This is a genomic window from Aeromonas sp. FDAARGOS 1405, from assembly GCF_019048265.1.
Classification (GTDB): Bacteria; Pseudomonadota; Gammaproteobacteria; order Enterobacterales; family Aeromonadaceae; genus Aeromonas; species Aeromonas veronii_A.
Genome location: NZ_CP077311.1, coordinates 2,341,078 through 2,454,484 on the forward strand (window position 1 = coordinate 2,341,078; position 113,407 = coordinate 2,454,484).

Below are 113,407 nucleotides of genomic sequence, written 5' to 3' on the forward strand. Positions count from 1 at the left end.
ATCGGCGAGCTGAGCCGCCACGCGCAGGCGATCACCAGTATCCTTTCCACCATTCAGGGGATTGCCGAGCAGACCAACCTGCTGGCACTGAACGCGGCCATCGAAGCGGCTCGTGCCGGTGAGCAGGGCCGTGGTTTTGCGGTGGTGGCTGACGAGGTGCGGGTGCTGTCGCGCCGTACCCAGGACTCCACCCAGCAGATCCAGTCCACCATCGAGACCCTGCAGCAGACCACCGCCCGTGCGGTGAGCCTGATGCAGACTAGTCAGAGTTTGGCAGATAACAGTGTGCAGGATGCCGATGCCGCCGCTGCCGCGCTGGAGGAGATCACCCAGGCAGTGTCGCTCATCTCCGACATGGCAGGCCAGATCGCTACGGCGGCTGAGGAGCAGACCCAGGTGACCGGAGAGATCACCCAGAACACCACCGCCATCAAGGATGTGAGTGACGAGATCACCGCCGCCGCCATGCGTGATCTGGATCAGGCCCAGAGCCTCAAGGGGCGAGCTACTGACCTGAACCAGCAGGTGTCGACCTTTATTCTGTAAAGTCCGGTTTTAGGCAGTCATCAACAAGCCCCGCACTCGGCCGAGTGCGGGGCTTGTTGTTACCCGGAATATGATGGAGCCTGTCTGTATGGTTGGTTTGGTTGGTACCTTCATGCCTGTGTGGTGCCATTGCCCAGCAAAGAGGCCACAGACGGAAGACTTAGCCAGTAAACAAGATGACGAGTCCAGTAAACAAAAAGCGCCCACCGATTGGTGGGCGCATTTGTATTTACGTCTGACTACAGGGAATTACAAGAAGGGCAGTGCCAGGAATAGCTTGATCACCATGGCGTTAATGATGTCGATAAAGAAGGCGCCCACCATGGGCACCACCAGAAACGCCAGATGGGAGGGACCAAAGCGCTGGGTGATGGCCTGCATATTGGCAATGGCTGTCGGGGTTGCTCCCAGACCGAAGCCGCAGTGGCCCGCTGCCAGTACGGCCGCATCATAGTTGCTGCCCATCACCCTGAACGTAACGAAGATGGCGTAGAGTGCCATCGCTACGGTCTGGGCGGCCAGCAGGATAAAGATGGGGAGCGCCAGATTGGCCAGATCCCACAATCGCAGACTCATCAAGGCCATGGCGAGGAATAGTGACAGGCTGACGTTGCCGAGCAGGGAGACCTCGCGGTCGCTCACCTCGTGCCAGTTCAGCAGGGTCAGCACATTGCGCAGCAGTACGCCGACGAACAGCACGCAGACGAACACTGGTAGTTCGAAAGCGCCACCTTTCAGGTAGGCGGAGAGTATCTCGCCTCCCTTGAGACTGATGGCAATCAGCGCCAGCGTCTCGATGACGCTGAAGGTGGTGAGGGGCCGCTCCATGTCCGGCATCTCGAAGCCTTGAGGTGCGCCATCCCGGTTGTGCTCCTCACCGGGCACCTGCACCTTTTTCACCAGATAGCGGGCCACCGGGCCGCCGATCAACCCCCCCAGTACTAGGCCGAAGGTGGCACAGGCGATGGCCAGTTCGGCGGCGGATTGCACACCGTACTTCTCGGTGAAGGTGGCGCCCCAGGCCGCCCCGGTACCGTGACCGCCGGAGAGGGTGATGGAACCGGCCAGCAGCCCCATGTGGGGATCCAGGCCAAGCAGAGTCGCCAGACCCACGCCCAGGCTGTTCTGTACCAGCAGCAGACCGGTAACTACCAGCAGAAAGGTGAGTACCGCTTTGCCGCCGCGCTTGAGGCTGGCGAGATCGGCAGAGAGACCAATGGAGGCAAAAAACGCCAGCATCAGCGGTGTCTGCAGGCTGGTATCGAATTGCAGCTCCATCTGCAGGGTGGAGCGTAGCAGCAGTAGCACCAGCGCGACCACCAGACCACCGGCAACCGGTTTAGGGATGTTGAAGGTTCGCAGCAGCCCGACACGAGTGACTAGCACTCGGCCAAGCAGTAATACCAGAGTGGCAGCGACCAGTGTTGCGTAGGAATCAAGTTGTATCATTCAGTACTCCCATGTTGATTGGCTGTGCCTTCTGTTGGTGAAGACTCACAGATTCAGCCGGGATAAAAACAGTGTGGCTTATAGGCCAACTTTAAGAAGGGGAGAGTGCTCCCCGCCCCATGAAAATAGGGCCAGTGCGGGCCTGAAATATTCAGGCATCCAGATGATATTTACGAAAAATCGGGCGAATAGTAGCAAAAAACGTCGTTTGGTGCCAACTTTGTCGTATTAATGTTCGCCTGGGTGCCTTATTGTGAAATTTAATACCATAGTGGTAGTGAGTGAAAAAGCCAAAAAGAGGGTAGGGAACGGCTGTCATTTAGGGTGTCAGTCTCTATAATTCGCCGGTTTCCGCTGCGCGCAGAGGCGCTGGCGGGTGTTGACATTGTGGTTCACCCCGATATGGCTCCTGTGCCGGCGGTGTTCACTTCATCAAGAGGAGAGGGTGTGAAGAAGAAGTCCATCTATATCGCCTACACAGGCGGCACCATTGGGATGCAGCGTTCCGAGCACGGCTACGTGCCGATGGCTGGATTTATGGAAGACTGTCTGGCGCGGATGCCCGAGTTCCACCGCCCCGAGATGCCGGATTACCATATCCACGAATATGCGCCCCTCATTGACTCTTCCGACATGACCCCGGCGGACTGGCAGCGTATCGCTGAAGATATTCGCGACAACTACGACAAGTACGATGGCTTTGTGATCCTGCACGGCACCGACACCATGTCGTTCACCGCCTCGGCGCTCTCCTTCATGCTCGAAGATCTGCACAAACCGGTCATCATTACCGGCTCCCAGATCCCGCTCGCCGAGCTGCGATCCGACGGTCAGCAGAACCTGCTCAACGCCCTCTATATTGCGGCCAACTACCCGATCCACGAGGTGACGCTGTTCTTTAACAACCAGCTCTATCGCGGCAACCGCAGCAAGAAGGTGCACGCCGACGGCTTCCACGCCTTCGACTCCCCCAACTATCCGCCGCTGCTCAATGCCGGGATCGCCATCTCGCTGGAGGCGGGCGAACTGGGTGTGCCGTCCGAGCGGCCGCTGGTACTGCACGACATCACCCCTCAGCCCATTGGCGTGGTGACCCTCTATCCGGGGATCTCCAGCGAGGTGATCGCCAATATCCTGCAACAGCCGGTGAAGGCGCTGATCCTGCTGTCGTTTGGAGTGGGCAATGCGCCGCAGAATCCGGCCATGCTGGCACTGCTCTCCGAGGCCTCGGCCCGCGGCGTCATCATCGTCAACCTGAGCCAGTGCCTGCACGGCAAGGTCAATATGGGTGGCTACGCCACTGGCAATGCCCTGTCGCGGGCCGGGGTCATTTCGGGCTTTGACATGACCGCCGAGGCAGCACTCACCAAGCTCCATTTCCTGCTGAGCCAGAACTTGCCTTCCCACCGCATTCGCGAGTTGATGCAGCAGTCCCTGCGTGGGGAGCTGACTCCCTGAGAAACTGTCCACGATCTTACTGCGAAGCCGCGATCAAGGCTCATGTGCTGCTCGCGTGTTTGTGAACCAGAGGCTCACGTATATCTATACGCTCCGCTTCCTGCGCTTGCTCTTCACCTTGCTGACGTCTTCTCGCTACAGGTCGTGAACAGCTTCTGACCTCCCCACCATGGGGAGAGTGGAAAAAGAGGGGAGCCATTATGGCTCCCCTCTCTGTTGTGGCCGCTGCGAGCGGCCTACCGGGTCAGGTTCAATGGTTAAGGTCGACCCGCACTATCTCTTCCTCATCGCGATACTGACGCTTGAGCTCGCTCTTGCTCTTCATCACGATCTCGCCATCACGACCGATATTCATGTGCTCCGGATTGTCGAGATGCATCGCCTGCCAGGCCATCACGGCTTGCAGGGAGGTGGCCTTCTGCTCGTCGGTGAGGGGCTTGCCATCGGGCCACTTGCCCAGCTCGACTGCGGTTTTGAGCCGCTCGTACACCTCTTGTGGCATCTGCCTGATTGCTTGCAAAAACTCACCCTGTTGAAACGACATCCGGCCTCTCCTTGAACTATTGAGCTATAAGCTGCGGGATCTGACGGGCAGATCCTGACGGGCTATGCAGGCAGATCCTGGCGGACTACGCCAGCCATCTGTTCCATCACCCGCACTACCTGACAACTGTACCCGAACTCGTTGTCATACCATACGTAGAGCACGCAGTGATCCCCCTCGGCGATGGTCGCCTGGGAGTCGACGATGCCCGCATAACGGGAACCCACCATGTCGGAGGAGACCAGCTCGGTGCTGGCACTGAAGTCGATCTGGCGATGGAGGGCCGAGCTTAGCGCCATCTGCTGCAGATAAGCGTTGAGGCTCTCCCGATCAGTGGCCTGCTCCAGCGACAGATTGATGATGGCCAGCGACACGTTGGGAGTCGGTACCCGGATGGCGTTGCCGGTCAGCTTGCCCTTGAGTTCGGGCAGCGCCTTGGCCACCGCCTTGGCGGCGCCGGTGCTGGTCATCACCATATTGAGGGCCGCGCTGCGACCGCGGCGCTCGCCTTTGTGGTAGTTGTCGATGAGGTTCTGATCGTTGGTGTAGGAGTGGACCGTCTCCACGTGGCCGTGGCGGATGCCGTACTTGTCCTGCATCACCTTGAGCACCGGGGTGATGGCGTTGGTGGTGCAGGAGGCGGAGGAGATGATCCTGTCACCCGGGCCTATCACCTCATGGTTGACCCCGAACACCACGTTTTTCATCTCCCCCTTGCCGGGAGCTGTCAGCAGCACCTTGCCGGCACCGCGCGCTTTCAGGTGCTCGGAGAGGCCTGCTTCGTCACGCCAGACGCCGGTGTTGTCGACGATCAGCGCATCGTGAATGCCGTAGGCGGTGTAGTCGATGTCGGCCGGGCTATTGGCGTAGATCACCTGAATGAAGGTGCCGTTGGCGATGATGGCGCTGCGCTCCACATCCACCTCGATGGAGCCGTTGAAGGGACCGTGCACCGAGTCGCGGCGCAGCAGGCTGGCACGTTTCTCCAGATCCCCGTCGCGACCGCCACGCACCACGATGGCGCGCAGGCGCAGCGGATTGGCGGCGCCGGTACGCTCGATCAGCAGGCGGGCCAGCAGGCGACCGATACGGCCAAAGCCGTAGAGCACCACGTCGGTCGGCTGCGGCATCTGGCTGCGGCCAAGGGCAGGTGCCAGTCGCGCTTGCAGATAGTCCTCGATCCCCGCTTCATCCTGATGATCCTGCCAGTAGCCGACTGCCAGCTTGCCAAGGTCAACCTCGGCGGCGGTGGGTTTGAGGGCAACGATGGCCTGGAGCAGGGGGAAGCTTTGCTGGATGGGGAGTGGAGCGCCCTGGTGGCGGCGGACGACCCGGTGGGCCTTGAGGATATCGATGGTGGAGGCGTTTTGCAGCGGGCGGCCGTAGAGGGTGATCTCGACCCCTTGTTGTCGGTAGAGGCGACCAATCAAGGGCTGCATGGCTTCGGCGAGCTCCTGGCTCTCCTGCCACGCTTGCAAGTAGTGCTCGTGGGTCATTGACCAGATCCTTTATTTCACGTTGTTGGTGTAAATAGAAAATTCGTCGAATGCAGATCAGTGTAGGGGTCTATATTTCGTTATATTATTCTGCAGTCGCGGCCTTATATGGCGCGCGCATTGTAATGGATATGTAACCGGTTTGCTAGCCGGAGGTGGCCTGTGAAGGCGCCAGTTGTTACCAACAAGATGTGAACCATGGCCAATTTCCCTCTGCGACAGACCTTCATCATGCTTTCAGTCGGCCTTGCCGTGGCTGGCTGCAATGACGATCGGATCCACAACATCTGTGGCAATCATCCCGAGCTCTGCCAGGATCTGGTGGACGATGGCTGGTGTCGCTACGAGCGTACCGATGTGATCCGCAGTCGCTTCTATCTCAAGGAGGAGGGGACGGATCGGCGCAAGTACGAGCTGATGCGCAACCTTGAGCGCTATCTCAAATGTGCCGAGCGCTCCACCAGCATTGAATACAAGAATGCCCGCGAGCAGAAGAGTCCACGGGTAGAGGGCATGCTGGCGGCCGAGGATCAGCTGGCCCAGCTCGATGCGGCGACTCGCAATTCGCAAGATCCCTACCTGCTGCTCTGGCACTGGACCAACAACACCAACGAGCTGGCCCGTCAGCAGTTCATGGCACTGGAAGGCAACAAGGTGCTCGACGAACCGGAACTGCAGCTGGCCCTTGGCGGAGCCTACGCCAAGAGCGACCCCGAGAAAGCTATTTCCATCATGCATCACGGCCTCTCCCTCTATCGGGAAGGTGACAAGATAAACAGCCGCCTGCTCACCTCCCTCAGCACCCTCTATATGGGCCAGAAACAGTACGGGCTGGCCTATCTGTGGGGCAAGGTGAGCGAGTCGTTTCAGGATAGCCCCGAGGTCTCAGCCAAGCGTTTTGGCATCTACCACACCCTGAGCAAGACAGAGCAGGATGGCTACGATGTTCGGGCTGCCGAGATTGTCGAGCAGCTCAAGCATGGCAACTACCGGCCCTGAGGCAGTGATGACGACGTTCTCTCCGGCCAGCTGCTGGCCCAATCCGTTCGATCTCTCTTTCGTTCATGGCGAGGTGCGTACCGATGGCCGTACTCTTGAGCGCCTCACGGTACGTGCCGTGGTGCCCCGTGGCGGCGAGCTGCTGCTGGTGCATTCCCGGGTCAACGGCGATCTGATGTTCCCCGGGGGCGGCATTGAAGCGGGGGAGAGCCACCATGTGGCGCTCGCTCGCGAGCTGCTGGAGGAGTGCGGTGCCGAGCTGCGGGAAGTGGGGGGCTTGCTTGGCGAGACCCGTGAATATCGCGCCGCCCGCGAGCCGGGGTTCGATGCCTACTGCATCCGCTCGCTCTACTACTTGTGCCGGATTGGCGATCAGCTGGTGGCCCCGCAGCCGCAGCCCTACGAGATCCGCCTTGGCTTCGTGCCCGGCTGGTTTGCCCTCGACGAAGCGCTGCAAACCAACAAGACCCAGCTGGCGGGACCCTGTCCCCAGTGGACGGCGCGAGAGACCCGGGTGCTGGCCCAGCTGCAACGCTGGCATCAACAGGGGATCTTCGACCACGGCTACTGAAGTAGATCAAGCCGCGACGGTCAGTGATACCAACAAAAAGAGCGCCAATAGGCGCTCTTTTTAATTGAGATGGAGGCGGTTATTTGGCCTCTCTGTCGTGCGAGATCATTTGACCTCTTCGCCCTTGGCTTGCAGATCAGCATGGTAGGAAGAGCGAACGAAAGGACCACAGGCGGCGTGGGTAAAGCCCAGCTCCATGGCGACATCTTTCAGCTCGTCAAACTCTGCTGGCGGCACGTAGCGCTTGACCGGCAGGTGGTGGCGGCTCGGCTGCAGATACTGACCCAAGGTCAGCATGTTGACGCCGTGGGCGCGCAGATCCTTGAGCACCTCGACGATCTCTTCGTTGGTCTCGCCAAGGCCCATCATCAGACCGGACTTGGTCGGCACGTGAGGGTGCATCTCCTTGATGCGGCGCAGCAGCTCCAGCGACCACTTGTAGTCGGCGCCCGGGCGGGCGACGCGATACATGCGCGGCGCGGTTTCCAGGTTGTGGTTGAAGACGTCTGGCGGGGTCTCGCGGAACACCTCCAGCGCCTGCTCCATCCGGCCACGGAAATCCGGAGTCAGGATCTCGATACGGGTCTGCGGGCTGTGCTCGCGGATCTCGCGGATGCAGTCGGCGAAGTGCTGGGCACCGCCGTCGCGCAGATCGTCGCGGTCCACCGAGGTGATCACCACATACTTGAGGTTCATCTCCTTGATGGTCAGCGCCAGCTTCTTCGGCTCTTCCGGATCGAGCGCCAGCGGGCGGCCGTGGGCCACGTCGCAGAAGGGGCAACGGCGGGTGCAGATGGCGCCCATGATCATGAAGGTGGCGGTGCCGTGGTTGAAACACTCCGCCAGGTTGGGGCAGGAGGCCTCTTCACACACCGAGTGCAGCTTGTTCTTGCGCAAGGTGCTCTTGATGTGTTCGATCTTCTGGCTGGAGGGGGGCAGCTTGATCCGCATCCAGTCCGGCTTGCGAAGGAGTTCTTCGTTGGGATCCGGCATGAATTTCACCGGGATCAGGGCCATCTTGTCGCCATCGCGCAGCTTGACGCCCGGCTCCATACGAACGGGTTTGCTCATGATTCACTCTCGGTGTTTGTTATTGTTTGATAGCCAATCAGGCGGGCCAGTTCGGCCACCAGAATGGATTGCGCCTCGGCCACGCTTTGCGGGCCGCCCAGGGCGCTGGTCTGGGTCATGGCCATGCCCGCATAGCCGCACGGATTGATGTGCAGGAAAGGGGTCATGTCCATGTTGATATTGAGGGCCAGCCCGTGGAACGAGCACCCCTTGCGGATGCGCAGACCCAGCGAGGCCAGTTTTGCCTCCATGCCAAGGTCATTTTTCACATAGACCCCGGGAGCATCGGCCTTGGCATAAGCCTGGATATCGCTTTTGGCGAGGGTGTTTATGATGGCTGTCTCCAGCGCGGTCACCAGCTCGCGCACCGAGAATTTGCAGCGGCGGACATCCACCAGTACGTAGAGCACCAGCTGGCCCGGGCCGTGATAGGTCACCTGACCGCCGCGATCGCTCTGCACCACCGGGATATTGCCCGGATTGAGCAGGTGTTCGGCCTTGCCGGCCTGGCCCTGGGTGTAGACGGGGTCATGTTCGACCACCCAGAACTCGTCCGGGGTGTCGCTGGTGCGGTTGTCGGTGAAGGCTTTCATGGCGTCCCATACCGGCTGGTAGGGGCGGCGACCCAGCTGCCTGACTATCAGGCTGTGCTGAGCGGGGATCTGGGATGACATGGTGTCCTCGTGGCGTGCTGCGGCCAAAAACAGTCGCCCCGCAGAACGGGGCGAGAGAGAAATTACAGTACGTATTTCACCAGCTCGATCTTGCCCAGCGCAGTGTACATCGCTTCGATGTGCTCTTTGCTCTGGGCAGTCACGGTCACGCGAACCGAGTGATAGTTGCCCTTGGAGCTGGGCTGGACGGTCGGGCTGTAGGTGCCGGGGGCGTGCTGCTGCAGCACTTCAACCACCATATCCGGCAACGCAGGATCCGCGATGCCGAGTACCTTGAACGGGAATTTGCAGGGAAACTCCAGCAGTTCATCAAACTTGGTATTCATTTACTCACCTTTTTCGTCATCAGCATGATGACTTCATCTTGGATGGCTAGTGGCCGATGGCCCGTGGAGGCCGCCATTTCAAGTCTGCATGGGTGCGGCTAAACCCTATATGGGCGCCGTACACTCCGGGATCAAGGCCGGGAGCGGTCAGACAAGGATGGAAGTGCTGCTTTTTACCACAAATCAGGGTAAGGCGGAACCTGCAGTTTACAGGGTTATTCACTGCCTTTGCCCGGCGCAGACAGCAGCGGCGCCTGTTGGCGCCGCTGTTCGGTGAGGATTGTGCGTCGGATTACTTGAACCAGCTGGTGACCAGCAGTACCAGGTAGTCCCACAGACGGCTCATCAAGCCACCTTCTTGCACCTCTTCCAGGGCGACCAGCGGCACCTGCTTGATCTCTTTGTCACCCTGCTTCAGGAACACGGTACCAACGCGCTGACCCTTGGCCAACGGGGCTTTCAGCTCGCTGTCGAGCTGGAAGTCTGCCTTGAGGTTGTTGCCCTGACCGCGAGTGACCAGCACGGAGACATCTTTGTCGACGCCCAGTTTCACTTCAGACTTGTCGCCCATCCAGATCTTCTGGGTGACCAGCTCGGTGCCTGCCTTGTATGGAGTCAGGCTCTGGAAGAAGCGGAAGCCGTAGGTGAGCAGTTTCTTGCTCTCGGCGGCGCGGGAGGCTTCGCTGCTGGCGCCCAGTACCACGGCGATCAGGCGCATGCCTTCGTTGTTGGTGGCAGAGGAGACCAGGTTATAGCCGACCTGGCTGACGTGGCCGGTCTTGATGCCATCCACTTGCAGGGATTGATCCCACAGCAGGCGGTTGCGGTTGTGCTGGGTGATACCGTTGAAGACGAAGGATTTCTGGGAGTAGATCTTGTACTCCTCCGGCTGATCATGGATCAGTGCCTGACCCAGGCGGGCCATATCACGGGCTGTACTGTAGTGACCCTCTTCATCCAGACCGTGGGGGTTCTTGAACTGGGTGTCCTTCATGCCGAGCTTGGCGGCCCAGGCGTTCATCAGGCTGGCGAAGGAGTCGGTACTGCCGGCCAGATGTTCGGCCATGGCGACGCAGGCATCGTTGCCGGACTGGATGATGATGCCCTTGTTCAGGTCATCGACAGAGACCTGCTTGCCCACCTCGATAAACATCTTGGAGGAGTCTGAGTAGTTCTTGGACCAGGCGTTCTGGCTGATGGTCACCATGTCGGTGCCCTTGATGTTCCCCTTGTGCAGCTCGTCGCCAACGATGTAGGAGGTCATCATCTTGGTCAGGCTGGCAGGGGGCAGACGCTCGTCGGCGTTCTGCTCGGCCAGCACCTGACCGGAGTAGTAGTCGATCAGGATATGGGCCTTGGCGGAGATCTCCGGCGCGGCGGGAACCACCACTGGGTTGGCGTTCGGCGTGGGTGTCGGCACCGGCGTATTGGCCTGAGCGGTTACGCTGATCAGTGAGGCCAGAAGAACTGAACGGGCAAATTTGGACATCTTGAAATTCCTGCGAGCCAGATGGGGATAAAATGCGGGCCTAACTATACCAGATGCGCCCGCAGGTTATAGTCCGACATGGCGATCATGACTGGTTTTTTATCCATCAATCCCTGCCATCACGCCATAAAGCGACGTGATGGCGGGGCCAGGAGATTGGTCACCGCCGCTGTCAGAGGAGGGATCAGGGCACGATAAAGGCCTGTTCCAGTCCCCCTTGCCGTACTTTTTCCAGCAGTGCGGCTTGTTTATCCGCCTCCACCGGGCCGATCAAGACCCGGAAGATGGCGCCATGGGCTTCAATCCGGTAGGGCACACCATGGCGCTGGGTCATCACCTTGCCCATCGCCTCGGCCCGATCCCGGGAGCCGCTGGCCAGTACCTGGATCATCTTGCCATCACCGCTGCTGGCGGGCGCTGCAGCCTTGGCCGGAGCCTGCTTGACAGGTGCCGCTTTGGCAGGCTTGGCCGCTGGCGCCTTGACGGGAGCAGGGGCAGCAGCGGGAGTGGCCATCGCCAGTGCGGTCGGTTCACCCAGGAAGCCATCTTGCGCCACTGTGTTGGATGCCGTTGCTGGCGGGGTGGTCGGGGTCATCTCGATGGGCTTCATCGGTTCCATGATCACCATCTGGTCCGGGGTGTCGTTGATCAGCTCCAGTCGAACGCGAGCTGTGCCGCTATCGACCATCTCCAGCTGCTTGGCTGCCGCATAGGAGAGGTCGATCAGGTGAGGGCTGTTGAAAGGGCCGCGATCGTTGACCCGCACTATGGTCTCCAGCCCGTTGTCCAGATTGGTGACCCGCACATAGCTCGGGATGGGCAGGTTGCGATGGGCGGCGCTGAACAGCTTGCTGTCCAGCACATCGCCGTTGGCGGTCTTCTGGCCATCCAGATCCGGTGACAGCCAGCTGGCGGAGCCCTCTTCGCTATAGTGCTTGATATCGCGCCACACCTCGTTTTTCTGTTTGCCAATCCAGTAGTCCCGGTTGCCGCTCGCGCTCAGGGGCTCCGGGCGTGGGATGGCGCCGGTGGCTTGCGGGATCTCGATAACGGGTGGCTTGCTGACCGGTGCAGGCGGCTCGACAGGGGCGCTCTGTTCCGGCTGGCTGCTACAGGCGGCCAGCAACAAGCTCAGACTGAGCGGGAGGAGTTTGTGACGAAGATGCATACGCTTCCTGAATGGCTTGGCTAAGTTGATACACCGCCATCGCGTAGAGTGGGCTGCGATTGTAGCGGGTGATCACGTAAAAGTTATGCCGTGCGACCCAGTATTCCGGTCCATCGGCTTGGGCAAGCGCCAGCAACTTGACCGGCGTCTGCGGGGCCAGCGGCGTGGCGAGCTCAATCCCTGCCGCCGCCAGTTCTGACCACTGTTGTGTGAGCTCGGGCTCAGATCTCAGCAAAGGTTCGACCGCCATCAGCCCGATCTGGGCAGGTTCCACCACGGATTCGCCCCAGCGCCACTGGTGGCTGGCTAAATAGTTGGCCACGCTGCCGATGGCATCGACCGGGTTGGCAAACAGATCCCGCTTGCCATCCCCGTCAAAATCGACGGCGTAGTGGCGGTAGCTGGAGGGCATGAACTGCCCCATCCCCATGGCGCCAGCATAGGAGCCCTTGAGGTGCTCCAGCGACCACCCCTCTTCCCTTGCCAGCAACACCAGCTGGGCAAACTCCTTGGCAAAGAAGTCGCTGCGCTCCGGGTAGTGGAACCCCAGGGTGTAGAGGCTATCGAGCACCGGATGACGGCCCATCTGGCGACCGTAGAAGGTCTCGATCCCTATGATGGCCACGATGAGCGAGGCCGGCACCCGATAGAGCTGTTCCGCGCGGGCCAGCGTCTCGGCATGTTGCTGCCAGAACTGCTGGCCGTCACGGATGCGATCCGGGGTAACAAACAGCGGCCGGTAGCGATGCCAGGGTTTGGCCTCCCACGGCTTGCTGATGGTGTCGAGCACCTCCTGCCGTAACTGAGCGCGGGCGACGGCAGCCTGCAGCTCCGCCAGCGGCACTTGCTGCTGTTCGGCGAGCAGGGCCAAGCGATCCGGCGCCACGGCAGCGGTTGCCATCGAGGCGGCGAGAGAGAGCAACAATCCAACCCGTTTCATCAGGCAAGCAGCCCTCTATGAGTCTGAATTGACATCAGGATACCGAATCCGGCCATCAAGGTCACCATGGAGGTGCTGCCATCGATCTTCAGCAGCAGGGGAACACCCACCGCCGGCAAATAGATCCATCTCATCATGCCAGCAGCCTTCTATGAGTCTGGATGGACATCAGTATGCCAAAGCCGGCCATCAGGGTCACCATGGAGGTGCCGCCATAGCTCACCAGCGGCAGGGGAACCCCCACCACCGGCAGGATGCCACTCACCATGCCCATGTTGACGAACACATAGACGAAGAAGGTGAGAGTGATGGCGCCGCCCAGCAGTCGCTCGAAGCTGTTCTGGGCCTGCATCGAGATAAACAGACAGCGGCTGATGACATAGAGATAGAGCACCAGCAGCAGGGCAACCCCCACCAGACCGAACTCCTCGCTAAATACCGCGAAGATGAAGTCGGTGTGGCGCTCGGGCAAGAACTCCAGCTGGGACTGGGTCCCTTGCAGCCACCCCTTGCCGAAGACGCCACCGGAGCCGATGGCAATCTTGGACTGGATGATGTGGTAGCCGCGGCCGAGCGGGTCTTTCTCCGGGTCGAGCAGCATCAGCACCCGCTGGCGCTGGTAGTCGTGCATCAGGAAGAACCAGAGCACCGGCATAAAGGCCAGCATCAGTAGAACCGCCAAGCCGATCAGCCACCAGCTGAGCCCCGCCAGAAAGATCACGAAGAAGCCGGAGGCGGCCACCAGAATGGAGGTGCCAAGGTCGGGCTGGGCGGCGATCAGCAGGGTGGGCAGCAGCACCATGATGAGGGCGATCACCACATGGCTGAACTTGGGGGGAAGCGAGTGGCGGCTGAGCCAGGCCGCCACCATGATGGGCATGGAGAGCTTCATCACTTCGGAGGGCTGGAACTTCATAAAGCCGAGATCGAGCCAGCGCTGGGCCCCCTTGCCGATATGGCCGAATACGTCTACCGCAATCAGCATCAGCACCACCACGGCGAACAGCGGCACCGACCAGCGGGCGTAGAGGGAGGGAGGGAGCTGGGCCATGCCGATCATCAGGGCAAAGGCGAGGCCGCCGCGCACCAGTTGGCGCACGATGGAGTCCATATCCTGGCCTGACGCTGAGTAGAGCACCACCATGGAGAGGGCGACAACGGCCAGCAGACCCAACAGCAGGGGCAGGTCGATATGCAGCTTGTACCAGATACTCTGCTGGCGGGCTGAATTACTCATGGGGGGCGACCTCACTCGGTTGGGACGGCTTTTCCGGTGCCGGTGGCAGTTGCGGATCTGGAGGCAGCAGATAGGCATCCAGCATCTGGCGTGCAATGGGCGATGCAGCCCGGCCACCACCACCACCAATGGAGTTTTCCAGCACCAGTGCGACGACCGCTTTGGGCGCCTCAAAGGGGGCATAGGCAACGAATAGGGCGTTATCGCGATGCTCCGCTTTGACGGTCTTGATGTTGTAGACCTGATTTTCCTTCAAACCGACTACCTGCGCAGTGCCTGATTTACCACCTGACGAGTAGGGGGCCTTTGCAAATGCATGACGGCCACTGCCTTCACTGCCATGGTTGACGCGCCACATGCCGTCCTGGGCTACTTTCCAGTAGCTGTCGCTCTTGAGCTTGAGGGCGATGTTGGGGTTGACCGGGGCATCGACCACCCCCGCCTGCGAAGCGGTGCTCTTGAGCAAGTGCGGCGTCACGTCGTGGCCGTTTTGGGTCAGGATGCTGATCGCCTTGGCCAGCTGGAGTGGTGTCGCGCTCCAGTAGCCCTGACCGATACCGACCGAGATGGTGTCACCCTGATACCAGGGCTGGCGCCAGCGGGCCATCTTCCAGTCGCGAGACGGCATGACGCCCTTGGTCTCTTCATAGAGATCGACGCCAGTGTACTGACCGAAACCGAACTTGGTCATATAGCTGTGGATCTTGTCGATACCGACCCGATAGGCGAGATCGTAGAAGTAGGTATCGGCCGAGACCTCGATGGCGCGATAGACATCGAGCCAGCCGTGGCCCCAGCGGCGCCAGTCACGGAACTTCTTGGTGGTGCCGGGAATGGAGAAGCTCGGGCCGCCGAAATAGCGGTAGCCCGGGGTAATGGCCCCCTCGTTGAGGCCCATGATGGACATCATGGGTTTGACGGTGGAGGCGGGGGCATAGATCCCCTGAGTGGTACGGTTCACCAGCGGCCGTGCCGGATCGTTGAGCAGTGCCGAGTAGTTGGCGCTGGATATGCCTGTCACGAACAGGTTGGGGTCATAGCTCGGGCTCGACTCCAGCGCCAGGATGGCACCGGTTTTCGGGTTCATCATCACGATGGCACCACGCTGGCCGGCCAGCAGTTGCTGGGCCTTGAGCTGCATCCGGACGTCGATATTGAGGTAGATATCCTTGCCCGGAACCGGAGGCTGGAACTTGAGGGTGCGGACAATCCGGCCGCGGTTGTTGACCTCGACCTCCTGATAACCCGCCACCCCGTGCAGCTCATCCTCGTAATACTTCTCCACCCCCTGCTTGCCGATATCCTTGGTGGCGGCATAGTTGGCGAGTTTGTCCTCTTTTTCGAGACGTTCCACGTCGCGGGTATTGATCTTGGCCACATAACCCAGCGCATGGGTCAGGGTGTCGCCAAACGGGTAGTAGCGCTTGAGGTAGGCCTCGATGCTTGCACCCGGATAGTTGTGCTGGTTGACCGAGAAGAGCGCCACCTGATATTCGGTCAGCTTCTCGTAGAGAGGGACCGGCTTGAAGCGACGCTGGCGTTTTACTTCGGTCAGAAACTTCTCTTTGGTGCCTTCCGGCAGCCCCAGCAGGGCGATCAGCTGGTCGGCAGTTTTTTCAAGATCCCTAGTCTCTTCCGGGACGATTTCCAGACTGTAGACAGGGCGATTCTCCGCCAGCAGCACGCCGTTGGTGTCGTAGATGAGCCCCCGTGGTGGCGCCACCGGCACCACCCGGATACGGTTGGAGTTGGAACGGGTCTGGTAGGTGTCGTAGGACTCCACCTGCAGGTAGTAGAGATTGCCCAGCAGCACCAGCATCAGCACCACGATGCCGATGTAGGCTACCAGGGTGCGCCGGAAGAACAGATTGCCCTCGGCACTGTGATCGCGCATCTCGATGCGTTGTTTCAACATGCCTTTACCTCGGATTTGTGGGGGGCAATAACGGCAGGAACGGCATGGTTCACTCTCTGTGATAAGGGTGATTGGTCGTTATGCTCCAGGCACGGTAGAGGCTCTCGGCCACCAGTACCCGTACCAGCGGATGGGGCAGGGTGAGCGGCGACAGCGACCAGCTCTGCTCGGCGGCAGCCTTGCACTCGGGGGACAAGCCTTCCGGCCCACCCACCAGCAGGGCCACATCGCGGCCATCGAGCTTCCACGCTTCCAGTTGCACGGCGAGTTGCTCCGTGGTCCAGGGTTTGCCCGGAATATCGAGAGTGACGATGCGCGAGCGCCCCGCTGCCGTCAGCATGGCCTCCCCCTCTTTTTGCAGAATGCGGGGAATATCGGCATTTTTGCCCCGTTTGCCGGCGCCAATCTCCACCAGCTCGAACAGCATATCTTTTGGGAAGCGACGGCGATACTCTTCGAAGCCATGCTCCACCCAGGCGGGCATCTTGGTGCCCACCGCAATCAACTGAATCTTCATCTTGCTACGTTGCTGCTCTCGTTATTGCGTGTTCATCTGAGCGGCACCGCTCCACAGTTTTTCCAGTTGGTAGAAGTCACGATATTCATCCTGCATCACATGCACGATCACCGAGCCCATATCTACCAGCACCCACTCGCCGCCAGATTCACCTTCCACGCTCAGTAGATCAAGCCCGGCATGGCGGGCCTCACTGGCCAGATGGTTGGCGATGGCGCTGACGTGACGACTGGAGTTGCCGGAGCAGACGATCATGGTGTCAGTGATGCTGGATTTGCCGCGTACATCGAGGGTGATGATGTCGCGGCCTTTCATGTCATCGATCTTGTCGATGATAAAGGCGTGCAGTTCTTGGCCTTGCAATGAGTCTCTCCTGTATTCCGGCGCCTGACAGCGTGAGGGCGGCGGATTATATCATGGTCACTCCCGTTTCCTATCGGAACGGAGCCGCCGGGAAGTCTTACCGGCAAATGGCGCGGTAGAGCCCCTGTTGATCAATATAGTGCGCAACCGGCTCGGGCAAGAGGTAGCGGGGATCTTCTCCCGCCGCCAGCAGTTGGCGCAGCCAGGTGGCAGACAATTCAATGGGCTGGTTGCTGGCCAGCCAGATATAGCCAGCCCGTTGCCGACGCAGGGCTTCGACCTCTTTGACCTGATGACTGGCTAGCAGCTGCGCCAGTTCGGCCGGGTAATCGGGTTGCCAGCCGGGGCGGGTGCTCACCACCAGATGGGCATAGTCGAGCAGCTCCTGCCAGCGGTGCCAGCCTGGCAGGCTCAGCAGGGAATCCATCCCCATCAGAAAACATAGCGGCGTATCGGGCAGCTCCTGACGCAGCTCGATCAGGGTATCGATGGTGTAAGAGGGCTTGTCCCGTCGCAGCTCCCGCTCATCCACCACAAAGTGGTGGTTCTCCGCCGCCGCCAGTTTGACCATGGCGAGACGCTGCTCGCTCGAGCAGAACGGGTTGGCGCGGTGGGGCGGGATATGGTTCGGGATCAGCCGCACTTCGGCCAGACCAATGGCATCGCGCGCCTCGATGGCGGGGCGCAGATGGCCGATATGAACGGGGTCGAAGGTACCGCCAAGCAAGCCGACAGGTGCCTGCAGCGAGCTGCCAGAACGCTTCAGCATGGGCTGCTCTCCATGACCAGCGGCAGTGGGGTGCCATCACGAAAGCCAAGGGCGATGGTCTGCAGCATCAGCCAGGCTTGCTCGGTATCAAAGCGGCGCTGGGCGTCATCCAGCTGGGCCATCAGCAGCCACAGTTGCTGCAGCTTGGCGAAGGGGAGGCGAGTCAGCGCCTGTTGAATGAGTTGCTGGCGGCTTTGCCAGATGCGCAAGCGGCTGAAGTGCTCCCCCAGCGGCTGGCCGTTGCGCATCGCCAGCGACAGCTCTGTCAGCTGCTCCAGCTCGCGGCAGAGGGTCCATGCCAGCATCCCCGGCTCGGTGCCTTCTGCCCGCAGGGCGGCCAGGATCCGCTGGGCCCGGTTCACCTTCCCCTCCAGCAGGGTATCGACCAGCTGGAACGGGGTGAAGTGGGCGTGACGGATGATGGTTTCCTGCAGATAGGTAACGCTGATGGGCTGTGGCGGCGAGAGCAGAGTCAGCTTCTCGATCTCCTGACTCGCCGCCAGCAGGTTGCCCTCGTAGGAGTGGCACATGAAGTTGATGGCATCCGGCAGCGCCTTGAGGCCAAAACGCGCAAAACGGGCGCTCATCCAGCGCGGGAAGAATTTGGGTTCCGGATGGTTGACCGGCACATAGGTGCCAATCTGGTAGAGCTTATCGAACCAGGCTGCCTTCATCTGGGTCTGGTTGAGGCGACCGCCGCTCAGCACCAGCAGCAGGTCTGGATGGAGCTGTTTGCCGATTTCGCTGATACGGGCGGCCAGATCCTTGTCGACCTTGGCGGGCAGCTCCAGCTCGATGATCTGGCGGGCTGAGAAGAGGCTCATGGCCTGACAGGCGTCATAGACCTGATTCCAGTCCAGACCGGCTTCGACCACAAAGGTGTGGCGCTCATCGAATCCCTGTTTGCGGGCGATCTGACGGATGGCGTCGATGGCTTCCAGCCGTAACAGAGGCTCGTCGCCAAAAACGAGATAGCAGGGCCGAAGCCCTGCTTTGAGGTGGTCACCAAATTGTTCCGGGTAGACTCTCATCAAAATACTCGCATCAGAAGCTGACCTGGCTCAACTGCCGGATCACCTGATTGGCCGCCTGCTCCTGCATCTCGCGATTGAGCTGCTCCTGTTCACGAGAGGAGGCGAGAGCTGCATCCGGCTTGTTGAGGAAGCTGCGGTTGAAGTTGATGGGGAAGACCTGGGTCGGCTTGCCCGGGGCCGAGATGGTGAACTGGGTCGTGAAGCCCAGCACATATTCGGTGTCCGTCCCCAGCGCGTTGACCGAGGCGACCTGGCTGGAGCTGCGAATGATGCCCAGAGTGAGCACGGGAATGCCCTCCTTGTCAGCCAGGGTTACGCCAGAGGCCTTCAGGCGGGTGGTCACCAGCCGGTAGAAGTCGCTCTTGTTGTCGCCCACGACCTTCATGGTCATCAGCTCGGCCGGGATGCCGGTGCCGCGCATGTGAAAGCCGCAGCCTTGCATCAGCAGACCCGCCAGCACGATGGCCATCCAGCGGGTGAAGATGGTGCCCATAGAAAATCCTCTTTGCATTAAGGGAAAGCGGCGGGCGCAGGGCCCGCCGTTATCATCCGTTTGCTGTCACAGATTGACAATGATCAGCTGGCAGCCAATTAGTTAGCGACAATGTTGAGCAGCTTGCCAGGTACATAGATCACCTTGCGCACGGTCAGCCCGTCGGTGAACTTCTGTACGGAGGCATCGGCCATTGCCAGCTTCTCGACGTCGGCCTGGCTGATCTCGGCCGGCACGGTCAGCTTGCCGCGCATCTTGCCGTTGATCTGTACCACCACCAGCTTCTCGGTCTCGACCATGGCCGCTTCATCGGCCACCGGCCAGACTGCGTGATCGATGTCGTCGCCCTTGCCCAGCATCTTCCACAGCTCGAAGCCGATGTGCGGAGTGATGGGGTAGAGCATGACTACCACAGCTTCCAGCGCTTCCTGCATCAGGGCGCGGTCCTGCTCGTCGTTGCCCAGCTTGGAGAGATTGTTCATCAGCTCCATGATGGCGGCGATGGCGGTGTTGAAGGTCTGACGGCGACCCACGTCATCGCTCACCTTGGCGATGGTCTTGTGCAGTTCACGGCGTACCGCTTTCTGCTCGTTGGTGAGAGCAGCGACATCGAGTGCGGCAACGACACCACCGGAAACGTGTTCGAAGGTGACGCGCCACAGGCGACGCAGGAAGCGCTGGGCACCCTCTACGCCGGAGTCGGACCACTCCAGCGTCATTTCTGCCGGAGAGGCGAACATCATGAACAGACGGACGGTATCGGCGCCGTAACGCTCGACCATCAGCTGCGGGTCGATGCCGTTGTTCTTGGACTTGGACATCTTGGTCATACCGGAGTGCATTACCTCACGGCCTTCGTTGTCGATGGCCTTGGTGATGCGACCCTTCTCGTCACGCTCTACCTTGACGTCGGTCGGGCTGACCCAGACGTTGCCGCCCTTCTCGTCTTTGTAGTAGAAGGCGTCAGCCAGCACCATGCCCTGGCAGAGCAGGCGCTTGAACGGCTCGTCGCTGTTGACCAGACCCGCGTCACGCAGCAGCTTGTGGAAGAAGCGGGCGTAGAGCAGGTGCATACAGGCGTGTTCGATACCGCCGATGTACTGATCCACCGGCAGCCAGTGGTTGGCAGCAGCCGGATCCAGCATGCCCTTGTCGTAGTCCGGGGAGCAGTAGCGCGCGTAGTACCAGGAGGACTCCATAAAGGTGTCGAAGGTATCGGTCTCGCGGAACGCTTCCTGACCGTTGTAGGTGGTCTTGGCCCACTCGGCATCAGCTTTGATCGGGCTCTGGATACCATCCATCACCACATCTTCCGGCAGCAGCACCGGCAGTTGATCTTCCGGCGTCGGTACCACGGAACCGTCAGCTAGGGTCAGCATCGGGATGGGGGCACCCCAGTAACGCTGACGAGAGACACCCCAATCACGCAGACGGTAGTTGACGGTGCGCTTGCCCTTGCCGAGCCCTTCCAGCTTGCTGGCGATGGCATCAAAGGCGCCCTGGAAGTCGAGACCGTCAAACTCGCCGGAGTTGAACAGCACGCCTTTCTCGGTGTAAGCCGCTTCGCTCACGTCGACGTCGCCATCAACCGGCTTGATCACCGCCTTGATGTCGAGGCCATATTTGGTGGCGAATTCGAAGTCACGCTGATCGTGGGCCGGAACCGCCATCACGGCGCCGGTGCCGTAATTCATCAGCACGAAGTTGGCGACCCAGACCGGCACCTTGCGGCCATCCAGCGGGTGAATGGCGTAGAGGCCGGTGGCCATGCCCTTCTTCTCCATGGTGGCCAGCTCGGCTTCGGCTACCTTGGTGTTCTTGCACTCTTCGATAAAGGCGGCCAGCTCCGGATTGTTCTGGGCTGCTTGCAGCGCCAGCGGGTGGCCGGCGGCGATACCGACATAGGTGACGCCCATGAAGGTGTCCGGACGGGTGGTATAGACCTCCAGCTGCTCAGCCTGACCCTCGATGGCAAAGCTGATGTTGACCCCTTCGGAGCGGCCAATCCAGTTGCGCTGCATGGTCTTGACCATCTCCGGCCAGCCTTCCAGATTGTCGATGTCGCTGAGCAGCTCTTCGGCGTAGTCGGTGATCTTGATGAACCACTGGGGGATCTCTTTCTGTTCCACCGGGGTGTCACAGCGCCAGCAGCAGTTGTCGACCACCTGCTCGTTGGCCAGCACTGTCATGTCGTTCGGGCACCAGTTGACGGAGGAGGTCTTCTTGTAGACCAGACCCTTCTCGTAGAGCTTGGTGAAGAACCACTGCTCCCAGCGGTAGTAGTCCGGCTTGCAGGTGGCGACTTCACGATCCCAGTCATAACCCAGACCCAGCATCTTCAGCTGGTTCTTCATGTACTCGATGTTTTCGTAGGTCCAGGGGGCCGGCGCCGTGTTGTTCTTGATGGCGGCGTTTTCCGCCGGCAGACCGAAGGCATCCCAACCGATGGGTTGCAGCACGTTCTTGCCATTGAGGCGTTGATAACGGGAGATCACATCACCTATGGTGTAGTTGCGAACGTGCCCCATGTGTAGACGACCAGACGGATAGGGGAACATGGAGAGGCAGTAGAACTTCTCTTTGTCTACTTTCTCCACGGCCTTGAAGGTTTTCTTGGCATCCCAGTGCTTCTGCACTGCTGGTTCGATAGATTGGGGAACGTATTGCTCTTGCATTGGTGACATCCGGATCTGTGAAATGAATAGATAAATCAGCTGGGAAATCGCAATAGAATACCCATATCCTGCGGCGGCAACAACCGCCAGCATCCGTCAAGCCTGAAGCCGGGCCAGAAAGGGATTTAGCAGAGGAGTAACAGCCATGGACAAACGTCAAAAAGGGTATGAAACCTTCATTGCCGAACTGCAAAAGCAGTGGCAAGAGACAGAGCAGTTCCAGGGGGAGCGCCTCAACCGGATGATTGCCCGTGTTCAGGCCTATCTGGAGGCAGCCAGTGACCTCACTCAGGACGAGCTGGCGCTGATCGCCGAGTATGTGAAGCGGGATCTGGGCAACTATGACGAGGGGCGCAAGGATGAGCTGGTGGAGGAGTCTGCCTTTATGCTGGCGCTCAAAGATACCGCCTGGTCCTGGCTGGCAGATGTGACCGACCGCGCCCAGGTGGAGTGGCGCGAGCTGGCCGATGAGCTGGAGCACAAGGGTGTTTACGAAGCGGGCGACTGGGTGGGGCTCGGGGTCATGGTGTGCGACCAGTGTGGCTGGCGCCATACCGTGCTCCATCCCGAGCAGTTAGATACCTGCCCCGAATGCGGCTGCGCTGAATATCACCGCGAGCCGCTCTCGCCCTGAGTCATGCCATCAAGGCGGACGAGATAACGAGCAAAAAGGCGCCATCAGGCGCCTTTTTCTTGCTTGCAGGTTTCGTCGGGGCGTTTACTTGCCCGCGACGGAGAGGCCACCAAAACGGATAAGCGGGGAGTAGAAGCCCTTGCCGTCGTTGTGGTGCAGGGTATCGCCGACCGCTTCCAGCTCGCCCAGCAGGCGGTAGAAGTTGCCTGCTACCGTGATGCCGCGCACCGGCTGCAGGCGAACTCCATCGCGGCAGAGGAAGCCCGACGCGCCAAAGGAGAAGTCACCGCTCACCGCATCGGCACCGGAGTGCAGACCATCCAGCTTGACCAGCTCCAGATAGTCGCCGCTTTGCACCTCCGCTTCCCTATGGGGGCCCGCGCTAAACACCAGATGGCGAGCGGTCACATCGAGGGCGCTGCGGGCACCGCGAGCGGCCGAACCGTTGCTGGCGACTCCAAAGTGGCGGGCGGTGGCGCTGTTGTGGAGCAGGGTTTTCAGCTCCCCTTCGCCAATCAGCAGCAGATCCGAGCTGGCAGCTCCCTCGCCATCAAACGCCTTGATGTTCATGCCGCCCGGCATATAGACCCTGCTCTCCAGAGTAAGCCAGCGTGACGCTACGCTCTGGCCGACCTTGCTGCGCCAGGGGTTGATCCCCTGCTGGGCCCACTTGCCCGACAGCACACCCTGAAAGCAGCCAAACAGGCTGGCGAAGCAGTTGGTGCTAAAGATGACGCTGTAGTGACCGCTCGGCACCGCTTCACCGGGCAGCAGACCATCGGCGATGGCGTAGATCTGCTCGATCAGGGCCTGACTGTCCAGCTCGTCGAAGCGGCGGCCATACTGCCCCTGCGAGTGCATCGACTGGCGGCCATCCCGTTCCACCAGCGCCGAGGTGTAGCAGCCGACGCTGAACTCGCCGTGCTGGCAGAGGGTACCCTGACTGTTGGCGAGCCAGAGCTGGCTCTCCCCTTCGAAGAAGCTGTTGTAGGGGGCGCCGCTCACATCGGGCATGGCCAGCATGTCAGATTCGAGGCGCAGGGCCAGGGCGATCTTCTCCTCAACCGGCGTGGTATCGGGCTGGTTGATCTCGGCGCAATCTGTGGTGATCCGGCTATTGGCCACCGAGATGCGCTGATCCGCATCCACCTTGGCAAAGCGGCTGGCATCGAGCGCATCTTGCAGCATGGCATCCAGCGCCAGCTCATCGAGGGATTCCGAGTAGGCGATGCCGACCCGACCCTCTTTGATCAGGCGAATGCCGAGCTGTTGGCTGCTGGTGACCTTGTATTCACCCAGCTCGCCCTTGTCTGCCTTGAGGGAGAAGGCCTTCTCCTGATTGGCGATGATGTCTGCCTCGGCGTTGAGGTCGGCCACCTTGTCGAGCAGGCGGGTGAGCAGTTGGTTCATGTCGAGCTGGCTCATCAGGCGTTCCCTCCCACCAGGATATTGTCCACTTTCAGCGCCGGCTGGCCCACCGAGGTGGGGACCGAGCCAGAGACCGAGCCGCACATGCCGGCGGCCAGCGCCAGATTGCGGCCCACCATGGAGATCTCTTTCAGCACCTGCGGGCCGGTGCCGATCAGGGTGGCCGACTTGAGCGGTTTGGTTATTTTGCCGTGCTCGATGAGGTAGGCCTCCTGCACATTGAAGTTGAATTCACCGGTGCCGGGCTGTACCGAGCCGCCCCCCATCTTCTTGGCGTAGATACCGTGCTCCACCGTGGCCAACATGTCGTCGAGGCTGTGGTTGCCCGGCTCGATATAGGTGTTGCGCATGCGCGAGGTGGGGGCGTATTTGTAGGATTCGCGCCGCCCCGAGCCGGTGCGGGCGTAGCCCGTCTTGAGGGCGCCCATTCTGTCCACCAGAAAGCCGGTCAGCACGCCGTCCTTGATGAGCTGGGTGTGCTGGGTCGCCATCCCCTCGTCATCGACGTTGATGGAGCCCCAGGCATTGCCTTGCAGCCCTTCATCCACCGCATTGACCACCGGATTGGCGATGAGCTGGCCCATCTTGTCGTGGAACACCGAGGCCTTCTTGGCTACCGAGGTGGTCTCCAGCAGGTGGCCGCAAGCCTCGTGGAAGATGACGCCGCCAAAGCCGTTCTCCATGATGACCGGCAGGGTGCCGCTCGGGCAGGGAGCCGCGCCCAGTTTCACCAGTGCCTGACGAGTGGCGGTGAGGGCCAGCTCGCGCGGATCGATGCGATCGGCATGCTCCCACCCCATCAGGGCGCCGGGGGCCTCGTAACCAACGCTCTGCTCGCTCCCTTCCATGGCGATGGTCTGGGCCATGATGCGGTTGTAGTGGCGGCGATCGGCCACTTGCAGCCCTTCGCTGTTGAAGATCTCCACCTCCTGCTCCCAGCCCAGCACGTTGCCGGAGAACTGGCTCACCTTGTCGCTCTCAGCGCGGGCCGCCGCATCCATGGCGTGCAGGTAGGCAATCTTCTGCTCCAGCAGCTTGTCGGCCGACAGGGGCAGGGCCACCGGGTTGCGATCGCTCAGGCGGGTGAAATCGAAGGCGGTGGCGGTCACCACGGGGTCGCGGCGGTCTTTGGCCGCCAGCAGGGTGACGATGCGCAGCAGCTCGTCGCGGCTGGCTTGGTTGGTGTAGCCGTAGAGCACCTTGTGGCCGTAACAGAGGCGCACGCCGATGCCGAAATCGAGGCCACCGCTGATGTTCTCTATCTGGCTGGAGAGCAGGCTGAGCTGGCTGCGGCGCTTGCGCTCGACAAACAGCTCGGCGAAATCGGCACCCAGTGCCAGCGCGTGATCGAGCACGTCACGGGCGATGGCGGGGGCCAACAGGGAGAATGGGGTCATAGAATATCCTTTTCTGGTCTGTCCGTTTGCTTCCGACATCCGGCTCTGATTGTTATGGGATGTCGAGTCCATTGTTGCAGACCAGCACAAAAAAGTCGCTATAGCGTCATGCGATGATACCGATTGAGAAAACCGGTGCGATAACTGCGCCCGGGCGGCCACATCCACAGGGAGTGGCCGCCTTGAGATGAGTGAAAAAGATCAGAGCAGGGCGTGGATTTCGCTCAGGATCTGTTCGACCCACTGCTCGATGCGCGGATCGGTCTGGTCATACTGATTGGCATCGTCCAGCGCCAGCCCGACGAAGTGACGGCCATCGTCGATCAGTGCCTTGGAGGCATCGAATTCGTACCCTTCGTTGGGCCAGTAGCCCACCAGCTTGACCCCTTTTGGCACCAGCTGATCGTGCAGCATGCCGAGGGCGTCCTGGAACCATTCGCCATAACCGAGCTGATCGCCGAGGCCAAACAGGGCGACGATGCGTCCCTCCAGATGGAGATCGGTGATATCTTCCCAGCGGGACTCCCAGTCCTCCTGCAGTTCGCCAAAATCCCAGGTGGAGATGCCGAGGATCAGGATCTCGTAATCCTCCATCCGGCGCAGGGAGACATCCTTGATATTGTGAATATCCACCAGCTCGGGGCCGATGAGGGCGCGGATCTTCTCGGCAGCCATCTCGGTGTAGCAGGTGGTGGAACCGTAAAACAGACCAATCTTCATCGCTCTACTCTCTGTTGGCGCTTTCTCGCTTGCTTTTGGCGCGTTCTCGCATGCTCGTGTGGGCTGCGCCATGTTGGCAACACGATGGGTAACGTAAGGGGAGGGCGCCAGTCTAGCAGATTGCCATTCGACCTTCACCGCCCGGCAAGGGTCGTGGCAAACGAGCCTTATCTTTCCAATGAAAGTGCCTTGTCTTTCTAAGGAGTTGGCGCGTTACAATGGGCCATCTTTCCCCTGATTGCAGCGCACTATGAGCAAGCCCGACCCACATCCCCTGATTGAACCCTTCCTCGACGCCCTCTGGCTGGAGCGGGGATTGTCTGACAACACGGTCAGCTCCTATCGCAGCGATCTGGAGAAGTTCTCCCTCTGGCTCGACGAGCAGGGGAGCTCGCTGCTGCTGGCGGGGATGGACGAGATCCAGCACTACCTCGCCTGGCGGGTCGATCACCAGTTTGCGGCCAGCAGCACCGCCCGTTTTCTCTCGGCCTTGCGCCGTTTCTATCAGTATCTCAACCGTGAGAAGCTGCGCAGCGATGATCCGACCGTGCTGCTGGAGGGGCCCAAGCTGCCGAAAAAACTCCCCTCCGATTTAAGCGAAACGGAGGTGGATGCGTTGCTGAGTGCGCCGCTGGTGGATGACCCGCTGGAGTTGCGGGACAAGGCAATGCTGGAACTGCTCTACGCTACCGGCTTGCGGGTTTCCGAGCTGGTGGGGCTCACTGCCGAGCATGTCAGTTTGCGTCAGGGTTTGGTGCGGGTGGTCGGCAAGGGCAATAAGGAGCGGCTGGTGCCGATGGGCGAGGAGGCGATGCACTGGCTGGAGCGTTACTACCGCGAGGCCCGCACCCTGCTGCTGGGGGGCACCAGCTCAGATGTGGTGTTTCCCTCCAAGCAGGCCCGTATGATGACCCGCCAGACCTTCTGGCACCGCATCAAGCTTTACGCGCAGCGGGCCGGGATTAACGGCGAGCTATCCCCCCATACCTTGCGCCACGCCTTTGCCACCCATCTGCTCAACCACGGCGCCGACCTGCGGGTTGTGCAGATGCTACTGGGTCACGCGGATCTCTCCACCACCCAGATCTACACCCATGTGGCCAACGAGCGACTCAAGGCGCTGCACGGGGAGCACCACCCCAGAGCTTGAGTGGCTGGCCTCCCAAAAACAAAAAACCGCCAGCAGGCGGTTTTTTTATCTCTACACGACAGGAGATGGCGCTTATTTCCCTTGCTGGGATTTCAGCAGATCACGGATCTCGGTCAGCAGCTCCTGATCCTTGGTCGGGCCTGCCGGGGCGGCGGCTTCCTCTTCCTGCTTTTTCTTGAGGGTGTTGATGGCCTTCAGTCCCATGAAGATGGCGAAAGATATGATCAGAAAGTCGATGATGGTCTGGATGAACTTGCCATAGGCGATGACCACGGCGGGTGTTGTCCCTTCTGCAGCCTTCAGGGTGACCGCCAGGTCGCTGAAGTCCACGCCGCCCAGGATCAGGCCGATGGGCGGCATGATCACGTCACCGACAAAAGAGGAGACAATTTTGCCGAAGGCGGCACCGATGATGATACCGACGGCCATGTCGATGACGTTGCCGCGGGCGGCAAAGGCTTTGAACTCTTGAATCAGACTCATTATTTCCTCCGAAATTAAACAAGATAGCGCGTTGACTACCCTGGCCAAAGGGCGAACTCTTGTCAGGAAAAACAGAGGCTAAGCTGCGTTATTCCTGTCGTCCTGACTAGCTTGCGGGCGTTATGAGTCCTTGGCAATCGGGGGGAACCATTTTTTTGGTACAAAGTGATATTAATTTTTTGATAAGTAGCTGGTTGAATGATGAGCTGTGCTGCTGTAGTTTGCTGGGTCGATTCATTCATACCGCGTGAGTAAACAAGTGAAGTATTTACTACTGGGAATGATGCTTTTGTGCACATTTGCTGCCAGAGCGGGGATGGATACCCAAACCTTGAAACAGACCATTACCGCCCGGTTAGGGGTCTCTGTTTATCTGGTGGAACAGACCCCCATTCCCGGGCTCTATATGCTGGGCACTTCACAAGGGGTGCTCTACAGCGATGCCAAGGGGAACTATGTGGTGCAGGGGGTCATGCTGGATATGACTCATAACATGAAGAACCTCACCATCTCGGGCATGCGCGAGCAGCGTCGACTGGGCTTGTCCCAGGTGACCCATACACCGGTCGTGCTCCAGGCCAGTAATGAGCGTCATCGGGTTGCGCTCTTTTTCGGTGAGCAGGATGCCGCTCGTCGCCAGCTGTCCGGCACGCTGCAACATCTGCAGGCGTCCGGGGTCAGTGTCGAGCTCTACCCCGTGATTGAACATGCAGGACAGGCTTCCCACTGGTGCCAGGATCCCCTGCTACAGAATGATCCCTTCAAAGCCTATTTGCCTCAAACGGCATGTAGTGAGACCCTTATCCAAAATATTGGCCTGAGCCAATGGTTGGGGGTCAAGGTACTGCCGGCCTGGGTCTCCTCCGACGGGGATCTGGTGCGCGGGTATCAGAGCCCCGAACAGCTGCTCAAGATACTGGATCATATTGATGTCCCTGCAAATCCGTCGTCGTCCGCGAGTTGATGATTCCCATCTGCCTGCCACCCTGCATCCCCTGCTCCGCCAAATCTTCGCCAGCCGTGGCGTAGAGGATCCCGCCCTGCTGGAGCGCAGCGCCAGCCAGCTGTTGCCGCCCCAGCGCCTCTATGGCATGGAGCAGGCGGTGCCGCTGCTGGCGGAGGCTCTGACTGCCCAGAAACGGATCCTGATTGTCGGCGACTTCGACTGCGATGGTGCCACCAGTTCGGCCCTGTGTGTGCTGGCCCTGCGCGCCATGGGCGGTCGCCACATCGATTTTCTGGTGCCCAACCGCTTCGAGTTTGGCTACGGCCTTACCCCCGAAATTGTCGAGCTGGCGGTGGCCCGTGGCGCCGAGTTTCTTATCACGGTGGATAACGGCATCTCCAGCATCGCCGGGGTGGCGGCAGCCAAGGCGGCGGGCATGCAGGTACTGGTTACCGATCACCATTTACCGGGTCAGGAGCTGCCTGACGCCGATGCCATCGTCAACCCGAACCAGCATGGTTGCGATTTCCCCTCCAAGTCGCTGGCCGGGGTGGGGGTGGCCTTCTATCTGATGGCGGCCCTCAACACCCATCTGCGTCAGCTCGGCTGGTACGAACGGCAAGGGTTGCGCGCCCCCAATGTGGCGGATTACCTCGATCTGGTGGCCCTAGGCACGGTCGCCGATGTGGTGGCGCTCGATGGCAACAACCGTATTCTGGTCCATCAGGGCTTGCAGCGGATCCGGGCCGGGCGCTGTCGCCCCGGCATTCAGGCGCTGGTGGATGTGTCGGGCCGCGATGGTCGCCGCCTCACCGCCGCCGACCTCGGCTTTGCGCTGGGGCCGCGCCTCAACGCGGTGGGCCGTCTCGATGATATGTCCCTCGGGGTTGCCTGTCTGCTCTGCGATGATCTCAATTTGGCGCGCCAGCTTGCGGCCGAGATGGACAGCCTCAATCAGGAGCGCAAGGAGATCGAGCAGGGGATGCAACAGGAGGCCCTCGCCACTCTGGAGCAGATCCGGTTTCGCGATGGCGAGGTGCCGTCGGGCATAGTGCTGCACCGCAACGAGTGGCATCAGGGGGTGGTGGGGCTGGTGGCCTCCAAGGTGAAGGAGAAGTACTACCGCCCGGTCATTGCCTTTGCCGAGAGCAGCGAGACCGAGCTCAAGGGCTCCGGCCGCTCCATCCCCGGCGTGCACCTGCGCGATGCACTGGAACTGCTCGATACCCGCCATCCGGGGCTGATGGGCAAGTTTGGCGGCCACGCCATGGCGGCGGGGCTGACCCTGCCCAAGGCCAACATCGAGGCGTTCGGTCGGGCCTTTGAGGCAGTCATCAGCGAGCTGGTGACACCGGAGCTCTTGACCGGGGTGCTGCTCACCGATGGCGAGCTGCTGCCGGACGAGCTCACTCTCGAGCTGGCAGAGCTGATTCGCGCCTCCGGCCCCTGGGGTCAGGCCTTCCCCGAGCCGCTGTTTGACGGCGAATTCGTGCTGGTGCAGCAGCGGCTGGTGGGGGAGAAGCACCTCAAGATGATGCTGACAACCGATTCTGGTCACGCGGTGGATGCCATCGCCTTCGGCGTCGATCTCAAGCGCTGGCCCGATGCCTCGGTGAAGCGGGTGCGGCTTGTCTACCGGCTCGATGTCAACGAGTGGCGCGGCAACCGCAGCGTGCAGCTGCTGGTGGAACATCTGGAGGCAGCCGGTCTCTGAGCCGGGAGCATTGCTGCTTTGTCGCTGACATCGCTGACATCGCTGACAACGGCCACCCTCGGGTGGCCGTTTTACTGTGGGCCAGGGGGACTCTACCGCTTTGTTATGTTGGTATTTAATTGCTGGCTTTCTGAGTGATATGGTTTTTTTGTATCGCTTTACGTCATTCAATGCGGTTAAACATTCAAGAAAAAGAGGTGTTGTGATACATTCATCCCTGCATCATTTTGTTGTTTGAACGGGACTGACTCTTTGCTGCCTTCTGGTCGACTGTCGACCTGGACGATTGCCCTCGCTATCGCCAGCCTGCTGTGGTTTGCCGCTTTCGCTGCGGTAGGGGTCACTGCAACACCTCATCAGGCGTCGGTCAGGCAGAAGGTCTCGATGCAGTTGCATGAGCAATCCGATCCGGGATTGGTCAACAGTGTCGGCCTTCCTCCTGCCTCCCAGTGGCGACTCGGCTTCGAGCCGGGGCGGCGACTCGAAGGGGCCACTCATTCCGAGCGCTATCAGATGGTGCTGGCCTGGTTCCAGCACGATATCCTCGGCTTGCTCTGCGGTCTGCTACTGGTTCTCCCTCTTCTCTATGTCAGGCAGCTCCCCGTCTACTTCGGTTATTTGCACCGACGGCTGCTGCGCTGTCGCCACCTGCAATATCGTTTCTGTCACGGCGACTAGCCCACCCTGCTGGCGGGCGCCCATCCACCTTTTCACTCGGTTTGTAACGCTCCTGATTGACTGACGGGCAGGCTGACACCTGCTGCCTGCGCTCTATCGTCCGGTGCTGCGTCCGCGCTTTCTGTTGTTTCGTCCATGCTGCTGGCCATTGGCCAGAGGCAGACTTTCTCTTTGCGCAAACACCTGGTGAGCACACCTATGGACTACTACCTCAACCTGTTTATTCACTCAATCTTTGTCGAAAACCTCGCCCTGGCCTTCTTTCTGGGGATGTGTACCTTTCTGGCCGTCTCGAAGAACATCAACACCGCCTTTGGCCTTGGCATGACGATCCTGGTGGTGATGGTTATCGCCATTCCCCTCAACAACTTGATTTACCGCCATATCTTGCGGGCAGGCAGTACCTTTTTCGGGGAATTCGATCTGGGATTTCTCGATTACATCATCTACATCGGGGTGTTGGCGGCGTTGGTGCAGGTGATGGAGATGCTGCTCGACAAGTACTTCCCAAGCCTCTATCAGGCGCTCGGTATCTATCTGCCGTTGTTGACGGTGCACTGTGCCATCTTCGGCGGGGTGATGTTTATGGCGCAGCGGGATTACGATTTTGTCGAGTCGCTGGTCTACAGCGCAGGCTCCGGGCTTGGTTGGCTGCTGGCCATTGTCGCCATGGCCGGTTTGCGCCAGAAGCTAAAATACGCCGATGTGCCCGAGGGGCTGCGGGGCATTGGTATCACTTTTATCGTGGTGGGGCTGATGTCCCTTGGCTTTATGTCCTTCTCCGGCATATCGATCTGATGAGGAGATGAAAAAACGAGGCGCCTGTGGGCGCCTCGCTGTTTATCGGAGATTGCGGGTGGTCGTTACAGCTCGCGGGCCCAGGGGTGTGCCTTGGGGCGCAGCGCCAGCGCCAGACCCAGCAGCAGCACGGTCAGGCCGTAGAGGGGCCAGCTGCCAAAGCGCATGTAGGGGGTCTCGCCGTGGGCGGGACGCACTTCGCTGCGCAGCACGCCCGCTTCAAACTGCGGGATCTGGCCGATGATGCTGCCATCGATCTCGGTCACGATAGTGATGCCGGTGTTGGTGTCGCGCAGCAGCGGACGAGCCAGCTCCAGTGCGCGCATCCGGGCGATCTCCATATGTTGCCAGGGGCCTATGCTGGTGCCAAACCAGGCATCGTTGGAGACGGTCAGCAGGAAATCGGTATCGGCATTGACGTTGCGGCGCACCTCCTCCGGGAAGATGATCTCGTAGCAGATGGCGGCGGCGAACTTGAGCCCCTTGGCGATCAGATTCGGCTGCACTTCGTCACCCCGGCTGAAAGAGGACATCGGCAGGTTGAAGAAGGGGGCGATGGGGCGCAGCAGATCTTCAAACGGCACGAACTCGCCGATGGGCAGCAGGTGGTACTTGTTGTAACGGTTGGGGTGCCCGTAGAAGTAGGACTCCTTGCCATCCGCATCCTGCACCCCCATGCCGAGTACGGTATTGAAGAATCGTCTTTGCTCGAAATCATAGTGAATGATCCCCGCCAGCAGACCGGTGTTGTTCACCTTCATCGCCTTGTCCAGATTCTCCAGATAGGGCCCCATCTCCTTCTCGATGGCCGGGATGGCCGACTCCGGCCAGATGATGATATCGGCATCCTGATTCTCGCGGCTGAGATCCTGATATTTGCGCACCGTCGGCACTAGCGCCTCCGGATCCCACTTGAGGGACTGGGCGATATTGCCCTGAACCAGCGCCACCTTGACCGGCTCGCCACGGGTGACCCAGCTGAGCTGCATCAGACCGTGGGCACCGGCTACCAGCAGAGCGGGCACTGCCAGCCAGAGCGGGGAGCGGGATTTCCACACCAGCCAGATGGCGGAGGCAGAGAGCAACAGGGCGAGGGTGATGCCCTGCACCCCGAAAATGGGAGCAAAGCCCCTGAGCGGGCTGTCGATCTGGCTGTAGCCAAACCAGAGCCAGGGGAAGCCTGTCATCACCCAGCCACGCAGCCAGTCCGCCAGCAGCCAGAGTGCCGGAAAGGCGAGCAGCCAGCGGCTCCAGTGACGGCTGCCAAAGAAGCGGGCGAAAACCCAGCAGGTGAGCGTCGGGTAGAGCGCCAGATAGGCGGATAGACCGGCCAGCAGTATAAAAGCGACCGGCAGCGGGATGCCGCCAAATTCGGTCATGCTGACGTGGATCCACCACAGGCCTGGTAAAAAGAGCCCCATGGCATAGCCAAAACCGCGCCAGGCGGCCTGCTTTGGCGTGGCTTTGTCCAGCAGGGCGTAGAGGCCAAGCAGGGAGGGGAGCACCAGCGGCCAGTAGCCGAAGGGGGAGAAGGCCAGCACGGCGATGGCGCCAGAGGCCAATGCACTGAGGCTTAACAGAATTTTGGAAGTAACAGGGGATAATCTCACGGGCGATGGTGCTCGTCTTGGTGTGCAACTGGGGTCGAATGGCCGGTATCTTAACCTGTAAGCGGGACAACGGCGAGCCTCGATGCCGGTGGCAGAGAGCACAACGCCCCGAGGTTGGGGCGTTGTTTCACACATTGAGCGGATCTGCTTATTGCGGCTCGGATTGCGCCGCCGCGTGGTGCTCGGGGATCTTCACCTGCAACTGCTGCAGACGACGCCGGTCGGCATGCATCACCTTGAACAGGTAGCCATCCAGCTCAATCTCCTCGCCCTTTTTGGGCAGATGACTGAAGGCGTGCATCACCAGACCACCCACAGTATCCACCTCTTCATCGCTGAACTGGGTGCCGAAGAAGTCGTTGAAATCCTCGATCTCGGTAAGGGCACTGACCGAGAAGACCCGTTTGCTGATGCGGCGGATCTCGTCCGGCTCATCCTCGATGTCATCGAATTCGTCATCTATCTCGCCGACGATAAGCTCGAGAATGTCTTCAATGGTCACCAGACCGGAGACGCCACCAAATTCGTCGACCACGATGGCCATGTGGTAGCGCTCTTCACGGAACTCCTTGAGCAGACGGTCAACCCGTTTGCTCTCGGGCACGATCACCGTGGGGCGCAAGATTTTCTCGAGCTGCAGCGGCTCGCTGGCGTGATGGCCGCCAAACCCGAAGGGAAGCAGATCCTTGGCGAGCAGAATGCCCTCCACATGATCCTTGTCTTCGTTGATCACCGGGAAGCGGGAGTGACCGGACTCGATGATCACCGGCAGAATCGCATCCACCGGTTGGGACTTCTCGATGGTCACCATCTGGGAGCGGGGGATCATGATGTCTCGCACGCGAAGATCGGCGATCTCCAGTACCCCCTCGATCATGTCCTTGGTGTCCTGATCGATGAGGTCGCGCTCCTCGGCATCGGCTATCACGTCTACCAAATCGTTGCGGTCTTTTGGCTCGCCCTGGAAGAGTTGGCTGAGTTTGTCGAGCCAGGTTTTCTTCGGCGAGCCGGTACTAGGGTGATCGTCGGTCATTTTCTCTCTTGGTTACTCGCTTAAACACACTTGAAATTGTTCGGGTTATATAAGGATGGCCATCTGCTGTTTCAAGTCGATGACCATCCGGCGTTTTACTCTTCGTCGTTCAGATAGGGATCGGCAAAACCGAGCTCCTGCATGATGTCGCGCTCAAGCGCTTCCATCTCTTCGGCTTCCTCATCCTCGATATGGTCATAACCTAGCAGATGCAGACTGCCGTGCACAACCATGTGGGCCCAGTGGGCCATGACGGGCTTGCCCTGCTCTTGGGCCTCACGCTCCACCACCTGACGGCAGATCACCAGATCGCCCAGCAGCGGCAGCTCCAGACCGGGTGGCGCCTCGAACGGGAAGGAGAGCACGTTGGTGGGCTTGTCCTTGCCGCGATAGGTGAGGTTGAGCTCGTTGCTCTCCGCCTCGTCGACGATGCGCACCGTCACTTCAGCCTCTTGCTGGAAGCCGAGAATGGTGCCGTCGAGCCAGCCTTGCAGCTGGGCCTCGCTTGGCAGGCCTTCGGTGCTGGCACTGGCCAGTTGCAGATCCAGGGTTACGCTCATTGCTCGCTCTCTTTGCCGATGCTCTCTTTCCCAAAAATGGGGGCTGCTTTTTCCGCTGCCTGTTTGGCATCGAATGCCTCGTAAGCCTGCACGATACGGGCCACCACCGGGTGGCGAACCACGTCTTTGGACTCGAAGAAGTTGAACGACAGACCATCGACCCCTGGCAGTACTTCCAGCGCATGGCGCAGGCCGGATTTGGCATTGCGCGGCAGGTCTACCTGGGTGATGTCACCGGTGACCACCGCCTTGGAGTTGAAGCCGATGCGGGTGAGGAACATCTTCATCTGCTCGGTGGTGGTGTTCTGGGCCTCATCGAGAATGATAAAGGCGTCATTGAGGGTTCTTCCGCGCATATAGGCGAGCGGTGCCACTTCGATGATGTTGCGCTCCATCAGTTTCTCGACCCGCTCAAAGCCCAGCATTTCAAACAGGGCGTCGTATAGCGGGCGCAGGTAAGGGTCGACCTTTTGGGAGAGATCGCCGGGCAGGAAACCAAGCTTCTCGCCCGCTTCCACCGCTGGACGGGTCAGCAGAATGCGGCGAATTTCCTGACGCTCCAGTGCATCCACTGCCGCCGCCACCGCCAGATAGGTCTTGCCTGTTCCTGCAGGGCCTATGCCGAAACAGATATCGTGGCGCACGATGTTGGCGATGTACTGGGCCTGATTGGGGCTGCGTGGCTTGATGAGACCGCGCTTGGTCTTGACTGTCACCTCTTTGCCATAGGGGATGCTCGGCGCCGGTTCCTCATCCTGTTCCAGCACCCGAGACTCCTGAATGGCCAGATGGACCATGTCGGGGGTGATGTCGGTCACCTTGCCGCCTTTGAGGGGCTGGGTTTCCACATAGAGGTGCTTGAGGATAACGGCAGCGGCATCCAGTTGGGCTGGTTTGCCCACCAGCTGGAAGTGGTTGTCACGGTAGCTGATCTCGACGCCGAGGCGGCGCTCCAGCTGCTTGATGTTGTCATCGAACGGACCGCACAGACTGGCGAGACGCTGGTTGTCGGCAGGATCCAGATGCAGATTCAGGGTCGAGATGTGTCGGCTCACAATATCCTCGTATCGGGGCGCTCCCCATCCGCCAAGCGGATAGGGAGGGAAAATTAATGGGGAGTGAAGGCAGCTACACCCAGCTCGTCCGGCACATTGTCTGGGCGACGGGCCAGGATCTCGCTCGGGGCGGTGGCGATGCGCAGGTTCATCTCGTTCTCGCCGCGGATGAATTTGCCGCGCAGGGAGTTGGGACGTACTTCGGTGATCTCCACGTCGGCAAAGCCGCCGATCAGGGTGTGCGGACCTTCGAAGTTGACCACCCGGTTGTTCTCGGTGCGGCCGCACAACTGCATCGGGTCGAGCTTGGAGGGCCCTTCCACCAGAATACGCTGGGTAGTGCCCAGCATAGCGCGGCCAATCTGCATCGCCTGGTTGTTGATGACGTGCTGCAGGCGGCTCAGACGGGCTTTCTTCACCTCCATGTCGACGTCATCGGGCAGGTCGGCGGCAGGGGTTCCGGGGCGTGGGCTATAGATGAAGCTGAAGCTCATGTCGAAGTTGATCTCTTCGATGAGTTTCATGGTTGCCTCGAAATCCTCATCCGTCTCGTTCGGGAAGCCGACGATGAAGTCCGAACTGATGGTGATGTCGGGACGGGCGGCGCGCAGGCGACGGATCTTGGACTTGTACTCCAGCACGGTGTGCGGGCGCTTCATCATGGTAAGAATGCGGTCGGAGCCGCTCTGCACCGGCAGGTGAAGGAAGCTGACCACTTCCGGGGTGTCCTTGTAGACCTCGATGATGTCGTCGGTGAACTCGATGGGGTGACTGGTGGTGTAGCGAATGCGATCGATGCCGTCGATGGCGGCCACCAGCCGCAGAAGCTCGGCGAAGGTGCAGATGCCACCGTCGAAGGTCGAGCCCCGGTAGGCGTTGACGTTCTGGCCGAGCAGGTTTACTTCGCGTACGCCCTGTTGGGCTAGCTGGGCGATCTCATAGAGCACGTCGTCCAGCGGTCGGCTTACCTCCTCGCCGCGGGTGTAGGGCACCACGCAGAAGGAGCAGTATTTGGAACAGCCTTCCATGATGGACACGAAGGCGGTCGCCCCTTCGGCGCGCGGCTCGGGCAGGCTGTCGAATTTTTCGATCTCGGGGAAGGCGACGTCAACCTGGGCGCCGCGCCCTTCCTGTACCTGCTTGATCATGGTGGGCAGGCGATGCAGGGTTTGCGGGCCGAACACGATGTCCACATAGGGGGCACGAGTGCGGATGTTGTCCCCCTCCTGGGAGGCGACGCAGCCGCCCACGCCGATCACCAGACCGGGTTTGTTTGCCTTGAGCTTTTTCCAGCGACCCAGCTGGTGAAACACCTTCTCCTGCGCTTTTTCGCGGATGGAGCAGGTATTGAGCAGCAAAACGTCTGCCTCTTCGGGCTCTTCGGTAAGCGTGTAGCCATTGCTGGCATCCAACAGGTCGGCCATTTTGGACGAGTCGTACTCGTTCATCTGGCAACCCCAGGTTTTAATGTGAAGTTTTTTGCTCATTGCTTCTCTTGACTTGTTTTGAATGCGGCATGGTCAAAGGACCGCGCATTTTACTCCGCAATCGTGAGACTGCCTAGCGAATATCCAATTTGCCCCCTTTTCCCAGAGGGGTGATTGCATGCGGGGAAAATCGGCTTTCTCCTTGATTTGACGCAGCAATTCTCAAATCCCTTCACTGTTTATCCCGTTCCCTTGCGCTATCATGCAGCCATCCGGTTCACGTCCGGGCGCTGTCGCCGGACGCACCCTTTCAGGAATCAATCTATGGAACAGTGTGATATCGCCATCGTCGGCGCCGGTATGGTGGGCGCAGCTACCGCCAGCCTGCTGGCGGCCCAAGGCCTCTCTGTGCGGGTCATCGAAACCAAACTGCCAGAGCAATACGCGCCAGAGCAGCCGCTGGATCTGCGGGTTTCCGCCATCAGTCAGGCTTCGGTGGCGCTGCTGGAGCAGGCTGGAGCCTGGCAACATCTGCAGCAGATGCGGCTCTGCCCCTATCGCCGGCTGGAGACCTGGGAGCTGGACGGTTTTGCCACCCGCTTCAATTCCGCCGATCTTGGCCTGCCCCAGCTTGGCTACATCATCGAAAACCGGCTGGTGCAGCTCGCCCTGCTCAAGCGGATGGAGGATTTTCCCACCATCCAGACCCACACTCCGGCGGTGGTGACCAGCCTGCGCCAGGATGCGGATGAAGCTGTGTTGACTCTGGATGATGGCACCGAGCTGGCCGCCCGCTGGGTGCTGGCTTGCGACGGTGCCGAATCCCATACCCGCAAGCTGGCGGGTATTGGCGTATCGCGCTTCGAGTATCGCCAGCACTGCATGCTGATCAATATCGACACCGACTTCGCGCAGGAAGATATCACCTGGCAGCAGTTCACCCCGAGTGGTCCGCGTGCCTTCCTGCCGCTGCCCGGCCAGCACGGCTCTCTGGTGTGGTATGACTGCCCGGCCCGTATCCGGGCGCTGGTTGCCATGAGCAACGAAGGGCTTGCCGCCGAGGTGCGCCGCCACTTCCCGAGCCGGCTCGGCGGGTTTACCGTCACCGGCAAGGGGAGCTTCCCGCTGGTGCGCCGTCACGCCAACGACTATCACGCCGGTCGGGTGGTGCTGCTCGGCGATGCCGCCCACACCATCAACCCGCTGGCGGGGCAGGGGGTCAACCTCGGCTTCAAGGATGTAGCCTGCTGGGTCGATCTGCTGCAAGGGGCTGGCGCTGACTGGCATCAGCTGGCGCTGGCCGAGCGTTACGAGCGGCGCCGTCGTCCCGACAACCTGTTGATGCAGTCGGGGATGGATCTCTTCTATGGGGTTTTCAGCAACGAGATTGGCCCTCTCAAGCTGGCCCGCAATCTGGTCCTCAATCTGGCGGACAAGGCAGGCCCGCTCAAGGAGATGGCGCTACGCTATGCGCTGGGGCTGGTTTGACCGGTTGGAACCAGATATCACGGGCTGAATTTGCGAAGGAGCAAAGGTGATGAACAAGGCACTGCTGGTGATCGATTTTATCAACGATATTGCCCATCCCGACGGGCGCATCGCCGCCTCGGCGGCCCATGTGCTGGAGCAGGATGCCATTGGCCACGCCAATCAGGCGCTGGCCCATGCCCGTGCCCACGGTTGGCTGGTGGTGCTGATCAAGGTGGGCTTCGACGACGGCTATCAGCTGCAACCCAAGGGGTCTCCCATGTTTGGTCGAGCTAACCAGCTGGGGGCGCTCTCCCTGGCTGACAGTGGCACCGATTTTCACCCGGAGCTGGATGTGCAGCCCGGCGATCTGGTGCTGGTCAAGCCCAGAGTGAGCCCCTTCTATGGCACGGCGCTGGAGCCTGCGCTGCGGGCCAACCACATCAATCACCTCTATCTATGCGGGGTGAGCACCAGCTGGGCCATTCAGGCGGCGGCACGGGATGGCCATGACAGGGACTACGCCATCACCATTCTGGAGGATGCCTGCGCCGCCGCCGATGCCACCGAACACCACTCCTCGCTGCGGATGCTGGGTCGCATCGCCGAGATCATCAAGGTTGCCCAGCTGGCCTGAAGCCCACCGCAGGCTGCGCCCGATCACCGTTTTGAGATTTAATTTGCTGCTCCCTGTCGGGCCGCAGTGCTTTTGGGCAACATGATGATTGGGCAAGAGAGTGCTCACATGGATAACAACAGGGATGAATAGATGCGTTATCAGGGACGGATCGCGAGCTGGAACGAGGCGCGCGGCTTTGGATTTATTACGCCGGAACAAAATGGCGATGAGCAGGCATCTCATGGCGTGCGTGGTGGGCTCTTTGTGCATATCACTGCGCTGCAATCTGATGGCCGCTTGCCCGAGCCGGGAGAGCGGGTCACTTATCTGATCGGCATTGGTCAGGATGGCAAGCCGCGGGCGCTGCAGGTTTTTTTCCCCGATCGCCCGCTCACGTTGGCTGATGCAGGGCTGTCGGCCGCGTCATTTTCTGCATCATCATCAGCAGCAAGGTCAGCAACACCATCGGCAACTCCATCATGGCGGGCGGCAAGCCAGCCGCCACGATCCACTGCGACCAGAGAGCGACGTAAGCCCTATCGGCGCCGCAAGAGCAGTTGGCGCGGCAAACTTATTCCCCTGCTGGTGCTCGCTGGCCTTTTTTCTATCTACTCACGCTTCTCGGCCGAGTCGATTGCGCCCTTGCCGGTCTCCTCTTTCAATCAGGAGGAGGCCAGCACCACGGTCAGCAGGCCACAGGCAACCACATTTATTCGTCAGTGTGATGGCCGGCAGCATTGTTCCCAGATGACATCCTGCGAGGAGGCGACTTGGTTTTTGCAACATTGCCCGAACACCAAAATGGACGGAGAGGGCGATGGCATCCCCTGTGAAGATCAGTGGTGTGGGCATTAAATGTTACTTATCAGTCAAATACATTCATAACGTGCTTTTGCTATCTGGTTCGGGGTTATTGGCCTGAAACCTTGCCGGATGGTGTGCATGATGAAATTTGGTCTCAGTTGGCCAAGTGGAAATTGGGTGCTTTACTCTATCTGCTGACTTAATAGTTAATAGATGGCGATACGCCACTTTTGCCACAGGATGGCCATCATGGTGGATGATATACAGAGGCCGCGAAGTCACTTTGCCGAGCGAGCTCATTATCTGGCTGCGCTGCTGGATTCGCTGGAAGACCAGATATCGGTGATAGACCGGGATGGCGTGATTCATTACACCAATCTCGCTTGGGATCTGTTTGCCGAGCAAAACGGCATGCCCCAAGGGTATGACTGGCTCGGGGTTAACTACATCGGGGTGTGTGACAGCTCTGACGAGCCGCTGGCGCGCAGCGCCGTGGAGGGGATCCGCCTAGTGCTGCGTCGTGTTCAGGAGAAGTTCTATCTGGAGTACCCTTGCCACAGCCCCGATACCCAGCGCTGGTTTATGATGAGGGTGGCGCCAGTGATCGGCGTCGATGACGAATTTTATGCCATTGCTCATATCAATATCACTGAGCGCAAACGGCTTGAACTGGAAGTCGCCAACCTCTCCCAGCATGATCCCCTGACCGGACTGGCCAACCGGCGGTTGTTCAACAGCTTCCTGCACAACGAGTGGCGCCGCAGCGTGCGCGAGCATACCCCCCTCTCCCTCATTATGCTGGATCTCGATAACTTCAAGGCGTGCAATGACCATCTTGGCCATCAGATGGGGGATGGCTCCCTCCAACTGGTGGGCCATCTGTTGCAATCCTTTTGCCAGCGTCCGGCCGATCTGCCCTGCCGCTTTGGTGGTGACGAGTTTGCTCTGATCCTCGGTAATACCAACAGAGAGGCTGCACAACGGATTGGCGAGGAGATCCGCCAGGCCATCCACGATCTCGACATCGTGGTGGCGGACAATATCCAGCTCAGCGCCAGCATTGGCATTGCCACCTACACGGCAGAGCAACCGCTGGAGGGGGAAGGGGAGTTGCTGGCTGCGGCCGATGCGGCGCTCTATAGCGCCAAGGAGGCGGGTAAGAACCGTAGTTATTGCACCAACTGTTGAGCCTGACCGCAGCTTTTGTTGTTAATGCGCCCCCTTCCGGGGGCGCACTGTTTTGGCTGGGTATTGAACAAACCCATAGCCGCTGCCATCAGCGCTCGGGCGTGGCCGAGATCGGCGTGGGGTGCGTGGCGATCACCAGCTTGACGAAACTGTCGCGGATGGGGTCGGCAAAGAGGGGATTCCATACCAGACTGACCTCCCACTCGGAATTGGGGCCGGAGAGAGGATAGAGGGTGACGTCAGGGCTGGCGATAAAGCTGACGCTGCGCGGCAGGATGGCGTTGCCGATCCCGGCGGCGACCAGCGCTACCAGGGTCTGGATATCTTCGGCCTCCTGGATCATCCCGGTCAGCCGGTTGGCGCCGAGAAAACCGGCGATCTGCTGGCTGAGGCCGGGGCAGCGGTGGCCCACCATCTGCAGCAGCGGTTGGCTGGTCAACGCCTGCTGGAGATCAAACGCAGCCGGATCTGGCTGGGTCATCCGGGTTGGCACCGCCAGCACCAGCCGGTCGATCAGCAACCTGTGCTCGCGTAACTGCGGCAGCTCGGGGCGGCGCATAAAGCCAAGCTGGAGTTGACCGGAGAGCAGTTGCTCCTGCTGGATAGCGGAAGGCATGTCCTGCAGATGCACCATCACATCGGGCACCTGCTGCTTGAAGCGGGCGACCAGCGAGGGGGCCAGCGCAAAGCTCGATAGACCAAAGCCAATCTTGAGCCGACCGGCTACTCCGCTCGCCACCGCCAGCGCATGGCTCTCGAACTCCCGCCCGTGTTCGACCAGCGCACTCGCCTGGGTCAGCAGCTGGGCGCCGACGGCGGTCAGTTCGGCGCCGTGACGACCGCGATTGAACAGGGTGCTGCCGAGGGTCTGCTCCAGTCCCTGGATCTGCTTGGTGAGGGCGGGCTGGGTAATGAAGAGGCGATTGGCCGCTTCCCGGTAGTTGGCGGTCTCGGCCAGCATCACGAACGCCTGCAGTTGTTTGAGGTCGAATTTCATTCCATTTGATTATCGAAAGTGGCCATTTGCTCATTATAAATTATCTAAACGCCCTGTTCTAATGGCGCTGAAAGGGGAGCCGAGTCCCCTCCGACCTGGAACAAGGAGTCATATCATGTCTACCCAACGCTATCTCTTTTTGATCAAGGGCTCTCTGGTGCTGGCCCAACCGCTGGCTGCGCCTGAAACGGGGGAGCTGCTTGCCAGCCTGCTGCAACAGGGGTTTGTGGTCGGCCCGCTGCAGGTGTGGGCTGGCAGCGCCGAACAGGCGCTCGCCTGTTATGAACGTGCCGCCCAGCAGCAGGCTTTTACCGATGCGCTGCAGGGCGCTGAGCCTGAGCTTACGGGAGTATCGGCATGACTACCGGCATGAGTCGCGAACCGGGCGTTTGTACAAGCGGCACCAAAACCGTGGCGGTCGCCGCCCTGCTGCTCGATATGGATGGCACCCTGGTCTGCTCGACCGACGATGTGGAGCAGGTATGGCGGATCTGGTGTCGTGACCATCAGCTCGATCCCGAGCCGGTGCTGGCGATGTGCCACGGCATGCGCTCGCGGGAGGTGATCCGGGCGCTGGCCTTGCAACTGGATGTGGAGCGGGAGGCGGCGCGGCTCGACGAGCTGGAGATGCTGCATACCGGCGGCGATGCCATCGCCGGATGTGGCGAGTTGCTGCGCCGCTTGCCGCCACAGCGTTGGGCGGTGGTGACCTCCGCCAGTGAGCGGGTTGCCCGTCACCGCCTGCATTGTGCCGGTTTGCCGCTGCCCAACCTGCTGGTGGGGGCCGAAGCTGTGGTCAATGGCAAACCCGATCCCGCGCCCTATCTGCTGGGGGCTGAACGGCTTGGTGTCTCGCCCGCTGGTTGTCTGGTGTTCGAGGATGCCCCGGCCGGTATCGAGAGCGCCCTGAACGCAGGCTGCACCGTGGTACAGGTGGGGGGCGATGCGCCGTTCAATCCGGCGGTGGTGGCGGTGATCCGCGACTGGCGCGAGGTGAAGGTGGAGATCGGAGAGACATCTCTGCTGGTGACGTTGCCTGCTTGAGCGATGGAGAGAGCACATTGCAGCCACAGCCTGCCGCAATAAAAACGCCCCCGATCTGCGGGGGCGTTTTGCTATCTGGCCGTTATTTGAAAACGCGGAAACGGGTGGCATCGTCGATGAAGGTCTTGTCGCCGGCCGGTTGCTGGATGCTGCCAAAGGGCATCTGGGCACGCAGCAGCCAGCTGGCTGGCAGGTTCCACTCCTTGCGTACCGCCTCGTCGATGAGGGGGTTGTAGTGTTGCAGGGAGGCGCCGATCTTCTCCTGGGCCAGGGTGGTCCAGACCGCAAACTGGGCGATGCCGGTGGCATGTTCCGACCAGATGGGGAAGTTGTCTGCATAGAGGGCAAACTTTTGCTGCAGATCCTTGATGACGTCGGTGTCTTCGAAGAACAGCACAGTGCCGAAACCTGCGCGGAAGCTGCCATCCACCTTGGCCTCACTCTGGGCGTAGGCCTCCGGCGGCACGATCTTTTTCAGCTCGGCTTTGACGATATCCCACAGCTTATGGTGCTGGGCGCCAAACAGGATGACGGCGCGGGAGCTCTGGGAATTGAAGGAGGAGGGGCTGTGCCTGATGGCATCCTGGATCAGGGCCGTCAGTTGTTCCGGTGTATGGGACACCTGGCTGCCCAGGGCATAGATGGTACGACGTGCTTTGATCTGTTCGATAAACGGACTGCTCATAACATCTCCTTGTTCTGCTTGGCGTTGCAGCCGGTGATGGACGGTGTGTCCAGCGCCGGCCGCGTCAGGTATAGACTATAACACCCGCAATGCAGAGCGGGGTTAACCCGGGGTAACTAGCGTTTTTCCTGTCAGTTGATATTCGTTTGCGAACCTTGATGTTTTGTTAGTATTGGAAATGTCATTAAAGGGGCGTTGAAGTGATATTAATCAATGATTCACTCTCCTTTCTCTCGCACAATCCCGCTATGTTTTCCCCTGTTCGGATGTCATGTGAGCCGCTCGTATCTCAACAAGCGTTACTATGTGCTGGCCCCCCTCTCCGCACTGCTTGGCTTGTTGATCCTGATCGTGACGATCATCATGGCCATTGCCAGCTATCTGCGGGATATCGACATGACGGTATCCGGCTTCGGTCACATGGCTTCCTCCGTTGAGGCGTCCTTGATCCACGAGATGGTGAAGGTCAATGAGCGGCAACTGGCAGTGCTGGAGGGCTCCCTAGACAAGGAGAAGATAGCCCGCGGCGAGCCGGCCGACTCTCCCATCTGGGCTATTGCCCATCAGATCAAGCCCGGCAACCACTATATCTACTTTTACAACCTGAAAGCGGATCGCATCGACAGTTACCCGGAGTGGCTCGCGCCCCCAGGTTATAAGGCAGCGCTGCGCCCCTGGTATCAGGTGACCGCCATGCCGGGCGACGAGCCCGTCTGGTTTGGCCCCTACCCTGAATACAATACTCAGGAGCTGATTCTCAGCCTGATCAAACGGGTGAGGGATGAGCAGGGGCAGTTGCTGGGTCTGCTGATGGTTGACATGTCATTCGACTCGCTGCAGCAGGCGCTGCAGCGCACGGTTGGTAGTAATCAGGCGGCACTCTATCTGACCTTGCGTGACACTGATCAGCTGGTAGTAGGCAGCAATATGGATCTGCTGGCGGCCAACACCATCAAGCAGCATCAGAATCAGCAGTGGCTCGGCCTGGATGTGCTGTGGCATGGGACGTATATCAAGCGCGAGCTGGCGGATATTGGTTGGGATCTCAACATCTATCTGCCGCCAGTACTGTTTCGTGACAGCCTCTACGATGCGTTGCAGATGGTGGTTTTTCCACTGCTCTCTCTGTTTGCCATCTGGTGTTGCAGCCTGAGTCTGCTGGTGCGGATCTTCCGCCAGGAGCAGGAGCTGGTGTCGGGCTCATTGACCGGCATCGTGCGCGATCTGGAGCGTTCAGCGCCTGTCAGTGAGCCCAAGACCTGGTTCGTGCGGCGTAGCCTGAACGAGATCGATCAGGTCAGGGCCAGTTTTCTCAAGGGGCAGGATGCGCTGTTGCGGGATCCCCTGACCGGTATCATGAACCGACGAGCCTTCGAGCAGCACAAGGCGGCACTGGAGCAGAGGGGGGCGTGCTTCTGGCTGCTGCTGTTTGATGTCGATCACTTCAAGGGGATCAACGACAGCCAGGGCCATGCCTTCGGCGATCAGGTGCTGTGTCGGGTGGCCAACTGTCTTGCTGATGTGCTGGGGGTGAGTACGGTTTACCGGATAGGTGGGGATGAATTTGCCGCTCTGCTGCAACAGCCACAGGATGAGTTGGCGGAGAAACTCGGTTGTCTGCTTGAACTGGTGCGTCAGCAACAGTGGCGTGAACACCATGGGCCGATCACCCTGAGTGCCGGCGGCGCCTGCCATTCTCCTGCCGCCGGCCCTATCTTCGAGCGGGCTGATGCTGCCCTCTACCGCAGCAAGGAGGCTGGCCGGAACTGCTGGCATCTGGCTGAAGGGGTGGCAGGGGCCCTTGACTGACAGCTTTTGTCCCAGCGCGCTGACTATTCGACAGGACGCGGCTGCCAGGTTATCGGTCACTTTGTCGTGACTGTCTGGTTCAATGTTAATTTTCACGTTTTAATTCAATAGGTTGATTCTACTCTTCCTGTGTTGGCTGTGACTGTACTGCCATCGACTGTCGCATCCCTGTTTTCTGTTGGCTGGCGAACCTGATAGCTCTTTGTATAGTGCTGCTGATTATTAATCAGGTTTGACAGGAGTATCCATGGATATGAGTACGCGTGGCATCGGTGCTCTGGCTCTGTTGGGGGCGTTATTGCTGGGCAGCACTGCGGCCCACGGTTCGGAAACTCTCAACACCATTCTTGGTGGCGGGGCGGGCGGGGTGGCGGGCTCCATGATCGGCAAGGAGTTGGGGGGAGATACCGGTGCGCTGGTAGGTGCGGCCATTGGCGGCGCAGCCGGTGGTGCGGCGACGGCCAACAAGGGCAACAAGAATGAAGCGGCCCTTGGCGGCGCGGTGGGGGCGCTGGGTGGTGCCGCCATCGGAAAGAGTGTCGGTGGCGATACCGGTCAGCTGATCGGCGCCGGGGTCGGCGGGGCGAGTGGTTCGGCCATCGGTGCCAAGACCGGCGATGGCCACAAGAGCCAGGATCGCTATTACGATGATGACGATGATCATCACCATCACAAGCACCACAAGAAGTACAAAAAGCATAAGAAGCACAGATGGCACGACGACGATTGATGTGCGCTGAGTGAGTGCGAAAGATGCAAAACGGGGCCTGTTGGCCCCGTTGTGCATTGTGTGGTGACTCGTTCGTGCGGTTACACCAGCCGGTGCTGGCGGCGACCGGCGGCAAAGGCGTTGATGTTGTCGATCAGCTGGTCGGCCAGTCGCTGCATCGACTCTTCGCTGGCCCAGGCCACATGGGGGGTCAGAATGAAGTGAGGGTATTGCAGCGCCTTCATCAAGGGATGGTCGGTGGGCGGGGGTTCGACGCTCGCTACATCGAAACCGGCGCCACCTAGGCGGCCGTTGGCCAGCGCTTGCAGCAGCGCCTCCTCATCCACCAGCCCACCGCGGCCGACGTTGATCAGCAGGGCGCCCGGTTTCATCAGATCCAGCTCCCGCTCGCCAATCAGGTTGCGGGTGTAGGGGGTGAGCGGGCAGTGCAGGCTGATCACATCCGAACTTTGCAGCAACTCGTCGAGGGGCAAGCGATCCTCGTCGTGACTGGCGCCGACCTGGCTCTGGGCGTAACGCACTGTCATCCCCATCCCTTTGGCCCGCTCGCCGAGCGCCTGTCCGAGCGTCCCTTTGCCGATGATGCCAAGCTGTTTGCCGTGCAGATCCATGATGTTGTGGTCGAAGAAGCAGAACTGGCCGCTCTGTTGCCAGCGCCCCTCCAGCAGCGACTGGCGCCAGCAGAAGAGGTTGCGCGACAGGGCCAGCATCAGCGCCATGGCGTGCTCTGGCACCGAGGGGCCCGAGTAGTTGCGGATATTGCACACCCCAACGTTGGCGGCGCGGCACGCCTCCAGATCCACGTTGTCGCTGCCGGTGGCGGCGAGCGCTATGAGTTTGAGCTCCGGTAGCTGGGCCAGCTCGGCGGCGCCGATCCGTACTTTGTTGATGATGGCAATACTGGCATCTTTCAGCCGCTCGACTACCTGTTCCGGGGCCGTGCTGGGATAACTCTGCCAGTGGTGGGGGAAGTCGGGATGACGCAGGGTGATGCCCGCATCCAGGGTATCGCTGTCGAGAAATACGATTTGCTGCATGGTCCTTCCTGCCATTTTTCCGGTGTCGAGGGATCATGATGCCAAACAGGATACAGTCATTGCCAGCTCGCCGCTGTGTCATGACTGGGCTTTATCCGGCAGATGTGAGCTTGCGCGCTTTATTGCGCCACGCTAGCGGCCGGTTTAGAGCCAGCCCAGATGGTTGAGCCAGCCCTGAATGCGGGTGGGGGTCTCCTCCAGCTCCATCAGGGCGTAGGGGCGATAGTTGAGCTTGTTGCTGCGCCGGCTCTCGCTTTTGCGGGCCTCGGCGGCCAGCAGTGGCCAGCGGCCGCCATCCTCCTGATAGAGGTCCAGGGTGGGGATGGCCGCCTGAGCCACCTGTTTGGCCAGGGTCTGGTTGCTCTGCTGATTGGGGAAGAAGCCATCGAGCAGCACCAGCGCGTCGGGGGCGGGCAACTGTTCGCTGGCGATGAGGTTGGCAGTCCAGGCGGCGCCGGTACCTTGCGCCAGGATCAGCTTGAAGCCCCCCTCCTGCAGCTTGGCATCGGCCAGCTTGCTGATCCGCTCGGCAAACTGCTTGCGAAACTCATCGCTGTTTTTCGCTTTTTTCTCGGCGGCTGGGTCCAGTTCGGTCTGCTGGGGGGAGGGCAGCAGCAGCAGGGTATCAAAGCCCAGTCGGCTGAGGGCGCGAGTCAGTTGCCAGAGTTGGCCGCTGCGCTGCCAGTCGGGCAGTAAAATGGCGAGCCCCAGATAGTTTTCACTGTCGTGTTTGGCGAACAGCACCGTCTGCTTGTCGATCTGGGTAGCATCGGGCAACCCTTTCCAGTCGCTTGCTTGCCAGTGATCGAGGGGGAGTGGCTCCGCGATGGGCGGTGCAACGTCGCTCGCCTGCGCTACATGGCCAGCCAGCAAGGTCAATAACAGCAGTGATAAGGATAATCTGGCCATAGTGTGCTCCCCCGGTTATCTGGGTTAGCGGCGGCGGCGGGATTTTCTGAAGGCGGGCGGTGTGATGGCAACTCGGAGGCAATAAAAAAGCGAGCCGGTGGCTCGCTTTTTTGTAATCAATTCAAAGCGGTCAATTAGTTGACGCGACGCTTGAATTCGCCGGTGCGGGTATCGATTTCGATCTTGTCACCGATCTCTACGAAAGCGGCAACAGCCAGCTCGTAGGTAGTGCCTTTCAGACGGGCAGGCTTGGTCACTTTACCGGAGGTGTCGCCACGGGCAGCCGGCTCGGTGTACTCAACTTCACGCACGATGGTGGTCGGCAGTTCTACGGAGATGGCTTTCTCGTTGTAGAAAGTCACTTCGCAGATGTCTTCCATGCCGTCTACCAGGTAGTTCAGCACGTCACCCAGGTTGTCTTTCTCTACGTCGTACTGGTTGTACTCGGTGTCCATAAAGACATACAGGGGGTCGGAGAAGTAGGAGTAGGTGCACTCTTTACGTTCCAGCTGAACAACGTCCAGCTTGTCGTCGGCCTTGAAGACGGTCTCGGTAGCGCTGCCGTTCAGCAGGCCCTTCAGCTTCATTTTGACCACGGCGGAGTTACGGCCGGATTTGTTGAATTCAGCCTTTTGAACCACCATCGGCTCGGTGCCGATCATGACTACGTTACCAGCGCGGATTTCCTGTGCGGTTTTCATGTAAAAAATTCCTGTTCGTGAAACGGACGGATAAAAACTGCCAGATTATATACGGCTTTCTAAAAATTTCACCAACCGTGTGACGAGATCCCCATCCCGGAGCAACTTCTGTGACCAGCTTCGCCCATGTTGCTGCCAAATGGCGCTATATCGTGGCCATTGGGTCCAAAGTTCGCGGCAATCTTCACCACGGTTGAGAGCCAGATTAAAGCGGCGCAGCCATTGGCCGCACTCGGCGGGTAGATCGGATAAGTAGTGGTCAAGGAACTGCTCCAGCTTGACCAGATGGGCCTCCTCCTCCTGTTGGTAGATGTGCCAGAGGAAAGGACGTGCTGCCCACTGGGCCCGCACGAAGGAGTCCTCCCCGCGCACCAGATTGAGATCGCAGCTCCACAGCAGTCGATCGTAACCGGCCTGATCGGTCATCGGCAGCAGCTTGATGGTGAGGTTGCCCGAGTGGAGCAGATCCCCCGCCCTGGCGGTGGTGATGGTATCTTCAAGGCTCGCGCCGCGCAGCACATCTTGCAGCGAGCGCCCCAGCGGCAGCAGCAGGGTGACGGGCGTGGTGCTCTGGCACCAGCTCTCGACCAGGCTTTGCAGTGCATCGCTCTCGTAGGTAAAGAGGCTGACCCGCAGCTCGTGCTCTTGTCTGGGCGGCAAACCGAGGCTGGCCCAGTAGGCGGTAAGTCCCGCATCATCTTGCTGCCACCGCTCCTGTTCGGCGATGAGGTCGTGCTCGCACAAAAGGCCGCCGGTTTTAGCGGTAAAGCCTGGGAAGAAGAAGTATTTGTTGAGGCTTTTATTGCCAACCCGCTGGGGCGAGGCGAGGCCGTGGCAATCCTCTACCCAGCTCTCCGCCGAGAGGTACTCCAGATTGATCCAGCATGGGGGGCTGGGTTGGCTCGCCATCAGCTCTATGAAGAGGTTGGGCAGCTCGCAGGCAAAAGCCTCGATCACCACTCTGGCCGGGGTCATGTCGGTCGGCAGGGTCTCATGCCAGTGCTGGATATAGATGCCATCGACCCACTGGCCATCCTGCGCTGGGTCGAGCTTGGGGCAGATGCGGGCGAAACTTTCCAGATCGTCCACCCAAAGCCGCACCTGAACCTCATTGCCATGTGCCGCAATATTCCCCTCCCGCTTTAACTGGCGGGCAAGTCGCCAGGTGACGCCGATGTCACCGAAGTTGTCGACGACGCAACAGAAGATGTCCCAGTCAAACGGGGGCAGGGGAGTGGTCATGGCTTGGGATCCCAGATGCAAAAAAACCGGTGCGCAGGGTAGCACACCGGTTGACTGGCTTCTAACCGTCAGCGTGTGACGGCGGTCTGTGGCAGGTTACTCCTTGCCGTAGACGTTGTTCTCTTGCTCACGTACCCGGATAAAGGTGGTGCGCTTGGTGAGCTCTTTCAGCTGGCTGGCGCCCACGTAGGTACAGGTGGAGCGCACGCCACCCAGAATGTCGCGCACGGCATTCTCGACCGGGCCGCGGTAGGGCAGCAGCACGGTTTTCCCCTCGGAGGCGCGGTATTCCGCGACGCCGCCGGCGTGCTTGTCCATGGCGCTGGAGGAGCTCATGCCGTAGAACTTCATGAAGGGTTCGCCGTCTACATCGACGATCTCGCCACCGCACTCCTCGTGGGCTGCCAGCATGCCTCCCAGCATCACGAAGTCGGCGCCGCCGCCGAACGCTTTGGCGACGTCGCCTGGGCAGGTGCAGCCGCCGTCACCGACGATCTGGCCGCCGAGGCCGTGGGCCGCATCGGCACACTCGATGATGGCGGATAGCTGCGGGTAACCGACACCGGTCTTGACGCGAGTGGTGCAGACGGAGCCCGGGCCGATGCCGACCTTGACGATGTCGGCGCCAGAGAGGATCAGCTCTTCGACCATCTCGCCGGTCACCACGTTGCCCGCTAGAATGACGTGGTTGGGGCAGGCTTCACGGATTTTGCGCACGAATTCGACGAAGTGTTCGGAGTAGCCGTTGGCCACATCGACACAGATGAAGCGCAGCGCTTCGGACATGGCGAGGATTTGGCGGGTCTTGGCGAAATCTTCCGCCGAGGTGCCGGTGGAGACCATCACGTGGCTCAGCAGTGCCGGATCGGTCTCGTTGACGAAAGCTTGCCACTGCTCAAGGCTGTAGTGCTTGTGTACCGCGGTCATCATCTCGAAACCGGCCAGCGTGCGCGCCATGGCGAAGCTGCCGACGGTATCCATGTTGGCGGCGATAACGGGTACGCCTTGCCATTGGGTCTGAGTGTGTTTGAAGGTGAACTGACGGGTCAGGCTTACTTGGGAACGGCTCTTGAGAGTAGAGCGCTTGGGGCGGAACAGGACATCCTTGAAACCGAGCTTCAAGTCTTCTTCGATACGCATTACAAATTCCTTATTGAGCCTTGTTGAAAGTCACTTTTGCAGTGGCAAATTTTCGGCAGGCGCAAAAAAACCGGTGGTTTTCAGGCCCTCCGGTTTACAACAGTGTAGGCAAAAATCCCTTCAGAACAAGACTGATAATTCGCTCATTGTTGTGGTAGCCTTTGGCGTCACAACCTGAGGTTAACCACCAGTTTCATCCAGCACCGTTCGGTGCCTTGCTCTCCTACGATATTCCCGCCCGCTTGGGCCGCCATTCGGCCACTCTTTGTCGTCTCTCTCCTGACCCGCCAGATATTATCCAAGTAGCTGAAATAAATCGGATTGACCCACAATGGGACTGTGGTAGATCTGGGCGCAGGATTGACAAGGCAGGGCAGTAAAATGGGCAAGATGATGGTGGGGATCACCCTGATGCTGGCACTGTGTGGCAGTGCGCTGGCAGAGACCCCGACCAGCTATGGCTGGATCGAGAAGGGACTTATTTTGCCCACCGGCGTGGCGGTGAAGATGAAACTCGACACCGGGGCGCTGACCTCTTCCCTCGATGCACGCTCTATCACCAGATTCAAACGGGATGGCAAGCCCTGGGTGCGCTTCATGTTGGTGGTGACCGATGCCGACAGCGGCAAACTGGTCAAACAACAGTTCGAACGGCGGGTCGAGCGCAGCGTGACGGTGCGTGGGGCGGGCGGCATGGAGCAGCGGCCAACGGTGACCATGTCCATCTGTCTGGGGGACAAGGTGTATGAGGAGTGGTTCACTCTGCGGGATCGCAGCAAGATGATCTATCCGGTGCTGCTGGGCCGACGTCTGCTGGCGGAGCTGGGCCCGGTGGACTCCAGTCGAACCTTTACCGTGCAGCCAGATTGTCATTGAAAGTAAAGAGCCCGCATCGCGGGCTCTTTACTTATCGCTTATCTTGCCGGCGGCAGCGGGAGCAGCACGCTCACCTCCAGCCCTCCTTCCGGTCGGTTGTGGACATCGAGGTCGGCGCCGTGCAACTGGGCGATACGTGAAACGATGGCCATGCCGAGACCCACGCCATCCCCCTGCTGGGGATTGACTCGAAAGAAGCGTTCACACAGCCGGCTCAAGGCGTTGGTGGGGATGCCGGGGCCGTTGTCGCTTACATCCACCCTCACTCGGTTACCCTCTCGCTGAACTCGCACCCTGATCTCGCCCTCCGGCTGGGTATAGCGCAGCGCATTGTCGATCAGGTTGCTGAACAGCAGCTCGAGCAGGGTGGCCTGCCCCATCACCAGCTGCGGCACTTCACACTCCAGCGACAGCTGCTGATCCTTCTTGAGAGCGATGGGGGCCAGGGTCGCGAGGGTGCCTTGCAGCAGGTGTCCCACCTCCAGTTCGGTCAGTACCAGTCCCTGCTGGTTGTCGATACGGGCCTGGGTCAGCAGTTGGCGGATCAGCCGATCGCTGCGGTCGAGTGCCTGCAGCATTTTGTGCAAGGATTGCTGGCGGCTCTCTTCATCTTCGGCAGCCAGGGCATTTTCACTGTGGATCCGCAGCACCGCCAGCGGGGTGCGTAGCTCGTGTGCCGCCTCGTTGGTGAACTGCTTCTCCCGCTCTATGGTCTCTGCCAGCGCCTGCATCAGGCGGTTGATCTCGTTGGTGAGGGGGGTCAACTCCTGAGCGCTTATCTTGAGGCTGAGTGGGCTCAGGTTGGCGGGGTGGCGTTCGCTAATGGCCTGTGCCAGTTGGCGCAGTGGTGCCAGCCCGCGGGTGATGAGCCACCAGAGCAGGGCTAGCAGGAACGGCAGGGTGATCAGCAGCGGCAGCATGGTAAGGGTGGCCATCTTGCTGGCCAGTTCGCTGCGCTCGTCGTCCCGCTCGGCCACCACCAGCCAGGTCTGCTTCTGCTCGTTGTAGAGGGTGAAGGTGCGCCACTGATGTCCATCCTTCTCTACCGTGTTGAACCCGAGAGCCAGCTCAACCAGTGGCTGGGCCGGAGCGCTGGGGGCACGCAGCAGCAGGCCGCCCTTTCCATCGAGGAGCTGGAAGTAGAGGTTACGTTCGAACTCGTGGCCGTAGGGAGTGAGTTCCCGATCTTCGCCGGTCAGGTTGAGGCCGGGATCTTTTTGCCACTCGTCGGGATTTTGCGCCTCCCACTCCTGATAGACGGTGCCGTTGGCGGGCAGTTGCCCCTGCTGTGCCAGGTAGCGGACCAGCAGCTGGTTGGTGATACGGGCTGACTGGGCGAGGCGGGCATCAAACAGCTCCTCCATCTCGTGGCTCGCCTCCATGTAGCCGATAAAGGCACTGATGGTGAGACTCAGGCTCACCAGCGTCAGGATGCCGGTGAGCAGAAAGCGGCGAATGGAGCGGGGACGTTTCATCGTGCTGATGTCCGGCTTGGTTGTTCGAGCTGGGGAATGATGTAGCCGACTCCACGAATATTGCGGATGAGGTCGCTGTAGAACTTCTTGCGCAGATGGTGGATATGCACCTCCACCGCGTTGCTCTCGGCACCTTCATCCCAGCCATAGAGGCTCTGTTGCAGCTGATCTCGACTAAGTACCCGGCCGCTCTGGCTGATCAGCTCCTGCAGCAGCTTGTATTCGTGGGGGGTGAGTTTGACCGCCTCCCCCTGATAGGTGACCTGCTGGGATTCGGGATAGATGAGAATATCGCCATACTCCAGTACTGCCTGGGCCTGCCCCTTGCTTCGGCGTACCAGGGCGCGCAGACGGGCGTTGAGTTCCTGCAGGGCGAAGGGTTTGACCATGTAGTCGTCGGAGCCGGCATCAAGGCCGATCACCCTATCATCCAGCGCATCGCGGGCGGTGAGGATCAGCACCGGCAGCTGGTGGCCTTCCCGGCGCAGTTTGCGCAGCAGGCTGAGGCCGTCGATGTCGGGCAGGTTGAGATCGAGGATCAGGGCGGCGAACTCGTCACTTTTGAGGGCAGCCAGAGCGGGCAAGCCCTGTTGCAGCCAATCCACCGTGTAGCCGCTATGGCGCAGGGCATCCTGCATACCGTCACCCAGCATCACATCATCTTCTACCAGCAGGATCCGCATTCTTTTCTCCCTTTTTTGTCGGCTGTGGCGATGTGGTTCAGTCGCCAAGGTTGACCGTGGCATAAAGAACGCTGCCCACCAGTATGCAAGCTGGTGGGCAGAGTTTAAATAGATCTTTGATCCATCAGGGGTTTATAGCTTTGCCAGCCGTTCGCGGATCTCCATTCTGCGCCCTTCGTCGGCCACTTCCCGGCCCGGGCGGGCCGGGGCGGCCAGCGCCTTGTCGAGGTAGGTTTTGGCCTCGGCCTTGCGCCCCTGATCCAGCAGGAAGTCGCCATAGAAGAAGTTGGTGTCGATGCCATCCGGATTGATGGCCAGCGCCTGCTTGAGCAGTTGTTCCGCCTTCTCGTCATCACCGAAGCCGACCGGCCAGCCGGGTACCTGATAGTAGAGAGAGCCCAGACTGGTGTAGGCAGAGCCATCCAGCGCCTTGGGGTCTTGCTTGAGCGCCAGCTCCAGTTTGGCTTTGGCCTCTTTCACCAGTCCCAGTGCCCCCAGCCCCCCTTTGGCCCCCGCCCAGGTGCTCTTGACGATGGCAGACCAGATCAGCAGATCGGCGCGAAAAGGCTCCTTGGCGCTGGCCGTTTCGGCCCGGGTGCTCAGGGTCTCGAGGCAACTCTCTTTCGCTTTGCCGGTCTGTTGATACTGGCAAACTGCCCACTGCTGCTGGATGGGCACGAGAGCATCATCCGCGGCCATGACCGAGGTGGAGCCCAGCAGGATGGCGATGGCACAAGCGGTCACTGATTGACGGACAAAGTTCATATTAATGCTCCTTCTTGGTCGGGATCGGGCGAGAAAAGTCTGGTTGCGGCGCACTGTTGGCGCATACATCAGTCGTCCCTGGCTGAAGATGTCGGGCATAACGCTTGATGATCGGCAGCTGTCTGGCCAACGCCTTGTCGACGATGCCGGGCAGCAGGGCATTGAGTCGTACGAACAGTTTTTCCGGCCAGCCGAGCCAGCTGCGGCGGGTCTCGTTGCACAGGGCGATGATGGCCTCTTCGGCTACCTCTTGCGGGCTGTCAGTCTGGGTGCCGAGCGCTGCATTCATCTCGTAGGCGGCCTCGGAATTGAGCTTGGTGCGGGTGGCGCGCGGAGCAAAGTGCAGCACCTTGACGCCGCTCCCCTCCAGCTCCCGTCCCAGCGCCTCGCTAAAGCCGCGCAGGGCAAATTTGCTGGCGCAGTAGACGCTGTAACCGGGGTAGCCAATGCTGCCCAGGCTCGACCCCATGTTCATGATGATCCCCGGCTTGCGCAATCTGGGCAGCAGGGCGCGGGTGAGCTGGATTGGCGCCTCGATATTGAGCAGCAGCTGGCGCTCCACCTGCTCAAAGCTCTGATCTTCCAGCCAGGCAAACTGGTTGCAGCCAGCGTTGTTGATCAGGATGTCGAGTCCATTCTCCAGCGCCGGGTGTTGCAGCAGCTTGGCTCGCTCCTGTGCAGAGCCGAGGTCGGCGAGCACCACCTGATGGCGCTCGGGATGCGGCAGTGACTTGCACAGCCGTTCCAGCACAGGAGCACGGCGACCATGCAGCAGCAGGTGGGCCCCCTGGGCCGCCAACTCCTGCGCGAGCTCTTCACCTATGCCACCGCTGGCGCCGGTGAGCAGCACGAGTTTCCCTTCAAGGTTCATGGTGTGGGTTCCCTTTTTGCTGTCTGCTGCCAACTTATACAGTGGCGGTGAGGTTGTAGAGCATCTCGCCATAGAGACGATAAACCACCTTGGCCCCGTGAATGATGGCGGCTTGATCCGCCGGGCTCTCGACCCGATCCATCAGGGATTCAAAGAACTTGAGGTGCTCCTGATCCAGGGCGCCGTGGGAGCTCAGGTAGCTCATCGCCTGGGGTGGCAGGCCGAGGCCCTTTTTCAGCTGGTCGGCGACGGTGAGGGCGATGGCGACGCTGGTGCCTTCCAGTACCTGCACCATGCCGAAGAAGCCCATGGGGTTGCCGCGCTGGATCTGGTCGTAGAGGAAGGCGACCATCAGCTCGATGGGCAGCCCGGGCTGGCCGTGGCGCACCGCCTCGGCATCACCGCCACAGGCGCGGATATCGTTGAGGATCCACTCCTGATGGCCATACTCCTCGTCGATGTACTCGGCAATGGCCCCGCGCACCCACTCGTACTCCTGACCCAGCTTGCCGCCGGTTGCCATCAGCAGCGGAACTGTGTGGCGCACGTGGTAGTAAGCCTGCGCCAGAAAGGCGAGATAGGTGTCACGGCTGATATCGCCACGGCGGCAGGCTTCGATGATGGGGGCGTTGAACAGATGTTCACGCTCACTGGCAGTGGCTTGTTGCAGAGTCTGATAGAAGCTCATGACGATTCTCCTGTAAGGCATTGGCTGATTTGCCGGAAAAAGTGTTGGTAAATCTCGTTGCGACGTGGGCGCCCGTTGGCGGTCAGCAGGCCGGGATGTTGATCCAGTGCCACCGGTAACCAGTGGTGCAGCCGGGCATAATCGGGCAGTCGCTGGTTCAGACCGGCGATCTGGCGGGGCAGATCCGCCTCTTTGCCCGGCAAGGGCTGGATCAGCGCCACGTTGGCAGGCTGACCGTCGCCAAAGACCACGATGCGGGCGATGGCGGGGCAGAGCTGGGCCTCGGCCTCCACCCACTCCGGTGAGAAGTTGCGGCCAAAGGCAGTGATCTGGACATTCTTCTTGCGCCCGGTGATATGGAGGTAGCCCTCATCATCCAGATGACCCAGATCGCCGGTGGCAATCTGTTCGGGAGTCGGTTCGTTGCTGCCGAGATAGCCCAGCATGGTGCTGCCGCTCACCATAATTTCGCCGTCGCTGGCGATAGTGACCTGACAGTGGGGCAGGGGGCAGCCGACGCTGCCGGGCTTGTCAGCATCCAGGCTGTTGAGCGCCACCACGGAGCCGCACTCCGAGAGGCCATATCCCTCATACACCGGCAGGCCGAGCTGGCGGGCATGTTTGATCAGGTCGGGAGCCACCTTGCCGCCACCGACGGCAATAAAGCGCAGGCTCTTGAGCTGCTGGGCCAGCGTCGGGGTGCTGGTGCAGAGCGCCAGCAGCAGGCGCAGCAGTTCGGGCACCAGCACCAGACTGTGGGTCGACCAGCGCAGCAGGGCCTCCCCCAGCATGGCTGGATTGAGCGAACTGGAGCCGGTGAAACCGAGCTCCCCGAGGGACGGTATGCGGCTGCAGGCGCCGGTCAGCAGCGGCACATAAAGGCCGGTGATGTTCTCAAGCAGGGTCGCCAGCGGCAGCAGGGTCAGGTGTTTTTCCACCTTGGCTGACGCGACTCGCTCGGCCAGCGCATGGCTCACCGCCATCATCTGGGTCAGTGACAGGCAGACACCCTTGGGCTGGCCCGTGGTGCCGGAGGTGTAGGTGATCTTGGCGGTGCCCTTGGGCAGCGCCGGTCGATTGGTCGGGGTATGGCGCCAGAGCGGCAGCTCGCCGGTGATCAGCGAGATCGGCTCGGCGGCATGCCACCCCTGATGATGTGGGCCCACCAGCGCATCGGCGCCGCTGCTCTCCAAGAGCCACTCCTGCTGCTCCATGCTGAAGAAGTGGGGCACCGGAATGACCACGATACCAGCGCGGGTGCAGGCGAGATCCAGCAGCGCCCAGGGCAGGCCGTTGTCCAGTTGCAGCGCCAGACGGCTGATGTCGAGCTGTTGCAGCTGGCTTGTAAGACGCTGGATCTGCTGCCACAGGGTCTGGTAGTCGAGCCGCTGCTGGCTGCTCAGCAGCGCTGGGGATTGCGGATCCTCGTGGGCATGTTTGGCGATGGCGTCGAACAGGCTCATTGGGCGCACCTTTTTTGATGGGTCTGGTTATCACTGCTCTTGCCGGCATCCTCAAACAGGGTCGGCATGGGGGCCAGCAGATTGAGCAGCAGGCTGCTCTGGGCGAGCACTTCGCGCCCCTGATTGATGTCGCCCACCATCACCTTGGGTTGGCAACGGTAGTACTCACCCCAGGCGTCGGCGTCGGCCCCCACCTGATGGGCCTGTGCGGGGGCCAGCTCCACCGGGTTGAGTTGCAGGCGGGCAAAGCTGTTGCGCAGCTTGGCGGTGCCGGTAAAGACCACGTAGTCGAGGGCGTTTTCACACAGCAGACGACACAGGGCCGCAAACATCAGGCGGGCATTGCCCGGTTCGCTGCAGGCCAGATTGCCCACTTCGATAATGCGGTGGCGTGCCGGATAGACCCCGAGGCGGGTGTTGATGGCCGCCTCGATGGGTTGCTCCAGATACTGTTCCAGATAGAGAGTCCCCTCACTGGCATGATTGAGACCACAGGCACCGACCAGCGTCCCGTCTGCCCGATAGAGACCCAGCAGGCAGGGGAGAAAATGGGGAATACGGGCATTGAACTCACGGGTGTAGGCGGCCTGGATATAGGTTTGCAGCGCCATGACCTGCTGCGGGGACTCGGCCAGGATCAACCGGTAGGGTGCTTGGATCTCAATGGTCATGGGTGACTCCTTCTCTTGCGATGGTTTGAGAGTAAAAGGGCAAACTTAAGAAACCCTTAAGGAGCAAAAAAAGTTGTCAGCGAGGCAGCGGGCAGGCAATCTGCGTCGCTGTTATCCAACAGGAAGCACCCAAGAGGAACCGTCATGTCATCCAACGTCTGCTGCCCCCTGTGTGCCAGTCATCGCAGTTATCCCCTGCCGGTGGCAGGCAAGCGCTATCATCGTTGCCTCGCGTGCGAGCTGGTCTGGCTGGATGAGGCGGATCATCTGGATGAGACTGCCGAGAAGGCGGTTTATGACAGTCACGACAACCGGGTGGATGATCCCCGTTATCGCACCTTTCTGATGCGGGCATTTGGCGAGGTGTTGAGCCGGGTGCCGACTCCTGCCTGCGGCCTCGATTTTGGCTGTGGCCCAGGCCCAGCGCTGGTGGCGATGGGGCGCGAGGCGGGTTACCAGATGGCGGGGTATGACAAGTTCTACGCCGATTTTCCCGAGTTGCTGACGCGCCAGTACGACTTCATCACCAGTACCGAGGTGATCGAGCATATCGCCGAGCCGCGTGCCGTGCTGAACAAACTGTGGGATTGCCTCAAGCCGGGCGGTGTGCTGGTGCTGCAGACCCAGCGGGTACTCGGTGACGAGCGGTTTAAAAACTGGCGCTATCGCCACGACCCGACCCATATCGTCTTCTTTTCCGAGGCATCATTTCAGGTGCAGGCCGCCAGCTGGCAGGCCGAGCTCAGCTTCCCCCACACCGATGTGGCGGTTATCACCAAACCTTGAACTGGGTGTATTCATTTGATCATGGATTGGGCATGCTGATCGCCTGACTTCTGGAACGGATGCCCTGTTTTCATGTCCATACCCCACATCTCACTGCAAGATGCCCGTCATCTGCAGCTGGCGGCGCAGGGGCTGCTCGTCCCCCGTCGCAGCAAGGCGACCCCGGCCAATCTGCTGGCCACCATTCGCCGAATGGCGTTGCTGCAGATTGATACCATCTCGGTGGTTGCCCGCAGCCCCTATCTGGTGCTCTTTAGCCGGCTTGGCCAGTACGAACCGAACTGGCTGGAGCAGTTGCTGGCCGACGGCGAGATCTTCGAATATTGGGCTCACGAGGCCTGTTTTGTACCCCGCGAGGATTACCGGCTGTTGCGCCACCGGATGCTCGACCCCGCGGCCATGGGCTGGAAGTTTTCGGCCAACTGGCTTGCAACCCATCAGCAGGAGATTGACCAGCTTATCGAGCGCATTCGTGACCATGGTCCGGTGCGGGCGATCGACTTTGAGCGCACAACAGGCAAGGGGAGCGGCTGGTGGGACTGGAAGCCGGAGAAACGCCATCTGGAGGTGTTGTTTACCACCGGTCAGTTGATGGTGCGGGAGCGGCGCAATTTTCAGCGGGTCTATGACTTGGCCGAGCGGGTCATTCCCGAATGGAGCGACCAGCTGCATCTGCCGAGTGTTGCAGAGGCGCAGCGGGATATGGTACGTGCCAGTTGCCGTGCGCTGGGGCTGGTCAAAACCGGCTGGGTTGCGGACTACTATCGGCTGCGGCGCGGCAAATATGATGTCCTGCTCCATCTGCTGGCGGACGAAGGTGAGCTGCTGCCGGTTCGGGTGGAGGGGTGGCAGCACGATGCCTTTGTGCACGTATCTCTGGCCGATGAGCTGATGCAGGTCAAGGAGGGCCGTCTCAAGGCAACCCATACCACGGCCTTGTCGCCGTTCGACCCGCTGGTGTGGGATCGCAAACGGGCCAGTGAACTGTTCAACTTCGACTATCGCATCGAGTGCTATACCCCGGCCCCCAAGCGCCAGTATGGCTACTTTGTGTTGCCCTTGCTCCATCGCGGCAAGCTGGTGGGCAGAATGGATGCCAAGGCCCATCGCCAGCAGGGGATCTTCGAGATCAAGAGTCTCTATCTGGAAGTCGGGGTGAGAGTGACTCGCACGCTTGCACAGGATCTGGTGAAAGCCCTGCACAAGCTGGCTGATTGGCACCAGACCCCGCAGCTTCGTTATGGTGCCATTCCGGCCAATTTGCTGGCGTTATGGCATGAAAGTGTTATTGACGAATGAGCGCTATCCCTTCTGGACTAAGCTGCAAGAGGAGAAAACAGTTCGGGAGCGGGAGATGAAACGAGCGGTGACATGGTTGACGGGGCTTGTGCTGGCTAGCCTCTCACCCGTGCTATGGGCACAAGGACCTGTGGTACGGATCTGTTTGGGGGAGGGCAACGAGTGGGCTCCCTTTACCTACTGGGAGCGCAAGGACGGGGTGCCCGATACCAGCCGTCTGACCGGTTCGGCGACCACACTCGTGCTCGATGCATTGGAAAAGAGCGGATTGTCATATCAGATCCGCTATCTTCCCTGGGCGCGGGTCCAGCAGGAGCTGGCAGACTATCGCCAGAATGGTCTGTGCGAGTTGACCTGGGATGCCAGTTACAAACCGGAGCGGGCCGAGTTTGCTTTCTACAGCGTTCCTCTCTATTACACCCGCCTCGGCTTTTTCTATCTCAAGCGTCGCTTCCCCGACGCACCAGATTTACAGATGGTCAATCGCTCACGTGTGTGCGGGGTGATTGGCTATAACTACACCCCCTACGGTTTGGCACAGGAGCCACGCAGGGTGAGGCAGTTACAGCAGGCGCTCGATATGCTGGAGCGGGATCGCTGCGATTTTCTGCCAAGCGAAATTGAACCACTGGTGAGTGGCATCAGTCTCGGGATTTACCAGAGCGAGAGTGGATTGCTCAACCTCGTCTTGCCCAGCCGAAAGCAGTTTTACCTGCTGGTCAGCAAGGGCTCCCCCCGCGCTCACGAGCTGGTGAACAACCTCAATCAGGCTCTGGTGGCGTTTCAGGAAGGAGGGCATGCCGACGAGGTGATGCGCCGTTTCTTGCCGCCGATGGAGTAGGTGCTCATCAGGAAATGCAGCTGAAAAGGGCCAGCCTGAGCAATCTTGCTGGCCCTTTTCAGCTGTTCAGGAGGATAAAAAAACCGGGCAGAGTGCCCGGTTTGGTCTATCAGTCAGATGTGATTACTGGAGTACCAGCACCATCAGCAGACCGACGGTAATGGCAGATACCAGGAAGGCAAAGCCATAGAACACATAGTGGTGCAGCTTGGTGGTGTGGATCCCCAGATCATGCAGACCGTGGTAGATACGGTGCATGCCGTGCCAGATCGGCAGGGCGATGATCACCAGCAGGATGCAGGCACCCCACCAGGAACTGGCGAATGCCAGAACGCGGTCATAGCTCATGGTCTCTACGTCCATGATACCCATGGGTACCAGCAGACCGGTGATGAGGACAATGACCGGCAGCAGCATGGCAACGACCATGCCACCCGCACCAAACAGACCCCAGTAAATTGGCTCGTCAGAACGTCTCATTGTTTTCTCCTCAGGCCACGATGATCAGGACAAGCAGGGACACCACCGCCAGCGCCACATACTGGGCGATGACGATTGGTTTCTCCGGCACCAGGTCTTCACCACGGAAGATACGCATGGCTTTCGGCGCCAGAGCGAACCAGGTCTTGGCATGGAACAGGCAGGCTGCCAGCGCAATCACGTGGAACAGGATGGCGATCGGGCTTTGCAGGGACTCCAGCCAGCCGTTGAACGCTTCCTGACCCTGTACCAGACGCATCAGACCCCACATCAGCACAACAGCGTAGATGGAGACGAAGATACTGGTGCCTTCGCGGATCATGTAACCGGTGTAGAAGGCGTTCTTCAGCCACCAGTCTTTCTTCATTTCGCGGACGTAAGGTTTACGTTTGCTTTCAGTGTTGTTCATGGTCTCAATCCTGCTCTCAATCTGGCTTGAACATGGCGATCATGTAGTCCTTGGCACTCTCTACCTTGCCAAGCTGGATGGCCGCTGCCGGATCGACGCCCTTCGGGCACACTTCGGAGCAGTAGCCCACGAAGGTACAGCCCCAGACGCCTTCGTCCTGGCTGATGATGCGCATACGCTCTTTGGCGCCGGCATCACGGTTGTCGACGTTGTAGCGATAGGCCAGAGCCAGTGCCGCCGGACCGGTGAACTTCTTGTTGATGCCGTACTGCGGGCAGGCCGCGTAGCAGAGACCACAGTTGATGCACTGGGAGAACTGCTTGTACTTCGCCATCTCTGCCGGAGTCTGGATGTATTCGCCATCGCACAGGTTGCGCGGCTCGCTCGGGATGATGTAGGGCTTGATGCTCTCCAGCTTCTCGATGAAATCGGACATGTCGACCACCAGGTCACGCTCGATCGGGAAGTTGTTGAGCGGCTCGATGGTCATCTTGCCCGGCAGATAGTCGCGCAGGAACGCTTTGCAACCCAGCTTGGGCACACCGTTGACCATCATGCCGCAGGAGCCGCAGATCGCCATCCGGCAGGACCAGCGGAAGCTCAGGGTAGAGTCCAGGTGATCCTTGATGTACTGCAGCGCATCCAGCAGAGACATCTCTCTCTGGTAGGGCACCTGGAAGGTCTGCATCCAGGGCTCGTTATCCTGCTCCGGACGATAGCGCAGGATTTCAATTTCAATCATCTCAGCCATTCTTCTTAGCCTCGTCTTGTTTCTCACCCTCGGAGCCGTACACGCGTTTTGCCGGCTGGGACTTAGTGATCTTCACATCGGAGTAATCGATGGAGGGCGTTTCGCCATTGTTGTAGAACGAGAGCGTGTGCTTGAGGAAGTTCACGTCATCACGCTCTTCGTAACCATCCAGACGCTGGTGGGAACCGCGGGACTCTTTACGATTGATGGCGGAGTGAGCCATGGCTTCTGCCACGTCCAGCATGTAACCCAGTTCGATGGCGTACAGCAGGTCGGTGTTGAAGACAGAGGACCTGTCGTTGATCTTGACCTTCTTGTAACGGGCTTTCAGCTCGTTGATCTTGTCGATGGTGCCCTGCATCAGCTCTTCGGTACGGTAGATACCGACGCCGGCTTCCATGGAGGTGCCCAGTTCGTTGCGAATATCGGCCGGGTTTTCGGTGCCATCGATGTCGAGCAGGGATAGGTGCTGCTTGACCAGAGCCTCGGCCTTGGCGACCAGCGCTTCGGTATTGCCATGCTTCTGGGTCTTGGCGAATTCACCGGCCTGTTCACCAGCCAGCTTGCCGAATACCACGATCTCGGACAGGGAGTTGGAACCCAGACGGTTGGCTCCGTGCAGACCAACAGAGGCACATTCGCCAGCGGCGTAGAGGCCGGCCAGACGGGTGGCACACTTGTTGTCGGTCTCGATACCACCCATGGTGTAGTGGGCAGTCGGACGTACCGGGATGGGCTCTTTGGCCGGATCCACGTTGACGTAGGCTTTGGCCAGTTCGCAGATGAACGGCAGACGCTCTTTCAGGTACTTCTCGCCGAGGTGACGCAGGTCGAGGTGAACCACATCGCCCATCGGGCCCTGGATCACGCGGCCTTTCTGCTGCTCTTGCCAGAATGCCTGGGAAACGCGGTCGCGCGGACCCAGTTCCATGTATTTGCTCTTCGGCTGGCCGATCGGAGTTTCCGGGCCCAAGCCGTAGTCTTGCAGGTAGCGGTAGCCATCCTTGTTGAGCAGGACGCCACCCTCACCACGACAACCTTCGGTCATCAGGATGCCGGTACCCGGCAGACCGGTCGGGTGATACTGAACGAATTCCATGTCACGCAGCGGTACACCGTGACGATAGGCCAGCGCCATGCCGTCACCGGTCACGATGCCACCGTTGGTGTTGTAACGGTAAACACGACCAGCACCACCAGTTGCCAGAATCACTGATTTGGCCTGGATGAAGCGGGTGATGCCGTTCTGGATGTCAAAGGTCAGAACGCCCTGAACGCGACCATCTTCCACGATCAGGTCGAGGCAGAAGTGCTCGTCGAAGCGCTTGATGCTCGGGTATTTGACGGAGGTCTGGAACAGGGTGTGCAGAATGTGGAAACCGGATTTGTCAGCGGCGAACCAGGTACGGGGAACCTTCATGCCACCAAACGGACGCACGTTGGCTTTGCCATCCGGCTTGCGGCTCCAGGGGCAACCCCAGTGCTCCAGCTGGATCATCTCTTTGGTCGCATTGTTGACGAAGTAATCGACAACGTCCTGCTCACACAGCCAGTCACCACCGGAGACGGTGTCGTTGAAGTGGTTTTCGAGGGAGTCGTCATCACGAACGACACCGGCGGCACCACCTTCGGCTGCCACGGTATGGCTACGCATCGGATAGACTTTGGAAATCAGGGCGATATCCAGGTCTGGCTGTGATTCGGCTATAGCGATAGCGGCGCGCAGGCCAGTACCGCCGGCACCGATGATGGCTACATCGGTCTTGATAATATCCACATCTGCCTCCTTAGGGATAGATTTGCTGGGCACGATTTTGCTCTATGAAAAAAATTCAGGCTTGATGCAAGTCAAACAGCTTGGTTTTATTCCATTTTTCGTAGTTATTTTTTTCTAAAACACCCTGATCCCTGGATGAAAATGTCGTAATTTTCGTCATTTTTTGGTGTTATTGAGCAGTAAAACACCTTGCTACGAAGACTTTAACTTCCGGATTATACGTAGTTTTCTTTCAATAAAATGCGAATCACCTCTCTTTTTAGGTACTCACGAAAAAAATTTTAAGTTTTTTATTAAAACTTTTTAATGATAATTATTGGCATTTAAATGCATGCATAAAAATTACTAATCCTTCCCTCGGCTGAAAAAGTGGAATATATCCAATGGGGGCTACTGAATGGCGGGGGCAGCAGGAAGGTGAGGAGGCGACGGTAGTGTTAGATTACTCACTGATAATTAAGCGATATTTAAAAAAGTAAAGGGGCCTGTACGGCCCCTTTTTTATCATCGTCAGATACGGAACATACCGACCTGATTACTCAATTCACCCGAAATATTTTTAAGTTGTTCAGAGAGATGGCGTGAGCTGTCGGCATCTACGGCCAGTTCGTCCGAGACATCTTTCACCGCCTGAATGTTGCGGCTGACCTCGTCAGTAACGGCTCGTTGCTCCTCGGCGGCGCTGGAGATCTGGGTCGCCATGTCGGAGATCTGGTTGATGGAAGCGGTGATCTGCTCCAGCGCCTGGGTGGCGTTGTTGGCATCATCCACGCTGTTCTGAGCCAGCAACTGCCCTTCATGCATGGTACTGACCGCACCCTGGGTATTGCGCTGCAGGGTTTCGATCATGCTGCGGATCTCGACGGTGGAGCTGTGAGTACGCTGTGACAGCACCCGTACCTCGTCTGCAACCACCGCAAAGCCACGGCCCTGCTCGCCGGCACGAGCAGCTTCAATAGCAGCGTTCAGTGCCAGCAGGTTGGTCTGCTCGGCGATGCCCTGAATGGTGGAGAGGATGGTATTGATCTCCTGCGCGTTCTTCTCCAGCTCTTGAATGATGTTGGATGCCTGCTCGACCTGAGTCGCCAGATCGGTGATGGAACGCTGGTTGCGGGCGATGACCTGCTTGCCATGTTCACAGCTGCTGCTAGAGGATCGGGCAGCTTCGGCGGTCTGTTCGGCGTTGCTGGCCACTTCAACGGCAGTGGCGGACATCTCATGGACAGCCGTGGCGATCTGGGAGATCTCGTTTTGCTGGCGTGCCAGCCCCTGATTCGCCTTCTCCGCCATGCTGTGGGAGGACTTGGCTTGCTGGTTGAGTTGGCCGGAAGAGTTGGAGATATCCTGCACCATTACATGGATCCGATCGATGAAGGTGTTGACGTGTTTGGCAACCGCGCCTACCTCATCCTCACGCTCAATCTTGATGCGACGGGTCAAGTCGCCGTTACCGCGTGAGAGATCGGCAATCGCTTCGCCCAGCGTTTTCAGGGGCGCCAGCGAGCCGTTGATGGCGACATAGGAGAAACCAGCCACGATCAGTATGGTGATAAGCCCCTGGATAAGGGAAGAGGTGACCATGCTGCGGACTGACTGGTAGGCGGTTTCCTCATCCACCATCATGCCGTAATACCAGTTGGTATTGGGGATGGCGTTAAAGTCAAAGACCTCTTTCTTGCCGCTGATCACCAGCTCGTTGATCGTACCGTCATGAGCTATCTGGTTGATGTAAGATGCGGTCAACTCAGGGGCTAACGCAGTGGCGGGTTTCAGGCTCAGGGAGGCATCGGGGTGAGCGATGATGGTGCCATTGCTGTCCACCAGCATGGCGTAGGTGCCCTCGGTGGTGACCGCCAGAATGTCCGAGATCAGTGAGCTGATGGAGACGTCACCGGCGATGACCCCCTGGGTATTGCCGCGCTGGAACGGCTCGGCAATGGTGACAATCAGCTGGCCGGTGGAGATGTCGGCATAGGGGGCTGTAATGACCAGCTTGCCTGCGGCGGCCGCGTCCTTGTACCAGGGGCGTTGACGGGGGTCATAACCGGCGGGCAAGTCGGTTGGTTTGCTCTGAATCATTTTGCCGTCTGCGGTACCGGCATAGACCAGGTCGAAGCCACCGGCATTCATGGACTGGGCCAGATGACTGATGGGCTCATCTTCTTTGGCGAATGCTTCCTTGGTGGTGCTGACCATGCTGATCCGGGCGTCGACCCAGCGGGAGATCCCCTTGACGTTGGCCATGGAGCTTTCGTCGATGATATTCCAGACCAGTCGCTGGGTCTCGCTGCGCAGTTGCGAGGTGTTGTACCAGACCTGCAGGCCGGTGATCACCAGAATGATGACCCCGATAGCCAGAACAAGCTTGTTTTTAATGGATAAGTTCATAGTTACATCCTTGTGAGCGTCAGTCTGAAGTGTGTGTGGAATCTAGTTATTGTTATGAGCCTCTGTTTATCGGCTGAAGTTGAACTCTTTGTATCCCGGTCAGCTATTTAAAGTTAGTGCCTAAATCAGTGGTTATCCATGCGTGTGTCGCCCCCTCACTGCGTCAGAAAACGATCTGGTCGATTGGTGAAGATTCCATCGACCCCCATGCTAGAGAGCGTTTCATAATCTTCTGGATAATCAACGGTATAAACCAGAACTTTGAGCCCCCGGCGATGTGCATCATCGACCAGCGCGGCATCGATAAAATCAACATCGCAATTGATGGACCAGGCCCCCAGCTCGTCGGCAAACTGCGCCAGGTTGAGCGGCAGGCTGGCGGTCAGAGCACCGAGCCGGATATCGGGCCGCAAGGCGGCAAATCGGGCCAGCTCCGGGTGATGGAAGGAGGAGACCACCCACTGGCCGGGAGTAAAGCCCAGCTCGGCCTCTGCCCGTCGGGTCAGGTCTGCCACCGCATCGGCGCTATGGGCCCCCTTGAGCTCGATATGCAGCTCGCAGCGTCCGGCGATGATCTCCATCACCTGCCACAGGGTCGGGAGCACCTCTCCCTCACCGGCATCGAGCTGCTCCAGATAGGAGCGGGATTGCTCGGTCAGCACCCCCTTGCCATTGGTGCAGCGCTCCAGCCGCCGGTCGTGGAAGACCCACAACTCGCCATCGGCCGTCTGCACGTCGATCTCGATGGCTGATGCTCCCAGCTCCAGCGCTTTGGCCATCGCCTTGAGAGTGTTTTCGGGGGCCAGGCCGCTGGCGCCACGGTGGGCAATAATCTGCATGTTCTGCTCCTTTCAACTCGCGGATCAGCCGCGGCTCAGGTGAATGTCGATCTGTTGATGGGGCAGGGTAAGTCCCTGCTGTTGCATCTTCTCCAGCACCAGCGAGTGAACCTCGTGAGTGATGGGCATCCGGTGATCCATGTTGTTGACGTAGAGGCGGATCTCGTAGATCAGCGCCGAGTCGGTGAATTCGATCAGGAATACTTCCGGACTGGGGGTCTCCAGTACCAAAGTAGAGGCATGGATCGCCTCCTCAAGAATACGTTGCACCAGTTTCGGATCACGGGTCAGACCGATCCGGATACGCAGTTTGACCCGGGTTATCGCATCGGAGAGCGACCAGTTGATGAACTGCTCGGTGATAAAGGCCTTGTTGGGCACGATGATCTCCTTGCGATCCCAATCCACTATGGTGGTCGCCCGGGTTTTGATCTTGGTGACGGTGCCGGTGAGATCGCGAATAGTAACAGTGTCACCGAGCCGGATTGGTTTCTCGAACAGGATGATGAGGCCGGAAACAAAGTTGGCGAAGATCTCCTGCAGGCCGAAACCCAGCCCTACCGAGAGGGCGGCTACCAGCCACTGGGTCTTCGACCAGTCGATACCGAGCATGGAGAAACCGGTGAGGGCGCCAACGAGGATCACCAGATACTTGCTGATCGTGGTGAGTGCAAAGCCGGTTCCGGGAGAGAGGCTGAGGTGCTGAAGCAGGGTCAGCTCCATCAGCCCCGGCAGGTTGCGGGAGGTCACTACGGTCAGGATGAAGACGAAGGCGGTCAGCATCAGATCCTGCAGGGTGATGGCGGAGAGCTGCTCGATGCCACCAATCTTGCTGCTCACCTGCCATACCTCGATATTGCTGAGGAAGCTGAACGCCGAGTTGAGATCCGACCATTGCACTACCACCAGCATGGTGAAGCCGAGCATCAGCAGGGTGCGCACCAGCCCCAGCGACTGGGCGCTGATGGTGTCGAGGTCCAGCTCAGTCTCTTCCACCACATCGGGGATCTCCGAACTTAGCTCCTCCTGATTGTCGTCACGGCCGCGCTGGGCCAGCATCTCGGCCCGCTTGCTCTTGGCACGCTCGAAGGCAAGGCGGCGGCGCTGGATCAGCATCCAGCGTCTGGCCAGATAGTAGATGAGCAGGCAGCCCAGCCCCATCAGCAGGCTCAGCTCCAGCTGGCGCAGCAGGGTACGCGAGGTATAGAAGTAGCCAAACAGGGAGCCAATCACCGCCAGCAATGGTGCCAGCATCAGGCTGTTCCAGATGAAATGATGCAGCAGGTGGGGCTTGGTCATGTCACTCTGGCCCCAGGTGAGCGGTAGTCGCTCCCGGTTGAGGCGGGCAAAGAAAAGCAGCAGCCAGAGCGCGCCGATCATGAAGGCCATCCGGCCGAGGGAGTCGTAGAAGGCGTGCTCCTGATAGCTGTTGGCCATCCCCTGCACGAAGAAGCTAGGGATCAGCACCAGCAGCAGGGTTCGAAACTGGTTCCATACCTGCTGGACCCGCTCTTTTGGCCAGCGGAAGTGAAGGATCAGGATCCCCCGCTCGAGCGTCAGGTGACGGGCCATCACCAGTGCCAGCAGCAGAAACCATATTTCCCCAAGTCCACGCCCGATCGCAACGGCGAACGGGTATTGCCAGGCCCCTTCGAGCAGGCCGCGAACCATCAATACCATTGCGGGCAGCGGCAAAGATGCAATCAGGGAGCGCAGCAGCAGGCGGCTGGTGAGACTGAATTTATCCTGGGTCACCTTGCCGATACGCGGTGCTATGTAGTCGCAGAACTGGCTCAAATGGCGGGCCAGTTTGATCCAGCTCCAGGTCAGCACCAGTAGACCAAGGCTTGCCAGGGTGAGAGTGATAGGACTGTTCTCGGCGATGGCATAGGGCAGTTGCAGCCAGTTGTTCGGGTTAAAGGCCAGGGCCAGCGCGGCAGGAATACCGAGCATCACCTGCGGCGTAAAGGGGCGCACATCCGGCAGCCAGAACAGGTGGCTGGCGCTGAGTTCGCGGATTTCGTCGATCTTGCTGTTTTGGCGACTATAGAGCAGTTTGAGCCTGGTCTGTTCCTGGATCAGGGTGTCTGATGCATCGTTTAGTCGGGTCAGCAGTTGACGACGGGCCTTGAGCAGGTTGTCGAGCACCGACAATTGTGGGCGATCCAGTGTCACTTCCTCCCCGGACAGCAACTTCTCGCGCAACAGGTTGGTGTCCTTCAGTCCATCCTGCTCGCTCTCGTACTGGTACTTGGCCATGCGGGCATTGACGATCTCCGACTCCAGTTTGTCGAGGGGGAAATAGGCTGGCAGGTCGGAAAGTTTGCTGCGAAGGTTTTCACCATAAGCCGTACTGATCTGCAGCCACTCCAGCTGTTCTCGTACCGAGTTGACCAGATCGTTTAGCTCAAACAGATTCTTGTCGATGGTGCGCTGTTCGTCCTGCACCCGCTCAATCTGATCCTCCAGCGTGCCGAGCTGGATCGAGAGCGCCTGGTTTTTTTGCTGCTGCTCCAGCAGCAGCGGCATGTCTGTGGTCAGTTGCTTGCGCAGCCGCTCGCTCTCTTTGAGTGCCAGCTCGGTTTTCTCCCGTCGCAGCTGGTTCTGCTGGGCCAGCAAGCTGGCTTGCCACTCATCCTCATCGGCGATGGCCAGATTGAGCTGTTGCAGTTTCAGCTTGCCAAGATCGTTGCGCTGCTGGGCGGAAAGCTGCTCCAGCTCCAGCATCTGGATCCGGTCTGAGAGACTTTGCTCCTTCATTCTGGTCACCAGTTGCTGGGACTCCTGCAACCGATCCGATTCGCTGCTGAAGCTCAGTCGTTCCAGCTGGCTGCGGGTCAGCTGCAGCTGTTTGCGCAGATCATCTACCCGCAGGTGATACTCCTGACCTGTGCTTTCCAGCTGATTGAGGCTATCCATCACCCCCTGTCGCTCTTTGCGCAGATTGAGTTGACGGTTGCTGCTCAGGCCAATTGCCTGGCGTAGGGCCTCCTCCTTGAGTGTGGCGAGCGGTGGACGAGAGAGGGGCTGATAGTTGTGCAGGCTCTCCTTGAGCCGTGCCGACTCCTTGGGGTAGTCGATAAGGATCTGCTGATAGGCTTTGCTCTGTTCCCGGTAACGTAGCGCTTCTCTGGCATATTGCAGCGCCTGCTGGTAGCTCTCCCGCAGCTTCTGGTTTTCCGGGGTGTCGCTTTTGGGCACGCTCTGCAGCAAGGCTTCGGTCTGGGCAATGGCATCATCAGCTTTTGCCGCGGGAAGCAAGAGCAGAGAGAGCAGCAGAAAGGTGAGCAGGCGTTGCAACATGAGGCTCGTTTCCGTTCAGAAAGGGTGGTCCTAGCCTAAAGCAGGGCCAGGCGCTGGGTAAAGCAGTCTATATTAATGATTCGTAACACAAATAACAGGAAGTCATGCTGCCGTTTCGCTATTATCCCTAGCGCTTTTTCTGCACTGGGCCACATATGTCAGCCGTTGATCTGGGCACTGCCCCGCTATCTCGCCTTTTCTGGCGTTACGTTACGCCGACTGTGGCCGCCATGCTGGTCACCGGCATCTATGTCACCATAGACGGCATCTTCGTCGGTCATATTCTGGGTCAGGACGGGCTGGCCGGTCTGATGCTCGCTTACCCGATTTGTGCCGTGCTCTATGCGGTCGGCGCCCTGATAGGCATGGGCGCATCGGCCCTGGTCTCCTTTCATCTGGGACGCGGCGAGCAGCAGAAGGCCCGCCATATTGTCGGCAATGCACTGGTGATGGTGCTGCTGGCCGCGGTGCTGCTTGCCTACGTCGGGATCCGTCATGGCGACACCATGCTGGCCTGGATGGGGGCCGAAGGAGAGATTTTTAGCGCCGGTCTGGCCTATCTGCACTGGTATGCCTGGCTCGGCGGTTTTGCCATTCTCTCCATGGCCTTTACCGCCTTGCTGCGCAATGACGGGCGCCCGGGGCTCACTACCTGGATCCTGGTCGGCGGCGGCCTGCTCAATGTGCTGCTTGACTATCTGCTGATGGCTGTTATTCCGTGGGGGCTGGCTGGTGCCGCCATCGCAACCATGCTCTCCCAGGCGGTGACCGGCGGGCTCTGTCTGTGGCACTTCTTTACCCCGCGCAGCAAGCTGCGGATTGGTTGGGATACCCTGATGCCAAACTGGCGGCTGATGGGGGAGACGCTGCGTCTCGGAGTGTCGAGCTTTCTGATGTACCTGTACCTCTCGGTGGTGCTGGCACTACACAACAAGGCACTGCTGGCCGTAGGCACCTCCCTGCATGTGGCTGCCTACGGGGTGATCAGTTATACCGAGGCGTTCTTCTATCTTATCTTTGAGGGGATCGCCATGGGCATTCAGCCTATCGCCAGCTTCAATGCGGGAGCAGGCAACTGGCTGCGGGTGTTGCGGGTACGCAATCTGGCACTGACCGTGACGGTGGCCATCGCGCTGTGCGGTATGGTACCGCTCTACCTCTGGCCGGAGGCGGCTGTTTATCTGTTTGCCGGCGACAACGCGGCTCTCTTGCCGGTGGCGAGCCTCGGGATCTGGCTCTACTTCTGGGGGCTGCCGATGGAGGGCTTGCTGCTGGTGGGGGCCACCTACTTTCAGGCCATCAATCGGGCCCGCATCGCCTCCCTGCTCACCGGCGGCAAGCTGGTGCTGATTGGCGGTTTCTTGTGGGGTTTCTCGACCCTGTGGGGCGTGCCCGGGGTCTGGCTGGCATTGCCAACGTGCAGCTCATTGCTGGTGTTGGTGATGTGGCGGGCGATGCGTCGGGAGTCCGGCGCCCACACGCTGGCCGGATAGGTAATCAGGTTCGACGTGCAGATAGCAGACAGGCAGCCATGGGCTGCCTGTTTTGTTAGAGGATGTTTTGTTAACGGGCTCTGCCGATTCAGGGCTTGAAGGCACCGATAAAGATGGCGGGATCGACCCGGGTGTCGTTGAGGCTGACGTTCCAGTGCATATGGGGGCCGGTAGCGCGGCCGGTCGAACCGACTCGCCCGACGATGCCGCCACGCGGCAGGCTCTGGCCGAGCTTCACATCGATCTTCGACATGTGGCAGAACATGCTGATGAGCCCCTGACCGTGGTCGACAAAGACGGTATTGCCATTGAAGAAGTAGTTGCCGATCAGGATCACCTTGCCGGCGGCGGGGGACTTGATCGGGGTGCCGGCGTCCACGGCGAAGTCGAGGCCGGAGTGGGGATTGCGCTCCTCGCCATTGAAGAAACGACGCAGGCCAAACGGGCTGGAGAGGGGGCCGTTGACCGGCTTGTCGAACAGCAGGTTGCTCGGCTGGTTGGGGCTGAAGGTCTGGTAAGCCCGGGTCTGCTCCGCCAGCTCTCGGTTGATGCGGGTCATATCCTCGGCGAGCGGATTGACCTGACGGCTGTTCTTGAGCTTGATGTGCTGCTCGCGGTAGTGCTTGGGGGTCACGGTGAAGCCGAGAGTACGGCCATCACCTGTGGTCAGTTGCTGGGCGCCGGGCGTGCTTTTCAGAGAGATGCCGACGATGGCGATCCACTGGTTGTCTTCGCGCACTACCAGCACGGGCTTGTCGTGATAGCGGGCCGTGGGGGCAGTGGGTGACGCGCCAAGAGGGATCACCGCAACGCCACCTGGTACCGGATGGTTGAGCAGGCGACTGATAAAACCCTCGGCCAAGGCCGACTGGCTGGCCAGTAACAACAACAGACAACACACAACTCTCATGACGATACCACTCGATGTTAAAGCGCCCGGGATGGCGGGATGACAACCCCCTGTCCGGCATTCGTCGATCACTAAAGGGTGATCACGGCACGCTGGCCACGACAGGCGCGGCTGGGGAAGGGGGCAGATTGTGCCTCGTTATGGTCGGGGCAGCCAGAGGCGGGGCGTGGCTGACGCCCCTTTTGTGCATAGCTGCGTCAGGTTTTATGTCGTGGTCGGGCCGCTTCGCCATTGAGTCGCCCCCGCCCTAGCTCTAGAATCGGCTTCCGGCACTGATGCCACCGACACTCCGAGGAGACGATATGAACGGATTACCCCCTTTGCGCACCACTCCGGCCCGGTACACGACAGGTCGTGGCTGGCTCTGGGTTCGCAGCGGGTTCGATATCTTCAACAAGGGTATGGGGATCAGCGTGGCCATGGTGTTGGTCTGGTTTATGGTGGGCATGCTGCTGGAGCAACTGCCGGCGGGTGGCCTTATCTCCCAGCTGCTCTACATGGTGTGGGGCGCGGGTTGGGTGGCGGTCGCCGCTCGGGGTTATCGGGGGGAGCCGCTGCAGTTTGCCGATCTCTTCGCCGGTTTTCGCCACAAGCTGACCCCGCTGATGCTAGGCGGTCTGCTGGTGTTGCTGCTGTTCAGCCTGGTGGGCCTCGTCTGTCTCGGTCTGCTCTCCATGTGGGGGCTGCTCCCGCTGCTGACGCAGGATCCCGAGAGCATGGTGGTCTCAGCCAGCCAGTTGCAACAACTGCTGCTGGTATTGCTGGTGGGTATGCTGCTTATCATTCCCGTGCTGATGGGGGTCACCTTTGCTCCGGCGCTGATCTACCACCACGATATCGGCATCATCCAGGCGGTACGGCTGAGCTTCTTCGGCTGCTGGCGCAATATGTGGCCCTTCTTCTGGTGGGGACTGCTCTCAGCCATGTTGTTGCTGTTTGGCGCTGTGCTGTTACTGGTAGGTCTGCTGGTGGTGATCCCGGCGCTCAACTACTCCATCTATGTGGCTTATCGGGATATTTTCCTCGACGAGAGTGCGCAGCCGGAAGCGCCGCACTCAGAACCATTCGGATTTGAAGCCTGATCAAGGGATCAGAGTGAAGAAGGGGCCCGCAGCGGCCCCTTCGTTATGTTTGGGTGTGCGGAGTGCTTACTCCTGCCAGATGGGATCCGCCGCCATGCGGGCCAGCAGAAAATCGAGGAAGCTGCGCAGCAGTGGCGACATCTGCTTGCGGGTGGCATACACCCCGTAGACCCCGAGGCGCTTGGGTTGCCAGTCGGTCAGCAGGGGCACCAGTTCCCCACGCTCCAGATAGGGTTGTGCCGAGTAGCGGGGTTGCAGGCTGATCCCGGCACCTTCAAGCGTTGCTTCCAGAAGCAGGTTGGAGATATTGGCGCTCAGGTTACCGCTGACCGGCACTGACTCGGGACCGTCCGGTCCATTGAACTCCCACAGGCTCTTGCCAAAGTAGGTGTAGGTGAGGCAGTTGTGCAGCGCCAAATCCTGCACCTTGTGTGGCATTGGATGACGGGCCAGATAGGCCGGGCTGGCACAGACTACCGAGTGGCAGGTGCCGAGACGACGCGCCACCAGATTGGGGTCGAGGTCGTTGGTGATGCGCACCGCCAGATCGATCCGCTCCTCCACCAGATTGATGGTTCTGTCGAGCAGCAGAATGTCGATGGCCGTCCCCGGGTATTGCGCCAGATAGTCGTTAGCAGCCCCGACCAGCAAGGCTTCCGACAGGGAGTAGCTGCTGGTGATCCGCAGTTGTCCCTTGGGGGCGTCATCCCCCTTCACGGCGATCTGCTCCATCTCTTCGCCGAGCGCCAGCATGGCGCGGGCCCGGTTCAGCGCTTCCTCTCCCGGTCCGGTCAGACTCAGACGACGGGTGGTGCGGTGCAGCAGGCGGGCGCCCATCCAGCTCTCCAGCTCGGCCAGATAGCGCGACACCATGGCGCGCGACATATCCAGTTTCTCTCCGGCGCCGCTCAGGCTCCCCTGTTCGACTACGCTGACAAAGACCTGCAATGCGGTCAGTCGATCCATGTATGGCTCTCTATATGTTCGATATGTGCAACAGTGATGCGCTTTTTATGCTGTATTTGCACCTTAAGTGATCCAATACACTGTGTCCATCAAATGAACCCCCGAATACTTAATGAGGAATAGATGATGAACAACACCCTGATCCGCAACTTGACTCTGGCGACCACCCTGTTGAGTGGCGCCGCACTGGCCGCCCCCCTGAGCGTGACCGTCTACAACCCTGGCGAGAAGGCGATCTTCCCGGTCTCCTCCTCACTGGTGACCGGTGACAAAGAGGCCATCCTGATCGATGCCCAGTTCGACGTGCAAAATGGTCAGGCGCTGGTCGACATGATCAAGAAGAGCGGCAAGAAGCTGACCACTGTCTATATCAGTGCCGGTGACCCCGACTTCTACTTCGGTCTGGAGCCGGTCATGGCGGCGTTCCCGGATGTCAAAGTGCTGGCCGACCAGCATGTGGTTGACCATATCAACAAGACCAAGGATGCCAAGCTGAGCTACTGGAGCCCGATCCTCGGCAAGGGTGCACCGAAGAGCCTGACCGTGCCGCAAGTGATGACCGCCAGCCACCTGACGCTGGATGGCGAGAAGATTGAAATCAAAGAGATGAATACCCCGAATGCCTACCTCTGGGCCCCTTCCATCAAGACTGCTTTTGGTGGTGTGCCGGTCTACCACGGGGTGCATGTCTGGATGGCCGACAGCCAGACCAAAGCGGCTCGCAGCAACTGGGTCAAGGCGCTGGATAACCTGCTGGCCCTGAAACCCGAGCGTGTGGTACCGGGCCACTTCCTGGGCACTGCTCCCAAAGGCACTGCTGCTGTGACCTTTACCCGTGACTATGTAGAGCGTTTCGAACAGGAGCTGGCCAAGGCGAAAAACTCCGGTGAGCTGATTGAGGCTCTGAAGAAAGCCTATCCGGCACTGCCGGTTGACGATGGTCTGGCCATCGGTGCCAAGGTCAATACCGGCGAGATGAAGTGGTAAGCCACTGAGCCTGCTTTCCCTGTGTTTTTACCGGGCCTAAGGGCCCGGTTTTTTATCCGAGATTGAAGTGAGAATGAAGATGAGCGAACAACAAACCACCCTCCATTATGTCTATGACCCGCTCTGTGGCTGGTGCTACGGTGCCGCCCCCCTGTTGCAGGCGGCAGCCACCATTGCTGGGCTCAAGATCGAGCTGCATGCGGGCGGTCTCTGGCTGGGTAGTCGCCGTCAGCCTATGGGCGAGGCATTGCGTGATTATGTGCGCCCCCATGATCAGCGGATCGAGGCGCTGACCGGCCAGCATTTTGGCGAGCGCTACTTTAACGAACTGCTGCTGCGCGAAGGGTGTCTGCTGGACTCCGAGCCGCCGATCCGTGCGGTTTTGGCCGTCACGGCCTTGGGGGGGGATGGGTTGGCCATGTTGCACCGGATCCAGCAATCCCACTATCGGGACGGGATCTGGATTGGTGAGCCGGCATTTCTCGCCACGCTGGCGGCAGAGCAGGGGGTCAGTGAAGACGCGTTCCAGCAAGCCTATCTGCAGGCCCCATTGCTGCAACATCTGGCAGATAGCCAGGGCTGGATGAAACGGCTGGGTGGTCAGGGTTATCCCACCCTTGGGCTGATGCACAAGGGGCGGGTCACGCCTGTACGGGTTGCCGATTTTCTGGGGGAGCCGGATGCTCTGAGCACGCATCTGCTGGCTCTAATGACATGATGGCTGTTATTTGAACACGAGACCGCTTCAGGAAAGGTGTCCAGGGCCGATAGGCAAACAATCACAGAAACGGTATGAAATCCTTCTACTTTCTGGGTGCAGGCTATGCTCTATATGACCATTCCCGGTGGATGTTGCGGGAGTGAAGACTCATTTCAAGGAAGCCCTTATATGTTCAAAAACATGTCCATCGGCCAGAAACTGAGTGCCGGATTTGCCATCCTGGCCTTGTTGGTACTGGGCTTGGCCTGGTTTTCAATCAGCCAGCTGGCAAAGCTCTATGGTGATACCGAAACCATCACGGGTAATTTACTGCCTTCTACTCGTCTGGCGAGCCAGATGCATGTTGCCGTGCTGGATGCGCGTCGTTCAGAGTTGGCCCAGGTCATCGGTGGCCTGAACAAGGATGAGCAAGAGGTAAGCGATCGCACCCTGACCTTCAATAAGGCCAAGCAGGAATTTGAGCAAGCAGCCCAAAAATATGGTGCTTTACCTTTCACTACTGGTGAAGAGAAGCAGGTTTATGAGCAGGTGGTTGCGGCGGGGGCCAAGTATTTTTCGGTACATGACCAGCTGTTAAATGCCTTTGCTGCTGGCGATCTGGATAAAGTCAGAAGTCTGCGCAAAAACGAGACTCGTGCCGCATTGGAAGAGGTTGGTGCCAAGTCTTATCGTTTGCGGGAGATCAATAACGAGATTGCCGATGAGATGGTGAAAGACATTGCGGCCATGTATAGCAATGCCAGAACCATGAGCATTATTGTCAGCCTGGTGACGCTGGCTTTTGTGGTGGTGATTGCCTGGCTGTTGACCGCCCAGATCCGCAATCCGGTGATGGCCCTGCTGGAGCAGACCCGCCGTGTCTCCTCCGGTGATCTTACCTCCCGCATCGATATGCAACAGTTCAACAATGATGAACTGGGGACTCTTGCCAAAGGGTTTGGCGAGATGCAGACCAATTTGCGTACCCTGGTCAGTGAAGTCTCGGGCTCAGTGGTGCAACTGAGTTCGGCCACCGAAGAGATGAGCTCGGTAGCAAGGCAGTCAGCGGCCAACATGAGTGCCCAGCAGCATGAACTTAATCAGCTGGCAACCGCGATGAACGAGATGCAGGCTACGGTTCAGGAGGTTTCTCGCAACACTAGCGATGCCGCCAGTGCCGCCACCTCGGCCAGCGAAACCGCAGAGATTGGGGCCAAGACTGTTAATGACTCTATTTTGCGCATCGAGCGGGTAGCGGGGGCCATCGAGAGCACTGCAGTGGTGATCCGCCAACTGGGCGATGATAGCCGCAATATCGGCATGGTGCTGGAGGTGATCCGCGGCATTGCCGAACAGACCAATCTGCTGGCATTGAACGCGGCGATTGAAGCGGCCCGGGCCGGTGAGCAGGGACGGGGTTTTGCGGTGGTGGCTGATGAGGTGCGTACTCTGGCCAAACGAACCCAGGACTCCACCTCCCAGATCAATACCATCATTGCCGAGTTGCAGCAGCGTGCCGAACAGGCGGGCAGTACCATGCAACAGAGTCAGGAGCTGATGAACACCACGGTAGCTACCGCTCGGGAAGCGGGCGAGTCCATTTCCCAGATCAGTGGCTCGGTCAGCAGCATCTCCCACATGAACATCCAGATTGCGACAGCCACCGAAGAGCAGGGGGCGGTGAGTGAGGAGCTCAACCGCAACGTGGTCAATATCAGCCACGCCTCCGAAGAGGTGGCCGCCGGTGCCACCCAGATGGCTCAAGCTTGCAATGAGTTGAACCATCTGGCCAGCCAGTTGCAGGATATGGTGCGCCGTTTCAGGGTGTAATCCCTTGTCGAGTCAAACAGCCCGATTGCCGCGAGGTGATCGGGCTGTGTTATTTCCGAGGGCCAGAGCGAGCCGATGACTTGTTCCGCCGGGTGATATTGTGCATGCTGATGGCCCATTTTCCAGGCAGGACTCTTGCTGTATGAATCTTCGCGATCTCGAATATCTGGTGGCGCTGGATGAGGAAAAACATTTTCGCAAAGCCGCTGAACGCTGCTTTGTCAGTCAACCCACCCTGAGCGGCCAGCTGCGCAAGCTGGAGGATGAACTCGGGGTCATTTTGATCGAACGTACCTCGCGCAAGGTGCTGTTTACCCCGGCTGGCGATGCCATGGCCCATCAGGCTCGTCGGGTGCTCAAGGAGGTGCGCGAGCTCAAGAGCATCGGTCAGCACTTCTCCGAGCCGATGTCCGGGGAGATCCATATCGGTTTTATTCCGACCGTGGGCCCCTACCTGTTGCCCCGCATTATCCAGACCCTGCGTGAGCATTTTCCCCAGCTGGAGTTCTATCTCTATGAGGAGCAGACCCAAACCCTGCTCAAACGGCTGGAAGAGGGGGAGCTGGATTGCGTCATTCTGGCCGAGATGCCGGGGATGGAGGGGTTTGGTTCAATCCAGCTCTACCACGAGCCGATGTGGTTGGCTGTGCCTTGCCATCACCCCGAAGCACAGGCCAGACAGGTGCCACTCGGCAATCTCAAGGGCAAGAAATTGCTGATGCTGGCCGATGGCCACTGTTTGCGGGAGCAGGCGATGGGATTCTGTTTCGCCGGCGGGATAGGTGAGGATCAACGCTTCAAGGGGACCAGTCTCGAGACCCTGCGCAACATGGTAGCTGCCGGTAGCGGCATGACTCTGGTACCAAAGCTGGCCGTACCTGCCGATCATGATGAGGGAGGAGTCAGTTATCGACCCGTGGTCGACCCGGTGCCAGGGCGGACTATCTCGCTGCTCTATCGCCACTACTCGGTGCGTCGCCCTTGTTTCAACGAGTTGGCGGCCACGATCGCTACATTGATGCGCAAGCAGTTGGCCCAATAAAAAACCGGCAGCCAAGGCTGCCGGTTCTGCTTCTGCCGCAAGAGCGACCTAGAAGATATCGTCGGTAGAGACAGGCCCTTCCATATCGGGGTTGTCGCCGCCGTAGACCTGATTGCCGTCCGAGCTGGGCGCAGCGTAACGGGTCGGCTCAGTACCTTCCTTGAAGTATTCGTCGGTGCCACCACTGGTCGCCAGCAGGCCTGTTTCGCTGTCAATCTTCACCGTCATGATCCCCTCGGGAACCGGCATCTTGTGCTCCGGTAGCTTTTTGAGAGCGACTTTCATGAAGTCGATCCAGATAGGCTGTGCGGCGCCACCACCAAATTCGGCACGACCAAGGCCACGTTGGTGGTTGTCAAAACCGATCCAGGAAGTAGCGACTATGTCCGGGGTGTAGCCGGAGAACCAGGCATCCCGCGATTCGTTGGTGGTACCGGTTTTACCGGAGATGTCGTGACGCTTCAGGTCGCGGGCTGCACGCCAGCCGGTACCACGCCAGCCGTTGCCACCCCAGATGGCTGTGCTCAGGGTGTCGGTGATCAGGAATGCGCTCTGGGCACTTATGGTATGCGGGGCTATGAGCGGTGCGAGAGGAGTCTGAGAGCCATCTTGTGCTGTACCATCAACAGTTGGCTGTGACTGTGTGCTCTGTTCGGACGCCGTCTGCTGTTCGCAATTGCTGCAGGCGATGGCGGGATTGGCCTGATAGAGGGTGTTCTCCAGGCTGTCGGTCACTTTGTCGATGAAATATGGTGTCACCAGGAAGCCACCGTTGGCCAGTACCGAGTAACCACGTACCACCTCGAGGGGGGTGAATTCGGCAGCGCCCAGTGCCAGCGACTCATGGGGAGAGATGAAGTCGCGAGGGAAGCCAAAGCGGGTCAGACCCTCTATATAGGTATCCAGACCGATGGCGCGCATCAGTCGAACCGACATCACGTTCTTGGACTTGGCCAGACCCAGACGCAGCGGGGTGGGACCATCATAAACGGCCGGGGAGTTCTTGGGCTGCCACATGGGCCCTTTTGACGGATCCCACTGGTTGATCGGCGCATCGTTGATGAGCGACGCCAAGGTATAGCCGTGCTCCAGCGCGGTCGCATAAAGGAAAGGCTTGATATTGGAACCAATCTGGCGACGAGCTTGATCGACCCGGTTGAATTTGGAGAGCTCAAAGCTGAACCCCCCGACCAGTGCTTCCAGTGCCCCATTTTTCGGGTTCATGGCAACCAGCGCGGCGTTGACGTCCGGGATTTGGGACAGCAGCAACTCTTCGCCCTCTTCCCGCACCCAGATCTGGGCGCCGACTTTCAGTACATCGCGCGCCGATTTCGGGGCATAGCTCTGACGGTCGTCGGTAATAAAGGAGCGGGCCCATTTAATGCCGTTCCAGCCGAGCTCTGCTTCCTTGCCATTTTTCAGTACCAGCGTTGCGCTCCGGTCACCGAGCTTGGTAACTACGGCCGCCATCAGCGGATCATAAGTGGGCTGCTTGCCAAGGTGGGCCACGATCTGCTCGTAATCCCAGGCTGACTCACCAGCCTTCCACAACTGAGCCGTCGGGCCACGATAGCCGTGACGCATATCGTAGGCAAAGACGCCATCCAGCAGCGCCTGTCTGGCCGCCCGCTGGCGTTCGGCAGAGACGGTAGTATAGACGTGCAGGCCCATGGTGTAGGCATCTTCACCGAACTGCTCGACCATCTTCTGGCGAACCATTTCCCCCAGATAGGGGGCGTGCAGGGTCACTTCGGCGCCGTGAAAACGGGCCTTGATCGGCATTTTGGAGGCTTCGTCAAATTGGGCCTGGGTGATCTTGCCGGTCTCCAGCATCCGGCCCAGCACAACGTTGCGGCGAGCAAAGGCGCGTTCGGGGGAGCGGATGGGGTTGAGCATGGAGGGGGCTTTGGGCAGACCGGCAATGATGGCGATCTCGTCCAGCCCCAGATCCTTGACCTCTTTACCAAAATAAACCTGAGCCGCAGCACCGATCCCGAAGGAGCGATAACCGAGAGGAATCTTGTTGAGGTACAGTTCGAGGATCTCGTCTTTTGAGAGATTCTGCTCGATCCGCCAGGCCAGGAAGACCTCCTTGATCTTGCGGATGATGGTTTTCTCATTGCTCAGGAAGAAGTTGCGGGCAACCTGCTGGGTAATGGTGCTGGCACCCTGACGGGCATGACCTGATACGGCCCAGACGGAGGCGGCGCGAATGATGCCGATGGGGTCAATGCCGGGGTGCTCGTAGAAGCGGGCATCTTCGGTTGCCAGTACGGCATCGATCATTGGTTGGGGGATTTCATCCAGGCGCAACGGAATGCGACGGATTTCGCCATATTGGGCGATCAACTCCCCATCTCGGCTGTAGACCCTCATCGGGGTTGCCAGTTTGACATCACGCAGTGCGGTGACATCGGGCAGTTGGGGTTTGATATAGAAGTAGATACCGATGAGGCTGGCAACACCCAGCACAGCACCCAGCATCATGACAATAAACAGGCGAACGAGCCATTTCAGCATGGAAGAACTACCAATCGTCTTAAATTTAGCCAACGGGCGCAGAGTATAGCCCTTTTGCCATCTGGAATTCGAGGTTTTCCTGTGGCAAGTCACCCATCGACAGGATGCGAGAGGTTAGCACTACAGTGAGCAATAACCAAGGTGCCTCCCTTTATCTCAAGAAAGCGAGGTGGGTCACTTTTCGGTATAAACTTTATGACATTGATAGTTAGAGCATTTAGGATGGGTCAAGCTCTCATATGATAGAGTGTCCTACACTCAATTCAGGTATAAAACCCAATAACGCATGGATGTGTATATGTTTGGGCTATTTAATAAGGGATCCCTCCTCCCCCTGGCGGGCATTGATTTCGGTAGCCAGACCATCAAGGCCGTTACGCTCAGTGGCCGTCCCGGCAAGCTGCATATTGAATCTGTAGCCGAGGTTGTCACCCCGAAAGGAACACTGGTTGACTACCAGCTGCAGGATATCGAGCGGGTCAGCCCATCTTTGAAAAACCTCAAGCGTCTTATCTCTGGCCATAGCGATTATGCAGCGACTGCAGTGACTGGTTCCAACGTGATCACCAAGGTAATTCAGATTGATGCCCGTCTCGGTGACAAGGAGTTGGAGAGCCAGGTGCAGCTGGAGGCCGAGCAGATCATTCCCTTCCCCCTTGATGAAGTCAGTCTCGATTTTGAGGTGCTGGGCACCAATGCCAGTGAAGATCGTCAGGATGTTCTGCTGAGTGCCGCTCGAACAGAGAGTGTCAATGGTCGTGTCAGTGCCCTCGCTGAGGCAGGCATTGCCGTCAAGGTAGTAGATGTGGGGGCACATGCACTTGGACGAGCCGTAGTGGCCTGTTTGCCCGAGTTGCAGGAGAGTGAGCGACCGATCGGAGTGATCGACATTGGTGCCAGTGCCATGACTTTCGCCGCCTTGGTTAAGGGGGAGGTGATCTACTCTCGATTGCAGAATTTCGGCGGTGATCAATATAGCCAGGCCATCTCATCCTTTTATGGCATGACCCTTGACGAGGCTGAACAAGCCAAGACCAAAGGTACTTTACCTGTTGACCATGAGCTGGACGTGCTGATGCCACATATCAACTCGCTGTTGCAACAGGTGCGGCGCAATATCCAGCTGTTTTGTAGCTCGTCAGGTTATCGCGATATAGCCAAACTGGTGCTGACGGGGGGAGGCAGCTTGCTGCCTGGCTTGTTGGTACAGGTAAAAGAGGAAGCCAACTGCGAGGTGTTTCATCCGGATTTGTTCACCCTGTTTGGAAGGCCGAAAGGGAGCGCAGACCTGGTACATGGAGCTAAATATATGACGGCATTCGGGTTGGCTCTGAGGAGTTTTACACCATGTCAAATATAAACCTTCTCCCTTGGCGCGAGGCCCGGGCTCAGCGTCAAAAGAAACAGTTCGGAGCCCTGCTTGGGCTTTTCGTGTTGGTCACTGTCGCACTGAGTCTCTTTGCCAACTGGCTGGTCGAGCGCCAGATTACCGCCCAGCAGCAGCGCAATCAGCGGTTGGTTCAGGAGATGACCATCCTCGATGCGCAATTAGGTGAGATTCGTTTGCTCAAGGAGCGTCGCAAAGAGCTGATCGATAGGATGCAGCTTATCGAACATCTGCAGATGCGGAGGAATGTGCCTGTTCGCCTCTTTAACCAGCTCCCCTCTCTGGTACCCAATGGGGTTTATCTTAATACCCTCTCATTGCAAAACGACATTATCGATGTCAATGGCAAGACAGAAGCTTATGGCCGAGTGGCCAGCATGATGCGTCGAATCGATGGCTCCGGTTGGTTGGGGCAGTCAAAAATCAGCACAATTTTTGCATCGGAGGTCGCACCGGTATCGTTGAGCCAATTCTCGATGATGTTCCTGATTGCCAGTAACGCCGCGGCTGCCGGGGATATGGCCAAGGAGAGCAAATGAATCTTCAGCAACTCAACGAGCTTGATCTGAATGACATCGCGAGCTGGCCAAAATGGGCTAAAGCGGTCTTTATCCTGCTGTGCTGTGTATTGACTGGTGGTGCTATTTATTACTATGTGATAGCTAATTCATTGGGCAATCTGACTAACGAGAGTGCCAGAGAGACAGAGCTGAAAAGTCAGTTTGAAAGCAAGGCGATGCTGGCAGCCAACCTGGGAGCCTACAAGGCACAAATGATCCAGCTCGAGCAGTTGGTCGATACTCAGCTTAAACAACTCCCAAATACCCATGAGGTTGCCGGCTTGCTTGACGATATCAGCTTTATTGCCACCGATAATGGCTTGAAACTGAATCGCATCAACTGGGAACCAGAAGTCAAGCACGAATTTTCTACCGAACTGCCTATGAGGATCGAGGTAGTGGGTGATTATCATCAGATAGGCAAATTTACAGCAGATATGGCGGCCTTGCCTCGTATCGTTATTCTCGACTCCTTTACCTTGAGTCAGAGCAAGGATCCAGGAGACCTGATTTCTATGTCGATGCTTGCCAAAACATATAAGTACAATGGTAAAACAGTGGAGCAGAAACAATGAGACGCATCTGCTGCTTGTTACCTGCTCTCTTGCTGACGGCCTGTGGTGGTCAGGAGGAGATGGATTCCTATATTGCCCAAATCAAGGCAAGACCTCCTGTGCCGATTGAACCGTTACCCCAGTTGAAGCCGTTTTCCCCCATGCACTATCAACAACGTGACCTGCGTAGCCCTTTCATGATGCCTCAACCAGAAGCAAGTGTCGGACGAGCGAATGCCTCCCAAGTGAAACCTGATTGCGCGCAGGTTATGATGGACAGAGAAAAAGAGGTGCTGGAAAACTACTCCCTCGCCAGCTTGTCAATGCATGGCTCTTTGGGCAAGGCCGGGCAGTTGTGGGCCCTGATCAGCACACCCGATGGAAAATCCATACGGGTCGGGCTCAACCAGTATATGGGGCTCGATCAGGGGCGAGTCATCAAGATTACTCCTACGGCTGTGGATTTGCTGGAAACCATTCCGGATGGAAAGGGGTGCTGGGTAACAAGAGAAACCCAGTTGGCGATGGCCAATATGCAAGAAAAACAATAATCAGGGACGAACAGCAATGAGAACAACCATAGACAGTCTAACAAAAGTGGCTTTGCTGTTTTGCGCCAGTGCCTTCAGCCAGGCTTGGGCAGTGGCAACCTTGCAAGAGATAAAAGTTAATCCATTGTTGGCAGATCAGTTGCAATTGGAGCTCAGCTTCAGCGAGCCTGTGAGTGGCTTTACCGATCGCCTCTCTTATCAACCTAATCAGCTTCTGCTGCATGTGCCTGGAGCCGTGGGGGCGCTCAAGGTAAATCCGCTGCCTATTCAGCGTCAGGGGGTAGACAATATTAAGGTGGAAGGGAAGGGGGCTGGCCTTGACATCAAAATTGCGCTCGATCAGCTGGCTCCCTATCAGGTTCAGCAGCAGGGTAACAAGTTGCTGGTTTCCCTGGGGGATGGGACCTCATCTGCCCTGAATAATGGTGATAGTGCTCTGATTGCTCCTGCTGTAACAGCGTCCTCTGCAATGCTGGCCACACCAGCACCCTCGGCACTACTCAATTCTCAGGTAGTTGCCAAGTCACTACCTGTTACACCTGTCAGCTCCCCTGTTGCTACTCCTACCGCCAGTAAACCATTGCTCAGCAACTATCAGAACGGTGGGAGTGGAGCCTATTTCAACTCGGTGACTGGGGTGGATTTTCGTCGTGGCAAGGATGGCCAGGGGGAGTTTCTGGTCACGCTGGATAACAGCTCGGCTGCCGTCGATGTGAGCAGCCGCGGCCAGACCGTACTAGCCAAGTTTCATGGCACTAGGGTGCCCGATGGTTTGCTTAATCTGATCAACGTGCAGGATTTTGCAACGCCGGTCTCTCAGGTTGAGGTGTCTCGACAAGGCAGTGACACTCTATTTGAACTGTCGGTTAATGGTCAATTTGATTACCGTTACGATCAGGCCGATAAACTTTTCATTATCGAGGTGAAAAAACGTCAGGCGGCATCGGCGTCCTCAAGGCAGTACCAAGGAAAGCCTATCTCATTGAACTTCCAGGATATTCCAGTCCGTACTGTGCTGCAGCTTATCGCAGATTTCAACAACCTCAATCTGGTGACCACCGACTCTGTAGCCGGCAATCTGACATTACGACTGGATGGTGTGCCCTGGGAGCAGGCGCTTGACATCATTTTGAAAGTACGTGGTCTGGATAAGCGGCTTGATAACAACATCCTGCTGGTTGCTCCGGCTGAAGAGATTGCGGCACGGGAGAAACAGCAGTTAGAGAGCCGTAATCAGGTGGCCGATTTGGCCCAGTTATATACCGAATACTTGCAGATTAACTATGCAAAAGCATCCGAAGTAGCTGCTCTGCTCTCATCCGAGAGTACCAAGTTGCTGTCGCCACGTGGCGCGGTGAGTGTGGATGAGCGCACCAACGTGTTGGTGGTCAAAGATACGGCTGAAGTGATCAGCAGCATCAAGCGGATGCTCGATATTCTGGATATTCCGGTCAAGCAGGTCGTCATTGAAGCACGCATGGTGACCATCGACGACGGTTTTGATGAGGCGCTTGGCGTGCGTTGGGGGGTGACCAAGAATGATGGACATGGTAATAGCACGTCCGGCTCTATTGAGGGGAATGATGGCTCAGGTAATAACAACGGCGGTTCGGCTATCAATCCCCGGCCATCAGCTGACGATCGGTTGAACGTCAACCTGCCGGTGACCAATGCTGCCGGTACTTTGGCATTCCAGGTTGCCCGTCTGGCTGATGGCACCTTGCTGGATCTCGAGTTGTCGGCGCTGGAAAAAGAGAGCAAGGCCGAGATTATCGCCAGTCCGAGGGTGACCACGGCTAATCAGAAACCGGCATTGATTGAACAGGGTACCGAGATCCCCTATGTGGAGTCCTCTTCCAGTGGTGCAACCTCGGTCACCTTCAAGAAGGCAGTGCTGAGCCTGAAGGTTACACCGCAGATCACCCCTGACAATCGTGTGATTCTCGACCTGACCGTCACCCAGGATACCAAGGGCGAAACCGTACCGACCGGTACCGGTGATGCGGTTTCCATCAATGCTCAGTCCATCACGACACAGGTGCTGGTGAACAATGGTGAGACTCTGGTACTCGGCGGCATCTATCAGCAGACTATCAAAAGTGATGTGACCAAGGTGCCTTTGCTGGGCGATATACCCGGATTGGGGGCCCTGTTTCGCAAGACCACCAGCGAGAACAAAAAGCGGGAATTGCTGATTTTCGTGACCCCCAAGATAGTCACCGACGCCTTCTGAAGGCTTTACATGTGAAGGTAAAACACATATAACCTTACGCCCCAATGAGGTTGGGGCGTAAGGGCTGCGGTTGCCAGTCCCGATATCTATTGAGATAATCCCCCTCCTGATCCATCGCAAGATAAGGTTCATAGGTACCCCGATCCAGTATTCATCGGGGTCGTACAGTTTGTAATTACTAACGAAAAAACATGGCTGAGAAACGCAATATTTTCCTGATAGGTCCCATGGGTGCGGGCAAGAGCACCATAGGTAGACATCTGGCAGAACAACTGCATATGGAGTTTTTCGACTCAGATCATGAGATTGAGCGCCGCAGTGGTGCCGATATCGGCTGGGTGTTTGATGTTGAAGGCGAAGAGGGTTTCCGTATTCGCGAAGAGAAGGTGATCAGCGAATTGTCTGAGCAGCAGGGTATCGTGCTGGCAACCGGTGGTGGTGCCATCAAGAGCCGGGAAACCCGCAACAAGTTGTCTGCTCGTGGCATCGTGGTCTACCTCGAAACCACCATTGAAAAGCAGTTGGCGCGCACACAGCGAGACAAACGCCGTCCTCTGCTACAGACCGAAGAGCCGCCGCGTGAGGTGCTTGAGCGTTTGGCACAAGAGCGCAACGCCCTTTATGAAGAAGTGGCTGACTTTGTTATCCAGACAGATGATCAAAGCGCAAAGATCGTTGCCAATCAGATTGTGAAGCTGATCGGTATGTAATCAAGAGGACGTCCATGGAACGGTTGAAGGTTGAACTGGGTGAGCGCAGCTATGCTATCGAGATAGCTGCCGGGTTGTTGCAGCGCCCCGAGGCGCTGGGATCGACCATCAAAGGCAGGCGGGTGATGATAGTGACCAACACGGTCGTTGCCCCGCTCTATCTTGAACGGGTAATGGCACTGCTGTCCGGTTTTCAGGTTGAATCCCTGATCCTGCCTGACGGTGAGGCATACAAGAACCTGGCGACCATTGAGCGGATCATGTCTGCTCTGCTTGAAACCAACCATGGGCGTGATACCACCCTCATCGCTCTGGGGGGCGGTGTGATCGGGGATGTGGTGGGCTTTGCGGCAGCAAGCTATCAACGTGGCATTCCTTTTATCCAGATCCCGACCACCCTGCTCTCCCAGGTTGACTCCTCTGTCGGCGGTAAAACCGCTGTCAACCACCCCCTCGGCAAGAACATGATTGGGGCTTTTTATCAGCCCAAACAAGTTGTTATCGATACCGAATGTCTGAGTACCTTGCCAGCCCGCGAATTTGCCGCGGGGATGGCCGAGGTGATCAAGTACGGCATCATTTGGGATGCTGATTTCTTCAGCTGGCTGGAGCAGAACATGGTGCGTCTGCAACAGCTGGAATCTGCCGCGCTGGTCTACGCCATCAAACGTTGCTGCGAGATCAAAGCCGATGTGGTCGGTCAGGATGAGACCGAGCACGGCATCCGTGCGCTGCTCAATCTGGGTCACACCTTTGGTCATGCTATCGAGGCCGAGCAGGGGTATGGCAACTGGCTGCACGGTGAAGCAGTATCCGCCGGCACCATGCTGGCAGCCTGGACTGCGCAGGCCCGTGGCGATATGAGCGAAGAGGACGTCGCGCGAGTGCGCGCCCTGCTGCTGGCCGCCAATCTGCCCATTCATGCGCCTGCCGAGATGGATTTCGCCGCCTTTATTCGCCATATGCGCCGTGACAAGAAGGTGCTGGAAGGCAAGCTGCGTCTGGTGTTGCCGGTTGGCATCGGCCATGCGCAGGTGGTGGGGGATGTGTCCGATGCCGAGTTGCTGGCGGTGATCGAGTCTGGTCGTGACGAATAAACTGCTAAAACTTCCTTCCCAGCGGCAGCTGGTTGACCGGCTGCTGCATCTGATTGAATTCAATCACCCTTTCATTTTTCTATCCGGTAAACCCGGTTGTGGTCGCGGTACGCTGTGCGAATCCCTGCTCGGCGTGTTACCGGAAAAAGTGCGGGTGGTAAGCCTGATCGGTACGCCTGCCATGAAGATGGTGGATGTGCGCCAGCTGTTGCTACCACAGGTGGTGGCGCGCCCGCTCTTCAATCCACAGGATGCGCTGGCGGAGAGCTTCTTTCGCATGCTGGAGGGGAGCAAGCCAGCCACCCTGTTGCTGCTGATAGAGCGGGCCGACCAGTTGCCGGCCGAATTGCTGGGAGAGTTGTGGGCGATCATCCGTCATAACGATACTCTGGCGGCGCCCCATCAGCTGGCCATTATCGTCTCGGGCAGTGACGTCTGGTGTCGTACCCAACGGCCGCAGCTCAAAGGGCGTGCCATGCCAGCCCTTGAGCTGGAAGTGCCGCCCCTGAGCCCGCCCGAGCAGCGCATCTTCTTGTATGAGAAAGCCAAAGAGCTCAAGATCCCGGCGACCCTCTTGCCCAAGCCGCAAGTGGAGGAGATCCTGAAAACGGCGAATGGACATCCGTCCACCATCATGCAGTTACTGGAGGATATCATGACCGACAGAAGGCCCAAGAAGCGTCAGGCGGAGTTGCCTGTCAAGAAGATTGCCACCGCTATCGCGCTGGTCGCTGGCGGCCTGCTGGCTTTGAGCTACCTGCTACCTGCGCTGTTTGACAATGAAAGCAAACCGGCGCTGCAGGATCCGGCGCAGAACACGGCATTGCCGATCCCGGTAGCGGGAGGCGATCCCCTCACCGCAGGCGGTTCGAATACCGATACCGCTGCACAAGGCGCGCAAAACCGCGATGCAGCCAGTAATCCCAATGGGGTTGTGAAGGATTGGCAGCCTGAGGCGAAAGTGCTGCCCAAATCGGTGGAGAGCGAAACCGTTACCACCGAATCAACCAATTACGAAGGGCGTCGGGTGGTGATCTCCGACGAGGTCGTGCAAAAGCTGATGACCGAACCCAAGGTGAGCGGCGCTCTGCCTACTGACGTGGTGGACGAGCTGACCGGCAAGAACCCGAGTGGCACAGCCCCCAGTGGTGCAATCGCAACCACGGCGCCAGCCAGTACCGCCAAAGCACAGAATCCGGCGACAACCGCAACGCCTGCTGCTACCTCCAAAACCGCCAGCAATGAGCCGGTTGCCGCGCCAGCACCCAAAGTGGCCCTGACACCGGTCGCCACCTTGAACAAGAAGCCGCGCAACCACTACAGCGTTCAGCTGATGGGGGCGAGCAACACCAAGGCGGTGGATCAATTTGTCGCCGAGCATGGTCTGGCGGGTAAGGTATGGGTCTATCAAACCAAATTCCGTGGCAGCCCCTGGTACGTGGTGCTGCAAGGGGATTATGCCGGTCTGACCCAGGCCAAGAGTGCCATTCGCAAGCTTCCGCCAGCCTTGCTGAAAGGCCAGCCCTGGCCCAAGTCGTTTGCACAGGTACAAAAAGAGCTGAAGCAATAGCCTTGATACCGGATAAGGGGGTAGAATCGTCCCCCTTTTTGGGTCTTGCCTTCTTACACACCGGATTTCCATGAAAAAAACACGCGCTTTTTTAAAATGGGCCGGGGGAAAATACTCCCTGGTTGAAGAGATTGCCGAGCGCCTGCCGGCCGGGCGTGTGTTGCTGGAGCCCTTCGTCGGGGCCGGGTCAGTGTTTCTCAACACCGACTACGACGCGTATGTGCTCAACGACATCAATCCGGATCTGATCTGCCTGTACAACCACCTCAAGCTGACGCCGGACAGTTTCATTGCCGAGGCGCGCAAGCTGTTTGTGGCAGAGCACAACCACAAGGCGGCCTATTACCGGCTGCGTACCCAGTTCAATCAGACCGAGACCACCTTCGAGCGGGCACTCTTGTTCCTGTTTCTCAACCGTCACGGTTTCAATGGATTGTGCCGCTACAACAAGAAGGGCGGCTTCAACGTGCCGTTCGGTTCCTACAAGAAACCCTATTTCCCGGAAAAAGAGCTGTGGGCCTTTGCCGAAAAGGCGCAGAAGGCGACCTTTATCTGCGAGAGCTACGCCGATGCCATCAAGCGAGCCGAAGAGGATTGGGTTATCTATTGTGATCCACCCTATGCGCCGCTCTCCACTACGGCGAGCTTCACCACCTATGCCTCCGGCGGGTTTACCCTGGATGATCAGGCGATCCTGGCGCGACTGGCCCGCCACACAGCCGCTCACAAAGGGGTGCCGGTGCTGATCAGCAACCACGATATCGAGCTGACTCGTGAGCTTTATCGCGGTGCCCGCCTCGACGAAATCCTGGTCAAGCGCACCATCAGTCGCAACGGCGGCACCCGCAACAAGGTGGCCGAATTGTTGGCGCTCTATCCGCCCGGAATCGAACCGGAGCAGGGCTACTATCCCAGCGACAGTGAACTGCTGCCACTGACGTAACAGACCATGCGGCGCCCCAGGGGCGCCGTTTTTTATGGGCGAGTCCGCGCCCGTGCCGATGTCCTATAACCCGGGTTGCTGGGGGAGGGTAGGTGATTGCCCCATTTACCCCGCATTCGAGTCGTTTTCGCCCGCCTTTTACGTTAAAATTGCGCCGCTTTTTCTCCCTGGCTGCCAATGGATGATGCTGATGAAAGACTTTCTGATTGCCCCCTCGATCCTCTCTGCCGATTTTGCCCGTCTGGGTGACGATGTAGCCAAGGTACTGGCTGCCGGTGCCGACGTGGTTCACTTCGACGTGATGGACAACCACTATGTCCCCAACCTGACCATTGGCCCCATGGTCTGTCAGGCGCTGCGTGACTACGGTATCGAGGCCCCCATCGACGTGCACCTGATGGTCAAGCCGGTGGATCGCATCATTCCTGATTTTGCCAAGGCCGGTGCTTCCCTCATTACCTTCCATCCGGAAGCGTCCGATCACGTTGATCGCTCTTTGGGCCTCATCAAGGAGATGGGCTGCCAGGCGGGTCTGGTGCTCAATCCTGCTACCTCGCTCTCCTGCCTCGAGTATGTGATGGACAAGCTGGACGTGATCCTGCTGATGTCGGTCAACCCGGGCTTCGGTGGCCAGAGCTTCATCCCCGGCACCCTCGACAAGCTGCGTCAGGTGCGTCGTCTGATCGACGAGAGCGGCCGCGATATCCGTCTCGAGATCGATGGCGGGGTGAAGGTCGACAACATTCGCGAGATCGCCGAAGCGGGCGCCGACATGTTTGTCGCCGGCTCGGCCATTTTCAGCCAGCCTGACTACAAGGCGGTGATCGACAAGATGCGTGCGGAGCTGGCTCATGTCACACGCTGAGCGCGCATTTGATTTGGTGCTGTTCGATCTGGACGGCACCCTGATCGACAGCGCCGCCCAGTTGGCGCTGGCGGTCAATCTGACTCTGGCTGATCTGGGTTTGGAACAAGCTGATGAAGCGGTGATCCGTACCTGGGTTGGCAACGGCGCCGACAAGCTGATCCAGCGGGCGATCGCCTATCGCGAGGCCGACCCCGAGCTGTTTGCCAAGGCCCGTCCGATCTTTTTCCAGCACTACAACGCCTGCCTGCTGCAAGGGCTGGCGATGTATGAAGGGGTGGTGCAGAGTCTGCGTCGCCTGCAAAGCCTGGGCTACAAGCAGGCAATCGTCACCAACAAGCCGAGCGATTTCGTGGCACCCATCCTCGATGCCCTTGGCATCAGCGATTGTTTCGAACTTTGGCTTGGCGGCAACTGCGTGCCAGTCAAGAAGCCGAGCCCGGAGCCATTGCTGCACGCTTGCCAGGAGTTGGGGGTGAGCCCGGCTCGCACTCTAATGGTGGGCGACTCCGAAAATGATGTGCTGGCGGCCAAGGCGGCCGGCATGAAGGTTGTGGGCCTGACCTACGGTTACAACTATGGTCGCCCCATTGCCGACTCCCGGCCTGACTGGGTGTTCGAACACTTTTCCCAGCTCGATGCGCTGCTGAGCTAAGCGCGTCGCCGGACTGGCTGAATTACAAGGATTACTACTCTTATGACCAAACCAATCGTATTGAGCGGGGCGCAGCCCTCCGGTCAGCTGACCATCGGCAACTACATGGGCGCGTTGCGTCAGTGGGTCAATATGCAGGATGAGTACGACTGCCTCTACTGCATCGTCGACCTGCATGCCATTACCACCCGCCAAGATCCGGTTGCCCTGCGCAAGGCCTGCCTCGATGCTGCTGCCCTCTATCTGGCGGTCGGTATCGATCCCAAGAAGAGCACCGTTTTCATCCAGTCTCACGTGCCGCAGCATGCCGAGTTGGGCTGGATCCTCAACTGCTACACCCAGATGGGTGAGCTGTCGCGCATGACCCAGTTCAAGGACAAGTCCGCCCGTTTCGAGAACAACGTCAACGTCGGCCTGTTCGGTTATCCGGTGCTGATGGCCGCCGATATCCTGCTCTATCAGGCCAATCAGGTGCCGGTCGGCAACGACCAGAAGCAGCATCTCGAGCTGACCCGCGATATCTGCACCCGCTTCAACAACCTCTATGGTGACGTGTTCACCATGCCGGAGCCCTTCATTCCGACCGAAGGGGCGCGGGTGATGAGCCTGCAGGATCCGACCAAGAAGATGTCCAAGTCGGATGACAACGAGGCCAACTTCATCGGCTTGCTGGAAGATCCCAAGCAGATCGTCAAGAAGATCAAGCGTGCGGTAACCGACTCCGACGAGCCTGCGGTGGTGCGTTTCGATCCGGAAAACAAACCGGGCGTCTCCAACCTGCTGACCCTGATGTCCGGGGTGACGGGTCGCTCCATCCCGGAGCTGGAGCAGCACTTCGAAGGCAAGATGTATGGTCACCTCAAGACCGAGACCGCCGAAGCCGTGGTTGCGCTGCTGGAACCGATCCAGGCTCGTTTCCACGAGTTGCGTCAGGATGAGGCCCATCTGATCGCGATTCTTGCCGAAGGGGCACAAAAGGCGCGTGAAAGAGCTGAAAAAACCCTGACCAGCGTATATGATGTAGTCGGCTTCGTTCCTCGAGCCTGACATACTGGGAAGGTGTAGTAGAAGAGAGCTGGGTATTTGCCTGGCTTTCTTTATTTTCCCACGTTGTATTTTGTTTAATTCTTTATTTCAACCCGGGTTATATCCCCAAGAGTACGCATGTCTGTTCAACCAAATATTTCGATTGAAGAGCTGAGTGACAAAGGTCACTGGCTACGTAAATTTCGCAAGGCGAAAAACCTCAATACCCTGCAGTTGATGGTCTCCAATGCCATCGACAAGCACCATAAAACCCCTGCCGTTGCTGCCGCCATCTATCTGGCCGAGTGTCAGCGTGAACGGGAAATGGAACAGGGTCGTTATCTCGATCGTTAATTCTCCGCTGTTGGTTATCTAATGCTGTTGTTGATCGATAACTACGACTCTTTTACCTGGAACCTGGTGCAATATTTCGGCGCCCTGGGACAAGAGGTTGTGGTCAAGCGCAATGATGAACTGACGCTCGATGCCATAGCGCAGCTCTCCCCCCGTTTTCTGGTGATCTCTCCCGGTCCCTGTACGCCCAATGAGGCGGGGATCTCTCTCGATGCCATCAGCCACTTCGCTGGCAAGCTGCCCATTCTCGGCGTCTGTCTCGGTCATCAGTCGCTGGCGCAGGCCTTCGGCGCCCGCGTAGTGCGTGCCCGTCAGGTAATGCACGGCAAAACCTCGCTCATCCGCCATCGCAATGAGGGGGTGTTCAAGGGGCTCAACAACCCGCTGCGGGTGACTCGTTACCACTCGCTGGTGGTGGAGCGCGACACGCTGCCCGATTGCTTCGACATCACCGCCTGGAGCGAGCATGCCGATGGCTCGTTTGACGAGATCATGGGGCTGCGCCACAAGACGCTCCCTGTCGAGGGTGTTCAGTTCCATCCGGAGAGTATTTTGAGCGAGCAGGGCCATCAGTTGCTGGCCAACTTTCTGGCGCGTTCATAAAAAGTTGTGATCGCCTTCTCAAGTTCGAGAGAAGGCAAAAAAAATTTCCCTGACACTTTATTCACCCCCTCTCCTGCCCAAATTATCTCTTGCCAAGCCCCCCTGAGTCGTTATGCAATGCGGTTGCCTAAAATCTCAAGAGCAATCGAACATTGTTCCTTATAGGCCGTCTTGTTACAGACTTTTTACTTTATTTCTGTGATAATCCCGTCACGTTTACACGGATTTAACTTTTGGGCGGTGGATTATTCTGTCGCCGAATCGAAGGAGAGCTATATGTCAGAGTTGTTGGCAGTGACACGTGAAGTGTTTGATGAAGTGATGGTTCCCAACTATGCGCCCGCCAAGATCATCCCGGTGCGTGGTGAAGGGTCACGTGTCTGGGATCAGGAAGGGCGCGAGTATGTCGACTTCGCCGGTGGCATCGCCGTCAACGGTTTGGGTCACTGTCATCCCAAGCTGGTCGAGGCCCTGAAAACCCAGGGCGAGAAGCTGTGGCACCTCTCCAACGTCATGACCAACGAGCCGGCCCTGCGTCTGGCCAAGAAGCTGGTTGCCGCCACCTTCGCCGACAAGGTCTACTTCTGCAACTCAGGCGCCGAAGCGAATGAAGCTGCCCTCAAGCTGGCTCGCCGCTACGCCATCGAGAAGTTTGGCGAGCAGAAGACCCAGATCATCGCCTTCAATCAGGGTTTCCACGGCCGAACCTTCTTTACCGTCAGCGTCGGTGGCCAGGCTGCCTACTCCGATGGCTTCGGTCCCAAGCCCGGTGACATTACCCATGTTCCCTACAACGATCTGGCCTCGCTGGCTGACGTGATCTCCGACAACACCTGTGCCGTGGTGATGGAGCCGCTGCAGGGGGAGGGTGGCATCATTCGTCCAACCGACGAGTTTGCCAAAGGGGTGCGCGAGCTGTGCGACAAGCACAATGCCCTGCTCATCTATGACGAAGTGCAGTCCGGTGTCGGTCGTACCGGCGAGCTCTACGCCTACATGGGGCTTGGCGTCACGCCGGACATCCTCACCAGCGCCAAGGCACTGGGTGGCGGTTTCCCCATCGGCGCCATGCTGACTACCAGCGAAATCGCCTCTTACCTGAAAGTGGGCACTCACGGCTCTACTTACGGTGGCAACCCGCTGGCCTGTGCGGTGGCGGAAGCAGTGATCGATGTGATCAACACCCCGGAGGTGTTGGCGGGTATCAAGCAACGCGAGCAGCTGTTCCGTGATGGGCTTGAAGCCATCAATGCCAAGTACCACTGCTTTAGCGAAATCCGCGGCAAGGGGCTGCTGCTGGGCGCCGCTCTGAGCGAAGAGTACAAGGGGCGCTCGCGCGACTTCCTGTTGGCCTCCATCGATCAGGGGCTGATGGCGCTGGTTGCCGGCACCAACGTGGTTCGTTTTGCTCCTTCGCTGGTGATCCCGGAAGCGGACATCAAGGAGGGGTTGGCCCGCTTCGAGAAAGCGGTCGCCCAGGTGGTTAACGCCTGATCCAAATTGAGGTGGGGAGCCCTCCCGGCAGGAGCCGGGACCCCACCTGACGTCAATGAAAGGGAGTTGTCATTTATGTTGGTTATCCGTCCCATCGAGCAAAAAGATTTTGCCGGGCTCAAGACCTGCGCCATCGAGTCCGGCACCGGCATGACCTCGTTGCCCGTCAACGATGAGCTGCTGCAGCGCAAGATCGACGCTTCTACCCAAACTTTTTCCGACAAGCCGGCCGGCAAAGGGGACTGCCTCTACTTCTTCGTGGCCGAGGATCTCGAGACCGGCGAGATGGTAGGGACCTGCGCCATCGATGCGGCTGTTGGTCTCTCCCAGCCGTTTTACAACTACCACATCGGCAAGGTGGTGCACTCTTCGCCCAAACTCGGTATCTACAATGTGGTCGAGACGCTGACTCTCTCCAATGACTACACCGGCAATACCGAGCTTTGCACCCTGTTCCTGCGCGAATGTGCTCGCGAGGGGCTCAATGGTCGCCTGCTCTCCAAGCACCGCTTCCTGTTTATGGCCGAGCACCCCGAGCTGTTTGACGAAACCGTCTTTGCCGAGATGCGCGGCGTCTCCGATGGCAATGGCCACAGCCCCTTCTACGAGTGGCTGCAGACCCACTTCTTCTCGATGGACTTTCCCACCGTCGACTATCTCACCGGCATCGGCAAGAAGCGCTTCATCGCCGAGCTGATGCCCAAGTACCCCATCTACGTCAACTTGCTGAGCAAGGAGGCGCGAGCCGTCATCGGCCAGACCCACGAGAAGACCCGTCCGGCCATCAAGATGCTGCAGGACGAGGGATTCGTGAATCGCGGCTATGTCGATATCTTCGATGCGGGACCGGCGGTCGAGTGCGAATTGAAGAACATCCGCAGCGTGCGTCGCAGCCAGAAATTGCGGGTGCTGATCGGCGAGCCCATCGGCGGCCGCACCCATCTGCTTTGCAACAGCCGCTTTGAACAGTACCGCGCCTGCTACGGCAATATCCGGGTCGATCTCGACAAGCATGAGGCCATCATTCCGCCCAAGATGGCGGCGGCACTCAAGGTGCAGGATGGCGACATGGTGCGGGTAGTCGACCTCGACTGAGGCAGACAGGACCAGCAAACCGATTATTAGGCAGGCAGCCGAGGCTGTCTGCCAGCGACAGGGAGTGAATGGATGAGCCAGTTAGTGCAATTTATCGACGGTCAGTGGCTTGCCGGTGAAGGCAAGCCGTTCGAGTCACGGGATCCGGCCAAAAACGAGGTGATCTGGCAGGGCGCTGCCGCCAGTGCGGCTCAGGTCGATGCGGCCGTCAAGGCTGCCCGCGCCGCCTTCTACCACTGGTCTGATATGGAGCTTGAGGATCGCCTGACCATAGTGCGTCGCTATGCCGACCTGCTGGGTGAGCACAAGGAGGCGTTGGCGCTGACTATCGCCCGCGAAACCGGCAAACCGTTGTGGGAGACCCGCACCGAAGTGGCCGCCATGCAGGGCAAGATCGCCATCTCCATCCGCGCCCATGACGAGCGTACCGGTACGGTGGAAAACCCCATGCCGGGCGCCAAGGCGTATGTCCGTCACAAGCCCCACGGTGTGGTGGCGGTGTTCGGCCCCTACAACTTCCCGGGCCATCTGCCCAACGGCCACATAGTGCCAGCGCTGATCGCGGGCAATGCCGTGGTGTTCAAACCCTCCGAGCTGACCCCCATGGTGGCGGAAGCCATGCTCAAGGTGTGGCAGGAGGCCGGGCTGCCCAAAGGGGTCATCAATTTGGTGCAGGGGGAGGTCGAGACCGGCAAGGCGCTGGCGGGCAATCCCGATATCGACGGCCTCTTCTTTACCGGCTCCTCCCGCACCGGCCATTTCCTCCATCAACAGTTTGCCGGCCAGCCGGGCAAAATTCTGGCGCTGGAGATGGGCGGTAACAACCCGCTGATCGTGAAAGATGTGAGCGACATCGACGGCGCCGTCCATGCCATCGTCCAGTCGGCATTTATCACCTCGGGTCAACGTTGCACCTGTTCCCGCCGTCTGTTTGTCGAGCGCGGTGAGCGGGGCGATGCCCTGGTCAATCGACTGATCGAGGTGGTCAGCCAGATCAAGGTCGGCCTCTACGACGCTGCCGAGCAGCCGTTCATGGGCTCGATGATTAGCGAGAAGGCAGCACAGGGCATGGTCGAGGCGCAAGCCAACCTGCAGCGCCTCGGTGGCGAGAGCCTGCTTACCCTCAAGCACCTGGAAGCGGGCACAGGCTTTGTCTCCCCGGGTATTATCGACGTGACCTCAGTCAACGAGCTGCCTGACGAAGAGTACTTCGGCCCGCTGCTGCAACTCATTCGTTATGATGATTTCGATGCCGCCATCGATCAGGGCAACGCCACCCGCTACGGTCTCTCGGCCGGTCTGCTGGGGGACAAGGAGGCGGACTGGCACCACTTCTTCAAGCGGATCCGCGCCGGTATCGTCAACTGGAACAAGCCCATCACCGGCGCCTCCAGTGCCGCGCCGTTTGGTGGCATCGGCGCCTCCGGCAACCACAGGGCAAGCGCCTACTACGCTGCTGACTACTGTGCGTATCCGGTTGCCTCTGTCGAAGACAGCAAAGCCGCGATGCCGGATCAACTGTCGCCCGGCCTGCGCTTCTGATAATGACACGGGGCATCCAGCGGTGCCCCCATCTGTACCCGCAATCAAAGGAAAGAGAGATGCAAAAGGATATCGACACCCTGTTCAGCCATCTGTGGGACAACTACATCAAGGTGACCCCGAGCGCCCTCAAGGTGCACACCCTGCTGGGTGGCGGCGAGCCCATCGTCAACGATCACGTGGCGTTTCGTACCTACAACCTGCCCAAGCTGGGGCTGGAGAAGCTGGCCGCCCACTTCCTGGCGCTCGGTTACGAGCAGAAGGGCGAGTACGTTTTCAAGGCCAAGAAGCTCTACGCCAAGCACTTCGAGCATCAGGATCCGGACGCTCCCAAGGTGTTTATCAGCGAGCTGAAGGTGGAAGAACTCTCCCCAGCGGCGCAGGCCATCATCCACAAGCTGGCCGATCAGGTGCCCGATCATCTGACCGATACACCGGCATTTCTCTACACCGGTGCCCCCTGGCAGGTCTCCTATGCCGATTATCAGACCCTGCTGGCGGAGAGCGAGTACGCGGCATGGATGGCAGCATGGGGCTATCGTGCCAACCACTTCACGGTCAATATCAACAAGTTGAAGGATTTTGACACCATCCATCAGGTCAATGCGGCACTGAAGGCGGCGGGTTTTGTGCTCAACAGCGTGGGTGGCGAGGTGAAAGGGGACCCGCAGGTGATGCTGGAGCAATCCTCCACCATGGCCGACAAAGCAGAGGTGCCGTTCAGCGATGGGGTGCGTACTATCCCGAGCTGCTTCTACGAGTTTGCTCTGCGCTATCCGCAGGCCGACGGCGTACTCTATCCGGGCTTTGTCGAAGCGTCCGCCGACAAAATTTTTGAGTCCACCAATGCCATGTAACAACGGGTGTTGGCCAAAGTGCCACTGTTCATGATGTGACATGACGACAGCCCCATATCGGGGCTGTCGTCATTTGCATATCTGGGGGATATCTAGGGTGCGGGGTAGAGAGCACCCAGCACAGCCGGACGGCTGGCGCCGGTGACGGCGGGCAGGTTGCCGGGTTTGTGCTTGATAAAGCGCTCCGCCAGCCAGGCAAAGGCTGCGCCTTCCATCCAGTCGGGCGCAATGCCAAGTTCGGCAGTGCTGGCGATGCGCCAGCCGTGCAGCAGGCTGGCCAATTCGCTCAGCAGCGGGGCGTTATGGGCGCCGCCGCCGCAGACAAACAGCTCGGGACGGGTTTGCGCCTCATTCGGGGCAGGCAGCTGGCGGGCGATGCTGTGGCAGGTGAGCGCCTGCAGAGTGCGCTGCACATCCGCCGCGGCATAGGGTTGGCCAGCCAGCTCGCTATCGAGCCACGCCAGGGTGAACATCTCCCGCCCGGTGCTCTTGGGGGCGGGGGCGGTGAAATAGGGGTGAGCCAGCAGCTTCTCCAGCAGGGCCGGGATTGGCTTGCCGCTGGCCGCCCACTGGCCGCCGGCATCGTAACCGGCCCCCTTGGGGTGATGGCGGCGATACCAGCCGTCGAGCAGGGTGTTGGCCGGGCCGGTATCGAAGCCATAGACCCCGTTGGCATGGCCCGGCAGCACCGAGATATTGGCGATGCCACCGAGGTTCAGCACCACCCGCAATGCACCGGGGCGGGCAAAGAAGGCCTGATGGAAGGCGGGCACCAGCGGGGCCCCCTGACCGCCGAGGGCCATGTCCATGGTGCGAAAGTCGGCGATGACATCGATGCCGGTCAGCGCCGCCAGCAGGGCCGCGTTGCCGATCTGCAGGGTGAAGCCAAGCTGGGGGCGGTGGCGGATGGTCTGGCCGTGGCTGCCGATGGCGCGAATATCGGCGGGCGTGAGGCCCGTCTTGGCCAGCAGGGCGTGGGTGGCGGCGGCAAATTCGCGCGCCACCAGATTGTCGGCCACCCCCATGCGATCGATCTCGTTGTCGCTAGGGGTACAGAGCTCATGCAGCTCGTGGGCGGTTGGCCAGGGGTGGCTGAGGGCCGCCTCGACCCGCAGTTGATCCCCGTCGATCACCACCAGCACGGCGTCAATACCGTCCATGCTGGTGCCTGACATCAATCCGATATAGCGTTCAGCCATTGGCTCTCCTCACTCGCTGGTCGGGATAGTCCGCTTCCCGACACCGATGCAGCATGGCGCCGAGCCATGCGCAGGCAAAATAAAAAGGGCTGGCGGGGCTGCTACCCCGCCAGCCCTGATGGCTTAGTTGCCGCGGCTATCCCGCTTGTTCTGGGCCAGCTGCAGCTCGGGGCTGTCGAGCTTGGCCAGTTGCGGCATCGCCAGCTTTTTGAAGTTGGCCAGCTCGCGTCCGCTCAGGGTCTCTGCCTGCGGCAGGGTGAGGGTGCGCGGGTTCTTGTGAATGCCGCCCACCACGAATTCGTAGTGCAGGTGCGGGCCGGTGACGCGGCCGGTGCCACCCAGAGTGCCGATGGTCTGCCCCTGCTTCACCCGCTGTCCCTTGTTGACGGTGCGTTTGGAGAGGTGCAGGTACTTGGTCACATAGTTGCCGGCATGCTTGATAAAGACGTAGTTGCCGTTGAACTGGTTGTAGCCCGCCGCCACCACGTTGCCGGAGCCCGCCGCCATGATGGGGGTGCCCACCGGCGCCACATAGTCGATGCCGTTGTGGGGGCGGATCTTGCCGGTCACCGGATGGAGGCGGCGCGGGTTGAAGTTGGAGCTGATGTATTTGAAGTTGACCGGCGCGCGCAGGAAGCTCTTGCGCATCGCTTTGCCTTCCGGGGTGTAGTAGTTGCCATCTTCATTGAGCACGGCGCGGTAGGCGGTGCCCTGGTTGACGAACTCCGCCGCCAGAATATCGCCGGAGGCGACCCGCTCGTCGTCGCGGAACTTGTCTTCATAGACCACCCGGAAGCTGTCTCCCGGTTGCAAGTCCTGGGCAAAGTCGATGTCCCAGCCGAAGATGGCGGCCAAGTCCATGATCTGATCTTCGGTCATCCCCGCATCCACCGCGGCGCCCCAGAAGCTGGAGCGGATCTCGCCCTTGCTCACCTGTTCGCGGGTGTCGAGGGCGATCTTGACGTTGCGGGCGACAAAGGTCTCCTCCTTGCGGCTCACCTTGAGCGCCTGCTCCAGACTGTGGGGGTAATAGAGGCTGTGCAGCTCGCCGTTCTCGGTGAGCTTGAAGGTGAGTTCCTGCCCCGGTTGCAGCATCCGCAGGGGATCGCTGCCCTCGAGCTGATCGATCAGGTGCAGATCCGTGGTGCTCAGGCCAATGCGCTGGAAGATCACCCCCATGTTGTCGCCACGGCGCACCTTCACCTGCTTGGTGATGTAGCGCGGCTTGGGCGGGGTAACGGGCTGGGCGGCCTCGGCCGGCAGCTCGTCGTTCAGCGCGTTATCGTTAGCCGGTTCCCGCAGGGCAATTTCGTTGCCGTTTTCATCGACCCGTGTTGCTACTGCCTGTTCGCTTGGCCAGGCAGCCAGCATCATGATCATGATGCTCAAGATCAGCACCATCTTGCGGTGCCAGTGGGGGAGTGCGTTGAAGGCGTGCCAAATAACCATGAGAAGCAGATGAAGTCGGGCAGAATGGACGGATTTTACAGCCTTTCCAATTGGCCCGCCATTCCAGTAATATGTTTGGCCCTGTGGAATCGTGATGGAGAGTCAAAAAATGTCCCAGCTCGAGGTGGCGCTAGCCGAGATCAAGCGCGGAGCGGAAGAAATTCTGGTTGAAGAAGAACTTGTCGCCAAGTTGAAGGAAGGGCGCCCGCTGCGCATCAAGTTGGGCATGGACCCAACCGCCCCCGACATTCACCTGGGTCATACCGTGATCCTCAACAAGCTGAAGACCTTCCAGGATCTGGGCCATGAAGTGATCCTGCTGATCGGTGACTTCACTGCCATGGTGGGTGACCCCTCCGGCAAGAATGCCACCCGTCCGCCGCTCTCCGAAGAGGCCATCAAGCACAACGCCCTCACCTATGCCGAGCAGGCGTTCAAGATCCTCGACCCCGCCAAGACCCGTATCGAGTACAACTCGACCTGGCTGAGCGAGCTGGGTGCGACCGGCATGATCAAGCTGGCGGCCAAGCAGACCGTGGCCCGCATGATGGAGCGCGACGATTTCAAAAAGCGCTACACCGGCGGCCAGTCCATCGCGATTCACGAATTCCTCTATCCGCTGCTGCAAGGCTATGACTCGGTCGCGCTGAAGGCGGACGTTGAGCTCGGCGGTACCGACCAGAAGTTCAACCTGCTGATGGGCCGCGAGCTGCAAAAAGATGCCGGCATGGCGACCCAGTGCGTGCTGATGATGCCGCTGCTGGTGGGTCTGGATGGCGTCAAGAAGATGTCCAAGTCCGCAGGCAACTACATCGGCGTCCACGACGCTCCGGGCGAGATGTTCGGCAAGATCATGTCCATCACCGACGATCTGATGTGGAACTACTACGAGCTGCTCTCCTTCCGTCCGCTGGCTGAAATTGAAGAGTTCAAGGCAGGTATCGCGGCCGGTACTCTCAATCCGCGCGACGTGAAGATCTGGCTGGCCAAAGAGATCATCGCCCGTTATCACGACGAAGCGGCGGCTGAAGCGGCCCACGAAGATTTCACCCAGCGTTTCTCCAAGAACGCCATTCCGGACGAGATGCCGGAAATCGAGCTGGCACTGGAAGGCGAAGGTCTGGCCATCGCCAACCTGCTGAAAGAGGCCGATCTGGTAGCCACCACCTCCGAAGCGCTGCGGATGATCAAGCAGGGCGCGGTCAAGGTTGATGGCGAGAAGCTGGAAGATGGCAAGGCACTCATCGGTGCCGGTACCGCCGTCTATCAGGTTGGCAAGCGCAAGTTTGCCCGCGTGACTGTCAAATAAGCAGTACCGTCAAATAAGCCGTCGCATCAGGCAAGCTGGCCATCAAACCGGTTCAAGCTTGTTCAACAGGGCCTCCTTCGGGAGGCCTTGTCGTATCTGGGCGGTACGGATCTGGGCGATAAAGTGCCGCAGCACGGCACTGCTTGGATGCGGCCGTGTCGCCAGACTGATACTGGTCATCATGCCGTTGCCGGCGATGGGGTGATAACTGACCCCGAGCGGGCGCAGCGCCGCCACCGAGCTGGGCACCAGAGTCACGCCAAAGCCCGCCTGCACCATGCCGACGGTAGAAATCACCTGCGGGCATTCGGGCCCCAGTATCGGCTCGAACCCCGCCTCCCGGCAGAGACACACTATTCCGTCATAGAGCCCGGGCCCGATAGCGTGGGGAAACAGAATAAAACTCTCATCCTTCAGGCAGGCCAGTGGCAAGGGGCCCGGCTTGGCCTTGGGGTGGCTGGTCGGCAGGGCTATCAGCAGCGGCTCCTGCTCGATAAGGTGATGGGCAAAGCCCTCGCTACCCCGACAGGGCAGCCGCAAGATGGCTGCGTCCAGCCGATCGTTGCGCAGCGCCTCCACCAGTGCCGGCATGGTGCCCTCCTGCGGGCTGAGGGCTACCTCGGGGTAGCGCTCCCGATAGTCGTGCAGCAGGGTCAGCACTGCGGGGTGGAGCACGGTGGAACCGGCAAAGCCGATCCGCAGTGCCCCCTGCTCGCCCCGGGCAATCCGCTTTACCTTCAGTTTTGCCGCATCGGCCAGCGCCAGGATCTGCGCCGCATCCCGATAGAGGCTCTCGCCCGCCTCGGTCAGTTCGACGCCGCGGGTGAGACGGCGCAGCAGCGGGGTGCCCAGGGTCTCTTCCAGCTTGCGGATCTGCTGGCTCAGGGGCGGCTGGGCCATGTTGAGTGATTCGGCTGCGCGGGTGAAATTCTGCTTTTCAACAACGGCCATGAAGTAGCGGAGCGTACGAAGTTCCATATCGATTGAGTCTCAAAGTCATGGGATCAGCGTATTGGTGTTGAAATGTGAACCAAGTCACCATTGGATCCGAACGCTAACAGGATTCACGGTGGAGGTGAAACCCGAATGGAACATATTGCAACATCTGACAGTGCCGGGTGCAGCTGTGCCCTCGAAGTGAGCCAGCAGTTTTCCCGCTGGCGCAGGCAGCATGACGGTGGCGAGATCTACCAGAGTTCCCTGATGAGCGCCCTGCTGGCGGGGGTCTACGAAGGGGAGACCACCATGAGCGAGCTGCTGCGCCACGGCGACTTTGGCCTCGGCACCTTCAATCACCTCGATGGTGAGCTGATCGCCTTCGAGCGGCAGATCCACCAGTTGCGCTCCGATGGCTCGGCCCGGCCCGCCCGCGCCGATCAGAAGACCCCCTTTGCGGTGATGACCCATTTTCGCCCCTGTCTGGAGCGTCGCTTCGATCATCCCCTGAGCCGTGACGAGATCCACCAGTGGGTGGATCGGCTGGTGGGCTCTGACAACGTCTTCGTCGCCCTGCGCCTCGACGGCCAGTTTGAAATAGCCAAGGTACGAACCGTGCCGCGTCAGGAGCCCCCCTATCGCCCCATGCTGGAAGCCATCGAACAGCAACCGCTGTTCCGTTTTGCCGCGGTGGCGGGAACCCTGGTGGGCTTTCGCTGCCCGCCGTTCGTGCAGGGGGTCAATGTGGCGGGCTTTCACGAGCACATGATCACCGCCGATCGCAAGGGGGGCGGCCATCTGCTCGACTACACCATGGCCCACGGTACCCTGCGACTTTCTGTGGTGCGTCACCTCAATCTGGCCCTGCCATCGGATCCCGCTTTCCGGCAGGCCGACCTCAACCCCGCCGATCTCGATCGCGCCATTCAGGCCGCCGAAGGCTGATAGACAAGGAGCAATATCATGGAAAACAGACAGTGGAAGTGCGGTGCCGAGCTGGTGGTGCGCCATCTGGAGGCGCAAGGGGTCAAGCAGGTGTTCGGCATCCCGGGGGCCAAGATTGACCGGGTGTTCGATGCGCTGGAGGACTCCCCCATCGAGACCATAGTGGTGCGCCACGAGGCGAACGCCGCCTTTATGGCGGCCGCCGTGGGGCGGCTCACCGGCAAGGCGGGGGTGGCGCTGGTCACCTCGGGCCCCGGTTGCTCCAACCTCATTACCGGGCTGGCGACCGCCACCTCGGAGGGGGACCCCATGGTGGCGCTGGGCGGTGCGGTGCGCCGTGCCGACGGCCTCAAACTCACCCACCAGAGCATGGATACGGTCAACCTCTGCCGTCCGGTCACCAAGTTCAGCGCTCAGGTCAACAGCGGGGCGGCAATTTCGGAAGTGATGGCCAACGCTTTTCGCGCCGCCGAGCTGGGACGGCCGGGGGCGGCGTTTGTCAGCCTGCCGATGGATATCATCAACAAGCCGGTACAGGGCAATGTGCTGGTACCCCGCGAGGTGCCGGAGCCGGGCTGCGCCGATGAGCAGAATATGGAGCAGGCATTGACCCTGCTGCGTAACGCCGAGAATCCGGTGGTACTGCTCGGCCTGATGGCGAGCCGGCCGGAAAATGCCGAGGCAGTGCGTGCCTTCCTCGACAAGGCGCGGCTGCCGGTGACCGGTACCTATCAGGCTGCCGGGGTGGTGGACAGCTGCCACTTCGATGACTTTGCCGGACGGGTGGGGCTCTTCAACAACCAACCGGGGGATCAGCTGCTGGCAGGGGCCGATCTGGTGATCTGCATCGGCTACAGCCCCATCGAGTACGATCCCGTGCTGTGGAATGGCGATCGGGAGCGGCGCATCCTCCATATCGATGTGCTGCCTGCCGATATCGACAGCAGCTACTGCCCGACCGCCGAGTTGGTGGGGTCGATCCGCGCCAACCTGTTGCAGCTGACCCGCATCATGGGCAATCCGAAAATCCGCCCCCCCGAGGTGGATCGGTTGCTGCAAGGGGTACGCCAGCAGCGGCTGCGCCTGGCAATGCGGGCCGATGATCTGCACGGCAATCCGGTTCACCCCTTGCGTATCGTGCGCGAGCTGCAGGATCTGGTGCGCGACGACATGACACTCTGCGTCGATATGGGCAGCTTCCATATCTGGATTGCCCGCTACCTCTACAGCTTCCGTGCCCGTCAGGTGCTGATCTCCAATGGTCAGCAGACCATGGGGGTGGCATTGCCGTGGGCCATCGGTGCGGCGCTGGTGCGGCCGGGTGAGAAGGTGATCTCGGTATCGGGGGATGGCAGCTTTATGCAGTCGAGCATGGAGCTGGAGACGGCGGTGCGGCTCAAGAGCAATATCGTCCACATCATCTGGGTCGATAACGGCTACAACATGGTCGCGATGCAGGAGCAGCAGAAGTATTGCCGCACCTCCGGCGTCTCTTTTGGCCCTATCGATTTCAAACGCTATGCCGAATCGTTCGGGGCGGCCGGGTTTGCGGTGCGTTCGGCAGACGAGCTGCGCGCCACCCTGCGGGCCGCACTGGCGGTGGAGGGGCCAGCTGTGGTGGCCATTCCGGTGGATTACTCCGACAACCCGGGGCTGATGGCCCAGCTCAGGCCAGAAGTATTGGCATAAGTGTGGGCAGCAGTGCTGGCCTGAATCCTCGTGTAAGGGCAGGCAGACCCGCCCATATAGCAAAAACCGGCATCAATGGATGCCGGTTTTTTATTGCTACGCGGGATGGGTGGCCTTAACGGGCCAGCTGGACGGCGGCTCGTGCGCGGGCCGGTTGCGGGCGCTGTTTGGCTTTTGGCGCACAGGCCATCTTCAGGCGCAGCCACTCGCGCCACAGCAGCCAGCAGAGTGGCAGGGTGAGCAGCAGCACGGTCGCGGGCTGGGCCATCAGCACGCCATCACGACCCCACAGTTGCGGCAGCAGGAAGATGAGCGGCAGCAGCAACACGGTTTTGGCGATGGAGATGACCAGCGCCTGACGGGTACGCGCCATGGATTGCAGCAGCACTATGCCGAACATGATGATCCCCTCCAGCGGAATGGCGCCGAGGTTGAGGGTCAGGCTGCTGATGGCGGCGGCCAGCAGTTCGGGATCCTTGTCGCCGGTATAGAGCATGGCGACCTGTCCCGGCAGCAGCTGGATGGTGAGCCACACCAGCATGCCGTAAATAAAGGTGAACTTGAGCCCCATCTCCATCAGGTACTTGAGGTTGCGATGGCGCTTGGCCCCTGCCGCCTTGCTGATGAGCGGTTGAATGCCGAAGGCGAGCCCCTGCAGAATGACGATAAAGACCGCCTCGGTGTAACCGGCCACGGTAAAACCCGCCAGATCCTTCACATTGCCATACACCATCAGCTGGCTGTTGTGCAGCATCAAGAGCAGGCCGAGGTTGAACTGGGCAATCAGGCTCGGCAGACCGGTAAAGAGCAGGTGCGGCATGGCGGGGAGGTTGGGCACCAGATCCCGCCAGCTGAGGCGCAGCCGCGCCCAAGGGGTAAAGAAGTAGCCAAGGCCGATCAGGCTCACCGCACCCTCTGCCATCAGGGTGGCTTGCGCGGTACCGATCAATCCCAGCCCCAGCCGACCCACCATGATGTAGTTGAGGATGATGTTGAGCACGGCGCCGCTGCTCACCAGCACCATGGCCAGTTTCGGGCGGCCATCGTTGCGCAGCAGATAGGGCACCGCCAGATTACTGGCCAGCAGCAGGGTACCGCCGCCAATCCAGGTGAGGTAGTCACTCGCCTGTTTCCAGGTCTCGGTGCCCTGTTCAATTCCCAGCCCCAGCAGGATATCGGTGTGGGTGTAATAGAGCAGCCCCGGCGCAACTACCCCGAGACCGGCCAGCAGCCAGAGGGCGTTGACCAGCGCCTGACGGGCCAGCGTGTCGTTTTTCGCCCCCTGCTGGAAGGAGATGGCGGTGGCCGCCCCCATGCTGATCATGGCGGCCAGGCCGATCAGCACCATGATGACCGGATAGACCAGGTTGATCCCGGCGAGGCCAGCGGCGCCGACATAGTGGCCGACGAAGATGCCGTCGATGAGGTAGTAGGCCCCCGAGACCAGCATGGCAAGAATGGAGGGGAGGGCGTAAGCCCAGAAGCGACGGGTCATGGCCCGTTGCCGCAGTGTTAAATAGGCAGACATATCTGTTCTCTCGGGGAGTTCGATTATCGAACAGCTAGTCTAGATTAATACTAATTTGGTGATAATCAGGGTTTCACTTGATGAATTGCTGAGTATTACTCACTAATCCGGGGTTTTGGTAGTGCGCCTTGAGCATGTCGATCAGGATGCGCAGCCCGCTGCCCAGCTGATGCCGACTGGGATAGAAGAGGTAGAAGCCGGCAAAGGTGGGGCACCAGGGCTCCAGCACGGTGAGCAGTTTCCCCTCCGCGACCTTTTGGCTCACCTCCTCTTCCAGACAGTAGGCGAGCCCCAACCCCGCCTCGGCAGCGCCCAGATAGAGGGCAGGGGTGCTGGTGGTGAGCGGCCCGGTCACTTCGATCTCCAGCATGGTGCCATCGGCGGCAAAGGCCCAGCGATAGTGATGGTGCGGAGTGAGACGATAGCCGATGCAGGCGTGGCGGCTCAGCTCGCTCGGGTGCTCCGGTGTACCGTGCTCCGCCAGATAGGCCGGGGAGCCCACCACCAGATAACGCTGGGGCGGGCCGAGGGGGATGCCGATCATCTCCTTGGGCAGCAGATCGCCATAAAAGAGCGCGGCATCGTAACCATCTTCAATCAGCCGGGGCATCAGCTCCTGCTCCACCACCTCCACCTGCATCCGCGGATAGCGGGCCAGATAGTCGATCAGCACAGGTGCCAGCAGGCTGTCGATGGCGCCGCGCGGAGCGCAGAGCTTGAGTCGCCCTACCGGCTCGTCGCTGTTGCGGGCCAGCTCGCAAAGCGCCTCTTCCAGGGTATTGAGGGTGGGGAGCAGCTGCTTGAGCAGCCGCTGGCCCGCTTCGGTCGGCACCACGGCTCGGGTACTGCGGTTGAGCAGCCGCACCCCCAGACGGGCTTCCAGCCCCTTCAGGCTATGGCTGAGGGCGGAGGCGGAGACCCCGAGTTCGAGGGCGGCCTTGCTGAAACTGCGGTGACGGGCGACGGCGGCAAACACCGCCAGTTCGGCGAGATCGGTACGGGTAATGGTCATCATCAATCAACAAAAAGGCGTGAGTCACAAGGGTACGCCAAGGCCGTGCTGCACACAATCCGCGCTAAACGTGTGGCTTATTGCAAATATGTAGCTTCTCGCAGGCCATTGATTCCAGTGAAACTAAGTTGAATTGTTAAAAAAAACTCACAATAAGGCGCTTTGAGTGTGATCTTGGTCGTCCGAAAGGCGACCAAAATCAAACTTTGGTTGATTAATTCAAAAAAACGCTGTGATTAATAAGGGCATTTAATTAAAGTCAGCCCATCAAGAGTGGCGCACGTTAATCGGTTGTTAAGTGAGACGGGCGCCGACCCTCAGGGTCAAAATCTCGCACTGTTGTTTGTTGCAATCCTGTTGTCACAAGGAGTGATGGCCAGGTTGCCGGGGGGCGAGAGGTTAATATCAAGGACGGACAGCAGGCGTTCCAGGGAGATGGAACCGGGCCAAGGCCCGACCAAACAAGAATCCCATTTTCCTAGATGACAGGAACAACGTATGTCTGACATGAATATTGCAGCTGATGGTCGTTTAGCCAGCAACACCTCCCGCGGCGTCAACAAGGCCGATGTGGTCTGGATGCTGGGTCTGTACGGTACCGCGATCGGTGCCGGTGTGCTCTTCCTGCCAATCAACGCCGGTGTAGGTGGCCTGTGGCCGCTGGTTGCCATGTTGATCCTGGCGCTGCCGCTGACTTTCTTTGCTCACCGTGGTCTGACCCGCTTCGTGCTGTCCGGCTCTACCCGTGATGGCGACATCACTGAAGTAGTAGAAGAGCACTTCGGCAAGACCGCAGGCAAATTCATCACCCTGCTCTACTTCTTTGCCATCTACCCGATCGTACTGATGTATTCAGTCGCCATCACCAACACCGTCGAGAGCGTGATTGTTCACCAGCTGGGCATGTCTGCACCTCCCCGTGCCGTTCTGTCACTGGCTCTGATCCTCGGTCTGATGGCGGTTGTTCGTCTGGGCGGCCAGGTTATCGTCAAAGCGATGAGTGTGCTGGTATTCCCGTTCGTGCTTACCCTGATGGGTCTGGCGTTCTACCTGATCCCGCACTGGAACGGTGCCATCATCACTGAAGCTCCGGCCCTGTCCGACGCCTTCAACGGTGACTTCATCAAAACCCTGTGGCTGGCTATCCCGGTAATGGTGTTCTCCTTCAACCACTCCCCGATCATCTCCTCCTTCGCGGTGGACAACAAAGGTCGTTACGGTGAAGGTGCCGAGAAGAAGTGCAGCAACATCCTGCTGGGCGCCCACGTCATGATGGTGATGACCGTTATGTTCTTCGTATTCAGCTGCGTACTGAGCCTCTCCCCGGCTGACCTGGCTGCAGCCAAAGAACAGAACATCTCCATCCTGTCCTACCTGGCCAACCACTTCGATAACCCGGTTATCGGTACTGTGGCTCCGCTGATCGCCATGGTTGCCATCAGCAAATCCTTCCTGGGTCACTACCTGGGTGCGCAAGAAGGCATGAACGGCCTGATGGCCAAGGCGCTGCGCGAGAAGGGCAAGAACGTTGACACCAAGCAGCTGAACAAAGTCACTGCCGTGTTCATGATCCTGACCACCTGGGCCATCGCCACCATCAACCCGAGCAT

The 113,407-nt window shown here is 59.4% G+C and carries 106 protein-coding genes (2 of these 106 running past the window's edge); 50 read left to right on the plus strand and 56 right to left on the minus strand.

What is annotated here, in order from left to right; translation table 11 throughout:
- On the plus strand, positions 1-546 hold the 3' portion of the coding sequence (locus I6L35_RS11115) for a methyl-accepting chemotaxis protein (protein WP_216980273.1). It extends 1,326 nt beyond the left edge of the window; only the last 546 of its 1,872 coding nucleotides appear in the window; the start codon falls outside the window, past its left edge; its stop codon occupies positions 544-546.
- Between the two features lie 249 nt (positions 547-795).
- Here I6L35_RS11115 and gltS read toward each other — a convergent pair whose 3' ends face one another.
- Positions 796-1,995 (minus strand): sodium/glutamate symporter, encoded by a 1,200-nt coding sequence (gltS, locus tag I6L35_RS11120; protein ID WP_216978165.1) that lies wholly within the window; start codon positions 1,993-1,995, stop codon positions 796-798.
- Positions 1,996-2,490: 495 nt separating this feature from the next.
- Here gltS and ansA point away from each other — a divergent pair, with 495 nt between their 5' ends.
- Positions 2,491-3,453 (plus strand): asparaginase, encoded by a 963-nt coding sequence (ansA, locus tag I6L35_RS11125; protein ID WP_302056547.1) that lies wholly within the window; start codon positions 2,491-2,493, stop codon positions 3,451-3,453.
- A gap of 250 nt (positions 3,454-3,703) precedes the next feature.
- Here ansA and I6L35_RS11130 read toward each other — a convergent pair whose 3' ends face one another.
- Both I6L35_RS11130 and I6L35_RS11135 read right to left on the minus strand, forming a co-directional pair.
- The gene (locus I6L35_RS11130) at positions 3,704-3,997 is read right to left on the minus strand and encodes a YeaC family protein (RefSeq protein ID WP_042061025.1); all 294 of its coding nucleotides are present in this window, start codon (positions 3,995-3,997) and stop codon (positions 3,704-3,706) included.
- A gap of 62 nt (positions 3,998-4,059) precedes the next feature.
- A complete protein-coding gene (locus I6L35_RS11135; protein ID WP_216978166.1) occupies positions 4,060-5,493 on the minus strand; it encodes a glyceraldehyde-3-phosphate dehydrogenase in 1,434 nt (477 codons plus the stop codon).
- Positions 5,494-5,691: 198 nt separating this feature from the next.
- On the opposite strand from I6L35_RS11135, the gene I6L35_RS11140 reads away from it, so the two are divergent.
- Together I6L35_RS11140 and I6L35_RS11145 are read left to right on the plus strand one after the other, a co-directional pair.
- Positions 5,692-6,492 (plus strand): DUF2989 domain-containing protein, encoded by an 801-nt coding sequence (locus I6L35_RS11140; protein WP_216978167.1) that lies wholly within the window; start codon positions 5,692-5,694, stop codon positions 6,490-6,492.
- 7 nt (positions 6,493-6,499) lie between these two features.
- Positions 6,500-7,063 (plus strand): NUDIX domain-containing protein, encoded by a 564-nt coding sequence (locus I6L35_RS11145; RefSeq protein WP_216978168.1) that lies wholly within the window; start codon positions 6,500-6,502, stop codon positions 7,061-7,063.
- A gap of 105 nt (positions 7,064-7,168) precedes the next feature.
- Here the strand turns inward: I6L35_RS11145 and lipA are convergent, their stop codons facing one another.
- The 15 genes from lipA to leuS form a co-directional block, all read right to left on the minus strand.
- The gene (gene lipA / locus I6L35_RS11150) at positions 7,169-8,134 is read right to left on the minus strand and encodes a lipoyl synthase (protein WP_005335190.1); all 966 of its coding nucleotides are present in this window, start codon (positions 8,132-8,134) and stop codon (positions 7,169-7,171) included.
- Complete coding sequence (gene lipB, locus I6L35_RS11155; protein ID WP_204383938.1) at positions 8,131-8,808, minus strand: lipoyl(octanoyl) transferase LipB; 678 nt, start codon at positions 8,806-8,808, stop codon at positions 8,131-8,133. The genes lipA and lipB overlap by 4 nt, the downstream gene beginning before the upstream one ends.
- Positions 8,809-8,870: 62 nt before the next feature.
- Positions 8,871-9,134: a DUF493 family protein YbeD gene (gene ybeD / locus I6L35_RS11160; RefSeq protein WP_005348100.1), complete on the minus strand. Its 264-nt coding sequence runs from the start codon at positions 9,132-9,134 to the stop codon at positions 8,871-8,873.
- 292 nt (positions 9,135-9,426) lie between these two features.
- Positions 9,427-10,623, minus strand: coding sequence for a D-alanyl-D-alanine carboxypeptidase family protein (locus I6L35_RS11165; RefSeq protein WP_216953014.1), 1,197 nt, complete (start codon positions 10,621-10,623; stop codon positions 9,427-9,429).
- Positions 10,624-10,807: 184 nt separating this feature from the next.
- Positions 10,808-11,791, minus strand: a complete 984-nt coding sequence (locus I6L35_RS11170; protein WP_216978169.1) for a septal ring lytic transglycosylase RlpA family protein — start codon at positions 11,789-11,791, stop codon at positions 10,808-10,810.
- On the minus strand, positions 11,733-12,731 hold the full coding sequence (gene mltB, locus I6L35_RS11175) for a lytic murein transglycosylase B (protein ID WP_216978170.1): 999 nt from the start codon (positions 12,729-12,731) through the stop codon (positions 11,733-11,735). Before mltB ends, I6L35_RS11170 begins: the two co-directional genes overlap by 59 nt.
- Positions 12,731-12,868, minus strand: a complete 138-nt coding sequence (locus tag I6L35_RS11180; protein ID WP_216978171.1) for a hypothetical protein — start codon at positions 12,866-12,868, stop codon at positions 12,731-12,733. The genes mltB and I6L35_RS11180 overlap by 1 nt, the downstream gene beginning before the upstream one ends.
- Positions 12,865-13,968, minus strand: a complete 1,104-nt coding sequence (rodA, locus tag I6L35_RS11185; protein WP_216978172.1) for a rod shape-determining protein RodA — start codon at positions 13,966-13,968, stop codon at positions 12,865-12,867. Before rodA ends, I6L35_RS11180 begins: the two co-directional genes overlap by 4 nt.
- Positions 13,961-15,883, minus strand: coding sequence for a penicillin-binding protein 2 (mrdA, locus tag I6L35_RS11190; RefSeq protein ID WP_216953017.1), 1,923 nt, complete (start codon positions 15,881-15,883; stop codon positions 13,961-13,963). The genes rodA and mrdA overlap by 8 nt, the downstream gene beginning before the upstream one ends.
- A gap of 49 nt (positions 15,884-15,932) precedes the next feature.
- Positions 15,933-16,400 (minus strand): 23S rRNA (pseudouridine(1915)-N(3))-methyltransferase RlmH, encoded by a 468-nt coding sequence (gene rlmH / locus I6L35_RS11195; RefSeq protein ID WP_216978173.1) that lies wholly within the window; start codon positions 16,398-16,400, stop codon positions 15,933-15,935.
- 21 nt (positions 16,401-16,421) lie between these two features.
- Complete coding sequence (rsfS, locus tag I6L35_RS11200; RefSeq protein ID WP_005348085.1) at positions 16,422-16,763, minus strand: ribosome silencing factor; 342 nt, start codon at positions 16,761-16,763, stop codon at positions 16,422-16,424.
- Positions 16,764-16,860: 97 nt separating this feature from the next.
- Positions 16,861-17,532: a nicotinate-nucleotide adenylyltransferase gene (nadD, locus tag I6L35_RS11205; protein ID WP_216978174.1), complete on the minus strand. Its 672-nt coding sequence runs from the start codon at positions 17,530-17,532 to the stop codon at positions 16,861-16,863.
- Entirely contained in the window at positions 17,526-18,563 is a 1,038-nt protein-coding gene (gene holA, locus I6L35_RS11210; RefSeq protein ID WP_216978175.1) for a DNA polymerase III subunit delta, read from the minus strand. The genes nadD and holA overlap by 7 nt, the downstream gene beginning before the upstream one ends.
- A 13-nt stretch (positions 18,564-18,576) precedes the next feature.
- Positions 18,577-19,059, minus strand: a complete 483-nt coding sequence (lptE, locus tag I6L35_RS11215) for an LPS assembly lipoprotein LptE (RefSeq protein ID WP_005348079.1) — start codon at positions 19,057-19,059, stop codon at positions 18,577-18,579.
- 98 nt (positions 19,060-19,157) lie between these two features.
- Complete coding sequence (gene leuS, locus I6L35_RS11220) at positions 19,158-21,734, minus strand: leucine--tRNA ligase (protein ID WP_216978176.1); 2,577 nt, start codon at positions 21,732-21,734, stop codon at positions 19,158-19,160.
- 145 nt (positions 21,735-21,879) lie between these two features.
- On the opposite strand from leuS, the gene I6L35_RS11225 reads away from it, so the two are divergent.
- Positions 21,880-22,368: a zinc ribbon-containing protein gene (locus I6L35_RS11225; RefSeq protein ID WP_201929062.1), complete on the plus strand. Its 489-nt coding sequence runs from the start codon at positions 21,880-21,882 to the stop codon at positions 22,366-22,368.
- Positions 22,369-22,452: 84 nt separating this feature from the next.
- Here I6L35_RS11225 and I6L35_RS11230 read toward each other — a convergent pair whose 3' ends face one another.
- From I6L35_RS11230 to fldB, 3 genes are all read right to left on the minus strand, one after another.
- Positions 22,453-23,793, minus strand: a complete 1,341-nt coding sequence (locus tag I6L35_RS11230; RefSeq protein ID WP_216978177.1) for a TldD/PmbA family protein — start codon at positions 23,791-23,793, stop codon at positions 22,453-22,455.
- Entirely contained in the window at positions 23,793-25,193 is a 1,401-nt protein-coding gene (locus I6L35_RS11235; RefSeq protein WP_216978178.1) for a TldD/PmbA family protein, read from the minus strand. The genes I6L35_RS11230 and I6L35_RS11235 overlap by 1 nt, the downstream gene beginning before the upstream one ends.
- A gap of 201 nt (positions 25,194-25,394) precedes the next feature.
- Positions 25,395-25,913, minus strand: coding sequence for a flavodoxin FldB (gene fldB, locus I6L35_RS11240; protein WP_042082737.1), 519 nt, complete (start codon positions 25,911-25,913; stop codon positions 25,395-25,397).
- Positions 25,914-26,163: 250 nt separating this feature from the next.
- Between fldB and xerD the strand changes: the two genes are divergently transcribed.
- Positions 26,164-27,063, plus strand: a complete 900-nt coding sequence (gene xerD / locus I6L35_RS11245) for a site-specific tyrosine recombinase XerD (protein ID WP_042061134.1) — start codon at positions 26,164-26,166, stop codon at positions 27,061-27,063.
- A 72-nt stretch (positions 27,064-27,135) separates the two neighbouring features.
- Here xerD and mscL read toward each other — a convergent pair whose 3' ends face one another.
- Entirely contained in the window at positions 27,136-27,546 is a 411-nt protein-coding gene (gene mscL / locus I6L35_RS11250; RefSeq protein ID WP_042054731.1) for a large-conductance mechanosensitive channel protein MscL, read from the minus strand.
- A gap of 316 nt (positions 27,547-27,862) precedes the next feature.
- Between mscL and I6L35_RS11255 the strand changes: the two genes are divergently transcribed.
- From I6L35_RS11255 to nqrE, 4 genes are all read left to right on the plus strand, one after another.
- The gene (locus I6L35_RS11255; protein ID WP_216978179.1) at positions 27,863-28,510 is read left to right on the plus strand and encodes a disulfide isomerase DsbC N-terminal domain-containing protein; all 648 of its coding nucleotides are present in this window, start codon (positions 27,863-27,865) and stop codon (positions 28,508-28,510) included.
- Positions 28,476-30,206, plus strand: a complete 1,731-nt coding sequence (recJ, locus tag I6L35_RS11260; RefSeq protein WP_216978180.1) for a single-stranded-DNA-specific exonuclease RecJ — start codon at positions 28,476-28,478, stop codon at positions 30,204-30,206. Before I6L35_RS11255 ends, recJ begins: the two co-directional genes overlap by 35 nt.
- 252 nt (positions 30,207-30,458) lie before the next feature.
- Positions 30,459-30,884: a hypothetical protein gene (locus I6L35_RS11265; RefSeq protein ID WP_254204434.1), complete on the plus strand. Its 426-nt coding sequence runs from the start codon at positions 30,459-30,461 to the stop codon at positions 30,882-30,884.
- 198 nt (positions 30,885-31,082) lie between these two features.
- Positions 31,083-31,682: an NADH:ubiquinone reductase (Na(+)-transporting) subunit E gene (nqrE, locus tag I6L35_RS11270; protein WP_216978181.1), complete on the plus strand. Its 600-nt coding sequence runs from the start codon at positions 31,083-31,085 to the stop codon at positions 31,680-31,682.
- Positions 31,683-31,747: 65 nt separating this feature from the next.
- Here the strand turns inward: nqrE and lnt are convergent, their stop codons facing one another.
- From lnt to miaB, 5 genes are all read right to left on the minus strand, one after another.
- Positions 31,748-33,292, minus strand: a complete 1,545-nt coding sequence (gene lnt, locus I6L35_RS11275) for an apolipoprotein N-acyltransferase (RefSeq protein ID WP_216978182.1) — start codon at positions 33,290-33,292, stop codon at positions 31,748-31,750.
- A gap of 148 nt (positions 33,293-33,440) precedes the next feature.
- A complete protein-coding gene (gene corC, locus I6L35_RS11280) occupies positions 33,441-34,325 on the minus strand; it encodes a CNNM family magnesium/cobalt transport protein CorC (RefSeq protein ID WP_203118663.1) in 885 nt (294 codons plus the stop codon).
- Positions 34,326-34,420: 95 nt separating this feature from the next.
- Complete coding sequence (gene ybeY, locus I6L35_RS11285) at positions 34,421-34,885, minus strand: rRNA maturation RNase YbeY (RefSeq protein WP_216978183.1); 465 nt, start codon at positions 34,883-34,885, stop codon at positions 34,421-34,423.
- A complete protein-coding gene (locus tag I6L35_RS11290; RefSeq protein WP_216978184.1) occupies positions 34,882-35,940 on the minus strand; it encodes a PhoH family protein in 1,059 nt (352 codons plus the stop codon). The genes ybeY and I6L35_RS11290 overlap by 4 nt, the downstream gene beginning before the upstream one ends.
- A gap of 53 nt (positions 35,941-35,993) precedes the next feature.
- Positions 35,994-37,427, minus strand: coding sequence for a tRNA (N6-isopentenyl adenosine(37)-C2)-methylthiotransferase MiaB (gene miaB / locus I6L35_RS11295; protein ID WP_005348044.1), 1,434 nt, complete (start codon positions 37,425-37,427; stop codon positions 35,994-35,996).
- Positions 37,428-37,691: 264 nt separating this feature from the next.
- On the opposite strand from miaB, the gene I6L35_RS11300 reads away from it, so the two are divergent.
- The 4 genes from I6L35_RS11300 to I6L35_RS11315 all read left to right on the plus strand — a co-directional run bounded on the left by I6L35_RS11300 (position 37,692) and on the right by I6L35_RS11315 (position 41,445).
- Positions 37,692-38,855: an FAD-dependent monooxygenase gene (locus tag I6L35_RS11300; RefSeq protein ID WP_216978185.1), complete on the plus strand. Its 1,164-nt coding sequence runs from the start codon at positions 37,692-37,694 to the stop codon at positions 38,853-38,855.
- Positions 38,856-38,904: 49 nt separating this feature from the next.
- Positions 38,905-39,471, plus strand: a complete 567-nt coding sequence (locus tag I6L35_RS11305) for a cysteine hydrolase family protein (protein ID WP_216978186.1) — start codon at positions 38,905-38,907, stop codon at positions 39,469-39,471.
- Positions 39,472-39,603: 132 nt separating this feature from the next.
- Positions 39,604-40,308, plus strand: a complete 705-nt coding sequence (locus I6L35_RS11310; RefSeq protein WP_216978187.1) for an excalibur calcium-binding domain-containing protein — start codon at positions 39,604-39,606, stop codon at positions 40,306-40,308.
- A 198-nt stretch (positions 40,309-40,506) separates the two neighbouring features.
- The gene (locus tag I6L35_RS11315; RefSeq protein WP_216978188.1) at positions 40,507-41,445 is read left to right on the plus strand and encodes a sensor domain-containing diguanylate cyclase; all 939 of its coding nucleotides are present in this window, start codon (positions 40,507-40,509) and stop codon (positions 41,443-41,445) included.
- Positions 41,446-41,533: 88 nt separating this feature from the next.
- Here the strand turns inward: I6L35_RS11315 and I6L35_RS11320 are convergent, their stop codons facing one another.
- Positions 41,534-42,442: a LysR family transcriptional regulator gene (locus I6L35_RS11320; RefSeq protein ID WP_216978189.1), complete on the minus strand. Its 909-nt coding sequence runs from the start codon at positions 42,440-42,442 to the stop codon at positions 41,534-41,536.
- 115 nt (positions 42,443-42,557) lie between these two features.
- Here I6L35_RS11320 and I6L35_RS11325 point away from each other — a divergent pair, with 115 nt between their 5' ends.
- Both I6L35_RS11325 and I6L35_RS11330 read left to right on the plus strand, forming a co-directional pair.
- Positions 42,558-42,803: a hypothetical protein gene (locus I6L35_RS11325; protein WP_203975233.1), complete on the plus strand. Its 246-nt coding sequence runs from the start codon at positions 42,558-42,560 to the stop codon at positions 42,801-42,803.
- An 8-nt stretch (positions 42,804-42,811) separates the two neighbouring features.
- Positions 42,812-43,486 (plus strand): HAD-IA family hydrolase, encoded by a 675-nt coding sequence (locus tag I6L35_RS11330; protein ID WP_216980275.1) that lies wholly within the window; start codon positions 42,812-42,814, stop codon positions 43,484-43,486.
- A gap of 82 nt (positions 43,487-43,568) precedes the next feature.
- Here I6L35_RS11330 and I6L35_RS11335 read toward each other — a convergent pair whose 3' ends face one another.
- Positions 43,569-44,171, minus strand: a complete 603-nt coding sequence (locus tag I6L35_RS11335) for a nitroreductase family protein (RefSeq protein ID WP_216953036.1) — start codon at positions 44,169-44,171, stop codon at positions 43,569-43,571.
- Positions 44,172-44,444: 273 nt separating this feature from the next.
- Between I6L35_RS11335 and I6L35_RS11340 the strand changes: the two genes are divergently transcribed.
- Complete coding sequence (locus I6L35_RS11340) at positions 44,445-45,980, plus strand: sensor domain-containing diguanylate cyclase (RefSeq protein WP_216978190.1); 1,536 nt, start codon at positions 44,445-44,447, stop codon at positions 45,978-45,980.
- A 247-nt stretch (positions 45,981-46,227) separates the two neighbouring features.
- Positions 46,228-46,710, plus strand: coding sequence for a YMGG-like glycine zipper-containing protein (locus tag I6L35_RS11345; RefSeq protein ID WP_216978191.1), 483 nt, complete (start codon positions 46,228-46,230; stop codon positions 46,708-46,710).
- 80 nt (positions 46,711-46,790) lie between these two features.
- Here the strand turns inward: I6L35_RS11345 and I6L35_RS11350 are convergent, their stop codons facing one another.
- The 5 genes from I6L35_RS11350 to I6L35_RS11370 all read right to left on the minus strand — a co-directional run bounded on the left by I6L35_RS11350 (position 46,791) and on the right by I6L35_RS11370 (position 51,739).
- The gene (locus I6L35_RS11350; RefSeq protein ID WP_216978192.1) at positions 46,791-47,747 is read right to left on the minus strand and encodes a D-2-hydroxyacid dehydrogenase; all 957 of its coding nucleotides are present in this window, start codon (positions 47,745-47,747) and stop codon (positions 46,791-46,793) included.
- A 144-nt stretch (positions 47,748-47,891) separates the two neighbouring features.
- Positions 47,892-48,656, minus strand: coding sequence for a DUF3530 family protein (locus I6L35_RS11355; RefSeq protein WP_216978193.1), 765 nt, complete (start codon positions 48,654-48,656; stop codon positions 47,892-47,894).
- 134 nt (positions 48,657-48,790) lie between these two features.
- Positions 48,791-49,357: an elongation factor P gene (efp, locus tag I6L35_RS11360; protein WP_005362323.1), complete on the minus strand. Its 567-nt coding sequence runs from the start codon at positions 49,355-49,357 to the stop codon at positions 48,791-48,793.
- A gap of 45 nt (positions 49,358-49,402) precedes the next feature.
- Positions 49,403-50,599: an elongation factor P maturation arginine rhamnosyltransferase EarP gene (earP, locus tag I6L35_RS11365; RefSeq protein ID WP_216978194.1), complete on the minus strand. Its 1,197-nt coding sequence runs from the start codon at positions 50,597-50,599 to the stop codon at positions 49,403-49,405.
- A 96-nt stretch (positions 50,600-50,695) separates the two neighbouring features.
- Positions 50,696-51,739, minus strand: coding sequence for a GMP reductase (locus I6L35_RS11370; protein WP_201961079.1), 1,044 nt, complete (start codon positions 51,737-51,739; stop codon positions 50,696-50,698).
- Positions 51,740-52,120: 381 nt separating this feature from the next.
- Between I6L35_RS11370 and I6L35_RS11375 the strand changes: the two genes are divergently transcribed.
- Positions 52,121-52,615 (plus strand): RimK/LysX family protein, encoded by a 495-nt coding sequence (locus tag I6L35_RS11375; protein ID WP_081990717.1) that lies wholly within the window; start codon positions 52,121-52,123, stop codon positions 52,613-52,615.
- A gap of 38 nt (positions 52,616-52,653) precedes the next feature.
- On the opposite strand, the gene I6L35_RS11380 is transcribed toward I6L35_RS11375, so the two are convergent.
- The 7 genes from I6L35_RS11380 to I6L35_RS11410 all read right to left on the minus strand — a co-directional run bounded on the left by I6L35_RS11380 (position 52,654) and on the right by I6L35_RS11410 (position 59,231).
- The gene (locus I6L35_RS11380; protein WP_216978195.1) at positions 52,654-54,090 is read right to left on the minus strand and encodes an ATP-binding protein; all 1,437 of its coding nucleotides are present in this window, start codon (positions 54,088-54,090) and stop codon (positions 52,654-52,656) included.
- Positions 54,087-54,773 (minus strand): response regulator, encoded by a 687-nt coding sequence (locus I6L35_RS11385; protein WP_005348007.1) that lies wholly within the window; start codon positions 54,771-54,773, stop codon positions 54,087-54,089. The genes I6L35_RS11380 and I6L35_RS11385 overlap by 4 nt, the downstream gene beginning before the upstream one ends.
- A 132-nt stretch (positions 54,774-54,905) precedes the next feature.
- Positions 54,906-55,538, minus strand: a complete 633-nt coding sequence (locus I6L35_RS11390; RefSeq protein WP_216978196.1) for a tetratricopeptide repeat protein — start codon at positions 55,536-55,538, stop codon at positions 54,906-54,908.
- 1 nt (position 55,539) lies between these two features.
- On the minus strand, positions 55,540-56,409 hold the full coding sequence (locus tag I6L35_RS11395; protein WP_216978197.1) for an SDR family oxidoreductase: 870 nt from the start codon (positions 56,407-56,409) through the stop codon (positions 55,540-55,542).
- A 34-nt stretch (positions 56,410-56,443) separates the two neighbouring features.
- Positions 56,444-57,097 (minus strand): TenA family transcriptional regulator, encoded by a 654-nt coding sequence (locus I6L35_RS11400; RefSeq protein WP_202001792.1) that lies wholly within the window; start codon positions 57,095-57,097, stop codon positions 56,444-56,446.
- Positions 57,094-58,560 carry an AMP-dependent synthetase/ligase gene (locus tag I6L35_RS11405; RefSeq protein WP_216978198.1) on the minus strand — a complete coding sequence of 489 codons (1,467 nt, stop codon included), beginning with the start codon at positions 58,558-58,560 and terminating at the stop codon, positions 57,094-57,096. The genes I6L35_RS11400 and I6L35_RS11405 overlap by 4 nt, the downstream gene beginning before the upstream one ends.
- Complete coding sequence (locus I6L35_RS11410) at positions 58,557-59,231, minus strand: thermostable hemolysin (RefSeq protein ID WP_216978199.1); 675 nt, start codon at positions 59,229-59,231, stop codon at positions 58,557-58,559. The genes I6L35_RS11405 and I6L35_RS11410 overlap by 4 nt, the downstream gene beginning before the upstream one ends.
- Before the next feature lie 144 nt (positions 59,232-59,375).
- Between I6L35_RS11410 and I6L35_RS11415 the strand changes: the two genes are divergently transcribed.
- The 3 genes from I6L35_RS11415 to I6L35_RS11425 all read left to right on the plus strand — a co-directional run bounded on the left by I6L35_RS11415 (position 59,376) and on the right by I6L35_RS11425 (position 62,157).
- The gene (locus I6L35_RS11415; RefSeq protein ID WP_201946281.1) at positions 59,376-60,017 is read left to right on the plus strand and encodes a class I SAM-dependent methyltransferase; all 642 of its coding nucleotides are present in this window, start codon (positions 59,376-59,378) and stop codon (positions 60,015-60,017) included.
- Between the two features lie 72 nt (positions 60,018-60,089).
- The gene (locus I6L35_RS11420; RefSeq protein WP_216978200.1) at positions 60,090-61,316 is read left to right on the plus strand and encodes a winged helix-turn-helix domain-containing protein; all 1,227 of its coding nucleotides are present in this window, start codon (positions 60,090-60,092) and stop codon (positions 61,314-61,316) included.
- A gap of 55 nt (positions 61,317-61,371) precedes the next feature.
- On the plus strand, positions 61,372-62,157 hold the full coding sequence (locus I6L35_RS11425) for an ABC transporter substrate-binding protein (RefSeq protein ID WP_041234336.1): 786 nt from the start codon (positions 61,372-61,374) through the stop codon (positions 62,155-62,157).
- 123 nt (positions 62,158-62,280) lie between these two features.
- Here the strand turns inward: I6L35_RS11425 and frdD are convergent, their stop codons facing one another.
- From frdD to mscM, 7 genes are all read right to left on the minus strand, one after another.
- Positions 62,281-62,637: a fumarate reductase subunit FrdD gene (frdD, locus tag I6L35_RS11430; protein WP_033112665.1), complete on the minus strand. Its 357-nt coding sequence runs from the start codon at positions 62,635-62,637 to the stop codon at positions 62,281-62,283.
- Between the two features lie 10 nt (positions 62,638-62,647).
- On the minus strand, positions 62,648-63,046 hold the full coding sequence (locus I6L35_RS11435) for a fumarate reductase (RefSeq protein ID WP_033112664.1): 399 nt from the start codon (positions 63,044-63,046) through the stop codon (positions 62,648-62,650).
- A gap of 16 nt (positions 63,047-63,062) precedes the next feature.
- Positions 63,063-63,797, minus strand: a complete 735-nt coding sequence (locus tag I6L35_RS11440; protein WP_005347973.1) for a succinate dehydrogenase/fumarate reductase iron-sulfur subunit — start codon at positions 63,795-63,797, stop codon at positions 63,063-63,065.
- Positions 63,790-65,574 (minus strand): fumarate reductase (quinol) flavoprotein subunit, encoded by a 1,785-nt coding sequence (gene frdA / locus I6L35_RS11445; RefSeq protein ID WP_216978201.1) that lies wholly within the window; start codon positions 65,572-65,574, stop codon positions 63,790-63,792. Before frdA ends, I6L35_RS11440 begins: the two co-directional genes overlap by 8 nt.
- A 510-nt stretch (positions 65,575-66,084) precedes the next feature.
- Positions 66,085-67,962, minus strand: a complete 1,878-nt coding sequence (locus I6L35_RS11450; RefSeq protein ID WP_216978202.1) for a methyl-accepting chemotaxis protein — start codon at positions 67,960-67,962, stop codon at positions 66,085-66,087.
- 155 nt (positions 67,963-68,117) lie between these two features.
- Positions 68,118-68,801, minus strand: a complete 684-nt coding sequence (locus I6L35_RS11455; protein WP_216978203.1) for a glycerophosphodiester phosphodiesterase — start codon at positions 68,799-68,801, stop codon at positions 68,118-68,120.
- A gap of 24 nt (positions 68,802-68,825) precedes the next feature.
- Positions 68,826-72,104 carry a miniconductance mechanosensitive channel MscM gene (mscM, locus tag I6L35_RS11460; protein ID WP_216978204.1) on the minus strand — a complete coding sequence of 1,093 codons (3,279 nt, stop codon included), beginning with the start codon at positions 72,102-72,104 and terminating at the stop codon, positions 68,826-68,828.
- A gap of 155 nt (positions 72,105-72,259) precedes the next feature.
- On the opposite strand from mscM, the gene I6L35_RS11465 reads away from it, so the two are divergent.
- Positions 72,260-73,597 carry an MATE family efflux transporter gene (locus tag I6L35_RS11465; protein ID WP_216978205.1) on the plus strand — a complete coding sequence of 446 codons (1,338 nt, stop codon included), beginning with the start codon at positions 72,260-72,262 and terminating at the stop codon, positions 73,595-73,597.
- 88 nt (positions 73,598-73,685) lie between these two features.
- On the opposite strand, the gene I6L35_RS11470 is transcribed toward I6L35_RS11465, so the two are convergent.
- Positions 73,686-74,507, minus strand: coding sequence for a peptidoglycan DD-metalloendopeptidase family protein (locus I6L35_RS11470; RefSeq protein ID WP_216978206.1), 822 nt, complete (start codon positions 74,505-74,507; stop codon positions 73,686-73,688).
- A gap of 302 nt (positions 74,508-74,809) precedes the next feature.
- Here I6L35_RS11470 and I6L35_RS11475 point away from each other — a divergent pair, with 302 nt between their 5' ends.
- The gene (locus I6L35_RS11475) at positions 74,810-75,589 is read left to right on the plus strand and encodes a BPSS1780 family membrane protein (RefSeq protein ID WP_005362278.1); all 780 of its coding nucleotides are present in this window, start codon (positions 74,810-74,812) and stop codon (positions 75,587-75,589) included.
- Positions 75,590-75,655: 66 nt separating this feature from the next.
- Here the strand turns inward: I6L35_RS11475 and I6L35_RS11480 are convergent, their stop codons facing one another.
- The gene (locus tag I6L35_RS11480; protein ID WP_216978207.1) at positions 75,656-76,555 is read right to left on the minus strand and encodes a LysR family transcriptional regulator; all 900 of its coding nucleotides are present in this window, start codon (positions 76,553-76,555) and stop codon (positions 75,656-75,658) included.
- Between the two features lie 126 nt (positions 76,556-76,681).
- On the opposite strand from I6L35_RS11480, the gene I6L35_RS11485 reads away from it, so the two are divergent.
- The 4 genes from I6L35_RS11485 (at position 76,682) to oxyR (ending at position 81,114) form a co-directional block, all read left to right on the plus strand.
- Positions 76,682-77,542: a Vmh family MBL fold metallo-hydrolase gene (locus tag I6L35_RS11485; protein WP_026035063.1), complete on the plus strand. Its 861-nt coding sequence runs from the start codon at positions 76,682-76,684 to the stop codon at positions 77,540-77,542.
- A 73-nt stretch (positions 77,543-77,615) separates the two neighbouring features.
- The gene (locus tag I6L35_RS11490; RefSeq protein ID WP_216953053.1) at positions 77,616-78,260 is read left to right on the plus strand and encodes a DsbA family protein; all 645 of its coding nucleotides are present in this window, start codon (positions 77,616-77,618) and stop codon (positions 78,258-78,260) included.
- A gap of 171 nt (positions 78,261-78,431) precedes the next feature.
- A complete protein-coding gene (locus tag I6L35_RS11495) occupies positions 78,432-80,072 on the plus strand; it encodes a methyl-accepting chemotaxis protein (RefSeq protein WP_216978208.1) in 1,641 nt (546 codons plus the stop codon).
- A gap of 142 nt (positions 80,073-80,214) precedes the next feature.
- Positions 80,215-81,114, plus strand: coding sequence for a DNA-binding transcriptional regulator OxyR (oxyR, locus tag I6L35_RS11500; protein WP_216978209.1), 900 nt, complete (start codon positions 80,215-80,217; stop codon positions 81,112-81,114).
- Positions 81,115-81,162: 48 nt separating this feature from the next.
- Here the strand turns inward: oxyR and I6L35_RS11505 are convergent, their stop codons facing one another.
- On the minus strand, positions 81,163-83,634 hold the full coding sequence (locus tag I6L35_RS11505) for a penicillin-binding protein 1A (RefSeq protein WP_216978210.1): 2,472 nt from the start codon (positions 83,632-83,634) through the stop codon (positions 81,163-81,165).
- A gap of 298 nt (positions 83,635-83,932) precedes the next feature.
- Between I6L35_RS11505 and tapM the strand changes: the two genes are divergently transcribed.
- The 18 genes from tapM (at position 83,933) to I6L35_RS11595 (ending at position 101,730) form a co-directional block, all read left to right on the plus strand.
- Positions 83,933-84,994, plus strand: coding sequence for a PilM family type IVa pilus assembly protein TapM (gene tapM / locus I6L35_RS11510; RefSeq protein ID WP_302056548.1), 1,062 nt, complete (start codon positions 83,933-83,935; stop codon positions 84,992-84,994).
- Positions 84,982-85,560, plus strand: coding sequence for a PilN family type IV pilus biogenesis protein TapN (tapN, locus tag I6L35_RS11515; RefSeq protein ID WP_216978212.1), 579 nt, complete (start codon positions 84,982-84,984; stop codon positions 85,558-85,560). Before tapM ends, tapN begins: the two co-directional genes overlap by 13 nt.
- The gene (gene tapO, locus I6L35_RS11520; RefSeq protein WP_005347920.1) at positions 85,557-86,156 is read left to right on the plus strand and encodes a PilO family type IV pilus biogenesis protein TapO; all 600 of its coding nucleotides are present in this window, start codon (positions 85,557-85,559) and stop codon (positions 86,154-86,156) included. Before tapN ends, tapO begins: the two co-directional genes overlap by 4 nt.
- Complete coding sequence (locus tag I6L35_RS11525; protein WP_216978213.1) at positions 86,153-86,686, plus strand: pilus assembly protein PilP; 534 nt, start codon at positions 86,153-86,155, stop codon at positions 86,684-86,686. The genes tapO and I6L35_RS11525 overlap by 4 nt, the downstream gene beginning before the upstream one ends.
- A gap of 16 nt (positions 86,687-86,702) precedes the next feature.
- Complete coding sequence (locus I6L35_RS11530) at positions 86,703-88,919, plus strand: type IV pilus secretin PilQ (RefSeq protein WP_005347911.1); 2,217 nt, start codon at positions 86,703-86,705, stop codon at positions 88,917-88,919.
- Positions 88,920-89,110: 191 nt separating this feature from the next.
- A complete protein-coding gene (gene aroK, locus I6L35_RS11535) occupies positions 89,111-89,629 on the plus strand; it encodes a shikimate kinase AroK (protein WP_005347909.1) in 519 nt (172 codons plus the stop codon).
- 14 nt (positions 89,630-89,643) lie between these two features.
- A complete protein-coding gene (gene aroB / locus I6L35_RS11540) occupies positions 89,644-90,726 on the plus strand; it encodes a 3-dehydroquinate synthase (protein WP_216978214.1) in 1,083 nt (360 codons plus the stop codon).
- Entirely contained in the window at positions 90,716-92,296 is a 1,581-nt protein-coding gene (locus I6L35_RS11545; RefSeq protein ID WP_216978215.1) for an SPOR domain-containing protein, read from the plus strand. The genes aroB and I6L35_RS11545 overlap by 11 nt, the downstream gene beginning before the upstream one ends.
- A gap of 70 nt (positions 92,297-92,366) precedes the next feature.
- Positions 92,367-93,239, plus strand: coding sequence for a Dam family site-specific DNA-(adenine-N6)-methyltransferase (locus I6L35_RS11550; RefSeq protein WP_005335008.1), 873 nt, complete (start codon positions 92,367-92,369; stop codon positions 93,237-93,239).
- A gap of 190 nt (positions 93,240-93,429) precedes the next feature.
- Complete coding sequence (rpe, locus tag I6L35_RS11555) at positions 93,430-94,104, plus strand: ribulose-phosphate 3-epimerase (protein ID WP_005335006.1); 675 nt, start codon at positions 93,430-93,432, stop codon at positions 94,102-94,104.
- Entirely contained in the window at positions 94,091-94,759 is a 669-nt protein-coding gene (locus I6L35_RS11560) for a phosphoglycolate phosphatase (protein WP_216978216.1), read from the plus strand. Before rpe ends, I6L35_RS11560 begins: the two co-directional genes overlap by 14 nt.
- 42 nt (positions 94,760-94,801) lie before the next feature.
- The gene (gene trpS, locus I6L35_RS11565; RefSeq protein ID WP_216978217.1) at positions 94,802-95,806 is read left to right on the plus strand and encodes a tryptophan--tRNA ligase; all 1,005 of its coding nucleotides are present in this window, start codon (positions 94,802-94,804) and stop codon (positions 95,804-95,806) included.
- Positions 95,807-95,923: 117 nt separating this feature from the next.
- Positions 95,924-96,139, plus strand: coding sequence for a hypothetical protein (locus tag I6L35_RS11570; protein WP_216978218.1), 216 nt, complete (start codon positions 95,924-95,926; stop codon positions 96,137-96,139).
- Between the two features lie 21 nt (positions 96,140-96,160).
- Positions 96,161-96,742, plus strand: a complete 582-nt coding sequence (locus tag I6L35_RS11575) for an aminodeoxychorismate synthase component II (protein ID WP_075114953.1) — start codon at positions 96,161-96,163, stop codon at positions 96,740-96,742.
- A 276-nt stretch (positions 96,743-97,018) separates the two neighbouring features.
- Positions 97,019-98,236, plus strand: a complete 1,218-nt coding sequence (locus I6L35_RS11580) for an aspartate aminotransferase family protein (RefSeq protein WP_216978219.1) — start codon at positions 97,019-97,021, stop codon at positions 98,234-98,236.
- Between the two features lie 75 nt (positions 98,237-98,311).
- Positions 98,312-99,331, plus strand: coding sequence for an arginine N-succinyltransferase (gene astA, locus I6L35_RS11585; protein ID WP_019446361.1), 1,020 nt, complete (start codon positions 98,312-98,314; stop codon positions 99,329-99,331).
- A gap of 72 nt (positions 99,332-99,403) precedes the next feature.
- Positions 99,404-100,873, plus strand: a complete 1,470-nt coding sequence (astD, locus tag I6L35_RS11590) for a succinylglutamate-semialdehyde dehydrogenase (protein WP_216978220.1) — start codon at positions 99,404-99,406, stop codon at positions 100,871-100,873.
- 59 nt (positions 100,874-100,932) lie between these two features.
- Positions 100,933-101,730 carry a DUF1338 domain-containing protein gene (locus I6L35_RS11595; protein ID WP_021229798.1) on the plus strand — a complete coding sequence of 266 codons (798 nt, stop codon included), beginning with the start codon at positions 100,933-100,935 and terminating at the stop codon, positions 101,728-101,730.
- 92 nt (positions 101,731-101,822) lie between these two features.
- On the opposite strand, the gene I6L35_RS11600 is transcribed toward I6L35_RS11595, so the two are convergent.
- Together I6L35_RS11600 and I6L35_RS11605 are read right to left on the minus strand one after the other, a co-directional pair.
- Entirely contained in the window at positions 101,823-102,929 is a 1,107-nt protein-coding gene (locus I6L35_RS11600; RefSeq protein ID WP_216978221.1) for an anhydro-N-acetylmuramic acid kinase, read from the minus strand.
- A gap of 123 nt (positions 102,930-103,052) precedes the next feature.
- Complete coding sequence (locus I6L35_RS11605; protein WP_216978222.1) at positions 103,053-104,378, minus strand: peptidoglycan DD-metalloendopeptidase family protein; 1,326 nt, start codon at positions 104,376-104,378, stop codon at positions 103,053-103,055.
- Between the two features lie 109 nt (positions 104,379-104,487).
- Here I6L35_RS11605 and tyrS point away from each other — a divergent pair, with 109 nt between their 5' ends.
- The gene (tyrS, locus tag I6L35_RS11610; protein WP_005347884.1) at positions 104,488-105,687 is read left to right on the plus strand and encodes a tyrosine--tRNA ligase; all 1,200 of its coding nucleotides are present in this window, start codon (positions 104,488-104,490) and stop codon (positions 105,685-105,687) included.
- A 42-nt stretch (positions 105,688-105,729) separates the two neighbouring features.
- Here tyrS and I6L35_RS11615 read toward each other — a convergent pair whose 3' ends face one another.
- Positions 105,730-106,665 (minus strand): LysR family transcriptional regulator, encoded by a 936-nt coding sequence (locus tag I6L35_RS11615; RefSeq protein ID WP_216978223.1) that lies wholly within the window; start codon positions 106,663-106,665, stop codon positions 105,730-105,732.
- Positions 106,666-106,773: 108 nt separating this feature from the next.
- Between I6L35_RS11615 and budA the strand changes: the two genes are divergently transcribed.
- Both budA and alsS read left to right on the plus strand, forming a co-directional pair.
- Complete coding sequence (gene budA, locus I6L35_RS11620) at positions 106,774-107,568, plus strand: acetolactate decarboxylase (RefSeq protein ID WP_216978224.1); 795 nt, start codon at positions 106,774-106,776, stop codon at positions 107,566-107,568.
- 18 nt (positions 107,569-107,586) lie between these two features.
- Positions 107,587-109,257, plus strand: coding sequence for an acetolactate synthase AlsS (gene alsS, locus I6L35_RS11625; protein ID WP_042081073.1), 1,671 nt, complete (start codon positions 107,587-107,589; stop codon positions 109,255-109,257).
- Between the two features lie 115 nt (positions 109,258-109,372).
- Here the strand turns inward: alsS and I6L35_RS11630 are convergent, their stop codons facing one another.
- Together I6L35_RS11630 and I6L35_RS11635 are read right to left on the minus strand one after the other, a co-directional pair.
- Positions 109,373-110,785: an MATE family efflux transporter gene (locus I6L35_RS11630; protein ID WP_216978225.1), complete on the minus strand. Its 1,413-nt coding sequence runs from the start codon at positions 110,783-110,785 to the stop codon at positions 109,373-109,375.
- A gap of 73 nt (positions 110,786-110,858) precedes the next feature.
- Entirely contained in the window at positions 110,859-111,797 is a 939-nt protein-coding gene (locus I6L35_RS11635; RefSeq protein ID WP_042055187.1) for a LysR family transcriptional regulator, read from the minus strand.
- A 498-nt stretch (positions 111,798-112,295) separates the two neighbouring features.
- On the opposite strand from I6L35_RS11635, the gene I6L35_RS11640 reads away from it, so the two are divergent.
- Positions 112,296-113,407, plus strand: partial view of an HAAAP family serine/threonine permease gene (locus I6L35_RS11640; RefSeq protein WP_005338498.1) — the 5' portion only. 181 nt of this gene lie beyond the right edge of the window; only the first 1,112 of its 1,293 coding nucleotides appear in the window; it begins with the start codon at positions 112,296-112,298; the stop codon falls past the right edge of the window.

What these genes read in the sequence shown, in the direction of transcription:
- I6L35_RS11480 (WP_216978207.1), bottom strand. Translation starts at nt 76,555, where the DNA reads ATGGATCGACTGACCGCATTGCAGGTCTTTGTCAGCGTAGTCGAACAG.
- I6L35_RS11440 (WP_005347973.1), bottom strand. Translation starts at nt 63,797, where the DNA reads ATGGCTGAGATGATTGAAATTGAAATCCTGCGCTATCGTCCGGAGCAG.
- mscM (WP_216978204.1), bottom strand. Translation starts at nt 72,104, where the DNA reads ATGTTGCAACGCCTGCTCACCTTTCTGCTGCTCTCTCTGCTCTTGCTT.
- ybeD (WP_005348100.1), bottom strand. Translation starts at nt 9,134, where the DNA reads ATGAATACCAAGTTTGATGAACTGCTGGAGTTTCCCTGCAAATTCCCG.
- I6L35_RS11335 (WP_216953036.1), bottom strand. Translation starts at nt 44,171, where the DNA reads ATGAGCAGTCCGTTTATCGAACAGATCAAAGCACGTCGTACCATCTAT.
- rodA (WP_216978172.1), bottom strand. Translation starts at nt 13,968, where the DNA reads ATGAGTAATTCAGCCCGCCAGCAGAGTATCTGGTACAAGCTGCATATC.
- I6L35_RS11140 (WP_216978167.1), top strand. Translation starts at nt 5,692, where the DNA reads ATGGCCAATTTCCCTCTGCGACAGACCTTCATCATGCTTTCAGTCGGC.
- holA (WP_216978175.1), bottom strand. Translation starts at nt 18,563, where the DNA reads ATGAGAGTCTACCCGGAACAATTTGGTGACCACCTCAAAGCAGGGCTT.
- lptE (WP_005348079.1), bottom strand. Translation starts at nt 19,059, where the DNA reads ATGGGCACCATCTTCACCCGCTGGATGGCCATCGTGCTGGCGGGTCTG.
- I6L35_RS11385 (WP_005348007.1), bottom strand. Translation starts at nt 54,773, where the DNA reads ATGCGGATCCTGCTGGTAGAAGATGATGTGATGCTGGGTGACGGTATG.
- ybeY (WP_216978183.1), bottom strand. Translation starts at nt 34,885, where the DNA reads ATGAGCGTAACCCTGGATCTGCAACTGGCCAGTGCCAGCACCGAAGGC.
- I6L35_RS11560 (WP_216978216.1), top strand. Translation starts at nt 94,091, where the DNA reads ATGTCACACGCTGAGCGCGCATTTGATTTGGTGCTGTTCGATCTGGAC.
- I6L35_RS11380 (WP_216978195.1), bottom strand. Translation starts at nt 54,090, where the DNA reads ATGAAACGTCCCCGCTCCATTCGCCGCTTTCTGCTCACCGGCATCCTG.
- mltB (WP_216978170.1), bottom strand. Translation starts at nt 12,731, where the DNA reads ATGAAACGGGTTGGATTGTTGCTCTCTCTCGCCGCCTCGATGGCAACC.
- aroB (WP_216978214.1), top strand. Translation starts at nt 89,644, where the DNA reads ATGGAACGGTTGAAGGTTGAACTGGGTGAGCGCAGCTATGCTATCGAG.
- I6L35_RS11400 (WP_202001792.1), bottom strand. Translation starts at nt 57,097, where the DNA reads ATGAGCTTCTATCAGACTCTGCAACAAGCCACTGCCAGTGAGCGTGAA.
- leuS (WP_216978176.1), bottom strand. Translation starts at nt 21,734, where the DNA reads ATGCAAGAGCAATACGTTCCCCAATCTATCGAACCAGCAGTGCAGAAG.
- frdD (WP_033112665.1), bottom strand. Translation starts at nt 62,637, where the DNA reads ATGAGACGTTCTGACGAGCCAATTTACTGGGGTCTGTTTGGTGCGGGT.
- rpe (WP_005335006.1), top strand. Translation starts at nt 93,430, where the DNA reads ATGAAAGACTTTCTGATTGCCCCCTCGATCCTCTCTGCCGATTTTGCC.
- I6L35_RS11580 (WP_216978219.1), top strand. Translation starts at nt 97,019, where the DNA reads ATGTCAGAGTTGTTGGCAGTGACACGTGAAGTGTTTGATGAAGTGATG.
- I6L35_RS11350 (WP_216978192.1), bottom strand. Translation starts at nt 47,747, where the DNA reads ATGCAGCAAATCGTATTTCTCGACAGCGATACCCTGGATGCGGGCATC.
- miaB (WP_005348044.1), bottom strand. Translation starts at nt 37,427, where the DNA reads ATGAGCAAAAAACTTCACATTAAAACCTGGGGTTGCCAGATGAACGAG.
- I6L35_RS11315 (WP_216978188.1), top strand. Translation starts at nt 40,507, where the DNA reads ATGGTGGATGATATACAGAGGCCGCGAAGTCACTTTGCCGAGCGAGCT.
- I6L35_RS11475 (WP_005362278.1), top strand. Translation starts at nt 74,810, where the DNA reads ATGAACGGATTACCCCCTTTGCGCACCACTCCGGCCCGGTACACGACA.
- earP (WP_216978194.1), bottom strand. Translation starts at nt 50,599, where the DNA reads ATGACCACTCCCCTGCCCCCGTTTGACTGGGACATCTTCTGTTGCGTC.
- I6L35_RS11600 (WP_216978221.1), bottom strand. Translation starts at nt 102,929, where the DNA reads ATGGCTGAACGCTATATCGGATTGATGTCAGGCACCAGCATGGACGGT.
- lipA (WP_005335190.1), bottom strand. Translation starts at nt 8,134, where the DNA reads ATGAGCAAACCCGTTCGTATGGAGCCGGGCGTCAAGCTGCGCGATGGC.
- I6L35_RS11325 (WP_203975233.1), top strand. Translation starts at nt 42,558, where the DNA reads ATGTCTACCCAACGCTATCTCTTTTTGATCAAGGGCTCTCTGGTGCTG.
- nadD (WP_216978174.1), bottom strand. Translation starts at nt 17,532, where the DNA reads ATGCTGAAGCGTTCTGGCAGCTCGCTGCAGGCACCTGTCGGCTTGCTT.
- I6L35_RS11165 (WP_216953014.1), bottom strand. Translation starts at nt 10,623, where the DNA reads ATGTCCAAATTTGCCCGTTCAGTTCTTCTGGCCTCACTGATCAGCGTA.
- mrdA (WP_216953017.1), bottom strand. Translation starts at nt 15,883, where the DNA reads ATGTTGAAACAACGCATCGAGATGCGCGATCACAGTGCCGAGGGCAAT.
- recJ (WP_216978180.1), top strand. Translation starts at nt 28,476, where the DNA reads ATGTCCCTGCAAATCCGTCGTCGTCCGCGAGTTGATGATTCCCATCTG.
- astD (WP_216978220.1), top strand. Translation starts at nt 99,404, where the DNA reads ATGAGCCAGTTAGTGCAATTTATCGACGGTCAGTGGCTTGCCGGTGAA.
- mscL (WP_042054731.1), bottom strand. Translation starts at nt 27,546, where the DNA reads ATGAGTCTGATTCAAGAGTTCAAAGCCTTTGCCGCCCGCGGCAACGTC.
- I6L35_RS11415 (WP_201946281.1), top strand. Translation starts at nt 59,376, where the DNA reads ATGTCATCCAACGTCTGCTGCCCCCTGTGTGCCAGTCATCGCAGTTAT.
- I6L35_RS11525 (WP_216978213.1), top strand. Translation starts at nt 86,153, where the DNA reads ATGAGACGCATCTGCTGCTTGTTACCTGCTCTCTTGCTGACGGCCTGT.
- I6L35_RS11435 (WP_033112664.1), bottom strand. Translation starts at nt 63,046, where the DNA reads ATGAACAACACTGAAAGCAAACGTAAACCTTACGTCCGCGAAATGAAG.
- I6L35_RS11470 (WP_216978206.1), bottom strand. Translation starts at nt 74,507, where the DNA reads ATGAGAGTTGTGTGTTGTCTGTTGTTGTTACTGGCCAGCCAGTCGGCC.
- I6L35_RS11485 (WP_026035063.1), top strand. Translation starts at nt 76,682, where the DNA reads ATGAACAACACCCTGATCCGCAACTTGACTCTGGCGACCACCCTGTTG.
- I6L35_RS11570 (WP_216978218.1), top strand. Translation starts at nt 95,924, where the DNA reads ATGTCTGTTCAACCAAATATTTCGATTGAAGAGCTGAGTGACAAAGGT.
- I6L35_RS11320 (WP_216978189.1), bottom strand. Translation starts at nt 42,442, where the DNA reads ATGAAATTCGACCTCAAACAACTGCAGGCGTTCGTGATGCTGGCCGAG.
- tapO (WP_005347920.1), top strand. Translation starts at nt 85,557, where the DNA reads ATGAATCTTCAGCAACTCAACGAGCTTGATCTGAATGACATCGCGAGC.
- I6L35_RS11605 (WP_216978222.1), bottom strand. Translation starts at nt 104,378, where the DNA reads ATGGTTATTTGGCACGCCTTCAACGCACTCCCCCACTGGCACCGCAAG.
- I6L35_RS11390 (WP_216978196.1), bottom strand. Translation starts at nt 55,538, where the DNA reads ATGAACTTTGTCCGTCAATCAGTGACCGCTTGTGCCATCGCCATCCTG.
- I6L35_RS11145 (WP_216978168.1), top strand. Translation starts at nt 6,500, where the DNA reads ATGACGACGTTCTCTCCGGCCAGCTGCTGGCCCAATCCGTTCGATCTC.
- corC (WP_203118663.1), bottom strand. Translation starts at nt 34,325, where the DNA reads ATGACCGACGATCACCCTAGTACCGGCTCGCCGAAGAAAACCTGGCTC.
- alsS (WP_042081073.1), top strand. Translation starts at nt 107,587, where the DNA reads ATGGAAAACAGACAGTGGAAGTGCGGTGCCGAGCTGGTGGTGCGCCAT.
- I6L35_RS11330 (WP_216980275.1), top strand. Translation starts at nt 42,812, where the DNA reads ATGAGTCGCGAACCGGGCGTTTGTACAAGCGGCACCAAAACCGTGGCG.
- I6L35_RS11395 (WP_216978197.1), bottom strand. Translation starts at nt 56,409, where the DNA reads ATGAACCTTGAAGGGAAACTCGTGCTGCTCACCGGCGCCAGCGGTGGC.
- tapM (WP_302056548.1), top strand. Translation starts at nt 83,933, where the DNA reads ATGTTTGGGCTATTTAATAAGGGATCCCTCCTCCCCCTGGCGGGCATT.
- I6L35_RS11410 (WP_216978199.1), bottom strand. Translation starts at nt 59,231, where the DNA reads ATGACCATTGAGATCCAAGCACCCTACCGGTTGATCCTGGCCGAGTCC.
- tapN (WP_216978212.1), top strand. Translation starts at nt 84,982, where the DNA reads ATGTCAAATATAAACCTTCTCCCTTGGCGCGAGGCCCGGGCTCAGCGT.
- lipB (WP_204383938.1), bottom strand. Translation starts at nt 8,808, where the DNA reads ATGTCATCCCAGATCCCCGCTCAGCACAGCCTGATAGTCAGGCAGCTG.
- I6L35_RS11375 (WP_081990717.1), top strand. Translation starts at nt 52,121, where the DNA reads ATGGGCAAGATGATGGTGGGGATCACCCTGATGCTGGCACTGTGTGGC.
- I6L35_RS11345 (WP_216978191.1), top strand. Translation starts at nt 46,228, where the DNA reads ATGGATATGAGTACGCGTGGCATCGGTGCTCTGGCTCTGTTGGGGGCG.
- I6L35_RS11450 (WP_216978202.1), bottom strand. Translation starts at nt 67,962, where the DNA reads ATGAACTTATCCATTAAAAACAAGCTTGTTCTGGCTATCGGGGTCATC.
- I6L35_RS11575 (WP_075114953.1), top strand. Translation starts at nt 96,161, where the DNA reads ATGCTGTTGTTGATCGATAACTACGACTCTTTTACCTGGAACCTGGTG.
- I6L35_RS11310 (WP_216978187.1), top strand. Translation starts at nt 39,604, where the DNA reads ATGCGTTATCAGGGACGGATCGCGAGCTGGAACGAGGCGCGCGGCTTT.
- aroK (WP_005347909.1), top strand. Translation starts at nt 89,111, where the DNA reads ATGGCTGAGAAACGCAATATTTTCCTGATAGGTCCCATGGGTGCGGGC.
- I6L35_RS11370 (WP_201961079.1), bottom strand. Translation starts at nt 51,739, where the DNA reads ATGCGTATCGAAGAAGACTTGAAGCTCGGTTTCAAGGATGTCCTGTTC.
- I6L35_RS11495 (WP_216978208.1), top strand. Translation starts at nt 78,432, where the DNA reads ATGTTCAAAAACATGTCCATCGGCCAGAAACTGAGTGCCGGATTTGCC.
- I6L35_RS11405 (WP_216978198.1), bottom strand. Translation starts at nt 58,560, where the DNA reads ATGAGCCTGTTCGACGCCATCGCCAAACATGCCCACGAGGATCCGCAA.
- I6L35_RS11300 (WP_216978185.1), top strand. Translation starts at nt 37,692, where the DNA reads ATGGAACAGTGTGATATCGCCATCGTCGGCGCCGGTATGGTGGGCGCA.
- rlmH (WP_216978173.1), bottom strand. Translation starts at nt 16,400, where the DNA reads ATGAAGATTCAGTTGATTGCGGTGGGCACCAAGATGCCCGCCTGGGTG.
- I6L35_RS11235 (WP_216978178.1), bottom strand. Translation starts at nt 25,193, where the DNA reads ATGACCCCATTCTCCCTGTTGGCCCCCGCCATCGCCCGTGACGTGCTC.
- tyrS (WP_005347884.1), top strand. Translation starts at nt 104,488, where the DNA reads ATGTCCCAGCTCGAGGTGGCGCTAGCCGAGATCAAGCGCGGAGCGGAA.
- I6L35_RS11225 (WP_201929062.1), top strand. Translation starts at nt 21,880, where the DNA reads ATGGACAAACGTCAAAAAGGGTATGAAACCTTCATTGCCGAACTGCAA.
- I6L35_RS11135 (WP_216978166.1), bottom strand. Translation starts at nt 5,493, where the DNA reads ATGACCCACGAGCACTACTTGCAAGCGTGGCAGGAGAGCCAGGAGCTC.
- I6L35_RS11635 (WP_042055187.1), bottom strand. Translation starts at nt 111,797, where the DNA reads ATGACCATTACCCGTACCGATCTCGCCGAACTGGCGGTGTTTGCCGCC.
- oxyR (WP_216978209.1), top strand. Translation starts at nt 80,215, where the DNA reads ATGAATCTTCGCGATCTCGAATATCTGGTGGCGCTGGATGAGGAAAAA.
- I6L35_RS11455 (WP_216978203.1), bottom strand. Translation starts at nt 68,801, where the DNA reads ATGCAGATTATTGCCCACCGTGGCGCCAGCGGCCTGGCCCCCGAAAAC.
- I6L35_RS11425 (WP_041234336.1), top strand. Translation starts at nt 61,372, where the DNA reads ATGAAACGAGCGGTGACATGGTTGACGGGGCTTGTGCTGGCTAGCCTC.
- nqrE (WP_216978181.1), top strand. Translation starts at nt 31,083, where the DNA reads ATGGACTACTACCTCAACCTGTTTATTCACTCAATCTTTGTCGAAAAC.
- I6L35_RS11170 (WP_216978169.1), bottom strand. Translation starts at nt 11,791, where the DNA reads ATGCATCTTCGTCACAAACTCCTCCCGCTCAGTCTGAGCTTGTTGCTG.
- I6L35_RS11595 (WP_021229798.1), top strand. Translation starts at nt 100,933, where the DNA reads ATGCAAAAGGATATCGACACCCTGTTCAGCCATCTGTGGGACAACTAC.
- I6L35_RS11305 (WP_216978186.1), top strand. Translation starts at nt 38,905, where the DNA reads ATGAACAAGGCACTGCTGGTGATCGATTTTATCAACGATATTGCCCAT.
- fldB (WP_042082737.1), bottom strand. Translation starts at nt 25,913, where the DNA reads ATGAAGATTGGTCTGTTTTACGGTTCCACCACCTGCTACACCGAGATG.
- I6L35_RS11550 (WP_005335008.1), top strand. Translation starts at nt 92,367, where the DNA reads ATGAAAAAAACACGCGCTTTTTTAAAATGGGCCGGGGGAAAATACTCC.
- I6L35_RS11465 (WP_216978205.1), top strand. Translation starts at nt 72,260, where the DNA reads ATGTCAGCCGTTGATCTGGGCACTGCCCCGCTATCTCGCCTTTTCTGG.
- I6L35_RS11255 (WP_216978179.1), top strand. Translation starts at nt 27,863, where the DNA reads ATGGATACCCAAACCTTGAAACAGACCATTACCGCCCGGTTAGGGGTC.
- xerD (WP_042061134.1), top strand. Translation starts at nt 26,164, where the DNA reads ATGAGCAAGCCCGACCCACATCCCCTGATTGAACCCTTCCTCGACGCC.
- I6L35_RS11505 (WP_216978210.1), bottom strand. Translation starts at nt 83,634, where the DNA reads ATGCTGAAATGGCTCGTTCGCCTGTTTATTGTCATGATGCTGGGTGCT.
- I6L35_RS11420 (WP_216978200.1), top strand. Translation starts at nt 60,090, where the DNA reads ATGTCCATACCCCACATCTCACTGCAAGATGCCCGTCATCTGCAGCTG.
- I6L35_RS11180 (WP_216978171.1), bottom strand. Translation starts at nt 12,868, where the DNA reads ATGATGAGATGGATCTATTTGCCGGCGGTGGGTGTTCCCCTGCTGCTG.
- I6L35_RS11630 (WP_216978225.1), bottom strand. Translation starts at nt 110,785, where the DNA reads ATGTCTGCCTATTTAACACTGCGGCAACGGGCCATGACCCGTCGCTTC.
- gltS (WP_216978165.1), bottom strand. Translation starts at nt 1,995, where the DNA reads ATGATACAACTTGATTCCTACGCAACACTGGTCGCTGCCACTCTGGTA.
- efp (WP_005362323.1), bottom strand. Translation starts at nt 49,357, where the DNA reads ATGAAAACCGCACAGGAAATCCGCGCTGGTAACGTAGTCATGATCGGC.
- I6L35_RS11230 (WP_216978177.1), bottom strand. Translation starts at nt 23,793, where the DNA reads ATGAGCCAGCTCGACATGAACCAACTGCTCACCCGCCTGCTCGACAAG.
- budA (WP_216978224.1), top strand. Translation starts at nt 106,774, where the DNA reads ATGGAACATATTGCAACATCTGACAGTGCCGGGTGCAGCTGTGCCCTC.
- I6L35_RS11130 (WP_042061025.1), bottom strand. Translation starts at nt 3,997, where the DNA reads ATGTCGTTTCAACAGGGTGAGTTTTTGCAAGCAATCAGGCAGATGCCA.
- I6L35_RS11355 (WP_216978193.1), bottom strand. Translation starts at nt 48,656, where the DNA reads ATGGCCAGATTATCCTTATCACTGCTGTTATTGACCTTGCTGGCTGGC.
- I6L35_RS11530 (WP_005347911.1), top strand. Translation starts at nt 86,703, where the DNA reads ATGAGAACAACCATAGACAGTCTAACAAAAGTGGCTTTGCTGTTTTGC.
- I6L35_RS11615 (WP_216978223.1), bottom strand. Translation starts at nt 106,665, where the DNA reads ATGGAACTTCGTACGCTCCGCTACTTCATGGCCGTTGTTGAAAAGCAG.
- I6L35_RS11490 (WP_216953053.1), top strand. Translation starts at nt 77,616, where the DNA reads ATGAAGATGAGCGAACAACAAACCACCCTCCATTATGTCTATGACCCG.
- astA (WP_019446361.1), top strand. Translation starts at nt 98,312, where the DNA reads ATGTTGGTTATCCGTCCCATCGAGCAAAAAGATTTTGCCGGGCTCAAG.
- ansA (WP_302056547.1), top strand. Translation starts at nt 2,491, where the DNA reads ATGCAGCGTTCCGAGCACGGCTACGTGCCGATGGCTGGATTTATGGAA.
- trpS (WP_216978217.1), top strand. Translation starts at nt 94,802, where the DNA reads ATGACCAAACCAATCGTATTGAGCGGGGCGCAGCCCTCCGGTCAGCTG.